The following is an 86185-nucleotide window of genomic DNA, read 5'->3' as shown; positions in this document are numbered from 1 at the left end:
TCGAACGGTTCCGCTGCCGCGCAAGATCCGTGACGCACAGGAAGAGGCGGGCATCGCCGAGCGGTGTGTCGCCACCGATGGGGCCGACGCCCCGCTCGAGCTGTGCGACGCCACCGTCGACGCGACGATCTACAGCTCTCCACGCATCGAGGCCGGCGGCGGCGACGCCGCGCCCGTCAACGGCGTCGGACCCGGCGTCGTCGGCTTCACCGACGACCGTCTCGACTGCGAGACGATGCCGATCGACGACTGGGTCTATGCCGGCCAGACGTTCAGCGATGTTTTCACCAGCGCCCAACAAGACACGCTTCGCGGCGCGTTCCCGACCGGCGTCTGCGACTACAGCCGCCCCGGGAACGGGTTCCAAGCAGCGCTCACGTGGCTCCGCTACCAGGACAGCGCCGGTGCCGTGGTCTACGGCGGAGTGCCCATGGGCCCGCCACCGGTGTCGGTGTACTTCGCTCCGACACGAACTGCGCCATCGCCGACAGCCGCACGCGACGGACTGCCGGCCACTGGCGGCGACCCCCGCCTCCCCGTTCTTGCGGCACTGTTGCTTGCGGGGTTCCTCCTTCGGAGCGTCACCCGCCCGGCCTGACCCGCAGTGTTCGATGCGTCGGGGTCGAGAGCTCGCTCCCGACGCTGCCGCGAAGTGCCGTCGGGGGCGCGAGATAACGGCCGCTCCAAACACCGGCCCAGCCAAACACGCCCGCCGTCCCTAGCGGCGCTTCTGCGAGCGACTCGCGCTGGACACCTCCAGGACATCAAGAACCGCGGCAGCGACCGACGCTGGATCAACGACTCCATGGAGGTGGCCGGCTGAGAACCGCTCGACCGGCCAACCGAGTTCCTCAGCCTCTGATGCGCTGGGCTCGTAAGAGGCGCTCAAGCGGACATAGCCACACGTCGCGGGCCATCGTTCGACGGCGTGGATCTCTTGCAGGAAGTAGTCCAACGACAGCGAAGGCATCTCCTCAGTGAGCTGCGCCCGTACCGCCGGATCTGGAACGAGAGCTTCCATCGTTTCCGGGCCCCACCACGAGGACCATGGTGGCAGGCGCCCCTGCGAGGAGATCGAACTGAGGAAACCGAAGAACGCGGGGTCCGCCAGCGGGACCTCGCCCTTCCTTGGCGGCAGGTGAGCGTCGACGAAGCAGAAGGCTGTCACCGGCGTGCTCACTCGGTGAGCGATCGCAGGCAGAAGCATTCCGGCACCGCTATGTCCAACTAGTACAAGCTCCGAGTCCGGGATCTGACGTGCAGCACTGTCAGCGATCGCCGCGATGGTTGCCTGCTTCTCCGCGGCACCCCGTAGATCCGGGACGGTCGCCTCGCGGCCACGGTTGTTGAGCTCCTCGGCGACGCGATGCCATGACGACGGGCCCACCAGCGGGCTATGGATGAGGACGACCACCGGCACGCCAACAGCCTGTCAGGAAACGTAGCAAGAACGAGACCCGTCCCTAACGGCGTTTCGGAAGTTGGCGCCCCGGGCTGGACCGCCTCCGTCCGCATCGCCAGGCGGGAGCCGGTTCACACCCCGAAGGCGAGCGCGCTGATGTCGCCATCGGCGTCGTATCCGTGCTCGAGCATCCATCGGACTGATCCCAGCCGCCGCCAAGACCAGTACCCGCAGATCCGGTCACGATCGACGGCCAGGCCGTAGCCGTCGAGGACCGCCTCGAGGTGTTCGTCATGTCCCACCGTGAGCACAGCGAGGTCGTAGTGGCGGTCGCCGATCCCAGTATCGCCCCAGTCGATGACCCCCGCGATCTCGGTGTCCGTCGTGATGAAGATGTGAGCAACTTGGAAGTGCCTTGATTGAACACGTCGCCGATGCGGACGACGGCACGTTCGCCGTGTGTGATGACCAGGTCGGCGAGCACCCACGGATGATGTCGCATCCGGAGGGCTTCCAGATGCGATTAGGGAGGCGTCGGATCCTGGGACCACCCTCCTCGGCCGGTTGAGCCGGTCCAGTGAGACGACGAGGTCGACCAAGGGGCCGGTCCCCGGCACCTAACACCCGCGCCGAAAAACGGCTGCGTGACGTCGGCAGACCGCACCGAGCGGCACTTCGCGCGCACGGCCAAGTCCCTTGGCCCGCGTACTCAGCGGCGGCGCTCTCTCGGAGTCTCGGCCGCTGGACCTCGCCGAGGGGCGTGCTGCAAGCCGCCTGGTGGGTCGGATCGATCCGGCGGGCCATCGGAGATCTGCCCGCGCTCGTGGATAGAGTCCTCTTCGATGCGCTCCTTTGACTGATGCTGTTCGGCACGTTCGCCGCCCCCGAGGTTCCCGAAGTCCCATCTTTCACTTCGAGACTTCAAGGAGAGCAAACGTGTCTGGCAGCACCAACCAAGGCTCACCGGCCCCCACAAGTCCGCCGCATGGCTTCGGCGATGACGAGCGAAGTGTGTTCCTTCGTCGCCGGCCACCCGCGAGCACGCTGCGATGGGTCGAGCAACGGCTCGGCGAACGCGTGACGCGGGTCGAGGCGCGCCGAGGTGGCAGCTCATCGGCTATTCACGCGTTGACCGTCGGCGACTCCCGCGTCATCTTGCGGCGGTACGTCATCCCCGACGTGATCGAAGAAGAGCCCGACATCATTGACCAGGAGCGCCGGGCCCTCCGCGTGCTGGAACGCTCGGCCGCGGTGACGCCCAAGGCGATCCTCAGCGATGAGACGGGTGTGCATGCTGACGTTCCCGCCCTGGTCATGTCCTGCCTTTCGGGACGTGTCAACTGGACCCCAGCGAACATCGAGGGGTGGCTCCGCCAACTGGCAGAAGCGCTGCCGCCAATCCATGCCACTCCCCATGAGGCGGATGACGGCATCCGCGCCTTCCGCCCGTACAGGCCCGACCGCTGGGAGCCGCCGCCGTGGTTGCGCGACCGGTCGATCTGGGATCGGGCGGTCGCGGTCTTCCATGCTCCCCCGGCCGACGATGCCGAGGCCTTCATCAACCGCGACTACCACCCGGGCAACGTGTTGTTCCGCCGCGGCAAGGTGACCGGCGTCGTCGACTGGCAGTCGGCGGCGATCGGGCCGCCCTCTGTCGACGTTTCACATTGCCGCGGCAACTTGATCGGTAGGTTCGGCCTCGAGGTGGCGGATCGCTTCACGAAGGTGTGGCAGGACGTGAGCGGCGAGGTCTACCACCCGTGGGCGGAGGCGGCGATGGCCATCGACGCGCTCGGCTGGCACGGCACCTCGGGGAGGCCACACCGGGAACGACAAGACCTCGAGACGTCGATCGCCCGCGCGCTCGCGGAACTCGGGGCATGAGCCTCGACGACCATGTGATGGGCCAGACATCGGGCGAAACGCCCGACCGCACTGAGTCGTCCACTGAACCCACGGCCAGCCTCCTGGTCGTCCCCTCGGCAGAAACGATCCCATGAAGAGGGACGAACGCCATCAGCCCGTTGCGTCGGGTCCCTCCGCCGCGGCTCGTGACTCGCGGGCGGCGCCGGCGTAGATGCCCTTGGCCATGAGCGACGTCTCGGCGTCGCGGCGGGCCTGGTAGACGCGGGCGCGGACCTCGTGGACCTCGGCGTCGGTCGGGTCGGCGTCAGCTGCCAGCTCGGCGAGGTGGCAGGCGAGCCGCAGGTCGCCGGCGTCGGCCAGCTCGCCGGCCCGACGGGCGAGCAGCAGGGCCCCGCCTGCGAGGGTCGCCACCTCGCGAGCCACGTCGGCCCTCGGCGCCGGCTTCAGGCTCGAGGGGTCGCCGTCCCACCAGCCGCCGTAGAGCCGCCAGATGTTGCGCACCACGAACTCGGGCTCGTCGTAGAGGGGCCGCAGCCAGGGGCGCTCCAGCACCTCGGGGCCGACCCGCACCTCGTGGAGGACCGTGTCGAGGGAGGCGCCGTCGTTCATGAGGGCGAGGGTGTCGGCCACCAGCGTCTCGAGGGCGGCAGCGATCTCGCCGAGCACCAGGGCCACCCGGTCGGCGCCGCCGATGGGGAGCCCGTGGGCGGGCAGCAACAGCTCGGGACCCATGGAGGCCATCTCCCGGAGGACCTGGGCCCACTCGAGAGGGTAGCGCTGCACCTTCTGGGGGTTGCCGGCGTTGGGGAAGTTCCAGATCACGAAGTCACCGGCGCAGATGGCCCGCGAGGCCGGGAGCCAGGCCCAGAGGTGGTCGTCGGTCTCTCCCCGGCCGTGGCGCAGCTCGATGGCGGTGCCGCCCACCGACAGCGAGAGGTGGTGGGCGAAGGTGGTCGTCGGGGCAGCTACGTCATCGGGGAGGAACCGTTTGGGGGCCCCAATCCCGAGTCCGGCGCGACGGGAGACGCCACCGAACTGGCGGGCATTGATGGCTCGGTTCCAGCCGTCGGTCCGCCGGTAGCGGTCGAAGCGGGCCGCCACCGCTTCGTGGGCCGCGACCCGGGGCGGACGGTGGCCCCGCTCGCGGGCATCCGCGAGGAGGGCGCCGCTGCCGCCGACGTGGTCGACGTGGCCGTGGGTGTAGACGAGGGTGTCCACCGGATCGGTGCGCCAGGTGCGCAGGGCGGTGGTGGCTTCCGCCCCGGTGCCGACGCCGCTGGCGTCGAAGCAGACCAGGCCGTCGCCGGTATCGATGCTCACCACGTGGGAGAACGACTCGACCACGGCGATGCCGTCGGCGACTTCGGAGAGCTCCTGGGTCACCCGGTTCACGGGTTCGTCGGCGACCCCGCTGTCGATGATGCGGGACGAGAGGGCGAGCAGGTCAGCCACGGGACCACCTCCAGCGTGGGTTGGGTCGGTGACGAGCATCGCGCAGCGTCAGGTGAGCCGCGTCAGGTCGTGACGACGGCTTTGCCCCAGGTCTTGCGGTCGAGGGCTTCCTCGCCGAGCGCTGCTGACCGGCGAGAAGCGGCAATCGAAGGGCCTTCCTCCTGCAGCCTGTGCAATCGTCAGCTCATGGATCTCCTCACCCGGAAGGCGGCCCCTGGGGACGGCGCAGCGATCGCCGGCGTCGTGGCCGACGCGTGGCGCAGCGGCTATCGCGGCATCCTTCCCCAGGGGTTCCTCGACCGTCTCGACTTCGCAGACCGTGTCGATGTCTGGGAGGACAGCATCCGAGCGGCGTGGAACGACGGCCGACCAGTCGATGGTCCCGAGCACGGTCCGGAGATGTTCGTTGCCGACCGCTCGGGCGAGGTCGTCGGCGTGACGACCGTGGGAGCAAGCCGAGATGAGTCGGTGCCCGACGGAGGTGAGCTGTGGATGCTCAACGTCGCTGCGGCGCACTGGGGCAGTGGGGTCGGCACCGCGCTTCTCGACACGGCAAGGCACGCGCTGGAGCACCGAGGCTTCCATCGCCCGCTCCTCTGGGTGTTCGAAGTGAACGAGCGAGCGCGATCGCTCTATGAGCGCAGCGGGTGGCAGCCTGACGGCGCGACTCGCCACCTGGAGATCGCTGACCAGGAGCTGCTCGAGATCCGAATGCGCCTCTAGTCGCCCGAAGCGCCTGAAGCGATGCAATGGCCGATCAGCGCTGGATGGTGCGGTAGTCGCGGCCGAGGTCGTCCATCGCGGCACGGATCCCCGGACCATCGTCTCCGCTCCAGACGCACAGCGGCGCATCGAGGTGCTCGGAGGCGGCAACGGACTCCGCACCGAGCGTGGAGACCCGGTGGACCGCCGCGATCTCGGCCATGCGGTAGGCGATGGTTCTCATGGGCACGATCTCGACGCTTGCCGGCAACGTCAGGAGCTTCGAGCCCAGCACGCGGCGTTGTTCAGTCGTCCATCCGCCGGTGAGCGCCCCACCCCGAGACGACACCACGCTCTTGGCGAGCCGATACAGGTACAGGTTGGTGGTTGCAGGTTCGTGGTCGCGGAGAACACCCTCGAGACCCACGGGCACGCTGTCGGCCAGGAGGTCCCGCAGGAGGTGGTCATCGAGGAGGGCTCGTGTCACGTCGTCGCGAGGTCGGGATCATCATCGAGTGACCGGACGAACTCGGCGTGTTGGTCGCGGCCGACCAGATCCCCCAACAGCTTCCGGCCGGAGCCCTTCGGCACCGTCAACACACCGAAGCCGAGATCGATCACATCGACGGGGCCACCGCCATCGAGGTTCCATCGATGGCGAGCACCTGCCGGCAGCGACATCTGACCGGACGCAGAGACGAGGTACTCCTGAACACTCATGTCCAGCAGTCTACTTGGTGACGCACAACCGATCACCAAGCGTCAGCTGCGTCGATCTGGTGGGTCGACGGCGACGAGTGTCGGGCTGGACAACGCCGAGCCATCCACCAAACGCCCGGAGCTTGTCCACCAACGCTGGGGCTCCTCCCGCTGGTTGTGCCGCTGCGCTTCCTCCGCCGGCGTGAGGTCCGCCGGTAGGGTGCCGTCGTGATCGTCGGCGTGCTCGGGCTGGGACGCATCGGTGCGACCCACGCCGCGAACCTGGCGGATCTCCAGGGCGTGGAGATCGTGGCGTTCGACCCAGATCCGGCAGCGGCGGAGCGAACCGTCTCGACCACCGGCGCGCGAGCGCTGCCCGATCGTGACGCCGTGCTCGGCGAGGCCGACGCCGTCGTCATCGCCACCCCGACCGCCAACCACCCCGACGACCTCGCGGCGGTGGCGACAGCCGGACTGCCCATGTTGTGCGAGAAGCCCATCTCGCTGGACCTGGCGTCGACGGCGACGGCGCTAGAGGTCGTGGCGCGAGCCGGTGTCGAGGTGCAGATCGGGTTCATGCGCCGATTCGACGCCGGCTTCGTGGAGATGCGCAGGCTCGTCGAGTCCGGCGACCTCGGGGACGTCTACCTCGTGCGTGCCGCGAGCCACGATCACGTCCCGCCGCACGAGTCGTACCTCGACCAGTCCGGCAGCGTGTTCCGCGACATGCACATCCACGACTTCGACGCGGTGCGGTGGTTGACGGGGCGCGACGTCGTCGAGGTGTACGCGGCGGGCTCCGTCCTCGTCGACGAGATGTTCCGCCGGCACGGCGACGTCGACATGTCCGCCCTCGTCCTCGTGCTCGAGGGTGGCGTCCTGGCGTCGATCACCGGTGCGAGGGCGAACCCGCTCGGCTACGACCACCGGACCGAGGTCATCGGGTCGCACGACGCGGTGTGTGCCGGTTGGAACGAGCGGACACCGCTGCGATCGGTGGATCTGGACGGTGGTCGCCCCCCGATCGCGCCGTACCCGGCGTTCTCGGAGCGGTTCGGACCGGCGTACCGCGCCGAGGTCGAGGCCTTCGTCGCGCTGGTCCGGGGAGAGGGTGAGAACCGGAGCCCAGGGCACGCCGCGCTCGAGGCGCTCCGTGTCGCCGTTGCGGCCGACCGATCGCTCGCCGAGCATCGACCCGTGGCGGTCGCCGAGATCACACCGTGAGGCCCCAAGGCTTCAGCCGAGGCTGACGGTGCCTCCGGAGCAGCCGCGCCTGGTGACGTCCACCTTCGCCGTGGTCACCGGCGCCGCCTTGGTCACGTTCATCTCGGTCGGGATGCTGATCCCGGTCCTGCCCCGCTACGTCGATGGGCCCCTGGGTTCCGGCAGCGCCGGGGTGGGGCTGGTGGTCGGCTCGATCGCGTTCGCGGCGGCGGTGGCCCAGCCGGCGCTGGGCCCGCTGAGCGACCGGCGGGGCCGGCGCCTCCTCGTGGTCGCCGGCGCCGCCCTGATGAGCCTCTCGATCAGCGGCTACGCCCTGGCCACCTCGCTGCCGGCCCTGGTGGCACTGCGTCTGGTGACGGGGGTGGGGGAGGCGGGCGTCTTCGTCGGCGCCGCCACCGCAGTGAACGACCTGGCGCCAGCCTCGCGACGTGGAGAGGCCGTCAGCTACTTCTCGGTCGCCGTCTATGGCGGCCTCGCCATCGGCCCGCTGGTCGGGGAGGTGCTCCTCGAGGCGCGCGGCTTCACCACGGTGTGGCTCACCGCGGCCGGCTTCGCCGCCGCCGGTGGCCTCCTCGGCCTGTGGACCCCACCGCCGGCCGCCCGCCGCGACCCGGCGGTGCGCTCACCTCGCTGGCAGCTGCACCGGGCCGGGCTGCCGCCAGGGGTGATCCTCTCGCTGGCCGTGGTGGGGTTCGTGGGCTTCGCCGCGTTCGTGCCGCTGTACGTGGCAACGATCGGCCTGGCGGGGTCGCGCTTCGTCTTCGCCCTCTACGCCGTCATCGTCCTGGTGGTCCGCATCTTCGGCGCTCGGATCCCCGACCGGCTGGGGTCGCTCAGGGGCGCCACCGGCGCGCTGTCCTCGATCGCCGCTGGGATGTTCGTGACCTCGGCGTGGGCGGCCCCTACCGGGCTGTACCTGGGCACGGTGCTGCTCGCCCTCGGGATGGCTCTGCTGTTCCCCGCCCTCATGCCGCTGGTGGTCGACCGTGCCCCGCTGGCGGAGCGGGGGTCGGCCACCGCGACCTTCACCACGTTCTTCGACCTGTCCCAGGGCATCGGGGCCGTCGTCCTCGGGGTGGTGGTGAGCCTCACCGGCTACGGCGCGGCGTTCGCGGTGGCGGGTTGCCTCTCGCTGCTGGGCCTGGTGCTGCTCCACCGCTGGTTCGGCGGGGAGCCGGCGCCCTCGGTCGGTGGTGCCGACCGACCCGCTCGGTAGCGCATCGCTGAACTTGACAGTATGCACTGTGACAGTCACAGTAGCACTGTGACTGATCGAGGGATGACGGTGGTCGAGGAGGGCGCGGCGCTGAGCGTCCAGGAGCTCGCCGACCGCACCGGCGTTTCGGTGCGCACCATCCGCTACTACCAGGCCGAAGGCCTCCTCGACGCGCCGGTCCGGTCGGGTCGCGAGGTCCGCTACGGCGACGGTCACCGCCGTCGGCTCGAGGCCATCACCGAGCTCCAGCACCGCGGCCTGCGCCTCACGGCGATCCACGAGATCCTGCGCCACGGTGACGGCGCCGCCGCCATCGCCGGCTGGCACGGCCTCGGTGAGGCGCTGGCCCGACCGTGGAGCGACGACGCCCCCGCCCTCGTCGCCGAGGACGACCTCGCGGCTCGGCTGGCCGGCCTCCCCTCGGGGACCCGTGAGGGACTGGAGCGGACCGGCGTGGTCGAGCGCCGTGCGGACACGACACCCGTCGTCTACCTCGTGCCCAGTCCGGGGATGCTCGACGTCGCCGTCGCATCGCTCCGCCTCGGGCTTGACCTGGAGGTGGGGATGCGGATGCGGGACCTCCTCCAGGCGCGCCTGCGCGCCACCGCCGAGGAGCTGGTGGCCCGCTTCACCGAGGAGGTCAGCGTCGCCCACCTGAGCACCGAGGGCCCCGACGCGCTCGCCGGCCTGCTCGACCAGCTCCAGCCGCTGACCCGGCGCACCGTCGACCTCCTCTTCGCCCACGAGATGGAGCGGGCGCAGCGTGCCCTCCTCGACGACCTCGCCGCCGCTGCCGAGGCAGGCCCCGCCAGCCCAACCGACTCCCCCGAAGGGACCTCACGATGACCGCCACGACCGCGCCCACCCCGCCGGTGCCAACCGCAACCCAATCCGCGAACCACGTGCGCGTGGCCATCGTCGGCACCGGCTTCGCCGGCCTCGGCGCCGCCATCGCCCTCCAGCGGGAGGGAGTCGAGCACACCATCCTCGAGCGGGCCGACGACGTCGGCGGCACCTGGCGCGACAACCGCTACCCCGGCTGTCGCTGCGACGTGCCCTCGCACCTCTACTCGTTCTCCTTCGCCCCCAACCCCGACTGGAGCGAGACCTACTCGCCTCAGCCCGAGATCTTCGCCTACCTCCGCCGCACGGCTGAGGAGCACGGTGTGATCGAGCGCATCCGCTTCGGTCATGAGGTTCGCGAGGCCCGGTGGGACGCCGCCGCCCAGCGCTGGGCGATCGACACCGCCGCCGGACCGATGACCGCCGACGTCCTCATCCTCGGCAACGGCCCGCTGGCCGAGCCGGCGATCCCCGACCTCCCCGGCCTCGACACCTTCGAGGGCACCACCTTTCACTCCGCGACCTGGCGTCACGACCACGACCTCGCCGGCGAGCGCGTCGCGGTCATCGGCACCGGTGCGTCGGCCATCCAGTTCGTGCCTGAGATCCAGCCGGTCGTCGGCCACCTCACCCTGTTCCAGCGCACCCCGCCGTGGGTGCTGCCGCACCGGAACCGGCGGATCTCGCCCGCCGAGCGCGCCCTCTACCGCCGGGTCCCTGCTGCCCAGCGGGCGGTGCGGTCGATGGTCTACTGGTCGCGCGAGCTCTTCGGGACCTCCCTGCTCCGAAACGCAAAGTCGCTCGACGGCTTGGAGCGCATGGCCCGCAAGCAGCTCCACGAGCAGGTCCCCGATGCCGAGCTCCGGGCCCGACTGACCCCCGACTACAAGCCCGGGTGCAAGCGCCTGCTGCTGAGCAACGACTACTTCCCAGCGCTCGGCCAGCCCAACGTCGACGTGGCGAACGAGAAGATCGTCGGGGTCCGTCCCCACGCCGTGGTGACCGCCGACGGCGTCGAGCACGCCGTTGACACGATCATCTTCGGCACCGGCTTCCACGTCACCGACAACCCGGTGGCCAACCGCCTCCGTGGGGTGGGCGGCACCACCCTGGCCGACCGGTGGGCGTCGACCGGTGCCCAGGCCTACCTCGGCACGACGGTGCCGGGCTTCCCCAACCTCTTCCTGCTCGCCGGCCCCAACACGGGGATCGGCCACACCTCGCTGGTCGTGATGATCGAGGCCCAGCTGGCCTACATCACCGACGCCCTGCGCCTCATGGACGAGACCGGCGCGGCCAGCGTCGATGTCCGGCCCACGACGTTTGCCGCCTGGTCGGAGGAGATCCAGGCCAAGGCGGCCGGCACCGTGTGGAACTCCGGTGGCTGCGCCAGCTGGTACCTCGACGCCGAGGGCCGCAACACCACCCTGTGGCCCGACCACACCTACAAGTTCCGGGCGCGCACCCGCCGCTTCGACGCCAGCAGCTACGAGCTGACCGCGCCGCCCGTCCCGACCGAGACCACCGTTCCTACCACTACCACCGGAGGTGCCCGCTGATGGGCCGCACCGCACACATCGAGATCCGCGGCGCCGTGGCGCTGGTCACCGGCGCCGGCAGCGGCATCGGCCGTTCCACCGCCCTCGCCCTCGCCGGACGGGGCGCCACCGTCCTGTGCGCCGACATCGACGGGGAGGCGGCCGAGAAGACGGCAGCGACCTGCGGGGAGCTCGGCGCCCCTGAGGCCACCGCCCACACCATCGACGTGGCCGACCGCGGGGCGGTCGAGGACCTCGCCGCCGAGGTGCGGTCCGCCCACGGCGCCCTCGGCGTGCTCGTCAACAACGCCGGTGTGGGCATGAGCGGCCGCTTCGCCGACATGTCGGCCGACGACTGGTCCTGGATCCGCAGCGTCAACCTCGACGGTGTGGTCAACGGCTGCGCCGCCTTCGGGCCGGCGATGGTGGCGCGTGGTCGTGGACACGTGGTCAACCTCTCGTCGGGCCTCGGTTACACGCCGACCGCGACCGAGCCCGCCTACGTGACCACCAAGGCTGCGGTGCTCGCCTTGTCGCAGTGCCTCCGGGCCGACTGGGGGCCTCGTGGGGTGGGCGTCACCGCCGTGTGCCCGGGCGTGATCAACACCCCGATCATCGACCACACCCGCTTCCTGGGCGACCAGGACGATCCTGAGGCCAAGCGCCGAACGGCCAAGATCTTCCAGCGGGGCCACAAGCCCGAGAAGGTCGCCGCCGCCATCATCGACGCCGTGGAGCGCGACCGGGTGGTGGTGCCCGTCGGCTTCGAGGCCCGCATCGGATGGTTCCTCCACCGTTTGGCGCCTCTCGCCCTCCAGCAGGCCGTGGCCCGTGGAGGTCGTCGCTGATGGCTCCCAGTCGCCGGACCCTCGCCCTCACCGCCACGCTCGCCGCTGCCGGAGTCGCCGCCGTCGCCGCTCGCCGGGCCGACGCCCGCTGGGCTGCCGCGGAGGACCCCTGCCGGCCCGAGGAGCGCCTGCTGCCCGCCGGGGAGGCCCGCACCGTCATCACCGACGACGGCGCCGAGCTGGCGGTGACCGACGCCGGCGCCGGGCCGACGATCGTCCTGGCCCACGGGTGGACCAACGCCCGGGAGCTGTGGGCCCCGGTCGCCCACCGGCTCCTCCGCTCCGGCCACCGGGTCGTGCTCTACGACCAGCGAGGCCACGGCTCGTCGACGGTGGGCTCCGACGGCTTCACCATCGCCCGCCTCGGCGCTGACCTGGCGGCGGTGCTCGAGCAGCTCGACCTGCGCGGCGCGGTGCTCGCCGGTCACTCGATGGGCGGGATGACCATCCAGGCGCTGGCCTCGCACCACCTCGATGTCCTCGACGAGCGGGCCACCGCGATCGTCCTCGTGAGCACCGCTGCCTCCGGGCTGAGCCAGGGGACCCGCGACGCGACCGCGGCGACGGTGGTCGCCAGCCCCCGGCTGGCTCGTGCGCTTGCCTCGCCCGTCGGTCACGCCCTCGTGCGAGGTTCGCTGGGGAAGATGGTGTGCCGGAACCACCTCGTGCTCACCCGCGACCAGTTCCTCGCCTGCCCTCCAGAGACCCGGGCCGGTCTGCTCACTGCCATGCAGGCGATGGACCTCCGCGAGGGCATCGCCGCCATCGGGGTGCCGGTCACCATCCTCGTCGGTCCCCACGACCGGTTGACACCGCCAGGTCGGGCGGCAGAGCTGGCCGACGTCATCCCCGGGGCAGAGCTGGTCACTCTGGACGGCTTTGGTCACATGCTCCCGATTGAGGCCCCCGACCAGGTGGCGGCGGCCATCGAGGCCGCAGCAATGGAGGCCGCTTCCGCGGCATGAGCCGGCGGCGTCACCGCGACCCGAGCAAGGATTCGCGGTGTTCGCGGTTGATCGCGGCATCTCTCGCGCACTCATGTGCACCGGTCCGTCCAGCGACCGGCAGGTGAGGGGAGTGGCGATGCAGGCACGACGCAGTCTGGCGGTGGTGATCGGGGTCCTCCTCGTAGCCGGTCTGGTCGTGGCGGTGAGCGCCGACGGTGGCGACGACACGGCGCCGGTGACGGCTGCCCTGGGGACCGGATCCGAGACGGCGGGAGCGGGCGCGCCCTCGGCGTGGCGCCTCCGAGCGCGACAGCCTGACCCCGTCGTCGAAGCCGGCGAGGGCCGACCGGACCCGGCGGTCCCGCCCACACCTGTCGCCGTGGCGCCGGTCTCGCTGCGGGCCGCCGGCACCTGTCAGGAGGTCCTGGCCGACCTCAAGCGAGAGGGCCTCGAACGGGTCACGCCCTGGGGGCTGCCGGGGATCGGCGGCGCCGCCACCATGCCCGAATCGAGCGCCGACGGGTCAGGCGGAGGACAGGCGACGGCGGGGTCGGGTGGTGACGGGGGGTACTCGACCACCAACGTGCAGGAGCAGGGGGTCGACGAGCCCGACATCGTCAAGAACTCGAGCACGCGCATCGTCACGCTCTTCGACGGCCACCTGCGCGTCCTCACCCGCGAGGGGAGCGGGCTCGCGGTCGCGTCCACGGTGGCGCTGGGCGTGGGGTACGACGCCGAGATGCTCCTCGTGGGCGACCACGCTGTGGTGATCAGCCGGGTGCGGGCCGATCGGCCGGCGACACGAGTCGTCGTCGTCAACGTCGGCGACGCCGCGGCCGCCACCGTCACCAGTGACGTGACCGTGTCGGGGCACCACGTGTCGGCTCGGTCGGCCGACGGGGTGGTCCGCCTCGTCGTGGCCAGCGACGGGCCCTCGCTGCGCTTCACCCACCCGGCGGGACGAGACGACGCAGCGGTTGCCGAGGCGCTCGCCCGCAACCGGGAGGTCGTCGACCGTTCCTCCCTCGGCGACTGGCTTCCCGAGGTGGCAACGCCGGCCGGGTGCGGGGGCGTCCTCACCCCGGGGACCTTCTCCGGGTTCGGGACCACCACGGTGCTGACCCTCGACCCCGCAGCCGGCGAGCTGGTGGACTCGACCTCGATCGTCGCTGCCGCCCATGAGGTCTACGCCAGCAGGAGCCACCTCTACGTGGCGGCAGGGGTGTGGCCGGACGACGGGCGCGCGCGCCCCGGGGACGAGGTGACCCACGTCCACCGCTTCGACGTGCGCCAGCCCCACCGCACTCGCTACGAGGCGTCCGGTGCGGTCGCCGGTCACCTCCTCCGCCCGTTCCTCGGCGGCGGCGGCGGCAACTTGGCGCAGTGGGCCATGTCCGAGCACGGCGGCGACCTGCGGGTGGCAACGACGCTCGGGGATGGCGACGCCAGCACCAGCACGGTGACGGTACTCCGCCAGGAGGGCGCAGCCCTGGTGCCGATCGGCGCCGTCACCGGGCTCGGACCGACCGAGCGGATCTACGCCGTGCGCTTCATGGGCGACCGTGGCTACGTGGTGACCTATCGCCTGGTCGACCCGCTCTACGTCATCGACCTCGCTGATCCCCGCGCTCCCAGGGTGCTCGGTGAGCTGAAGGTCCCGGGGTTCTCGGCCTACCTGCACCCCGTCGGCGACGGCATCCTCCTCGGGATCGGCCAGGACGACCCGGACGAGGACGGCATGGTCGACGGCACCCAGGTCTCGCTCTTCGACGTCACCGACGCCACCCGCCCGCGGCGCATCGCCCACCTCCGCCTGGGCGAGCGGGGTACGTTCTCGGCGGTGGAGAACGACCACCGGGCCTTCACGTGGTGGCCGAGCCCGGGGCGCGCCGTCCTGCCCCTGTTCGACGGCCGGGGCTTCGACGGAGCGGTCGCCCTCGAGGTCACCACCTCGTCGATCTCCGAGGTGGGCCGCGTCGAGCACCGCACCGGTGAGGACGGGACCTGCACGGTGTCGATCCGCCGGTCACGCGTCATCGACGGTGCCCTCTACACGTTCTCTGCCGCAGGGGTCCGCGTCGACGACCTCGACGACCTCCGGCCTCTGTCCGCCCTCGAGTACGACGACGCCGTTCGCTGCGAGCCGCCCCCCGAGCCGCCGCCGTCGTCCACGACCACCACGACGACGCCCGGGTTGCTCCCCGGGCCCGGCAGCTGACGCCGGCCGTGTGTTCGCGGTGAGCGATGACGCGGCCTGGCTGCGCGCGGCTGCCACCGGCGACCACGCTGCCGTCCGCCGCCTCCTCGACGAGGCCGGACCGGTGCTCTACGGCTACGTGTTCGCGAGGGTGGGCGGGGACGATGAGGCGGCCGCCGACATCGTCCAGGACACGTTCCTGGAGGCCATGCGTGGCGCGTCGTCGTTCCGGGGCGACTCGGCGGTCACGACCTGGCTGTGCTCGATCGCGTCCAGGCGCCTGGCGCGCCACTACGAGGCCGAGCGACGGCAGGCGGAGGCGCGTCGCGGCCTCGCAGCGGTGCCCGAGCCGCCGGAGAGCACCGGCTTCGACGTGATCACCGAGCGCGACGCGGTGGTGCGTGCGCTCGGGCGCCTGTCGGTCCCGCACCGGCAGGTCCTGGTGATGAAGTACCTCGACGGCCGCGCCGTCGCCGAGATCGCTGCCGACCTCGGCCGCACGCGCGTGCAGGTCCAGTCCCTCCTCCAACGGGCGCGCGACGCCCTGCGCGTCGAGCTCGAGGTGGCGACGTGAGCGAGCGGGACCTCGCCGAGCTCTTCGAAGGGATCGACCGGCCGCGTCCGCTGCCGCCCCTCCTGAGAGCGGACCTCGAGATCGGGCTCACGGGGGTGGCGCCCGTCCTCGTCGGTGCTGAAGCGGCCCGGCCGGTTCCCGAGGATCTCCGCCAGCGGCTCGAGGCGTCCCTTCTGCCCGCGCCACCCATGCCGCGTCGCCTCCACCGGCGGGTGACTGCCAGCCTCGCCGGTCCGCCGCCCGCCCTCGTGCGCCTGACCGCCGCAGCCGCCGCGATCGTCGTCCTCGCCGGGCTCCTCGTGACCGCTGGCCGCGACGCCACCGACGATCGGGTGGCGACGTCGCCCACCGCACCGGTCGAGCCCCGGGCCGGGGTGGACAGGGAGGGGTTGCCCGGTCCCGACGGCGCCGGTCCGGCACCGGGGGCGCCGGAGCCTCCGCCGTTCGTGGCGCTCCCGCCACCGGGCGCTCCGGAGGGTGGGGCATCCCCGTCGGCCGGGGGTCAGGCCGGCGGACAGGCCGACGCCGGCGGCGGGGGTGGATCCGGCGGGGACGTGTCGGCCGGCCCGACCGCGGGCGGGGCGGATGAGCTGCTCGTGGTCCTCGACGGCGACGGCTCCGTGGCGGCCGAGGGGTTCCGGGCCTACCTGCGGCTGCTCAACGAGGCCGGAGGGGTCGGCGGCCGGCCTGTTCTCACGGTGGGCACCGATGGCCCCACCTCGGGGGCGGTGGCGTCGGTGAACCTCGGCGCCGCCGCCGTGGCCGCCGACGGCGGTGCGATGCCGCCGTGGGTCGAGGGCGTGCTGTTCGAGACCCTGCACGTCACCGACGCGCCGCTGCGGGGCGCTGTCACCTCCCTCGCCAGTCCGCTCGAGGCCCAGGCCCGCCTCGCCGTGGCCCGCGCCTACCCGTCATCGGGTGTCGGCGAGCGTGCTGCGGTCTACGTCGACGCGGCGTCGCCGTGGGGCGAGGTGGCGGGGGCGTTCGAACGTGCCCTCCGCGACCGCGGGGTCACGCCGCTGCGGGTCCCGTTCGACCGAGGCGCGCCGACGCTCGTCGCCGCCGACGCCGCCTTCCTCGCCCTGCCACCGGACGCGGTCGCCGCCTGGCTGGCCGTGGCGTCGGGACGCCCACCGCCACGGTCGGGGACGTGGGGTGTGGGCTCGGCGTGGATCGATGCGTCCGTCGACGACGCCGCGGCGGCGGCCTTGCAGGTCCTGTCGCCCTATGCGCCGGCGCGCGGCGAGGAGCTCGACGCCCTGCGCGACGCGCTGGGCCACCCGCTCTCGGCCGAGGCAGTGCACGGCTGGGTCACCGCCAAGGCCATCGCCTTCCTGCTCTTCGACAACGGCGGGGCGGTCCTCGACGAAGCGTCGCTCGACCGGCTGGTGGGGTGGTCGTCGTCGTGGTCACCGCCCTTCGAGGTGCGGCCGGGGACCCGGGCGCGCACGCCCGAGGCGGTGCCCCTCCGTCCCGAGCAGGGGGCCTTCCGGGCCGACGGGCCGTTCGAGCGCGCCCCGTCGTGACCGATGGTCCCTCCGGCCCCTCAGCCCTCCTCGGTGAGGAAGTCGATCAACGACTCCACGGCGCCGACGAACGACGGCTCGAGGTCGGCGTAGCTCTCAACGCTGGCCAGGATGCGTCGCCACAGCGCACCGGGGTGGTCCTCGTCGAGGGCAGCGCAGATGCCCTCCTTCCACGGACGGCCCTTGGGCACCACCGGCCACGCCTCGATGCCGACCACGTGCGGTCGGACGGCCTGCCAGACGTCGACGTAGGGCGTGCCAGTGACGAGGACGTGCGGGTGGGTGACCTCGGCGACCAGTCGTGCCTCCTTGCTGCCCGGCACCAGGTGGTCCACGAGGATCCCCAGGCGCCGGCCCGCCGTCGGGGCGAAGGCCCGGACGACGCCAGCCACGTCGTCGAGGCCGTCGAGGCGCTCGACCACGATCCCCTCCACCCGGAGGTCGTCGCCCCAGACGCGCTCGACGAGGGCGGCGTCGTGGATCCCCTCCACGAGGATCCTGCTGGCCCGCGCCACCTTGGCCGGCGCCGGACCGACCGACACGGATCCCGAGGCGGTGCGCGCTGGCGCTGACGAGGCGGAAGTTGGCTGGGGGCGGACCAGGCTGACCACCCGCCCGTCGACGCTGAACGCTCCGGGCGCCAAGCGGAAGAGGCGCTCGCCGCCGGTGGGCGTGCGCAGCACAGCGGCGTCGCGTTCGACGCGGATCACCGCGCCCCGCATCCCCGTGGCACGGTGGACGACCCGCAGGCCGGCGGTGGCCTCGACGTCGGGGTACGCCGCACGGGCGCGTTCGGGCCCGTCGACCGGTCCGCTCAGGATGCCGCCACGCCGTCGCCGCTCCATGGGCGGGCGAACCTAGACCACGAGGGTCACTTGGTGAGGGAGGCCAGGATCTCGGCGCAGGTCTGACAGACGGGGTACTTCTCGGGGAGGCGGTTCGGCACCCAGCGCTTGCCGCAGAGGGCGACGACGGGCTCTCCGGTGACGTTGGAGCGCACGGCATCGACCTTGTTCACGTAGTGCGCCATGCGCTCGTGGTCGCCGTCGTCGAGATCGGGCTGGACGGGCGCGACCTCGGTGGTGGTGTCGCTCATGGGCTCCATGATGCCCCAGCGACGCGGCACCGCGGGTGCGGCGGGCAGGTCTGCACTGTTCGCGGCAGCGGCCGTGCGACGATGGGCGGGTGAGCGAGGAGACCGACCGTCCCTCCCGGGCCGACGGGTGCCCGGAGTGCGGCACCCCCGTGTGCCCCCGCCCGGCCGACGACGCCCGACGCACCGCCGCCCTCGAGCGGGGCTCGTGCACCGGGTGCGGCCTGCAGCTGGTGCGCAACCGCGACGCCCCCTGGCGCGAGATCCGAGGCTGAGGTCACGCCCCGCCGGCGCAGCCCTTCTCGCCGTCTTTCTTGACCCACGGGTCAAGTCGAGGGCTATGGTGTCGGCAACTGGTCGCCACGAGCGGCTCGCGCGACACCAGCACAGGGGGATGCCAATGCCGTACGCCGAGGGGCGCGTCTTCTACGACGCCGACAGCCACCTGATGGAGCTGGGCGACTGGCTCGCCGGCTACGCCGATCCCGACATCCGGGAGAAGCTCCGGCCGATCACGGGTGCCCCCGGGTTGAGCGAGCTGCTCGACAAGGCCCAGGCCCGCGCCGCGGCGCGCGCGGAGGACCCCGAGGCGCTGGCCAAGGGCGAGGAGCGCCTGATGACCGACAAGGGCTGGCTGGCCATGGGAGCCTTCGACCCCGCCGAGCGGAGCCGGGTGCTCGACCTCCTCGGCTTCGAGGCCCAGCTCGTGTTCTCGACCTTCGCACCGGTCCAGTACGGCGGGCGTGACCTCGACCTCCTCTACGGCGGCACGCTCGCCCACAACCGGGCCGTGGCCGACTTCTGTGCCCACGACGAGCGCCTGCTCCCGGTGGCCAACGTGCCGCTGGTCGACCCCGACCGTGCCCGGACCGCGCTCGATGAGGCCCTCTCCCTCGGTGCCGCAGCGGTCATGGTGCCCTCCACAGCGGCGGGCGACCGCTCGCCGACCCACCCCGACCTCCACCCCTTCTGGGCGACCCTCGAGGAGGCAGGGGTCCCGTTCGTGAACCACATCGGTGGCGGCGGCAAGATCCTCGACCGTGCCTTCCACAACAACGACATGCCGGTCGTCGACCACCTTGGCGGCGGCGAGAACATCCGCGCCAAGGACTACATGGCCGTCCACCACTCGCCCGAGGTCTTCCTCGCGGCGATGATCCTCGACGGGATGTTCGACCGCTTCCCGGACCTGCGGGGCGGCTGCATCGAGCACGGTGCGCTGTGGGTCCCCTCGTGGATGCGGCGGCTCGACCTGGCGGTGAAGTCCTTCGCCCGCACCGAGGAGCCCCTCCAGCGACTCGAGCTGGCGCCGTCGGAGTACGTCCGCCGGCACCTCAAGTTCACCCCCTTCCCCGACGAGCCCGTCGACTGGCTCATCGAGCAGGGCGGCGCCGAGCTCTTCCTCTTCTCGTCCGACTACCCCCACCCCGAGGGCGGCCGCGACCCGCTCCGCAAGTTCCGCGGGTGCCTCGAGGGCGTTGACGACGAGGCGCAGGAGCGCTTCTACGCGGGCAACTTCGCCGAGATGATGGGGATGGCCCCGGTGACGGTGGCGGCCTGATCGCCGCGCCTGACGGAGGGCCGACTAACGGCCGCTGACGGAGAAGTGCATGTAGTCCTTCGACGAGCGCCAGTCCCCGCCCCAGGACCAGCCCACGGCGGCGAAGGCCTCGACGACCGGGCCGCCCGCCTGGATCATCCCCGGACGGTCGTCGGCGCGGTCGACGTAGGTCGAGGCCAGCTCCGGGATCACCATGTCGTCGCGCACGTAGGGGTTGTGGAACGGGTTGATGTCGACCGCCCGGCCGTAGGCGTGCTCCGACCAGGTCGGGTCGGCGGCTCTCGAAACCCGGCACACGAAGGCGCCCGTGTTGTTGCCGTCACCGGTGGGGTGGGCATCGAGCTCGTGAGCCTCGGTGATGCGCATCTCCTCGATGGGGAAGCGCGCCTCGTGGACTCGGCGGAACACCTCGACGACGTCGTCGGCGTGGTCGGCGTGGACGAGGAGCTCGCCGGTGTGGTGCAGCCCGTCGAAGCCCCAGTGCGACACGTTCAGGTACCGCAGCTCGTCGAGGCCGACAGGGCAGGTGTCGTTGTACGTGGATCGGGCGACGACGTCGGGTGCCACGACGCTCACGCTCGAGGCATAGCGGTCGTCGGCGGGTGGGGGCAGCTCGGAGGGCGTGGCGAGCGCCCGGGGGTCGAGCTCGGGTGGGGTGGGCTGGATCTCGCCGAGCCCGTCGGGCCGAAGGGGGAGCTCGCGGGTGCCGAGCCACGCCGGGCGGGCGAAGGCGGGGTCCACGGGCTGGGTCGTCTCCTCGAGGGCCTCGCTGTCGGTCTCGGCCGCCGGTCGCGCCTCGGTGGTGGTGGGTGCGGGCGTGGTGGTGTCTGCGACCCGCTCAGGGGCGGCATCGTCGCCGCCGCCGCAGGCCGTGGCGAGCAAGGTGAGGGCGACGCCTACGGCGGTGTTGCGGAGGGGGAGGGGAGACCACATCGCCTGACGACGGTACCGGTGCCCGCCGTCGATGCGACCGCGCCCTGGCGGCGCTACCTCGGCCCGATGGTGGCCACGTGCATGACCGGGTGGCCCTCTTCGTCGGAGGCGACGAGGTCGACGTGGAGCCGCAGTGACCAGTCGTGGTCGCCGTCGGGGTCGGCGAGGACCTGGTGCACGTCCCAGTGGTCGGGGTGCTCCTCGACCTGGAACAGGGCCGGGCCGCGGGCGTCGGGCCCGGTGCCCACGGCCTCGTGCTCCTCCCAGTACGGGTTCATTGCGGCTGCCATGTCCTCGACCGCCATGGCCTCACCGGCGTCGAGCTCGGCGATGGAGCCGTAGCGGCGACGGGCCAGCAGCTCCACCCGGCGGAAGGCGTCGTTGCGCACCATCACCCGGAAGGCCCTCGAGTTCTCGGTGACCTTCGGGGGCTCCTCGGGGAGGCGGACCGCGGTCGGGTCGGCGGCCATCTCCTCCACCGCCACCTCGGGCTGGCGGAGGCGCTCCCACTCGTCGACCAGCGAGGAGTCCACCTGGCGGATCATGGCGAGGAGCCACTCGGTGACGTCGTAGACCTCATCGGTCTTGGCGTCCTCCGGCACGTTCTGCACCAGGCCCTTCCAGGCGTCGGTCAGGTAGCGCAGCACCAGGCCCTCGGAGCGGGCGAGGCCGTAGTGGTCGATGTACTCAGCGAAGGTCATGGCCCGCTCGTACAGGTCGCGGGCGATGGACTTCGGCTTGATGTCGTGGTCGGCGACCCAGGGGTGCAGTGCCCGGTACTCGTTGAACATCCCGTAGATCTCGTCCCGCAGCGGCTTGGGGTGCTCGAGCTGGTCGAGCACCTCCATGCGCTCCTCGTACTCCATGCCTTGCATCTTGAGCTCGGCGACGACCTCGCCCTTGAGCTTGGAGAGCTGGGCCATGAGCACCACGTTGGGGTTCTCGAGCGTCGCCTCGACCATCGTCAGCACGTCCATGGCGTACGCCGGCGCCTCCCGGTCGAGGTGGCCGATTGCCTCCAGCACGAACGGCGACAGCGGCTGGTTGAGGGCGAAGTCGGCCTGCAGGTCGACGGTGACCCGCACGGTGCGACCGTCGGGGTCGGGGCGCTGCAGCTGCTCGACGACACCCGACGAGACGAGCGACCGGTAGATGGCGATGGCCCGCCGGATGTGCCGTCGCTGGGCGGGGCGCGGGTCGTGGTTGTCGACGAGGATGCGCCGTACGGCCGCGCACCCGTCGCCGGGGCGGTCGAGCACGTTGAGCAGCATCGAGTGCGACACGCCGAAGCTCGACGTGAGGCGTTCGGGCGGGGCCGACACGATCTTCTCGAAGGTGTCGTCCGACCAGCTCACGAAGCCACGCTCCGGCGGCTTCTTGCGGACCAGCTTCTTCTTCTTCTTGGGGTCGTCGGCCGCCTTGGCCACGGCCACCTCGTTGGCCACCACGTGCTCGGGCGCCTGGACCCACACCGTGCCCGACGTGTCGTAGCCGGCCCGTCCGGCCCGACCGGCGATCTGGTGGAACTCCCGGGCGCTCAGCAGCCGCGAGGAGGTGCCGTCGTACTTGCACAGCTGGGTCATGAGCACCGTGCGGATGGGGACGTTGATGCCGACGCCGAGGGTGTCGGTGCCGCAGATCACCTTGAGGTGCCCCTCCTGGGCGAGCTTCTCGACCAGGAGCCGGTACTTGGGGAGCATCCCGGCGTGGTGCACGCCGATGCCGTGGCGCACGTAGCGCGACAGGTACCTTCCGAACCCCGGACCGAAGCGGAAGGCGCCGATGGCTTCGGCGATGGCCGCCTTCTCCTCCTTGGTGCACATGTTGACGCTCATGAGGGACTGCGCCCGCTCGGCGGCTGACGCCTGGGTGAAGTGCACGACGTAGACCGGTGCCCGCCCGGTCTCCAGCAGCTCCTCGAGGGACGCGAGCAGCGGCGTGCGGCGGTACTCGAAGTCGAGTGGTACGGGCCGCTCCACGCTGGTGACCGTGGCCGTCGCCCGGCCGGTGCGCTCGGTGAGCTCGCGCTCGAAGCGGCTCACGTCGCCGAGCGTGGCCGACATGATCACGAACTGTGCCTGGGACAGCTCGAGCAGCGGGACCTGCCACGCCCAGCCGCGGTCGGGGTCGGCGTAGAAGTGGAACTCGTCCATGACGACCTGGCCGACATCGGCGGTGGCGCCCTCGCGCAGGGCCCGGTTGGCGAGGATCTCGGCGGTGCAGCAGATGACCGGTGCCCCGGGGTTCACCGACGCGTCGCCCGTGACCATCCCCACGTTGTCGGAGCCGAGCTGGCGGCAGAGGGCGAAGAACTTCTCCGACACGAGCGCCTTGATCGGCGCGGTGTAGACGCTGCGTCGTCCCTCGGCCATGGCGGCGACGTGCGCCCCGAGGGCGATGAGGGACTTCCCCGACCCGGTGGGGGTGGCGACGATCACGTTGCTCCCGGCGTAGGCCTCGAGCAGGGCCTCTTCCTGGGCCGGGTAGAGCTCGATGCCCTCCGACGCCACCCAGGTGGTGAACGCCTCGAACGCGGCGTCGGCGCCGCAGCCGGCCGGCAACAGGTCGGTGATGGTGGGGGCGGTGGAGGTCATCGGCAGGCAGGGGAGGCGATGTCTCGACGGTAGCGACGTCGCGGCCGGTCGGGTGCAGGCAGACTCGGGTGATGGCCGATCCGGTGCTGATCAGCGACCCGGGCGACCCCCGGGTCGCCGAGTACGTGGGCCTCACCGACGCGGCCCGTCGCCGCCTGGGGGCTGGCACGTTCATGCTCGAGAGCGAGCTGGTGGTGCGCCGGGCCATGGCCGCCGGGGTGGCCCTGCGGTCGGTCCTGGTGACGCCGCCGCGGCTGGCGACGCTGGCTGACGACCTGATCGACCTCGACCCCGACGTGCCCGTCTACCTGGCCGACCAGGCGGTGATGAGCGCGGTGGCCGGCTTCGACGTCCACCGCGGGGTGCTTGCCTCGGCCGACCGGCCGGCGGCCTCGACCGTGACCGACGTGGTCGCCGGCCACGACCGCATCGCCGTGGTGGAGGGCCTCACCGACACCGAGAACCTGGGCGCGGTGTTCCGCAACGCCGCCGCCCTCGGCGTCGGCGCCGTCGTCCTCGACCCGGCCTGCACCGACCCGCTCTACCGCCGCACCGTGCGCGTCTCCATGGGCTACGTGCTGGCGACGCCGTGGGCGCGAGCCGACGCCTGGCCCGACGCCCTCCATGACATCCGCTCAGCGGGGTTCCGGTTGCTGGCCCTGACCCCGCAGGGCGCCGAGCCGCTCGACGATGTGGCGGCCCGGCCGGGCGAGCGCCTCGCCATCATGCTCGGGGCCGAGGGCCCCGGCCTCAGCGAGGCCGCCCTGGCCGCGGCCGACCAGCGCGTCGCCATCCCGATGGCCGAAGGCGTCGACTCCCTCAACGCGGCCACCGCCGCCGCCATCGCCTTCCACCACCTCCGCCCGCCGCGCGGTTAACGCAGGTCGAAGCCGACCTCGAAGCGCTCCACGGCGGTGGCGAAGATGCTGGCTTCCAGCTCGAGGGGCCCGAGGGCGTGGAGGTTGGTGAAGCGCCGGGCGAGCTCTTCGAAGAGGATGCGCAGCTCGAGGCGGGCGAGGGGGGCGCCGACGCAGACGTGGGGTCCGAAGCCGAACGCCACGTGGTTGTTGTGGGCGCGGGCGACGTCGAAGCGGTACGGATCGTCGAAGACGGCCTCGTCGCGGTTGGCGGAGGGGTACAGCAGGATCACCCGGTCGCCGGTGGCGACGGCGGTGTCGGCGATGGTGGCGTCGGCCGTCGCGGTTCGGAAGAAGTTGTTGAGGGGGGTGACCCAGCGGATCAGCTCCTCGACGGCGTGCGGCACGAGGGCGGGGTCGGCGGCGATCGCCTCCCACTGCTCGGGGTGCTCGCAAAGGGCGGCGATCCCGCGGGCGATGACCGTGCGGGTGGTCTCGGCCCCGCCGGAGATGAAGAGCCCGGTCTCGTGGAAGATGGTCTCGCCGCTCATGGGGCAGCCACCGACCTCGGCGTTGGCCCACACCGAGACCAGGTCGTCGGCCGGCTCCTCGCGGCGCGCCGGCACCACGTCGTCGAGCACGGCCTGGAACTCCTGGCACGCCATGATGAGGTCCATCGCGACTTCGGGCTCGCGCGTCATGCGGTCGATGCGCATCAGGCGCTCCGACCACGATCGCACCTCGGGCCAGGCGTCCTCGGGGAAGCCGAGCAGGTGGGCGGTCAGCTTGCAGGGCAGCGGGGCGGCGAGATCACCGACGACCTCCATCCGTCCGGCCTCGGCGATCGAGTCGAGCAGCCCGGTCACCATCGAGCGGATGGTCTCCTCGTGGCGCAGCACGGCTTTGGGGGTGAACCGGCGGGCGACGAGGGCCCGCTGCTCGGCGTGGCCAGGGTCGTCCTGGGCGATCATGTTGCTCTCGGACGGGCTGTGGAACGAGCGGTAGCCCTGGCCGCTGACGAAGACCTTCGCCCGCCGCTCCACGTCGATGACGTCGGCGTGGCGGGTCACCGCCCAGAGCGCGTTGGCCTCGTCGCGGTAGACGGGCTCGTTGGCCCGCATCCAGCGGAACGCCTCGTGCATGGCGTCGAGGTCGACGTAGAAGCTCGGGTCGAGCAGGTCGGCCGTGGGGCGGTCGGTGGTGGTCGGCGCAGTGACTGACATCGTCGTCAGCCTAGGCGATCGGACCGTCGTCCCGGGGGCCCGTCGAGGAGCTACACCGTCTCAAGGAGCGCCGACGCCAGTCGTCTGCCGGTACTCCCTTGGAGCGCTCCCGTAGCGATCCTTGAACGCGTGGCAGAAGTGGCTGCCGTCAGAGAACCCCCAGCGATGAGCGATCGCAGAGATGGGCAGGTCGGTGTCGACGACGTCGCAGCGAGCGCGAGCCAGACGACGGGCCCGAATCACCTCTCCGAGCGTCTGACCGACGTCGCTGAACGCGCGGTTGACGGTGCGGCGTGACACGCAGTGCGCTGCGGCGATGGTGTCGAGTCCCACATCGCCGTGGGGGAGGTTCCGGTCGATGTAGCGTTCGATGACGGCACGCAGAGCAGGGCGTGCCATCGCTGTCGACGGCACGCCAGCCTCGCTGCGCATCGCCCCGCCGAACAGCTCCAGCGTGGCGTTTCGAGCGGCACTGACCGCGACCGGCTCCAAGTTCGCCAGGGAGCGGATGGCCTCGAGGTAACCGGTCAGGAGCTGCGTCGCAGGCGATGCGCCGTGCAGGACCGTGCCGGCCTGCAGCCACGCGCGCGCGTTGACCTCGTCCAGCGCGGCACTGGGGATCAACAGGCTGCGCTTCGTCAGCCGCTCCCACACCGCGAACTTGGCGGGCATGGTGCTGTCCCAGGCCACGACATCGCCGGTCTTCAGATTGGCTTCGGCGCCACCCTGGCTCACCGTCTCGGTCCCGTTTCGGATGATGAGCACGACGGCGAACTCGCCGTCCGTCGCCGCGATCTCAGCATTGCCGCGTGTGCCCGAACACGGGTCGCAGACGCAGTCGACCACTGCGAGGTCGTCGAATCGCCGCCGCTCCGCGGTCGCATGGAACGGCAGTCCGGTCTCCCCACCGACCGAGAGGATCCTCCACGGCAGATGCGTCTCCGAGACCATCGCCTGCCACTGATCATGAAGGCTGGGACCAGCCGATGGATCCGTGCTCCAGCACTCAGCGCCGTCGGTCCTGCTGACCATGTTCGCGACGCTGCTCATGTCGCACCCTCCGGAAGCCCGATGCAGCGACTGTGCTCTGACGCCCGCGGATGCGCAAGGGTGGAGGCGCGTTCCGGGCGCAGTGGGGCCATTTGGCCTAGCAGGCCCGAGGGCGTTCGGCGCGGGGCCGCCACTACCGTCGGGGCATGGACCGGCGGCACCCTCGACGACTCGTCGCGCTCCTCGCTGGGCTGGCGGCCCTCGCTGCGGCCTGCGGTGTGGAGGAGACCGCGACCCTCGGGCGGGCTGCACCGATGGTCGAGACCGCCGCCGCTCCCGCGCCGGAGCCGGCGCCCGCTCCACGGTCGGTCGTCGAGCAGGCCTGGACGCCGTTCGCCGTGGTCGGCGACGTCGTCCTCCACCACCCGTCGGCGCGCGTCGAGCGGGTCGGCTTCCACCAGTCGAACCACGACGGGGCCCAGGAGCTCGACCCGCTGCCGACCGCGGTCGCGCCGATCACGATGGAGTCGCGCGACCGCGACACGACGCCACGGGGGGCTGCCGACATCGTGGTCGACCCCGAGTCCGAGATCCGCTCGCCCGTGACGGGTCGAGTCCTGCGTGCCGGCGGCTACGTCCTCTACTGCGACCACCGCGACGACTTCGTGGTGATCGAGCCTGTCGCCCGCCCGGGCTGGGAGGTCAAGCTGCTCCACATCAACGGCGTGGTGGTGCGATCGGGCGACCGCGTGGAGGCAGGGGTGACGGTGCTGGCGCCTCGCGCCACCGTGTTGCCCTTCGAGTCGCAGGTCGACGAGCACACCGCCGAGCCGTCGTGGCCCCACGTGCACCTCGAGGTCGTCGACCCGTCGATCCCCAACCGCCCCAAGGGCGGCGGTTGCTGAGGCTGCGCTACGAGCGATCCCAGACGAGGCTGCTGGTGGCGTCCTCCCGGAGGAGCTCTGCCGGGTTGCGCTTGTCGATGTGGCCGATGAGGCCGGAGTAGATCCCGTAGCCCACCAGCTCCTGCAGCCGGGGGGAGAAGCCCCGGGCGATGTCGGCGGGGATGCCCAGCTGCTGGTTCTCCTGCTGGCGGATCCACCCCGCGCAGTAGTTCATGGCGATGCCCACTCGGCGCTGGTCGGTCTGGTTGGCGCCGCCACCGTGCCACAGGCTGCCGTGCCAGATGAGCACGGAGCCCTTGGGCATCTCCGCCGGGATCGACTCGTAGTGGGTCCCGAAGTCGGGAGAGCGGTCCGAGAGGTGGGTCCCCGGTATGAGGCGGGTCGCGCCGTTGGCCTCGGTGAAGTCGGTGATGGCCCACATCGAGTTGCAGACCGTGGGCGGGTGCGGCTTGGGCAGGGGCAGCAGCTGGTCGTCGGCGTGGATGGGCTGAGGGGTCTCGCCCGGGCCGATGGCGATGGACGACAGCGACGACACCAGGCAGCCCGGGTCGAGCACGCCCTCGACCACCGGCAGCACGCTCGGGTGCACGGGGATCCGCTCGTAGAGCTCGCCGTGCACCAACAGGTTGTAGATGCGCCAGGTCTGGGCGCCTTCGAACGGGTTGCCGGCCGGCACCACCGACAGGTCGTGCTCGAGGCGGGCGAGGTCGTCGGCCAGGGCGTCGATGAGGTCGGCCTCGATGGCGTCCTCGACGATGGTGTAGCCGTCGGTCGCCACCCGCTCGACGTGGCGGGCGACGTCCTCGGTGGTGAGCCCTGAGGTGGTGACCTCGCTCATCGACTCGCCTCCTGGGGCCCCCGGACCAGCCGTCCGGGCCGGGCGCCGGTGGCCTCGCCGTCCTCGTAGACGCCCTCGCCGGCCACGATGGTGTGCAGGTAGCCTTCGGCCCGCTGGAGCAGGCGCTTGCCCCCGGCGGGCAGGTCGAAGTGCATCTCCGGTGCTCGCATCGTGAGCCGCTCGTGGTCGATGACGTTGATGTCGGCCCGGTAGCCGGGTGCCAGCACCCCGCGGTCGTGGAGGCCGACCGTGGCGGCGGTGTCGCGGCACTGGCGCGCCACGAGCAGCGGCAGGCCGAGCTGGCCCCGGTCGCGGTCGCGTCCCCACAGCGTGAGCAGCGTGGTGGGGAAGCTGCCGTCGCAGATGGTGCCCACGTGGGCGCCGCCGTCAGAGAGCCCGGGCACGGCGTTGGGGTCGGCGAGCATCTCGCCGACGGCGTCGAGGTTGCCGTCGGCCCAGTTGAGGAACGGCTGGTAGAGGAACGCCCGCCCCTCGTCGCGCCGGATGATCTCGTAGGCGTACTCGTTGGCCTGGCGGCCGTCGCGGGCCGCGCGCGCTGCGATCGACGACGACGGGTCCGGCTCGTAGTCGGGGGGGTCGCCGAGCTCGAACATCTCGCCGTAGGAGGGGTGGGGCCGGTCGACCTCGAGCAGGCGGGCCTTGAAGGCGGGGTCGCCCATCGCCTGAGCCCGCTCGGCGACGGGCAGACCAGCGATCTCCTGGTACACGGGGTTGCGGAGGAACGGGTTCCAGGTGCACTGCAGGCCGAGGAGGATCCCGACCGCCCGCGCCGCCACCTGGGCCCGCATGGGGACACCGTCGGCGTTGGCCTCGGCGAGGAGCTCGAGCACCCGCCGGTACATGGACGGGGCCATCGACGACTGGGCGAGCGAGGTCGACAGCGGCCGTCCGGACTCCTCGGCCATCCGCCGGAAGATGGCGAACTCGGCGTCGACGTCGCGGTAGTCGGACACGACCTGGAGGACCCCGCGGCCGGCGGCACCGAGGCCGGAGGCGATGCCGACGAGCTCGTCGGCCTCGGCGGTGAGGGTCGGGGTGTAGTCGCCCGTGCTGGTCCGGTGGTTCATGGTGCGCGAGGTGGTGAAGCCCAACGCCCCGTCGAGCACCGCCTGTCGGGCGATCTCGGCCATCTCGGCGATGTCGTCGCCGGTGGCCGGCTCGCGGTCAGCGCCCCGCTCGCCCATCACGTGCAGGCGCAGGGCGCCGTGGGGGAGCTGCAGGCCGATGTCGATGTCGTGGGGGACCCGCTCGACGGCGTCCATGTATTCGCCGAAGGTCTGCCAGTCCCAGGAGAGCCCCTCGTGCAGCGCGGCGCCGGGGATGTCCTCGACGCCCTCCATGAGCTCGATGAGGCGCTGGTGGTCCGAGGGCCGCACCGGTGCGAATCCGACGCCGCAGTTCCCGGCGACCACGGTGGTGACGCCGTGCCACGAAGACGGGGCGAGTGCCGAGTCCCACGTGGCCTGGCCGTCGTAGTGGGTGTGGATGTCGACGAAGCCGGGCGCCACGAGCGCGCCGTCGGCGTCGATGGTGCGGGTGGCGTCGCCGTCGACCTCGCCCACGGCGACGATGCGCCCGTCGCGCACGCCGACGTCGCCGCTGCGCAGCGGGCCGCCAGTGCCGTCGGCCAGCGTCCCACCTCGGATCACCAGGTCATAGATCGCCACGCATCCCCCTTCGTCATGTTTCGGTCACGACGTTACCGGGCACTCGGGCGGCGACGGCGTGGACGGCTCCGTGCCTGCGGCGTTGCCGACCCGGCGGGACCATCGGCCCTGGTCGTGGCGGCGCCGCTGCGGGAGGCTGGGGCCGGCACCGAAAGGGAGGCTCATGGTCTGGTTCGTCGATCGTGTGGATGCGGGGCGGCGCCTGGCTCCCCGGTTGGAGCAGCTCCGGGGCCAGCCGGTGGTGGTGCTCGGTCTCCCACGGGGTGGGGTGCCGGTGGCGTTCGAGGTCGCCCGGTTCCTGGATGCGCCGCTGGATGTGATCGTGGTCCGAAAGCTCGGTGTGCCGTCCCAGCCCGAGCTGGGAATGGGGGCGATCGGTGAGGACGGCGTGCGGGTCATCAACGACGAGGTGGTGCGCGTCGCCGGTGTCTCCGAGGCGGAGCTGGCTGGGGTGGAGGAGCGCGAGCGGATCGAGCTCGCGCGCCGGGCCCGCCGGTTCCGCGGTGACCGGGTCCGCGTCCCGCTGCAGGGGCGCACGGCGGTGATCGTCGATGACGGCATCGCCACCGGGTCGACCGCACGGGCTGCCTGCCAGGTCGCCCGCGCCCATGGAGCGGCCCGGGTGGTCCTGGCTGTGCCGGTGGCCCCACCGGGGTGGACCGAGCGCCTGGGAGGCGACGCCGACGAGCTGATCGCGCTGGAGACCCCGGAGCGGTTCTCCGCCATCGGGCGGTTCTACGAGGACTTCTCCCAGACCTCGGATCAGGAGGTCGTCGACTGTCTCGAACGGGCCGCCGAGGCCGCGTCGGCGGGCACGGGCGACGGTGCTGCTGGCGGCGGCGATCCCCCGGCGCAGCCCCTCGCGCCGTAGGGGCGGGGTGACGGAGCACGGAACAGCGACGAAGCCCTCAAGGCTGCGCCCCTTCCTGGCCGATCTCTAGACCATGCCTGTCCGACGACTCACCTTCTGGCTCACCGGCCCCTACCGCCGCCGCTTCGAGCGGCTGTGGGCGTCCGGCCAGCAGCTCGTCGACGCCGAGGTGCTCCGCTTCTTCCAGCCGGCGGAGTCCGGCACCTGAGCATCGGGCCGGGCGGCCGGATCGCGACGACGGCCTGCCCCTCTTCAGTCGAAGAGGCCGGCGGTGGAGGCGTCGGGGTTGCGCATGTGCTGGATGCACTCGTGACGGGTGCGGATGCTCTCGAGGAACACGTCGTCGGTGAAGAGGTAGAGCTGCTTGGCGAGGATGGCGTCGTGGACGAGGTCGGCCACCTCGGCCGGCGGCTTGGCCGCCGCGAACAGCTCGGTGATGGCGGCCCTGCGCAGCTCGTCCTCGGGCGAGAGCTCGATCCCGGCCTTGGGCAGCTGCTCGGGGCGGTTGCGGTCGGACTCCATGATCCGCGTCGACACCAGCCCGGGGCACAGCACGGTGACCCCGACCGTGGAGCCGTCGGCGGTGAGCTCGTTGTAGAGCGTCTCGGAGATCGTCACCACCGCGTGCTTGGAGGCGTTGTAGGGGGCCATCCCGGGCGGCGAGGTGTGACCGGCCACCGAGGCGGTGTTCACCACGTGGCCGTCGCCGTGGGCGATGAGGTGGGGGAGGAACGCCCGCAGGCCGTGGACCACGCCCCACACGTTCACGCCGAGCACCCACTCCCAGTCGGCCACGGCGAGGTCGGCGATGCGGCCACCCGCAGCCACCCCGGCGTTGTTGCACACCACGTTGACGGTCTCGAAGCGCTCGAAGGCGGCGGCGGCGAGGGCGTCGACCTGGTCGCCGTCGGACACGTCGGTGCGCACCCCGATGACCTGGGCGCCTGAGCCGGAGAGCTCGGCGACGGCATCGTCGAGGGGCGCCTGCTCGATGTCGGCGAGGACGAGGTTCATCCCGGCGGCGGAGAAGCGGTCGGCGAAGGCCCGGCCCATCCCGCTCGCTGCGCCGGTGATGACCGCGGTCCGCCCTGTGAGCTCGTCCATGTGCGCCTCTCCCTGCCTCGGGTCCGTCGGTGACGGGATCGTCAGTGAGACCGTACCGGGTGCTGAGGGTCCTGCTTGCCGTCGGTGCCGACACCGGTGGGGCGGGCGGCCCGACGTCGACCGGCGGCGGTGGCCACCCCGGGGGCGACCGCCGGAGCGGGCATGCCCAGGCCGGCCGGCTCCTCCTCGGCGGCCCCGACGTAGGCGGTGTCGCGCAGGGGCAGCTCGCGGAGGAAGATGGCGACGAGGAAGCCGACGAAGGCGAGCGGAGCCGCGACCATGAAGGTGGTCGTGACGGCGCTCGACACGGCGGCGATCACCGGCTCGGCGATCTCGACGGGCAGGGCGCGGATGGCCTCGGGGCTGTTGGCGACGTCGTCGACGTCGAGGCCGGCGAGCGTGTCGGCCGGGAGGCGCCGGGCCAGCTGGCTGTGGAGCCTGGAGGCGAACACCGCCCCGAGGCCGGCGACGCCGATGGCCCCGCCGAGCGACCGGAAGAACGTGACGCCGGAGGTGGCCACGCCCATGTCGGCGTGGTCGATGGCGTTCTGCACGGCGATGGTGACCACGGGCATGACCATGCCGACGCCGAGGCCCATGAGGACGATGATCGGGACCACCTGGGGGCCGGTGACACCGGTGTCGAGGAGCGACAGGAGGGCCAGGGCGACGGTGACGAGCCCGGTCCCGAGCACCGGCCAGGCCTTGTAGCGGCCGGTACGGGTGATGAGTCGCCCCGAGGCGATCGACGCGAGGGTCACCCCCGCCATCATCGGCACCATGAACATGCCCGACGCGGTCGCCGAGAGGCCGCCGACGACCTGGAGGAACAGCGGCATGAAGACGATGCCTCCGAACATGGCGGCTCCGATGAGGAAGTTCAGGCCGGCGCAGACGCTGAAGACCGGGTTGCGGAACAGCCGGAGGGGGACGATGGGCTCGTCCACCCGCTGCTCCCACCAGAGGAACGCGACGGTGAGGGTCGTGCCGCCGACCGCGAGGCCGATGATCGTCGACGAGGCCCACGGGTGCTGGTTGCCTCCCCAGCTGGCGGCGAGGAGCAGGCTCGACATGGCCGTGACCAGGAGGCCGGCGCCGATGAGGTCGATGCGCTGGCGCCGCTGCGGGAAGGGGAGCCGCAGGACCCGGCTGGTGACGATCAGGGCGGCGATGCCGAAGGGCACCTTGGCGAAGAAGATCCAGCGCCAGGACGAGTTGTCGACGAGGAAGCCCCCGAGCAGGGGGCCGGCCACGCTGGCGAAGGCCCAGGTGGCGGTGAAGTAGCCGATGTAGCGGCCCCGCTCGCGCGGCGAGAGGATGTCGCCGATGATGATGAACGCCATGCTCATCAGCCCGCCACCGCCGATGCCCTGGAGGCCGCGGAACGCCACCAGCTGGTTCAGGTCCTGGGCGGCGCCGCAGAGGATGGAGCCGACGAGGTAGACGGCGATGGCCGCCTGGAACACGATCCTGCGCCCGAACTGGTCGCTGATCCTTCCCCAGAGCGGCACCGACACGGTGGCGGTGAGCAGGTAGGCGGTGACCACCCACGAGAGCTGGTCGAGGCTGCCGAGGTCGCCCACGATCACCGGGAGAGCGGTGGAGACCATCGTCTGGTCGATCGCTGCGAGGAACATGCCGAGGAGAAGGCCGCTCAGCACCACCAGCACCTGGCGGTGTGTGAGCTTGGTGCCCGTGGCCGTCGCCGCCATCCCAGCTCCTCCGGAGCGCTTCCCGGCGCACGAGCGGTCCGCGCGCTACGATCGTTGCACTGTGCAACGACTCGACCACTGTACCGTGGGCCAGCGGTGAGCGCACCCCGTCCAGGCGACGACCGCGAGGTCGAGCGTCGCATCGGCGTCGCCTGGCGCGAGCTGCGTCGGGGCGCCTCGATGGGCGGGCTGCGCACCTACCTCTACGGGGTGGGTCCCGATGCGGTCGACCTCGGCCAGGTCGACACCCTCGACCTCCTCGCCCAGGAGCCGTGCTGGCGGATGCGCGACCTCGCCGCCGCGCTCAGGGTCGACGCGTCGACCGCGACGCGGGCCGTCGACCGTCTCGTCGACGCCGGCCTGGCCGACCGCAGGCGCGACGCCGATGACGCCCGGGCCGTCGTGGTCGCCCTCACGCCGGCGGGCAGGCGGCGCCACGAGGCAGTGGTCGAGCGCCGCCGTTCGGCGATGGACCGGATCCTCACCGGGTTCGACGAGGGCGAGCGCGCCGTGCTGGCCGAGCTGCTCGAGCGCCTGATCGAGGGCGTCGACCGCTTCGTGGCCGAGGAGGGCACGACGGAGCGAGGAGGCTGACCGGCCCGGCCCTCGGTAGCCTCCGGGCATGACCGACGGCCCCGTCGACCTCCGCTCAGACACCGTCACCCGCCCGACCCCCGCCATGAGGCGGGCCATGGCCGACGCCGAGGTGGGTGACGACGTCTACGGCGAGGACCCGACCGTCAATGCGCTGCAGGAGGCGTTCGCCGAGCGGGTGGGCAAGGAGGCGGCGCTCTACGTGCCGACGGGCACCATGGGCAACCAGCTGGCGGTGATGGTCCAGACCCGTCCGGGCGACTCGGTGATCGTCGGGGCCCGTCAGCACCTGCTCGTCTACGAGACCAATGCCGCGGCGCGCAATGCCGGCGTGCAGCTCCACCAGGTCCCCGACGAGCGGGGTGCCATCCGTGCCGACGACATCCGCCACCTCGCCGACGCCGGGAGCCACCACTACCCGACGGTTTCGCTCGTGGCCGTCGAGAACACCCACATGCCCGCCAACGGTGCGCCCTGGGACCTGGCCGCGCTCCGCGAGGTCGCGGCCTGCGGCGTCCCGGTGCACATGGACGGCGCCCGCCTCTTCAACGCCGAGGTGGCCACGGGCACCAGCGCCGCCGACTACGCGGCCCAGGCCACGACCGTCATGGCGTGCATGTCGAAGGGACTCTGCGCCCCGGTCGGCTCGCTGCTGGCCGGCCCGGCCGCACTGATCGCCGAGGCCCGGCGCGAACGCCAGCACCTCGGCGGCAACATGCGCCAGGCCGGCGTCATCGCCGCCGCCGCCCTCGTGGCGCTGACCGACATGGTGGAGCGCTTGGCCGACGACCACCGGCGGGCCGCCGCCCTGGCGGAGGCGGTCGCCGAGCGGTGGCCCGACGGTGGCCTCGACCCGGCAGCGGTCTGCACCAACATGGTGATCTGGCGCCATCCCGACGCCCGCGCCCTGGTGGCTCACCTGGCCGCCGAGGGCGTGGTGGTGGGCACCATCGAGCCCGGCGTGGTGCGGGCCGTCACCCACCACGACATCGACGACGACGGCCTGGAGCGAGCCCGAAAGGCCATCGCCACCGCTCCCTGAGGGTGCGCGGATCCCGTCGCCGCCGGGTCCTCTCGCACGTCCCCGGCTGGCCCATACCCCGGGAACACGTGTTTACTGGACACTGAGCGGGCGGCTCCCACCGCGGCCCGCGCTCCTCCTCACCATGGTCACGTCCCTCCGCGACATCCCGGGCGCCCGCCCCGGACCCGGCCCCCGACGTCGCCGGCGCCCCCGCCCCTCCGCGGGGACCTACCGGCCGGCGCTGCTCAGCGACCCCCGAGCCGCGCTCGACCGTGGCCCCAGCCGTCGTCGCCAGCTGTTCCGCGCCAAGCGCCGGCCCGATGTCTTCCTGTTGGTGCTGTGCCTCGGGGCCATCGGGCTCGTCGCCTACGTGGCCAACGCCGCCTGGGGCGCCAACCAGGTCGACCTCCGCCTGGCGGGGGTGGCCGACGGTTCCAGCCTCACCCTCGTCACCGCCGGTGAGATCGAGCTCGACATCCGGGTGGCGCCTGCCACTCGCGCCAACGTGACGCGCGCCTGGGTCAACGGCCGCGAGGTCACCGACGAGCTCGAGGAGCGTGACCACGGCTTCGGCTGGCGCCCAGAGGAGCAGCTCGCCGAGGGCACCTACACCATCGAGGTGGCGGTGCCTCGGACCTTCGTCGGCACCTCGCGCCAGCAGCGCCGCTTCGTCGTCGACGGTACCGCCCCTCAGATCAGCGCCCCGGCGCTCCTCGACCCCGTCGCCATCGATGATCCCGTCGTGATCGAGGGCCACGTCGACCCTGACTCCGTCCTCCTCGCCGACGGCGAACGGGTCGAGCACGACGAGGGCCGGTTCGCGCTGCACTACGACATCCCCCCGGCCGGGCCGGTGGCGCTGGCCGCCATCGACCGGAGCGGCAACGTGGCGATGAGCGAGGTGATCGTCCCGGTGCAGCACCCCGGCATGCGCGCCGCCCACGTCACCGCTGCCGCCTGGGCCCACGACGGGCTCCGCCAGGGCGTCCTCGACATGATCGACGAGGGGCGCATCGACACCGTCCAGCTCGACCTCAAGGACGAGGGCGGCGAGATCGGCTACGACTCGCAGGTCCCCCTGGCCCGCAAGATCGGGGCGGTCAAGGCCCGCTACGACCTCGAGGAGGCGCTGGAAGACCTGCACGGCCGCGGGGTCTCCGTCGTTGGTCGCATGGTGGCGTTCCGCGACCCGATCCTGGCCAAGGCGGCGTGGGAGCAGGGGAGCCCCGACTGGGTCATCCAGACGCCCGACGGCGATCCCCACCCCAGCTACGGCGAGAGCTTCACCAACTTCGCCCACCCCGAGGTGCGGCAGTACAACATCGACATCGCCCTCGAGGCCGCCGCCGCCGGCGTCGACGACATCCTCTGGGACTACATCCGCCGTCCCGAGGGCTCCCTCGACGACATGGTGGCGCCCGGCCTGATCGACCCGCCCGAGGTGGCGGTGGCCGACTTCCTCGCCGAGGCGTTCCCGCAGCTGCGCGCCATGGGCGTCTACCAGGGGGCGTCGGTGTTCGGCATCGCCGCCGCCCGCCCCGGCCCGGTTGCCCAGGACATGCCACGCATCGCCCGTCAGACCGACTATGTGGCGCCGATGGTGTACCCGTCGTTGTGGGTCAGCGGTGAGTACCGGGTCCCCGACCCGGTGGGGATGCCCCGCGAGATCGTGCGGGCCTCGCTGCTCGACTTCCAGGAGAAGGTCGACGGCACCGGCACCGCGATCTTCCCGTGGTTGCAGGACTTCAGCTTCCGCAGGGTCTACGGCCCGGCCGAGGTGCGGGCCCAGATCTGCGGTGCGGCCGAGATCGGCATCGACGGCTGGCTCATGTGGTCACCACGGGTGCGCTACAGCGCCGCGGGCATGGACCCGGGGGGCACGCCGAGCTGCTGACGGGTGCAGCGGCGCCCCGGGAGGGTGGCAGGGTTCGCGGCGCGCCGGGGCTACCGTGGAGCAAGGCTGCTGGGGAGGACGAGATGTCGACGTATCAGCGCTACCCCACCTGGATCAAGGTCGGGGTGTGGGCCTGCCTGATCGGCCTGGGCGCCTTCGTGCTCATGTCCGTCGTCGCCGGGTTCTAGGAGCGTTCAGGGCAGCGGGCGGCCGAAGGGGAGTTCGTCGCGCCACGTGCGCAGGAACGACTCGGCGGCGTAGCACGACCCCAGGAGCGGGCCGTCGTCGTGGGCCGACGCCGCCATGGCCTCGGCCACCGCGGTGTCGACGCGGGCGAGGGCGTCGTCGATCGAGGCGTCCGTCGGCGCGGCGCCGACGATGCTGGGCCCGGCGAGCGCGATGGTGTCGGGGAGGGCGGCGACCCCACGCCGGCGCAGCGACGCCAGTGCCTTCGGGCTGACGGGCTGCTCCCCGCTTGGGAGCACCACGCCCGCCCGGACCATGCCGGCGCCTTCCTCCGACAGCGAGCGCAGGGTCGGGGCCGGCACGAAGACGTCGACGTCCACCCCGAAGACGGCCCACTGGTCGGTGGTGTCGACACCGAGGTGGGTGACGAGGTCGTCGCCGTGGTCGGCGGCTGCGGCCACGAGCTCGTCGACGCCGAAGCCGGCCTCCTGCACCGCGCTGCCGGCGCCTGTGGAGATGGCCACGATGCGGGCGCCCCGACGGTGCAGCTCCTGGGCCAGGGGAGCCGCGGCGCGGCTCCACCGCAGCGCGACCCGTTGCCCGTCGAGGCCGCCGAGGTACGCCTCGGCGCAGGCGGCGGCGCTGCGGGCCGCCGCCAGCTCACGCACGGCGCCACCGTCGACGGACTCCCACAGCAGCGGGTTGCGGGGGTCGTCGTCGCGCAGCGGGGCCAGGCCCTCGGCGCTGACGCCGGCCGCCGGGTCCAGGGCCAGGTCGCCCCTCGCCACGAGGGGTCTCACGTCCTCCACGAAGTCGGCCACCGCGGTGGACCCGTCGGCGGCCTCGGCCTTGATGCCGGCGGCGCCGCCGCCCCGGCGGATCCCGAGGAGGGCCAGGCGGTAGGTGGCCACCCGGGCGTAGAGCTTGGCGTTGGCCTGTGTCACCTTCGGCCCCAGCCGCACCGGGCCCTCGCAGGGCACGTCGGGGAGGTCGCGGATGACGAAGGCGGCGTTGCGGTCGAGCTTGGTGAGCTGCACGTCGGCAGTCTGCCCGACGTCGTCGGGTGCCGGGTCGTGCGGTCGGAGGGGGTCAGGCGCGGGGAGGGCGCGTGGGCCCGTGGCAGCAGGCCGGGTGGCAGGTGTCGAAGCGCGGGCCCGAGGCGAGGGCGCGACGGGGCGCGGAGGGGTCGAGCTGCTCCTGCACCAGCTCTCGGACCATGGCGACGAACCGCGGGTCGGTGCCGGCGGTTGCCGCCCGCACCAGCGAGAGGCCGAGCTCCTCGGCGCGGCCGGTGGCCTCGGTGTCGAGGTCGTAGACCACCTCCATGTGGTCGGACACGAAGCCGATCGGCGCGACCACCAGGTCGGTCGCGCCCCCGGCGTGCAGGGCCTCGATGTGGTCGACGATGTCGGGCTCGAGCCAGGGCTGTGAGGGAGGGCCGCTGCGGCTCTGCCAGACCAACGCCCACGGGTGGTTGCCGTCGAGGCGGGAGGCCACGAGCGTGCACACCTCGAGGAGCTGGGCCTGGTAGTCGCTCGAGTCCGCCATCGACGTGGGGATGCTGTGGGCCGTGAACGCGATTGGGGTTCCGTCCCGCCGCGCGGCGGGGACCCGCTCGAGGGCGGCGCGGACGTTGTCGGCGTTGGGCTCCACGAAGCCGGGGTGGTCGTGGAAGCCCCGGAGCTTCTCGATCACCGGTGCCACCGGTCCCACCTCGGCGCAGGCGCGGGCGACGTCCTCCCGGTACTGGCGGCAGCCCGAGTACGACGAGTACGCCGAGGTGACGAAGGCGAGCGCTCGCTCGACGCCGTCGCGGGCCATGGCGGCCACGGTGTCAGCGAGCAGGGGGTCCCAGTTGCGGTTCCCCCAGTACACGGGGAGGTCGATGCCCGCCCCCGCGAGCTCGGCGGTGAGCGCAGCGACGAGGGCGCGGTTCTGGCCGTTGATGGGGCTCACCCCGTCGAAGAGGGCGTAGTGCCGCGACACCTCGACCAGCCGCTCGCGGGGGATCCCGCGGCCCCGGGTGACGTTCTCCATGAACGGCACGACATCGTCCATCCCCTCGGGTCCCCCGAAGGAGACCACGAGGAGGGCGTCGTAGCGCGTGGCGGTGCCGGGGACGGCGAGGTCCATCGGGGGATGCACCGTAGCCTCGGCCCATGCCTGACTACGTGGCGCCGCTCGCCGACATCCGCTTCGTCCTCGACCATGTGGTCGACGTGGGGGCCTTGGCGTCGCTGGAGCCCTTCGCCCACGCCAAGGCCGACGTGGTCCACGGCGTGCTCGAGGAGACGGCTCGCTTCATGGAGGAGGTGGTGGCGCCCACCAACCGGATCGGCGACACCGAAGGCCTCACCCTCGACGCCGACGGCAGCGTCACCACCCCCGAGGCGTTCCGGGACGCCTACCGGCGCTACGTGGAGGCCGGCTGGGGGGCGGTCCCGTTCGACCCCGCCTACGGGGGTGGCGGCTTCCCGTGGCTGGTCAACATCGTCCAGCAGGAGATGCTCACCTCGGCCAACATGGCGTTCTCCATGGCCCCGCTGCTCACCCAGGGCGCCATCGACATGCTCCACGCCCACGGCAGCGAGGAGCAGCGCGAGGTCTACCTCCCGAAGATGGTCTCGGGCGAGTGGACCGGGACGATGAACCTCACCGAACCCGACGCCGGCTCCGACGTAGGGGCGCTGCGCACCCGTGCCGTGCCCGCCGACGACGGCACCTGGAGGATCTCGGGCACCAAGATCTTCATCTCCTTCGGCGAGCACGACATGGCCGACAACATCATCCACCTCGTCCTGGCCCGGGTGCCCGACGCCCCGCCGGGGACCAAGGGGATCTCGTGCTTCATCGTCCCGAAGCACCTGGTGGCCGACGACGGCAGCCTCGGGCCCCGCAACGACGTCACCTGCGTCTCCATCGAGCACAAGATGGGCATCAAGGCCAGCCCCACCTGCGTCCTCTCCTACGGCGAGCGTGGCGAGGGGGCGGTCGGGTACCTCATCGGCGAGCCCAACGCCGGCATGCGCTACATGTTCACCATGATGAACAACGCCCGCCTCTCGGTGGGCGTCGAGGGCCTGGCCCTGGCCGAGCGGGCGTACCAGCAGGCGGTGGCCTTCGCCTGCGAGCGGCGACAGGGGCGGGCACCCGGCGCGCCCAGAGGCGAGTCCTCGCCCATCGTCGACCACCCCGACGTCCGTCGCATGCTCATGTCGATGAAGGCCTCCGTAGAGGCGATGCGCTGCCTGCTCTACCTCAACGCCGAGTCGATCGACCTCGCCAACAGCCACCCCGACGAGGCGGTGCGCACCGAGCGACAGGAGCTCGTCGAGCTGCTCACCCCCATCTCCAAGGCGTGGTGCACCGACCTCGGGGTCGAGGTGACCTCCCTCAACGTCCAGGTTCACGGCGGCATGGGCTACGTCGAGGAGACCGGGGCGTCCCAGCACTACCGCGACGCCCGTATCGCCCCCATCTACGAGGGGACCAACGGGATCCAGGCCATGGACCTGGTGGGGCGCAAGCTCGGCCTGAGCGGGGGAGCGGTGGTCGAGCGCCACCTGGCGGCCATGGAGGCCGTCGCCGCCGAGGCAACCGCTGAGGGTGGCGACCTCGCCGCGATCGGCGTCGAGCTCGCCGACGGCGTCGCCGCCCTCCGGGACGCCACCGGCTGGCTCATGGAGCACGGCTTGGCCGACCCGATCGCCGCCCTGGCCGGGGCCGCGCCCTACCTGCGGATGTTCGGCACGGTCACCGGCGGGTGGCTGCTCGCTCGATCGGCGCTGGCCGCCACCCGCCTCCTCGCCGCCGACAACCCCTCTGACCAGGGGTTCCTCGAGGCCAAGGTGGTCACCGCCCGGTTCTACGCCACCCAGGTCCTGCCGACGGCACGGGGCCTCCTGGCCTCGGTCACCGCCGGTCCCGACACCATCATGGCCATCCCGGCGGAGCACCTCTGGAGCCGCTGAGCGCCCGGCTCCCGGACCCGGTGGCACCCCTCAAGCAGGTGTTCGGGGGTCCGATGCAGAACCTTGGGACCGCGATCCCCACATTCGTCGTACACTGAAGGCCCCCGTCAGTCGGGCTCGTCTGGTCGCTCGCGCCGGCCGACGGCCAGCCATCCCCGCGCGATGCTGAACAAGGACCGGTACGAGTTGCCCAAGCAACGTCCAGAGCGCGCCGACGAAGACCTCGTCCGGCTGTACCTGAGTGACATCGGCAAGCACGCCCTGCTGACGAAGGCCGACGAGGCCACCCTCGCCCAGGCGATCGAGGACGGCAACGCCGCGCGCGCCGAGCTGGCCACGCTCGAGGCGACCAGCGAGCGCATCCCCGTCGCCAAGAAGCGCGAGCTGCGCCTGGCCATCCGGGCCGGCGAGGACGCCACCCAGACCTTCATCCAGGCCAACCTGCGCCTGGTGGTCTCGATCGCCAAGAAGTACCAGGCGTCAGAGCTGCCGCTCCTCGACCTCGTCCAGGAGGGCAACCTCGGCCTCATCCACGCCGTCGAGAAGTTCGACTGGCGCAAGGGCTTCAAGTTCTCCACCTACGCCACCTGGTGGATCCGCCAGGCCATCACCCGCGGCATCGCCAACACCGGCCGCACCATCCGCCTCCCGGTCCACGCCGGCGACCAGCTGACCCGCCTGCGCAAGGCCCAGGCCAGCCTCGAGGTCAAGCACGGCCGCCCCGCCACCCTGGCCGAGCTTGCCGCCGAGCTCGACCTGCCCATCGACAAGCTGACCGACATCTTCCGCTACGCCGGCGGGACGTTGTCGTTGTCGGACCCGCTGCGCGAGGACGGCGACGCCGAGCTCGGCGACGTGGTGGCCGACCCCTCCGCCGCCTCCCCGTTCGACGCCGCCGCCGAGTCGCTGCTGCCCGACGAGGTCGCCCGCCTGCTGGCGCCCCTCGACGAGCGGGAGCGCACCATCATCCGGCTGCGCTACGGGCTCGACCGCGGTGAGCCCCGCACCCTCGAGGAGGTCGGCGAGGCCTTCAACCTCACCCGGGAGCGGTTCCGCCAGATCGAGGCCCGGGCCATGTCGAAGCTGCGCCACCCGTCGGTCGACACCGGCGCCCGCGAGCTGCTCGCCGTCTAGGCCCACCACCCGGACCTCCCTCCGCTGATCCTCGTCGACCAGGCCATCTGGCCCTGGCGCGGGCGGCGCTGGGCCCACCTGGTCAGCGACGTCAGCGTCGAGGAGCTGCACGCCTTCGCCACCCGGCTGGGTGTGCCGCGGCGCGCCTTCCAGGGTGACCACTACGACATCCCCGCCGAGCTGCGACTCGAGGCGCTCGAGCTGGGGGCGGTGGCGGTCGACGCCCGGGAGCTGGTTGGCCGGCTCCGTGCCGCTGGCCTGCGCCGCCCGGCTGGCCGGCGGTCGGCCGGTCACGAGTCGACCTGAGACCCTTCCCCGGGTGCATGACGAAATGGTGACGCCCTGATGTCACTTTCGTGAACGGAAGAACTACCATGGGGCGGTCCTGATACCGGCAGCCCCTGGCGCTGGCGTCTTCCCCTGCCCCGAAGGCCCTGATGCGCGCGCGCCACCACCGCTCCCTGCTCTGCACCACCCTTGCCGTCGCCCTCACCGTCGCCCTGGCGCCCCCAGTCCTGGCCTCGCCCGCCCAGACCCTCCCCGCCAGCGAGCGGGCCCCTGACGGCGAGCGGGCCGCCGATGTCGGCCGGCCAAGCACCACGGGCTTGACCATCGCCGGCCTGATGGGGTGGCGCAACCCCCGGCCGGTCACCGTCGCCCCAGCCGCCACGGCACCGGTGGCTCCGGTCGCCGTCGGCCTGCGCCTCCACTGGCCGATGCTGGGTGAGGTCACGTCCGGCTTCGGCATGCGCTGGGGCCGTCCCCACCAGGGGCTCGACATCCCGACCCCGTGGCACACGCTGCTCGTGGCGCCCGCGGCCGGCACCGTGACCTACGCCGGCTGGCGCTCGGGCTACGGCATCACCCTGGAGATCCAGCACGCCGAGGACACGATGACCCGCTACGCCCACCTCGCCGGCACCCCGGTGCAGGTCGGCGACGCGGTCTCGCGGGGCGACTGGATCGCCAACACCGGCAACACCGGCCAGTCGACCGGTCCCCACCTGCACTTCGAGGTCCACATCGGGGGCGCACCGGTCGACCCGTTGCCGCTGCTGCCGCTGCTGCCGCCGGGCGCCTTCCGCCCCTGAGGCGACGGCGGCTCAGGACCCGCCGGCGGCCAGGAGGTTGCGGGCGATCTGGCTGACCTGGATCTCGTCGGTGCCGGCGTAGATCTGCAGGACCTTGGCGTCACGGCACAGCTGTTCGACCTGGTACTCGGCCATGTAGCCGTTGCCGCCGAAGAGCTGGACCGCCTCGAGGGCGACCTCCATGGCAGCTTGGGCGGAGTACAGCTTGCAGGCAGACGCTTCGGTGAGGTCCATGCCCTTGCCGGCGGCCGACATCTCGATCTGGCGGAAGACCAGGTTCTGGATGTTGAGCCGAGCGACCTCCATCTTCGCCAGCTTCAGCTGGATGAGCTGGAACTCGCCGATGGGCTTGCCGAACTGGACGCGGTCGCGGGCGTACTGCACGCTCAGCTCGAGGCACTGCTCGACGATGCCGAGCGCCATCGCTGCCACCCCGGTGCGCTCCATCGAGAACGTGTCCTTGGCGGCCGAGCGAGCGGGCTGGTCCTCGGTTTCGCCGATGAGGCGGTCGCGGCCGACCCGCACATCGGTGAGGAACAGCTCGCCGGTGGGGGAGGAGTGCATGCCCATCTTGCGCAGCGGCTTCGACTGCTCGAAGCCGGGCATGCCGCGGTCGAGGATGAAGCTCACCACCTTGCGCGACTCGATGGGCGTGCCGTCGCCCTCGTCGAGCTTGCAGATGAACACGGTGGTGTCGGCGTGAGGCCCGTTGGTGATGAAGGTCTTGGAGCCGTTGAGGATGTACTCGTCGCCGTCGCGCTTGGCGGACGAGCGCATCCCCCCGAAGGCGTCGGACCCGGAGCCGGGCTCGGTGATGGCCCAGGCGCCGATCTTGTCCATGGTGAGGAGGTCGAGCGCCCAGCGCTCCTTCTGGGCGGTCGTGCCCTTCGACATGATCGCCGCTGCGGTGAGGCCCATGCTGACCCCCATGGCGGTGACCATGCCCGGGCAGTAGCGGCACAGCTCGATGATCGGGATCATCGTGAAGGCGGACCCGCCGCCGCCTCCGCCGCTCTCGCCCTCGTCCTCGGGGGTCTCGCCGGCGGCGACCGCCTTCTCCCGCGCGATGCGCTTCTCGAAGCCGGCGCGGGCCATGGCGTCCATGCCGAAGGTCGAGAACAGCTTGCGGAGGATGTCGTAGGGCGGGAGGTCGCCATGCTCGAGCTCCTCGACGTGGGGCTTGACCTCCTTCGTCACGAAGTCCCGGACGGCCTGTTGCACCATCAGCTGCTCGTCGCTCCACTGGTACACGTCGGTGCCTCCGGTTCGGGGTGAGGTGGTCGGAAGCGATGTTAGGGATCGGACGTGACGGCGGTGTCATCGAAGTGCCGGGAGGGCCTCGAGGATGGCGAGGATCTCGTCGCCGTAGGCCTCGAGCTTGGTGGGTCCGATGCCGGGGACGCGGGCCAGGCCGGCCAGCGACGATGGGCGGGCGACGGCGATGGCGCGCAGGGTGGCGTTGCTGGCCACGATGAACGCGGCCACGCCGTCGGCCCTGCTGCGCTCCAGGCGCCACGCCCTGAGCGCCTCCTCGACCGCAGCATCGCCCGGTGGCAGGTCGGCCACCGCCTCCGCTCGCCGTCGGCCCTTCGGTGTCACCGGCTCGATCACCGAGCGCTCCCGGGGCAGAGGCGCCGGGCGGTGGGGCGCGGACCCGGTGAGCTCGTCGAGGAAGGGGGAGGGGCGCCCGGCGTCGCCCAGCACCGCCACCCGCCGTCGCCCGCGGGTGACGGCCACGTGGAGGATGCGCCGCTCCTCCTCGACGTCGTCGGCCAGGCGGTGGGGGATCAGCCCGTCGGTGACCCCGAACACGGCCACGTGGTCCCACTCCATGCCCTTCACCCGGTGGATGGTGGAGAGGGTGACGCCACCATCGGCCCGCTCCCGGTGGAGCACCGAGCGCAGCCACGGCTCGAAGCTGGCGGCCTCGGGGTGCAGGTCGGCGACCTGCTCGAGCGCCTCGAGGTCGTCGAGCTGCGAGGCGGTCTGGCCCCCCTTGGAGCCGTCGAGGAGGCGCATGGCCCCGCCCAGGCCCACGCTGTCCTTCACCACGCCGAGCAGCTCGCGAGTGGTGGCGCCTCCGTGGGCGGCGTCGATGACGAGCTCGATGTCGTCCACGAGGCTGTCGACCTTGTCGCTGACCTTGGCGTCGTCGATCTTCGCGGCGATGCGGCGCAGCTCGCCGACGTCGAGTCGGCCCCGCAGCCACTTGGGGAACCAGTTGGGCAGGCCCCGGGACGGGCGGCGGTAGACCTCCACGACGTCGGCGGGGTCGATGGCCGACGGCTCGGCCGCGATGCGGAGGTAGGCGAGGGCGGCGCGCACCCCGGTGCGCTCCAGGACCTCCGGGCCGAGGGTGGAGGTGATCGCGATGCCGGCGGTGGACAGCGCCACGTGAGGGGCGAGGAGGAGGCTGTTGACCCTGGCGAGCACGGCCACCTCGGCCGTGGTGGCACCGTCGGCGAGCCACGCCTCGACCGTCTCGACCAGGCGCCGGGCGCCGACCTCCGGCGGGTGGCGGTCGATGTCCAGCGCCGCCAGTTCGGCCGCGGCATCGGGGCCGGCGGTGATCTCCTTGGGGACCCGGCGGTGGTTGTACGACAGCAGCGCCTTGGCCGCCGCCACCACCGGTTCGGGGCAGCGGTAGTTGACGGTGAGGGGGTGCGACGCCGCCCCCGGGAACAGCTCGGCGAAGTCGATCAGGAACCCCGGGTCAGCCCCTGAGTATCCGTAGATCACCTGATCGTCGTCGCCCACACCGAAGACGTCGAGGTCGGGGGTGGCCAGGAGGCGCAGGAGCAGGAGGTGGGCGGGGGTGAGGTCCTGAAGCTCGTCGACCAGCAGGTGGCGGCAGCGGTCCTGGGCCCGTCGGCGCAGTGCCCCGTCGCGCAGGAGCGCCTCGACGGCGCCGTAGACCTGCTCGTCGAAGTCGACGGCGCCGGCGGCCGCGAGGGCGCGACGGTAGGGGCGGAAGGCGCCAGCCAGGCCGGGCACGTCGTCACGCTCGTCCTCCACCTCGTCGGGGTCGCGCAGCCCGAGGCGGATGGCGGTGAGGCCTTCGAGGTAGGGGGCGGTGGGGTCGGTGTTGGCCAGCCGCCGGCGCTTCGGGACCACCTCGTCGACCAGGCGGCGCACCTCGCGCTCGTCGAGGACCCGGGGCTGCCGGCCGAGGTGCTCGGTCACCAGCCGGTAGCCGAGGGCGTTGAGGGTGTCGGCACGCGGACCGACGTCGGTGGTGCGGGCTTCGAGCTCGAGCTGGGCCCGCTTGTTGTAGGCCACGGCGAGCACGGTGCTGCGCTCGAGGCCCCGGTCGACCATGAGGTGGCGCACCCGCTCGGTGAGGACGCGGGTCTTGCCCGAGCCGGCAGGGGCGACGATGCGGGCCGGCCCCGCCCCATGGGCGACCGCGGCCAGCTGGTCGGGGGCCAGGTCGGCGGCGGGGAGGCAGGGCGCGGGGGCGGTGGCCAGCGACCCCAGGTCGACGCTCTCGCGGTGCACGACCGCGGCGCCGAGCACCGCGGTGTCGAGGGGGCCACGGGGGCCGCCATCGACCCACGCCGCCGTGCCATCGGGCAGCAGGAGGTCGGCGGGCCCGTCGGGCGTCTCGGTGGCGCCGAGGCGCGCCGCCTTGCGGCCCCACCACCACACCGGGTCGCCGGCGCGGGCGTCGTAGGTGTTGGCCCACACCAGGAAGTGGAGGCGGTCGGACCACGCCTCGAATCGAGGATCGAGGCGCCACGGCTCCACCTCCCAGGTCTCGGGGGTGCGGAAGTGCACCGGGTCGACGGCCAGCTCGACCACCAACGGCCGTCGCGCCAGCCAGGCGTCGTGGAGGGCGCCGACCACTGCGGCCGGGTCGGCCAGGCCGGCGTCGTCGAGGGTCACGACGGGCGCGCCCTCCCAGGGCGGTGGGGGCGGTGAGCCGGCGGTGACGACGACGCCACGGCCGAGCAACGCGGGTCCGGGGGCGGGCACCTCGACGACCCTAGGGGTCCCGTGTGACGCTCCGGCCGCCGACGGTCACGCGGAGGCCCCCCGGTAGGGTGGTCCGGTGACACCGCCAGCCTCGACCGACGTCGTCGGCCAGGCCGCCGCCCGGCGGACCTTCGCCATCATCAGCCACCCCGACGCCGGCAAGACCACCCTCACCGAGAAGTTCCTGCTCTACGGGGGAGCCATCCAGGAGGCGGGGGCGGTCAAGGCCCGTCGAGGCCGTCGCTCGGCGACCTCCGACTGGATGGAGATGGAGCAGAGGCGCGGCATCTCGATCTCCTCGACCGTGCTGCAGTTCACCTACGGCGACACCGTGGTGAACCTCCTCGACACCCCCGGGCACCGCGACTTCTCCGAGGACACCTACCGGGTGCTGGCGGCCGCCGACGCCGCCGTGATGGTGCTCGACGCCGCCAAGGGCATCGAGCCGCAGACCCTCAAGCTCTTCGAGGTCGCCAAGGCACGCTCGATCCCGGTCCTGACCTTCCTGAACAAGCTCGACCGGCCCGGTCGCGACCCCCTCGAGCTGCTCGACGAGATCGAGGAGCAGATCGGGCTGCGGCCCACCCCGGCCACCTGGCCGGTCGGCATCCCCGGCGACCTCCGAGGCGTGATCGACCGACGTGACGGCCGGTTCCTCCGCTTCGGGCGCACCGCACGGGGCGCTACCGAGGCCACCGAGGAGGTGGTCGAGGCCGCCCAGGCGGCGCAGGAGGAGGGCCCGTCCTGGGAGGCGGCGGTTGAGGAGTGCGCCCTGCTCGACGAGATCGGCGCCGACGTGGACCCCAAGACCTTCCTGGCCGGGGAGTCGACCCCGGTCTTCGTCGGCTCGGCCCTGACCAACTTCGGGGTCCGCCTGCTGCTCGACGCGGTGGTCGACCTCGCCCCGGGACCCTCCCCCCGCCTCGACGTCGACGGCGACCCCCGTGCCCTCGACGACCCCTTCTCTGCCTTCGTGTTCAAGATCCAGGCCAACATGGACCCCTCGCACCGCGACCGCATCGCCTTCGTGCGGGTGTGCTCGGGCCACTTCGAGCGGGGCATGACCGTCACCCACGAGGCAACTGGCAAGCCCTTTGCCACCAAGTACGCCTCGCAGGTCTTCGGCAGCGACCGCGAGACCATCGACGACGCCTACCCCGGCGACGTCGTGGGCCTGGTCAACGCCACCGAGCTCGGAATCGGCGACACGCTCTACGTCGACCACCCCGTCCGCTTCCCGCGGATCCCCAGCTTTGCCCCCGAGCTCTTCGCCGTGGCGCGACCCGTCGACACCGGCCGCTTCAAGCAGTTCCGCAAGGGCCTCGCCCAGCTCGACGAGGAGGGTGTGGTCCAGGTCCTGCGCGACGAGGACGTAGGCGACACCGCCCCGGTGCTCGCCGCGGTGGGCCAGATGCAGTTCGAGGTCTTCAGCCACCGCCTCGAGCACGAGTTCGGCGCGCCGGTGGAGATCTCGCCGATGGCGACCAAGGTGGCGCGGCGCACTGACGCCGCCTCGGCGCCCACCCTCCGGCGCACCAGCGGTGTGCGGGTGCTGGCCCGCGCCGACGGCACCCTCCTTGCGCTGTTCGAGAGCCCGATGTGGCTCGCCCGCCTCGAGCAGGACAAGCCCGAGCTCACCCTGGACCGCATCGTCGCCGACTGACGCCGGGTCCGGGCGGGTGCGGTCAGGTCGGGAGGTGCTCCTCGATGGCGCCGATGACCTCGTCGGCCTTCGGGTCGGTCAGGGGGCGGAAGCGGGCGACCACCTCGCCCGCGGGTGACACGAGGAACTTCTCGAAGTTCCACTGGATGTCGCCGGCCTTGCCCTCGGCGTCGGGCACCGAGGTCAGCTCCTCGTAGATCGGGTGGCGGCCCTCGCCGTTGACCTCGACCTTCTCGAACAGGGGGAAGCTGACGCCGTAGGTGGTCGAGCAGAAGGTCTCGATCTCCTCGGCGGTGCCGGGCTCCTGCTCGCCGAACTGGTTGCAGGGGAAGCCGACGACGGAGAAGCCACGGTCGCCGTAGGTCTCCTGCAGCTCCTCGAGGCCGGTGTACTGCGGGGTAAGGCCGCACTTGGAGGCGACGTTCACCACCAGGAGGGCCTTGCCCTGGTGCTCACCGAGCGAGGAGGGCTCGCCGGCGAGGGTCTTGACGGGGATGTCGTGGATCGACATGTCTGCTCCTCGAAGATCGGTCGGGGGTCCAGTGTGGCCCAGAGCAGGCCGATACGCTCCGCCCGTGCGCCACCGGGGGTCCCGTCCGACGAGCCGCCCGCTGGGGTGGGCGCTGGTGGGGACGGTGCTCGCCTGCGCGTCGCTCCTCGTCCTCGCCGGTCCCGCGTCCGCCCAGGCGGGGGAGCGGATCGAGCGCTACGACGTCACCATCACGGTGGAGCCAAGCGGCGACCTCGTCGTGCGCGAGGAGATCCGCTACGACTTCGGGGCTGCCCAGCGGCGGGGGATCCTTCGGACCATCCCCGTCCGGGAGCGCTACGACGACACCCACGACCGCCTCCTGCGTCTCGACCTCCTCTCGGTGCAGACGTCGCCGGGCGCGCCCGACCGCGTGCAGGTGGAGGGCGGTGAGCGCACGACGTTCCGGATCGGCGAGCCGGACGTGTTCATCACGGGGGCTCACACCTACGAGATCACCTACCGCGTCGGCGGTGCCCTCAACGGGTTCGACACCCACGTCGAGCTCTACTGGGACGCGATCGGCCCCGAGTGGGGCGTCCCCATCGGTGCCGCCCGGGTGCGCGTCGACCTTCCCACTGCCCCGACGGAGGTGGCGTGCTTCGCCGGCCCGGCAGGCTCCACCCTGCCGTGCAGCGGGGCCCGACCCGACGCCGGGGGCGTGACGTTCGGCGCAGGCCCGCTCGGCCCGGGCAGCGCCTTCACGGTGGTGGTGGGCCTCCCCGTGGGCTCGGTGGCCGAGCCCGTGCCGATCCTGGAAGAGCGGTGGAGCGCGGCGCGGGCCTTCGCCGTGACCCCGGCGACCGTCGGCACGGCGGGGATCCTCCTCGTTGGCGGCATCGCCGGGGTCGTCGCCCTGTGGTGGCGCACGGGCCGCGACCGTCGCTACGTGGGCTCACACGTCGACGTTGCCTTCGGCAACCCCGACGGCACCCACGAGCGGGTGCCCCTCTTCGACCGCCCCCTCACGCCCGTCGAGTACGTGCCGCCCGACGGCCTGCGTCCCGGTCAGATCGGCACCCTCATCGATGAGGTCGCCAACCCCCTCGACGTCACCGCCACCATCATCGACCTCGCCGTGCGCGGCTACCTGCGGATCGAGGAGCTCCCCAAGAAGGGGTGGTTCTCGTCCCCCGACTGGGAGCTGCACCGGGAGGCACCCCCCGACGACCTCCTGGCCTACGAGCGGAACCTCCACGAGTCGCTCTTCGACGCCAGCCACCCCGACCGGGTTCGGATCTCGGAGCTCAAGGACCGCTTCGCTGCCCGGTTGAGGTCGGTGCAGAGCGACCTCTACGACGACGTCGCCGAGCGGGGGTGGTTCCACACCCGGCCCGACCACGAGCGGGCGCGGTGGGTCGCCATCGGGGTGGGTGTGGCCCTCGCCGGTGTGGTCCTCACCGTCGTTGCCGCCGCCAACACAGGAATCGGGTTGGTGCCCGTACCCATCGTCGTGGTGGGCCTGCTGATCGCTGCCAGCGCCCGGCGCATGCCGCACCGCACCGCGAAGGGGACCGCCGTGATGCGCCGGGTCGAGGGCTTCCGCCGCTTCATCGAGGAGTCCGAGAAGGAGCGGGCCCGCTTTGCCGAGCGGGCCGGGCTGTTCTCCGAGTACCTCCCCTATGCCGTGGTCTTCGGGGCCACCGACAAGTGGGCCAAGGCCTTCGCGGGCATCGACGGGGAGCTGCCCGTGGGCGGCTGGTACAGCGGCACCGACGCCTTCACCCTCGCCCACTTCAGCGGGGCCATGCGCGGCTTCACCGTCACCACCGCGGGCACCCTCACCTCGACGCCATCCTCGTCCGGGGGGAGCGGCTTCGGCGGGGGTGGCTCGTCCGGCGGTGGCATGGGCGGCGGTGGGGGCGGCTCCTGGTAGGTCGGTGTGACCCTTACCGGCCCGCTGGTGGGGTGACGTCGAAGGCGTCGAGGACCCCCTGGTTGAACCCGGGCCACGCCTCGGTCGCCCACGTCCCGAAGTCGCGGTCGGTCAGGCAGCCGGCGGCGACGCCGGCGTCGGGGTCGACCCACACGAACCCCCCGGCCCGACCGAAGTGGCCGTAGGTGCGGGGTGAGCCGCCGGGCGCGGTCCAGTGGGGCGACTTCCGGCCCCGGACCTCCACCCCCAGGCCCCAGTCGTTGGGCGATCGCCGGCCGAAGCCCGGGAGGACCCCGTCGAGTCCGGGGAAGGCGGTGGTGGTGGCCTCCGCCAAGGTGGCGGGGGCGAGGATGGTGGGCGCCTGGAGCTCGGCGAGGAGCCGGCCGAGGTCGGCGACGGTCCCCGTGGCCCCCGATGCGGGGGAGCCCTCGAGCCGCGTCCCGGTGAGGTGGAGGGGCTCGAGCACCGCGGCCCGGAGGTACTCGTCGAAGGGCATCGCCGCGGCGGCCGCGACCGCGTCGGCCAGCGTCTCGAAGCCGGCGTTGGAGTAGATGCGTCGCTTCCCCGGCGGCGCGAGCGGGACCGCCTCGTCGGGGGCGAGGCCGGAGGCGTGGGCGAGGAGGTGGCGCACGGTGGCGCCCGGAGGCCCGGCCGGAGCATCGAGGGCGACGGTCTCCTCCTCCACGGCGACGAGGACGGCGACCGCGGTGAGGACCTTGGTGAGCGAGGCCAGGGCGAAGCGCCGATCGATGTCTCCGTGGTCGACCGTGCCACCGCTGGCCCGCACCACCACGCCCGCGGCGGTGCCCACCGGCCAGGCGTCCATCGCTGCCAGCGCGGCGCGCGCCCGGCTCCGCTCGTCCTCCGTCACACCGGCACCTCCCGCGCCGCGTCCGGCCTCTGGGGCGATGCCCGACGGAGGCGGGAGCGCTGCTCGACCGCGAGGGCGAGGAGGCCGCCGGCCACCATGCCGGCGACGTGGGCCACCCACGCCACTTGGGCGATGTCGGGGGTGAAGAACTGCAGGACGAAGTACAGGCCCAACAGCACATACGCCGGGAGGTACACGACTTGGAACACCAGGTTTGGCACCAGGGTGAGGATGCGGGTGTGTGGGTGGAAGATCACGTACGCGCCCATCACGCCCGAGACGGCGCCCGACGCGCCCACGGCGGGCACGGCGTCGGTGAGGTTGGCGGCGACGTGGCCGAGCATGGCGAGGATGCCTGTCACCACGTAGAGGCCGAGGAAGGCCGCATGGCCGAGGCGGTCCTCCACGTTCTTGCCGAACAGCCAGAGGAAGAACATGTTGCCCACCAGGTGGATGACCCCACCGTGCAGGAACATGTGGGTGAGGAGGCTGAGCGGCACGTGCTTCTCGTCGGGGACCGCCGAGAGCCGGGTACCCCGGTCACAGCCCTCGGGCTCGGAGACGAGCGGCTCGAGCCGGCGCACCTCACAGGGGATCACGCCCCACTGGTTGACGTGCTCCTCCGCCACCGCCCGCTGGCGGGCAGGGTCGGCGGAGGTCGCCCCGGTGTCGAGCGCGCCCGACTGGAAGACCGGCGGCTGGAGCAGCAGGAACACCACCACGTTGGCCACGATGAGCGCCCAGGTGACGATCGGCGCCCGCTCGGCCGTGCTGTCGTCGCGCAGGGGGAGGGCCACGGCTCAGCTCGCCGGCTGCCACTGGGGCAGCCGGATGACGACGGTGCGCCCAGCGAGGTCGTGAGGCCCGAGGTTGTGGTTCGACAGGCGCACCCAGGCGGCCAGGATGAGCTGGAGCGGCGGCACGTAGAACAAGGGGGCGAGCACCAGGGCGCGGAGGAACGACCGCCAGGGGCCGGGCGGTTCGCCGCTGCGGCGGTCGACCACCATGACCCGTTCCCGCCAGTGGCCGCCCGTCTGGCCGTAGCGGCTGACCCGCCAGGTCTCGTCGGCGACGAAGGCGGTGAGCCACGCCAGCGAGATGACCACGAGCGGACCGATCCCGTCGCCGAGCTCTCCGGACGCGGTGAGAGCGACCGTGCCGGCCACCAGCAGCGGGGCGTGGTCGAGGCGGTGGGCGCGCGCCCGACGCCGCTCGGCGAGTGAGGCCACCGGCCCGAGGGGTGTCACCGGCGTGCGCTCGCCGGCCGCCTCCCACTGGCGGACGTAGTCGTGGGCGATGAGGGAACCGAAGGCCCGGGGGAGCACGACGGTGCCCGACCGACGGTCGTGGAACCCCCGCCGCATCGGGCTCAGGCTCGCCGAGGCGACCAGGGCGGGCAGGCCCACGACCGAGAGCCCCACGACGGCGACGATCACCGACCGGCGCAGCGCGGCGGCGACCGGGAGTGGTCCGGCGTGGTCGAGGGCGCGCACGCGCAGTCCGGTCGCCAGCTTGCCCGGGGTCGCGCCGACGCTGGCGAGGAGCGAGGCCTCCTGGGCTGTGACGAGGAGGATCGCCACCACGAACCCCAGCACCGGGCGGTCGTCGGGGGTCAGGGCGAACGCGGCCACGGTGAGGCCGGCGGCGATGACGGCGTCGATGCTGCGGGCGAGCGCCCGGCGACCGACACCGACGAGGGGTGAGGTGCTCGTGGCCAGGGGCGCAGTCTGGCAGGGCGGGCGCGGCTCGGACCAGACCGGCGCCAGCACCTACCGTTGCGCTCCGTGCCCACCGCCGACGCTTCTCTCCACCTTCGTCGGCGCCGCCGGACGAGTGTCATCGCCGGTCTCGTGCTCGCCGTCGCCCTCGCTCTCGCCGGCTGCGGTGGGGATCCGGGGGCCGGCACCGGCGCCGCGGTTGGCATCGCCTACGGCCCCGGCGGCCGCGGCGACCGGGCCGAGAACGACCTGGCATCGATCGGCGTGCAGCGCTCGGTGGTGGCCCACGACGTGCGCGTCCAGGAGGCGGCGCTGAGCGACGAGGTCCCCGATCGCGAGGTCCTGCTGCGCCTGCTGGCCGAGGGCGGCAACCGTCTGACGGTGGGGATCGGTCCGGGGTACGACCGGGCGGTGGTGCCCGTTGCCGAGGACTACCCCGATCACCACTTCGTGGTGGTGGGGGGCGAGGCGACGGGTGACAACGTGGCTGCCGTCCGCTTCGCCGACGAGCAGGGGGCCTTCCTGGTCGGTGCGGCTGCCGCCCTGACCTCGGAGACCGGCAGGATCGGCATCCTCGTCGAGCGAGCCGACGAGCGGGCGCGCCGTCACCGGGCGGGCTACGCCGCCGGCGCCCGCCACGTGCGCCCCGACGTCGAGGTCGACCTGTGGGTCATCGACGACGCCCCGGTCGACACGGCCGCGACCGAGGTGGCCGTGGCCCGCGAGCTGGCGGTGCTGCTGTACGAGGCGGGAGCCGACGTGGTCTACGAGGCTGCCGGCGGGAAGGTGGTGGGCGTCCTCGAGGCCATTCGCCGCCTCGAGGCCGACGGGCGCCAGCGTTGGGCGATCGGCAGCGGCACCGACCAGTACGACGAGGTCAGCGAGACGGCCCAGTCCCGCCTCCTCACGACGATGCGGTCCCGGCTCGACCTCGCAGTCGAGGTCGCGGTGACGGGCTACGTCGAGCGGGGCGGGCCCTCGGGTACCACGGTGCTGGGCCTCGCCGAGGGCGGGGTGGGCTACACCGACAGCGGAGGTCACCTCGACGTCGTCGACGATCAGCTGCAGGCGCTGCGCCGGCAGATCATCGCCGGCGAGATCGAGGTGCCCACCTCTTGAGCGGGATCCCTTCCGTCAAGATACAAGTACCATACAAGTGTGGATGCCGGGTTGGTCGTGCTCGTGGGGGTGGCGGCGCTCCTCACGTCGGCCATGACGGCCGTCCTCGGCTTCGGCGGCGGGCTGGTGCTGCTGGCGGTGCTCGTGCTGTGGGTGGAACCGGTGGTGGCCATCCCGCTGCACGCGGCGATCCAGATCGTCTCCAACGCCACCCGGACGGTCATCCGGCGGCGTGACGTCGACCGGGCCGTGGTGGCGCCGTTCGCGTTGCTGCTCCTCCCGGCAGGGGCGCTGGCCATGCCGCTGGTGGTCCGGGCGCCGTCGGAGGCACTGCAGGTCGCAATCGCCCTGACCGTGCTTGCGGCTACCTGGGTCCCCGAGGTGCGGGGCGGCGCCACCCGGGCGCCGAGCCGTGTCGGTTGGGTGGCGGTGGGCGGGGTCATCGGCGCCCTCAACGTGGTCGTCGGTGCCACCGGACCGCTCCAGGCGCCGCTCTTCCGGGCCGCCGCGGCGAGCCGTCAGGCCTTCGTGGGCACCTTCGCCGCCAGCCAGGTGGCGGGTCACGCCGCCAAGATCATCCTCTTCGGCCTCGCCGGCCTGGCGCCCACCCGCTTCCTTGCGCCGGCCGCGATTGGCATGGCCGGGGTGGTGCTCGGCACGGCCGCCGGAAGCTGGGCGCTCGACCGCATGAGCGAGCACCGGTTCCGGGTGCTCTACCTCGTCGCCATCACCGCCACCAGCCTCTACCTGCTCGTCGACGCGGCGTGGTGAGGGGTCGAGGGGCGGGTCGTGACGCTGAACAAATGGGCTCAAACCGTTGCAGGAGAACGTATGTTCGACTACCATGGGGACATGTTGGAGCGGTTGGCTGAGGTGATTGACGAGGTCGACATCCCTGCCTCCGGCGAAGCCATCGCGGAGGTGTGCCGCCTGGTGGACCTGCTCAACGCCAAGCTGAGCGACGCCCTCGGACGCTTCGACGTCGATGCGGGGTGGTCGCCCGACGGGGCCACGTCGTTGACCGCGTGGTTGCGTCATCACACCGCGATGTCGGGCGCGGCGGCGTCGTCGACAGCCCGCACGGCGCGGCGGCTGCGGTCGCTACCGCTCACCGGTGACGCTTGGCGCGACGGGCGGCTCTCGGGCGGGCAGGTGCAGGCAGTGGTGGCCAACGTCGACGACGCCACCATCGGCCTCCTCGCCGACCACGAGGCCGAGCTGGTTCCAGTGCTCGAGCCGCTCGACGTGGCCCAGACCGCCACGGCCATGCGCCGCTGGAAGGAGCGGGCCGACGCCGTGGTCGACCGCGGCGACCCCGCCCCGGCACGGCGGTCGCTGCGCCTGTCGCGCACCCTCGGCGACCGCTACGAGCTCACCGGCTCCCTCGACGCCGAGTCCGGCGCCACGATCGAGGCCGCCCTGCGCCTCGCCCTGACCGACGACGCCGAAGGCGAGGAGCGCACCGCCCCCCAACGCCGCGCCGACGCGCTGGGAGACATCTGCCGGTTCTTCCTCGACCACCAACAGACCCGGGCCGGAGGGCGGCACCGCCCTCACCTCAACATCGTCGCCACCCTCGACGATCTCGACGGCGACGGGCCCGGCCAGGTGATCGACGGGCCGCTCCTGCCGGCGGCCAGCCTGCAGCGGCTCCTGTGCGACAGCGCCGTGCACCGGGTGCTCATGAAGGGCCGCACCAGCATCCTCGACTACGGCACCGCTACCCGCACCGTGCCCGCCAACCTCTACAACGCCCTCGTGCTGCGCGACCGGCACTGCCGCCATCCCGGCTGCGACCGACCACCAGGTTGGTGCGAAGCGCACCACGTCATCCACGTCAACCGACATGGACCCACCAAGTTGACCAACCTGGTCCTCAAGTGCTGCCGCCATCACCACCTCGCCCACCTCCCTCGCTGGAGCGAGACCATGGACCCCGACGGCACCCTCACCATCACCGATCCCCACGGTCGCACCTGGACCACGCACCCGCCCGGCGTCCTCGACCTGCGGCTCCCCGAGCCCGCCGCCGCCTGAGCGGCGGGCAATGGGGTCGAGTGCCTGGCCTCGCGGCACTTGTCGCCTCCCCAGTGGCACTCCGGGTCGCGGACTGCTGGGCGCACTCCGGTGATCGAGTGGTCAGAGGGAAAACTCGAGTGCCTCGACTCGTGGGCTGCTCCTACGATGTCGGTGGCTGCGCAGACGGGGAGTGACGTCCCCTGAGCAGCCTCACCGAATGAGGCCGTCGGAGCATCCGGCGGTGAAGTGTGGTGGCACCGCGGGATCCCCTCGCCCACACATCTGGGAGTTCGACCGGATGGAGGCGAAGGATGGAACGCAGGTTGGCCCACGAGCTCTGCGCACACGTTGGTGAACGCGTGCGCGTGCAGGGATGGCTGCACCACCAACGGCAGCTCGCACAGGTTGCCTTCGTCCTGCTTCGGGACCGCAGCGGGGTCGCCCAGGTCGTGGTCGTCGATCCCGACCTGCGGCAACGAATCGCGGGTGTGGCGTGTGAGTCCGTGATCGAGGTGACTGGCGAGGTCGCCAGCAGCGTGCAGGCGCCGGCAGGCGTCGAGATCGTCAACCCTTCGATAACGGTGATCTCCAGCGTCGACTCTGCGCCGCCGCTCGAGCTGCGGCGGCCGCAGCTGAACGCGCAGCTGCCGACACTGCTCGATCACGCAGCGATCTCGCTGCGCCATCCCCGTCGACGCGCGATCGCGCAGATCGCCTCGGCATCGGTAGCGGGCTTCCGCTCGACGCTCGACGGTTCCGGGTTCACCGAGATCTTCACCCCGAAGGTCGTGGCATCCGCCACCGAGTCCGGCGCGAACGTCTTCCCCATCGACTGGTTCGGGACCCAGGCGTATCTGGCTCAGAGTCCACAGCTCTACAAGCAGGTGATGGTCGGTGTCTTCGAGCGCGTCTACGAAGTGGCACCAGTGTTCCGTGCTGAGCCGCATGACACTGCGAGGCATCTCGCCGAGTACGTGTCCCTCGACGCCGAGGTGGGGTTCATCACCGACCACCGTGATGTCATGGCGATCCTCGGCACGGCCCTCCACGGGATGCTCGGGGCGATCGCCGAGACTGCCGCACCCGCCGTGGAGCTGCTCGGGCTCACCTTGCCGACGGTGCCAGAAGCGGTCCCGGTGGTTGACTTCGCCGACGCCCAGCAGATGATCGAAGCCGCGACCGGCCGTCCAACGGTCGGCGAGCCTGACCTTGCTCCACATGACGAGCGCTGGCTGTGCGAGTGGGTCCTGGCCGAGCACGGCTCAGAGTTCGTCTTCGTGACGGGCTACCCCATGGCGAAGCGGCCCTTCTACACGCACCCTGACCCTCAGGACGGGGCAGCGTCGAACAGCTTCGATCTTCTCTTCCGAGGACTTGAGCTCGTGACTGGGGGCCAACGACTGCACCGGCTCGAGGACTACGAGGCCGCGCTCGCCGGCCAAGACCTCACCGCGTTCGATGGCTACCTGGAAGCCTTCCGGCATGGGATGCCGCCTCACGGGGGCTTTGCGATCGGCCTCGAACGGTGGGTCGCCCGCCTCACCGGCGCTGCGAACATCAGAGAGGTCACGCTCTTCCCGAGAGATCTCCACCGTCTCACGCCGTAGGTCGGACGAGCTTCGGCGTCGCATCTGAACCGCGTCTACGTCAGCGTGTCGATCACCGAGTGCGGTAGCGATCGGTCGATGTCGAGGGACTCGAGCGCTGACCGTAGGCTGGTGACGACATCGGCGCCGTACTTCGGGCCCCAGCGATCTTCGACCCGGCCGACGGTCGCTTCGTACTCGTCGCGGGTGTTGCGGCCGCGTGACGTCGGCACGGCGAGTCGCACCTTGGGGTCGTCGGCGTCGCGCAAGATCTCGATGTAGCCATGGCGCTCGAGGACGGACTTGCCGTCGCCCTTGAGCCGACTGAGCATCGGGATCTCGCTGACCAGCGCACCCTCGTCCGGCAACAGGCGTAGCACCGTCGCAGCGAGATGGAGCCCGCCGATCCAGAGCTCCTCGAAGTCGGCTGCAAACGCCACGAACGTCTGCGACAGCAACGCCGAGAGGGGCAGGGCCGCGACGCTCGAACCGTCGACGTCGTGCCGGAGGACCGGCGCCCAGTCCGCAGCGTGGGTCGGCACCTTCGAGTCGATCTGGCCACCACCCGCGGTGTAGACGCCTCCGGTGATCGAGTGATCGGCCGGGCCGTAGCCGGTCGGGTGGTGCGGCCACTCGAGGTAGAGCTGGCAGACCACCTCGCGGAGTGGTGCGACGATGTCGCCGCCGACAGCTGCCTCGACGTCGGCGTCGAGCGACGGCCATCGGTCACGAGCCATCTCGCCGGCCGGCGATGGCCGCACGGCACCTCCTTCATGCACCAGCCACCCCTGCTTCTCCGCCGCGCCGACAGCGGCGCGAACCGCCCGCTTGGACAGGCGCGCTGCAGCCGGGAGCTCGCGCAGGTCGATGCCGTCGCCGACCGGCCGGAGCACGTTCGACCACACCGCCAGTGTCGGCAGACCGGCCGAGCCGGCGCCTCGCTGCTCGTACTCCTGCGTCACCGTGACGAGCGCCTGTGCCAGCAGGGCGTTCATGGGCAACCTCATGGCACGCCGGCATAGCACGCCTCGGACGCCAGCGCTCGCCCCTCAGGCGTCGACGAGCTGGACCTCGTCGCCCTCGGCGATCGTGCCCGGCTGCGTCACGTCGACGTAGATGCCGAGGTGGTTGGCGTGCAGGTCCTCGAGGGCGGCGTACATCTTCGCCTGCCGCTCCAGCCCGGGCTGGCCGCGCAGTGGCATGGCGCAGCGCACGGTGGGGTGGCGAGGCGTCAGGACGGCGTCGCCGATCCTGAGGTGGCACCCGTCGCACCATGCGTCCTCGCCGAAGGGCTGCACGTCGGCGTCGAGGACGATGTTGGGGCGGAACCGCCGGACGTCCCAGTCGAGCTCGGGGTGGACGCGGGCGCACCCTTCGAGCGTCGAGGACGTGAGCAGGTGGATGCCGGCGAGGTCGAGGAACGTGCCCGGCGGCGTCGGGATGGCGACCATCTCAGCGTCGTCGTTCGGCGGGTCGAAGGTCATCTCGTAGGAGACCTGCTCGCGCGCTCGGGGGGTGTCGAGGTGCACCTCGCGTCCGAGCCACGCCGACAGCCGGGCATCGACCTCGGGGTCGTCGCTGCGCACCTGGCCGCCGTCCGGCAGGGTGATCGTGACCGCCCCGGCGTCGTCGCGCTCGGCGGAGGCGAGCAGCAGGGCCGAGTAGCGCTTGGCGCTCATCAGCGCGCCCGTGTCTCGGTCGATCAGCGCGAAGCCTCGGTCGTCGTGCACGCCCGTGCTCACCAGCTCCAGGGATGGCAGCCGGGCCCCTTGCATGGACTTCACGGGGTAGCGCCACAGCTCTTCGACGGTTCCGATTCGCATGGACCGGTGATAGCACTTCGATGATGACGAGCGTGCGAGTGGCCAGACGACGATTGCTCGATGGGGGCCGGCGGGCCCGTCGCTACGTGCGGCGCCTCGAGCGGGGCGACCCACGGCCGCCGATCCCGCCGCCGCTCCCGGCCGGGCGGATCGTCGACGTCCCGGGCCGTGGCGAGGTGTTCGTTCGTCAGTCGGACGGCCCGCCGGGCGCGCCCACGGTGCTGCTGCTCCACGGCTGGACCGCGTCTGCCGACCTCAACTGGTGGCGGGCCTACGACGCCGTCGGGGGGCTGGCGTCGGTGGTGGCGGTCGACCACCGCGGCCACGGTCGGGGGATGCGGAGCGAGGAGCCGTTCACCCTCGAGGCGGCTGCCGACGACGCTGCGGGCGTGGTGCGGGCCCTCGGGCTGCGCTCCGTGATCGCCTGCGGCTACTCCATGGGTGGCCCCATCTCGATGCTGCTGTGGCGGCGTCACCCCGAGCTGGTCGACGCCCTCGTCTTCCAGGCCACCGCCCTGGAGTGGCGGGCGAGCCGTCGCGAGCGGCTGGTCTGGAAGACCATGGGCCTGCTCGAGTACGTCCTGCGGCTGGGCGCGCCACGCGGGATGATCGACCGCCTGCTGCGCGACGCCATCGAGACCAGCCCCGACCTGGCGCCCTACCAGGGGTGGCTCAAGGGCGAGCTGCGTCGGGGCGACCCCACCGACACAGCTCACGCCGGGCGTGCCCTCGGCGGCTACGACGCCCGTCCCTTCGCCAGTGAGGTCGACGTCCCGACCGCCGTGGTGATCACCACCGAGGACCGGCTCGTCCGGCCCCGCAAGCAGCGGGCGCTGGCCAAGGCGGTGCCCGGCGCGACCGTCCACCAGCTCCGGGGTGACCACGACGCGTGCCTGGTGTCGGGCCGGGACTTCGCCCGGGTCACCGCCACGGCGATCGACGACGTGATCAGTCGGCTGCCGCCCCGGCCCACGGTCGACCGCCGTTAGCGTGCGGGTCCATGGCCGTCGCCCTCATCACCGGTTGCAGCAGCGGCTTCGGGCTCCTCGCCGCCCTGCACGGGGCCCGCCAGGGCCACACGGTCGTGGCGACGATGCGCGACGCCTCCTGCGCCGGCGAGCTCGAGGCCGCCCGGGACGACGAGGGCCTCGACCTCCGCATCGTGGCGCTCGACGTCACCTCCGACGCCTCGGTCGCCGCCGCCGTCGATGGTGTCGTCTCCGACCTCGGCCGGATCGACGTGCTGGTGAACAACGCCGGCCTGGGCATCCGGGGCGCGGTCGAGGAGGTCGACGTTGCCCAGGCGGAGGCGGTCTTCGCCACGAACGTCTTCGGCGTGCTGCGGGTCACCAAGGCGGTGCTGCCGGTGATGCGCGACGCCGGCTCGGGCGTGATCGTGAACGTGTCGTCGATCGCCGGGCGCGTGAGTCCGCCCTTCGGTGGGATCTACGGCGCCTCGAAGTACGCCCTGGAGGCGGTCAGCGAGGCTCTCCACTACGAGGTGCACCCCTTCGGCATCCGGGTCGCCGTCGTGGAGCCGGGCAGCTTCCCCACCCGCTTCGACGACAACCGCCAGGTCGCCGATGCCGACGGCTCGCCCTACGACGAGCTCCGGGCCCGGTGGGACGCTGCCTACGGGAACGTGCCGGGACGGGAGGGCGGACCGGCCGACCCGCAGGTCGTCGCCGAGGCCATCTGGGAGGTCGCCACCGACCCGGAGGCCCCCCTGCGGCGCCTCGTGGGCACCGACGCCGAGCTCCTCGGTGCCCTCCGCGCCGACCTCGACGACGACGCCTTCGAGCAGACCGTGCGCACCGCCCTCGACTTCTGGGACTGACGCGCACGGCCCTGAGTGTCTTGGAGTGGGGTCGAGGCGCTACCCTGGGTGGTGCGAGGTGGCACGCAGCATCGTGGCCTCGCGGGTTGCCTCACCGCTCCTCCCCGTCCAGACGGAGTGCGGCGCCGCGATGGCGACCCACCTTCCGCAGATGACGATCACCAGGAGCAACCCAACCATGAGCACCACCTTCGCCGCGCTCGGCGTCTCGAGCGATCTCGTCGACTCCCTCGCCACCCGTGGCATCACGGCCCCGTTCCCCGTGCAGGCCATGACGATCCCCGACGGCCTCGCGGGCCTCGACGTGTGCGGCAAGGCCAAGACGGGCTCGGGCAAGACCCTGGCCTTCGGTCTGCCCATCGTGGAGCGGGTCGAGGAGGCCGAGCCCCGCCACCCGCGCGCCATCGTCCTGGTGCCCACCCGGGAGCTGGCGGTCCAGGTCACCCTCGAGCTCGAGCCGCTCGCCGCCCAGCGCGACCGCATCGTGCAGGCGGTCTACGGCGGCACCGACATGGACAAGCAGCTCAAGTCGCTCGAGGAGCCAATCGACATCGTCGTCGCCACCCCGGGTCGCCTCATCGACCTGATCGACCGCAAGGAGATCTTCCTCGACGCCATCGAACAGGTCGTGCTCGACGAGGCCGACCGGATGGCCGACATGGGCTTCCTCCCGCAGGTCGAGTGGGTGCTCCGCCACGTGAACCCGGATCACCAGACGATGCTGTTCTCCGCGACGCTCGACGGCGAGGTCGACCACCTGGTCCGGGTCCACATGAAGGACCCCGTGTTCCACGAGGTCGCGTCCGACAACGTCACCGTCGAGGACATGACCCACCGCTTCCTCCAGGTCCACCAGATGGACAAGGTCAAGGTGGCGGCTGCCATCGCTGCCGGCACCTACCGGTGCCGGATGTTCGTCCGCACCAAGCGCGGCGCCGACCGCCTGGCCGAGCAGCTGGAGAAGGAGGGCGTGCGGGCCGAGCCGATCCACGGCGACCTGCGCCAGGGCGCGCGCGAGCGGGCACTGAACGACTTCATGTCCGGCGAGCTCCATGTGCTCGTCGCCACCGACGTCGCCGCTCGAGGGATCCACGTCGACGAGATCGACGTGGTGGTCCACTACGACCCGCCCGCCGACCACAAGACCTACCTGCACCGCTCGGGCCGGACCGCCCGGGCCGGCAGCGCCGGCGTGGTCGCCACCCTCGTGCTCTGGGACCAGGAGCTCGAGGTCAAGGCCATGCAGAAGCGCATCGGGCTCGACCTCCCGCTGGTCGAGGTCTTCTCCAACGACCCCCGCCTGGCCGACCTGGCGGCGTGGGACGACAGCGAAGCCGTCGCCTGACGACCACCCCGCCGAGGGGTCGTTGACACCTCACTGACGCGTCTGTCAGTGTCCGGCCGTGCCGACCATGGACTCGCTCAGCATCGCCAGCGACCCGGCCGCGCTCACCCCGGCGTGGCTGACCGAGGCGCTCCGCGCTTCCGGTGAGCTCGGCGACGAGGTCGCCGTCACCGAAGTCGACCTCGCCCCGGTGGGCACCGGGCAGATGTGCGACAGCATCCGGGTGCACCTCACCTACGACGGCGCCCCCGACTCGGCGCCGGCGACGCTCGTCGCCAAGCTGCCCGCCGCGGACACCACGAGCCGCGAGACCGCCAAGTCGCTCGGCAGCTACGAGAAGGAGGTGCGGTTCTACCAGCAGCTCGCCGGTGGGCTGCCGGTGCGCACGCCCCGATGCCTGTACGCCGACATCGACGTCGCCGACGCCGACTTCGTGCTCTTGCTCGAGGACATGGCACCTGCCGAGCAGGGCGACCAGCTGGCCGGCTGCCCACCCGAGCAGGCCGAGGTCGCCGTCGCCGAGCTCGTGAAGCTGCACGCCCCCCGGTGGGACGACCCCACGCTCGGCCAGCTCGAGTGGCTCCACCGCGACCCGGAGGCCGGGCGGATGTTCCTCTCCCAGCTCCTCCCCATGCTGCACGAGGGCTTCCGGGAGCGCTACGCCGACCGCCTGAGCCCGGAGGCTGCAGGAGCCTGCGACGCCCTCTTCGCCTCGCTCGGCGGCTACATCGGCCGCGACCCCGGACCCGTCACGGTGGCCCACGGCGACTACCGCCTCGACAACCTGCTGTTCGGTGGCCACGGGGGCGGGGTGCCGGTGGCGGTGGTCGACTGGCAGACCGTCACCCTGGGGCCGGCGCTGACCGACGTGGCGTACTTCATCGGGGCCGGGCTGGTGCCCGACGACCGCCGGGCGCACGAGGACCGACTTGTGCACCGCTATCACGACGACCTCGTCGCCGCCGGCGTTGGGGGCTACGGCTGGGACCGGTGCTGGGAGGACTACCGGCGTGGCACCTGGGCCGGGCTGGTGATGGCGGTCGCAGCTTCGATGCTCGTGGAGCGCACCGAGCGGGGGGACGAGATGTTCATGACCATGGCCGAGCGCCACGCCCTCCACGCCCTCGACCTCGACGCCGTCGAGCTGCTCCGAACCTAGGGCCGCTCCCGGCCGGCAGGATCGGTGGCCCGTTCTCGGCCGGTCGATCGGGCAGACTTGGGCCGTGCGGGACTGGGTCGTGGCCAGCGGGATCATCGAGGGCGACGACGGGGTCCTGCTGGTCAAGAACCTGCGCCGCGACGGCCGTGCGGACTGGTCGCCACCCGGGGGGGTGGTCGAGGTCGCCGACGGCGAGAGCGTCCTCGACGGCCTGACCCGCGAGGTCGAGGAAGAGACGGGGATCACCGTGACCTCCTGGGAGGGGCCCGTCTGGGAGGTCGAGGCGACGGCGGAGGGCATGGGGTGGCGTCTGCGGGTCGAGGTCCACCGGGCGCTGGGGTGGACGGGGCAGCTGGCCGTCGACGACCCGGACGGCATCGTGGTCGACGCCCGCTTCATCCCGGTCACGCACTGCCCCTTCCACCTGTCCGAGGCTTGGCTGCCGACCCACGAGCCCTTCTCGGCGTGGCTGGCCGAGCGCTGGACCGAGCGCCGGCACTACCGCTACCGGATCGACGGCGAGGCGCGCGCGTCGATGGTGGTCACCCGCTTGTGACCACCGCCGACGCGGCCGGGGTCGCCGGGCTTGCCGGGATCGAGGTGGTGGGGGACCCCACCATCCTCCACGTCGACATGGACGCCTTCTTCGTCTCGGTCGAGCTCCTCGAGCGACCCGACTTGCGGGGTCGCCCCGTGGTCGTCGGCGGGGACGGCAACCGGGGGGTCGTGGCCGCAGCCTCCTACGAGGCTCGCTCGTACGGCATCCACTCGGCTATGCCGTCGACGCGGGCGCGCCGGCTGTGCCCCCACGCCACCTTCCTCCGCGGCCGCCACGCCCGCTACCAGGAGGTCAGCACCGAGGTCTTCGGCATCTTCCGGAGCATCACCCCCCTCGTGGAGGGCATCTCGCTGGACGAGGCCTTCCTCGACGTCGCGGGTGCCCACCGGCTGTTCGGCACGGCGCCCGCCATCGCCGAGCTGCTGCGCCGGCGCGTCCACGACGAGACGGGGCTGTGGTGCTCCGTCGGCGTGGCGCCGCGCAAGCTCATCGCCAAGCTGGCGTCGGAGGCCGCCAAGCCCGGCGCCTCCCGCGCCGGCCCGCAGCCCGGCCGAGGCGTGGTGGTGGTCGGACCCGCGGAGGAGCTGGCGTTCCTCCACGCCCACCCGGTGGGCGCGCTCTGGGGTGTCGGCCCGGCGACGCTGGCCCGTCTGGAACGCCTGGCGGTGCGCACCGTGGGCGATCTGGCAGGCCTCCCCGAGTCGACGCTCGTCGCCGCCCTCGGCAAGGGGGCCGGTAGCCACCTCCACGCCCTGGCCTGGGCGCGCGACTCGCGTGCCGTGGTCCCCGACACCCGCCCGAAGTCGGTCAGCCACGAGGAGACGTTCTCCCGCGACCACCACAGCCTCGAGACCCTCGACCGCGAGGTGGTCCGTCTCTCCGAGGCGGTCGGCACCCGGTTGCGGCGAGCGGGGCTGGCCGGACGCACCGTGTCGGTGAAGGTCCGCTTCAACGACTTCCGGACCATCACCCGCTCAGAGACCCACCCCGAGGGCATCGACACGGGCGTCGCCATCGCCCGCACCGCTCGGCGACTCCTGGCCGAGGTCGACCCCTCACCGGGCGTCCGCCTCCTCGGGGTGGGCATCACCGGCTTGGCCGGGGGCGCCACCCGCCAGCTCAGCCTCGAGGCGAGCGACGAGCCCGACTGGACCGACGCCACCCGGGCGGTCGACGCCATCCGGGGTCGCTTCGGCGACGCTGCCATCGGGCCGGCCGTGCTCGCCGGCCGTGGCGGCCTCGAGGTCAAGCGGCAGGGAGACCAGCAGTGGGGCCCGGGTCGGGACCCCGCGCCGTGATCGAGATCGGGATCATCGGCTGCGGGTTCATCGGCACCATCCACTCGCGGGCGATCAAGGGAGTGGTTGGGGCCGGCCTGGTCGACGCGTCGGTGGTCGCCACCTGCGACGTCGACCTCGAGCGCGCCCGGGCCTCGGCTCGGCCACACGGGGCGGCCCTCGCCACCACCGACCCGCACGAGCTGCTCGACGCCGTCGACGCCGTCTGGATCTGCACGCCGACATCGTCCCACCGCGGCCTGGTGGAGGCTGCCGCCGCCGCGGGGGTGGCCCTCCTGTGCGAAAAGCCCCTCGCGACCTCCCTCGAGGATGCCGAGGCCATGGCCGCCGCCGTCGCCGCCGCTGGCATCCCGGCGCAGGTGGGGCTGGTGCTGCGGACGGCCCCGGCCTACCAGGCGGTCGTCGACCTGGTGCGCTCGGGCTCGCTCGGGCGCCCCATGGCGGTGGTGTTTCGAGACGACCAGTTCCTCCCGGTCCGCGGGCACTACGCCTCGACGTGGCGGGGCGAGGTCAGCATCGCCGGCGGGGGCACCCTCCTCGAGCACTCCATCCACGACGTCGATGTGCTCTCGTGGCTGCTCGGTGAGGTCACCTCGGTCTCGGCGCGCACCGCCGCCTTCGCCGCCCTCCCCGGCATCGAGGACGTGGCCGTGGTGACCCTCACGTACGCCTCTGGGGCGGTGGCGACGCTGGCGAGCGTGTGGCACCAGGTCCTGACGAGGCCCTCCACCCGCTCGCTCGAGGTCATCTGCGAGGACGGCATCGTCGCGGTCACCGACGAGTACACGGGCCCCCTGACGGTCACCACCGACGCCGGGATCGAGGAGCGCGCCTGCCCGTACCCCGACTGGGTCGATGGCCTGGGCATGCGGGGCGAGCTGGGAGCCGCGGCCGCCGGGTACGCGCCGCAGGCCCGGGCGTTCCTCGACGCCTTGGCCGCCGGGCGGCCGCCGGCACCCGGGCTCGGCGTGGCCGTCGCGGCCCACCGGATCGCGGCCGCCGCCTATCGCTCGGCGGCAGATGGAGGGGCTCCCACGGCACCGTGACCCGCCCCGGGGCGCGTTGTCGTCGCTGGCCTCGCGTGCGAAGATCGTGGGTAGCATCGGCGCAGGGCGAGTTCGTGGAGGGTAGGCGGCGTGCCGCTTTCGGAGGACGAGGAACGCATCATCAGGGAGATCGAGCGCGAGCTGTCCGCGTCCGATCCCGACCTGGTGCGCGAGGTCTCCTCGACGACCGTGTTCCGCCACGCGGGCCGCAACCTCAAGTGGGCAGCACTCAGCTTCGTCGTCGGCGTCGTGTTCATGGTGGCCACCCTGAGCGTCACGCCGCTGCTCTCGTTCGTCGGCTTCCTCGCCATGCTCGGCTCCGCGTTCTTCTTCGAGCGCAACCTCCGCAAGATGGGCCGAGTGGGCTGGCAGGAGTGGAGCACCTCGATGCGCTCGGCGGGCATGAAGGACTACTTCGGCAACACCGGGCAACGCGTCCGGGACCGGTTCAAGAAGGACGAGTAGCCCTCGGCGGTGTCCAGCCCGACTTGAGGCTGGCTCCCCGCGGTGCGTACCGTCGCCCCCATGCCGAAGCAGAAGCGAGCGTTCAGCGTCGAGATCGAGGCGCGGCTGACCGTGCAGGCCTTCGACGAGGCGTCCGCTCGCAAGAAGGTCGAGCGGGTCCTGGCGGAGGGAAGGGAGCTCGGACCCGACGTGGAGAGCACCGACGCCGTGTGGACCTACGCCGTCACCGCCCAGGAGTAGCACCGGGCCCGTCAGCGCGAGGCCAGCTCCTCGCGGACGTCGCGGCGGGAGGTCCGAGCCGGGATGAGGGGTCGAGGGTCGAGGGCCCAGCGCACCCGGGTGGGGCCGTCCAGCGTCCCGGTGACCGTCCGCTCGATCGTCTCGGCAGCGTCGACGGCCTGCCCGGCGGTGTCCGCACCGACGTCGCCGGCGGCATAGGTGGCCGCGGTGGACGCGCCGGCGAGGCCACGGAGGAGCGCGGGGTCGACGCCCTCGGTCCGTCCGGCGCGCCGGGCGTACTCGGCGGGGGTCTCCCACGGCCGCTGGGGTGTGCCGGCGCGGGCGAGCAGCTCGCCGACCTCCGTCCAGGCCACCTGGACGCGGTCGGAGTTGGTGGTGGCCGCGGCGCGACGGCGGTCGCGACGGCGGCCGGCGACGAGGGCAAGGGCGCCCGCCCACAGCAGGGGCACGATGACCAGCAGAGCCAGGACGATCAGGAGCCGCGGGAGCCAGCGGCGGGCAGCCGAGTCGCCGGGGTCCTCGCCGCCCGCGCCGCCCCCGCCCTGGTCCGGGAAGAGGTCGGGCATCGTCGTGGGGGCACCCTCCCCCTGGTCGGTCGGCACCTCGGTGGTGGGCGGGAAGGTGGTCCCCGTGGTCGGGTCGTCGGGAGACGCCTGCTCTTCGGGGACTCCGGTGTAGGGCTCACCGCCGGGGATGCCGCGCCCGGGGGTCGGCTCGAAGGCGACCCAGCCGTAGCCGTCGAGGTAGACCTCCGGCCAGGCGTGGCCGTGGAGGCCGCGTACGTGGTAGCGGCCGTCCTCGCCGAGCTCGCCGGGGGTGAACCCCACCGCCACCCGTGCGGGGAGGCCGACGGCACGGGCCATGGCCGCGTAGGCGCCCGCGAACTGCTCGCAGTAGCCCCGGCGGCTCTGGAACAGGAAGTGCTCGAGGGCGTCGCCGCTGTGCCCGGGCGGGATCTCGAGGTCGTAGGTGAAGCTGCCGTCGCGGAAGTGATCCTGGAGGCGGCGCGCCCGGTCGAACTGGGTGAGGGTGGGGTCGCCTGCCACCTGGGCGGCCAGCTGCTGGACGGGGATGCTGAAGCCGTCGGGCAGCGCCGTGTAGGTGTCGCGCACCTGGCTCGGCGCGACGTTGGGGGCGGTGGCCAGGCTGGCGGCGTCGAGGGTCTTGAGGGCGGAGGTCACCCGGTACTCGAGGCCGGAGGCGGTGTCCTCCTCGGTGAGGAGGCTCCCGGAGTCGCCGTCGTAGCGGGCGTCGGTGCCCTCGACGGCGACGGGCTCGAACGCGGCGGGTAGCCAGATCGAGGAGAGGAGCCCGACACGCACGTCCTGGACTGCGACCTCGGCCGGGGCCAGGTGGGCTGGCACGTCCGACTCCAGGGTGCCGCGTGCCGGACGGTATTGGCCCTTGGAGGACCAGATGCGCCCGTCGAAGGTCTCGAGGGAGGTGAGACGCCAGTAGCTGCGCCGCTCGGAGGCGACGGTGAAGACCTCGACGTCGGCTTGGTCGACGATTCGGGCCCGGATGTCGACGAGGGGGCTGATGGTCACCCGTGACTCGGGGTCGCCGCGGTCGCTCGCCCGCCACGGGATCACGGCGTCGTCGCCGGCGCCGGGGAGCTCGGGACCGACGAGGGTGGCGGCGGCCACGGACAGCACGGCAAGGGCGGCGCCGGCACGCAGCAGGGACTTCGATCCGGCCCGGGCGTCGCTGGCGAGCCACGTCGGGGTCGTCGCCTGGTTCCGTGCGCGCTGTGCGAGCCAGTAGGCGAGCAGTGCCAGGAGGAAGGGGACCGTCGTGGTGGGCCGTCCCTGAGGCTCGGCCAGCGCCGCCCCGAAGATGAAGAGCGTCGCGCCTGGCACCGCGGCCTCGACGGGTGCGTTGGCCCGGAAGGCTGCGGTGTCGGCGGTGAAGGCCACCACCCAGGCCCCCATGGCGGAGGCCAGGACGAACCCCGGCTCCACCGGCGCGGGGGCGACCACGTCGCGGAAGGTGGCCAGCGCGTCGGCCAGCTGCTCCCGGGTGGTGGCGAGGGTCTCGCCGGTGGGCAGCCCGTACGACGTGGTCTCGGGGAGCAGGAACCAGGCCACGGCCAAGGCCAGGCCGCCCGACGCGATGACGGCGGTGGCGAGCGGCCCGAGGCGGGCGCGCCGGCAGAGCACCGCCAGCAGGTGGGCGCCGACACCGAAGCCCATCACGGGCACCAGGAACGATCCCTCGACGAACAGCTGGCTCAGGCCCAGTGCGGCCGCCACGGTGATCGCCGTCAGCGCCACCTCGGCCAGCACCAGGAGCTCGCCCGAGACGTGAGGAGCCCCTGGCTCCGTCCCGATGGGGCTGGGCTCGGGTGCGCCGGTCTCGGCCGGCTGGGTGAGGGTAGCGGTCACGTGGTGGCCCTCGCCCGTGACCGGCTGCGCCGGCGGGAGGCGATCGCCCGGTCCCAGGCCGGCCCGAACGGCGTGGAGCCGTCGATCAGAAGGACGTCGCCGACGATGCCGGTGCCGCCACCTCGTCCGGGTACGAAGCCGACGATCGTGACGTGGCCGTAGGAGGTGCGCAGGCGCCCGGCGGCCTCGAGGTCGGGCCCCGCGGCGCCGCCCAGGATGGCGGCCAGCGCGCCGCCGTTGCCCGGTCGGCGCAGCGAGAGCACGACCTGGGCGAGGTGGCTGTCGTCGGAGGTCCGCACCATCGCCAGGCGCTCCATGATCGACTCCACGTGGGCGGAGCCGGCGCCGAAGCCGGTGTCGTCACCCGCGGTCGTGACCAGGCGGATGAGGAACTTCCGGGAGGCGCAGGCGACGGTGATGCTGGCAGCGGCGCTCACGGCCCGCTCGAAGGTCTCCGGTGAGTGCATCTGCCGGCGGGTGTCGAGCAGGATGGTGGCGCGACCCTGCCACGGCAGCTCGTCCTGGCGGACCATGAGCTCGTCGCGGCGGGCGGTGGAGGGCCAGTGCACCCGCCTCAGGTCGTCACCGACCACGTACTGGCGCAGGGCATAGAAGTCCTCGCCCGAGGCCGTGAGCGCGTTGGGGTGGTCGGCACCACCGTGGGGGTCGTCGCCCTGGGTGTGGGGGAGGGGGCGGATCGACTCGATCGCCGGCCACACCGTCAGCTCGGCGATGGGCGCTCCCGGGGTCGAGACCGACGCCAGGCCGAACGGGTCACCGACCTCCACCGCCAAGGGGCCGATGCGAAGGAGGCCGCGCTTCTCGGTGGGCAGGCGGTAGGCGGCACGGACCGCGTTGCCGCTCGCCAGGGGCGACAGCACCACCTTGGCGCTGCGTCCCTGACCGACGGGGTCGCGCAGCTGGAGCAGCGGGGTTCGGCGGGCGCCGCCGTTGCGGACCCGGAGCTCCACCCGGCTCAGGCTGCCGGCGTGGACCCGGGGCGGGTGCAGCTCGCGGGCGATGTCGAGGCGCAGGCGGGTCAGGCCGACGGCGACGGTGGAGAGGACCACGAGGAAGAGCCCCGCGGCGCCGATCACGTACAGCTCGGTGACGCCGAAGAGGCGTCCGAGGCCCAGCACGACGACGGCGCCGACCACCACCAGCCACCCCTGCCGCGTGAGCACCGCCCTACCGGCTCGACTTCCCCGACGGGACAGCGACGTGGCGCAGCACGTCGTCGACGATCTCGGCCGTCTCCACGCCCTGCATGGCGGCCTCGGGGGTGAGCGAGAGCCGGTGGGCGAGGACGTGTTGGGCGAGTGCCTTGATGTCGTCGGGCACCACGTAGCCGCGGCCGCTGGCCGCGGCGCGTGCGCGGGCCGCCCGCTGCAGGGCCAAGGTGGCGCGTGGCGACATCCCGAGCTCGAGGGCGGGGTGGCGCCGGGTCGTCTCCGCCAGGTCGACGAGGTAGCTCTGGAGCGCCGGGGCCACGTGGATGGACCGGGCGGTCGCGCTCATGGCCAGCACGTCCTTGGCTGTGGCGACGGGTTCGAGGTGTTCGAGGATGTCGTCGCCACCCTGGCTCTCGAGGATCCCGACCTCAGCGTCGCGGGCCGGGTACCCCACCGAGATGCGCATGAGGAAGCGGTCGAGCTGGCTCTCCGGGAGGGGGTAGGTGCCCTCGTGCTCCACGGGGTTCTGGGTGGCCACGACCATGAACGGCTCGTCGAGGGCATAGGTCGTCCCGTCGACGGTGACCTGGCGCTCTTCCATGGCCTCGAGGAGAGCGGACTGGGTCTTCGGCGATGCCCGGTTGATCTCGTCACCCAGGACCAGGTTGGCGAACACCGCCCCGGGTCGGAAGTCGAACTCGCCGCTCTGGCGGTTCCAGACGGTGACGCCCACCACGTCCGACGGTAGGAGGTCGGGGGTGAACTGGATGCGTCCCCACCTGCAGTCGAGCGAGGTGGCGAGGGCCTTGGCCAGGCTGGTCTTGCCCACGCCCGGCACGTCCTCGATGTGGAGGTGGCCCTGGGCCACGAGGCACAGGAGCACCAGCTCCACCACCTCCGGCTTGCCCTGCACGACGGTCTCGACGTTCCCGGCGATCGCCGCGAACGTCTCGGCGAAGGCGGCGGGCTCATCAGCCGACGATCGTTGCCTGGCCACCTGGCTGCCGTCCTTCCCCGTGGGCGCCACACCGGCCCAGCTCGTCGTCTCCCTCCTCCGAGCCTAGGCCCCGGATCGCGCCTCCGGCACGGCGGGGCACCGTAGGGTCCCGGCGTGGACGTGGCGCTGGCGATCGACGTTGGGGGCACGAAGCTGGCGGCCGGCCTCGTCGACGCCGACGGTCGCCTCATCGCCCGGGCGAGCACCCCGACGGCAGCCGCCGGTGGCGACGCCGAGTCGCTGTTCGCCGGTCTGGGGTCCCTCATCGCCGAGGTGCGGAGGGGGGACGAGTCCGTGTGCGGGGTCGGGTGCGGCGGCCCGATGACCCTCGGTGGTGAGGCCGTGTCGCCGCTCAACATCCCGGCCTGGCAGGGGTTCCCGCTCCGTCGGCGGCTGGCCGAGCTGACGGGCCTGCCCACCTTCGTCGACAACGATGCCAAGGCGCTTGCCCTCGGTGAGGGGTGGCGGGGCGCGGCCGCAGGTGCCCGCGACTTCTTGGCCATGGTCGTCTCGACCGGCGTGGGCGGCGGCATCGTGCTCGACGGCCGGCTGCTCGACGGCGCGGCGGGCAACGCCGGCCACATCGGCCACCTGGTGGTCGAGCCCGACGGCCGTACGTGCGCCTGCGGCGCCCGGGGCTGCCTCGAGGCCGAGGCCTCGGGCACCAGCATCGCCACCGTCACCGGGCGCCCCGCGGCGGAGGCCGGCCCGGCGGTCGTGGCCCGCACCGGTCGCCTCGTGGGCCGGGCGGTGGCGTCGGTCGCCAACCTGCTCGACCTCCGCCTCGCCGTCGTGGCGGGGTCGGTGGCCCTCGGGTTCGGCGACCCCTTCTTCGCCGCCGCCCAATCGGAGGTCGACGCCGTCGCCCGCCTGGAGTTCTCCGCCGGCGCCCGCATCGTGCCGGCCGGCCTCGGCCACGAGGGGCCCCTGGTGGGGGCGGCAGCGGTCGGCTGGCGAGGCATCCACGGGGTCCTCGACAAGCGGTAGAGGGCTACGCTCGGCGGCCATGGAGCCCCACTACGCGCCCGAGGCCGAGGTCTACCGCGAGAAGGTCCAGGCGTTCCTCGCCGAGCACCTGCCCGCCGACTGGCAGGGCACGGGGGCGCTCGAGGGCGAGGAGCTCGAGCGCTTCGGTGCGGCGTGGCGCCGCACGCTCTACGAGAACGGGATGCTCGGCACCTCGTGGCCCACGGAGTACGGCGGAGCGGGGCTCTCCGCCATGGAGCAGGTGGTCCTCCAGGAGGAGTTCGCCAAGGCGGGCGTGCCGCCCTACGCCCCCAACGACGTCTTCGGGATCCAGATGGTGGGCAACACCATCATCCAGTGGGGGACCGACGAGCAGAAGCACCACTTCCTGCCCCGGATCCTCTCCGGCGAGGACCGCTGGTGCCAGGGCTACTCCGAGCCCAACGCCGGCTCCGACCTGGCCAACGTGGGTTGCCGGGCCGAGCTCGACGGGGAGGAGTGGGTGCTCAACGGCCAGAAGATCTGGACCTCGGCCGGTCACCTCGCCGACTGGATCTTCGTCCTCGCCCGCACCGACCCGTCCGCGGCCAAGCACAAGGGCATCAGCTTCCTGCTCGTGCCCATGGACCAACCGGGGGTGGAGGTGCGCCCCATCAAGATGATCTCCGGAGAGTCCGAGTTCAACGAGGTCTTCTTCACCGACGCCCGCTGTCCCCGCGCCAACGTCGTCGGGGAGGTCAACGCGGGGTGGGGCGTCGCCATGACCCTGCTCGGCTACGAGCGGGGCGAGGCCGCGGCGGTGCTGCCGATCCGCTTCCGCGGCGAGCTCGACCGCCTCCTCGCCCTGGCCAAGGAGCGAGGGCGCGACGAGGACCCGGTCTTCCGCCAGAAGCTGGCGTGGTGCCACACCAAGGTCGAGATCATGCGCTACCTGGGGATGCGCGCCCTCACCAAGTTCCTCGCAGGCGAGCAGCCCGGCCCCGACGCGGCAGTGTCCAAGCTGTACTGGAGCGAGTACCACCGCATCGTGACCGAGCTCGGCGTCGACATCCTCGGGGCCGACGCTCTCACCCCGACCGGCCGGCGCCCGTCGAGCGCCTTCCAGACCGACGACCCCGGTGCGCCCAACAGCTCGCGCTCGTGGGTCGACGTGTTCCTGAACGCCCGTGCCGGGACCATCTACGCGGGCACCAGCCAGGTTCAGCGAAACATCATCGGCGAGATGGTGCTCGGGCTCCCGAAGGAGCCTCGGGTCGCTGCGTGACGACCGGGGAGCAGGACGACGTCGCGGATGACCGGCCTGGCCGGGGCCCGTCACCGAGCGGGACCCCTCCCACCGCCTCCGCAGGCTCCGGCGGCGGGCCCCTCCCCTCGGTGCCACCCCGCCAGGCCTCGCGCCGCCCCGTCGACCGCTCCTGGCTTGTCCCGGTCGCGCTCACCGTGCTCCTCCACCCGTCGCTTTGGCTTGTTGGGGTGCGGCAGGTCTTTGTTTTGGCTTCTCCTGGTTGGTGGGGTCGGAAGCCCTTTTTGCCGCTGCCTGATCCCTCGTATCTGCGGTTCCGGCTGGTCACGGCGTACGGGGGCGACGGGTCGTCGCCCCCGGACCCTGCCGACGTGGTCACGTACCTGCGGTGGTGCAGGCGGTGGCGGGGGGTGGTCGGCCATGGCGGTTGAGTGCTCGAATCACCGCCGGTGCCGCCGTCCCGGCGCCGGCGGAGGCTAGGTTCTCGGCCGTGGTGAGGGCGCTGGTCCTCAATGCGAGCTACGAGCCGCTCTGCGTCGTCTCGGCACGGCGGGCGGTGGTGCTCGTCCTCAGTGAGAAGGCCGACGTCGTCCACGCGTCGGAGGAGGAGATGCGCTCCGAGCGCCTCACGGTGGCCGTCCCTTCGGTCATCCGGCTCCGGTACTTCGTCCGGGTGCCCTACCGGCGCCGCGCCGCGCTCAACCGGCGGGCGGTCTTCGCCCGCGACGGCGGCCGCTGCCAGTACTGCAGCGCGCCAGCCGAGAGCATCGACCACGTCGTCCCGCGGGCCAAGGGCGGCCTGCACGTGTGGGAGAACGTGGTGGCGGCCTGCCGTCCGTGCAACACCTCCAAGCGCGACCGGGACCTCGCCGACACCGCCATGGTGCTCCGGCGCACCCCCGCGGCGCCCCGGGAGCTGGCCTGGATCACGATCGCCGTCGGCGTGGTGCCGGCCCAGTGGGAGCCCTACCTGCAGCCTGCGATCTCGGCGTGAGCTCGGGCTGGCCGGTGGAGCGGGCCCGGGGGCCTGCCCGCCGGTTCCACGACCGCCCGCTCCACGAGCCGGCGTCCCGCCTGGTGTCGGTGCTGGAGGTCGACCGCCCGGCATTGGTCCTGGGGAGCACCCAGTCCGAGTCCTCGGTGGACGTCGCCGCCCTCGAGGCCGCCGGTGTCACGCTGGTTCGACGGCGCAGCGGCGGGGGTGCGGTCCTGCTCGTCCCGGGCGAGTCGATCTGGGTCGACGTGGTCGTGCCTCGGGGCGACGACGTGTGGGACGACGACGTGGGCCGGTCCTTCCACTGGCTGGGCGGGGTGTGGGCGGCCGCCCTCGGCGATCTCGGCATCGTCGCCGAGGTCCACACCGGCGGGCTGATCTGCACGCCGTGGTCGCGACTCGTCTGCTTCGGTGGGCTGGGCCCTGGGGAGATCAGCGTCGACGGGCGCAAGGCCGTGGGCCTCTCCCAGCGCCGGGCCCGCCACGCCGCCCGCTTCCAGTGCGCCCTTCTGCGACGGTGGTCGGCGGCCGAGGTCGTGGGCCTTCTCGCCCTCGACGACGACGAGCGCGCCCGCGCGGTGGCCGGCCTCGACCACGCCGCCGTCGGGCTGCCGATCGACGCCGAGGACGTCGTCGGCGCCCTGCTCGACCGACTCCCGTGAGGTGAGGTCCAGCCACCCGCGACGTTTCACCGACGCCCCGCCCGACACGCACCGGACGAACCCGTAGAGACACTCCGAACTGGGTGATCAGGGTCGTTCGGCCTATTTCAGTACGAGGCGCGCTTGCCTACGCTGAGTGCAGGTCAACGCGCGAGGAGAACCAGCCGGTGAGCGCACTGGGGAGCGACAGCCGGGTGAGGGCGTCGGGCCGGTCGTTGCGCCGGATCTGGATCTCCTCGGTCGCCGTGCTGGTCGCGGCGATCTTCTTCCTCGGGCTGCTCGCGGCCAGCACGCACCACTTCCAGCGGGCCGTGTTCGAGGGCACCACCTCGACGCACACGAAGAAGGCGAGCGCGGTGGGCGAGCTGCTCGTGATGAAGCGGCAGATGACCGACCCGCTGGTCGGGGTGCTGTACCGGCTCGGCGGCGATGAGAAGGCCGCTGTCGCAAAGGCAGAGTTCGACGGTCTGGTCGTTCGCTTCGAGCGCGCCCTGGTGGTGGTCGAGGGGCTGATCGAGAACCCTGCCGAGGAGGCGCACTTCGGGACGGCGCTCACGGTGTGGGATGAGGTCGGGGTGGAGATCGAGAAGGCGTGGGTGAACTGGAACGGCGAGACCCTTGCCGACTTCCTGTCCCAGGGGGAGCCCCCCTTGATGATCCCCGTCTGGCAGCGCTGGACGGGGATCGACAACCACCTCGGCGACCTGCAGGTCGAGATGTCCACGACGCTCGAGACCCGCGCCGATGAGGTGATGTCCAGGCTGAACGTCGTCGGCGCCTTGGTGTTGGGCACGGTGGCGGTGGCGTTGCTGATGGCGTGGATGGCGACGCGACGGTTGTCACGCTGGGTGCTGCGACCGCTGACCGAGGTCAGCCGGGCGGCTCAGAGGTTGGGTGAGTCGGGGGCACGTGAGCCGATCGCGGTGCCCGAAGGAGTGGCGGAGGTCCGGGAGCTCGCCCGAGTGCTGAGTGCGAGCGCGGCCGCGCTACACGAGAGCCATGGGCGCCTGCACACCCAGGCGCACGTGGATTCGATGACGGCGTTGCCGAACCGCAAGGCGTTCCTGGACCGGCTGGGCGAGCTGGTGGATGGTCCGGGCAAGGTGGCGGTGCTGTTCGTGGATTTGGACGACTTCAAGCACGTGAACGACAGCAAGGGCCACGCGGCGGGCGACGAGCTGTTACGGGTGCTGGGGTTGCGGCTGCAGGCAGCCAGCCGGGGTTGCGACATCGTGGCCCGGTTGGGTGGCGACGAGTTCGCGGTGGCGATGGAGGTGGGCGAAGACCCGACTGCCGTGGTGACGGTGGCGGAGCGGCTGCGCGCGGCGCTGGACGCGCCGGTGGATCTTGCGGCGGGTCGAGTCCGGGTGGGGTGCAGCATCGGGGTGGCGGTGACCGACGACGGGACCGCCCCGGCGTCGGCTGAAGAGCTGCTGGGCAACGCCGACTTCGCCATGTACCTGGCCAAGAACCAGGGCAAGAACCGGGCCGAGCGGTACTCGGTCGGCCTGCACGCCGGGGTGCAAGCTCGCCACGAGCTGCGCAACGACCTGTCCATGGCGTTGGAGCGGGATCAGCTGGTGACCTACTACCAGCCGGTGTTCGCGCTGGACTCCGGTGAGCTGCTGGGATTCGAGGCGCTGGTGCGCTGGCAGCATCCCGAGCGGGGCTTGCTGCTGCCGGAATCCTTCCTCGACCTGGCGGAGGACTCCGGTGCCATCATCCACATCGACGCCTGGGTGCGAGACCAGGCGTGCGCCATGCTGGCAGAGCTGCGCCACCACAGCCCTGGGCAGCAGATGAGCGTGAACCTGTCTCCCCTGGACCTGGCGAGCGACGGGATCGTGGCGTCGATCGTCGCCACCGCCGAGCGGTATGCCAACCCGCCCTCCAACCTTGTGTTCGAGGTCACCGAAGGGACCGCCATGACCAGCACGGAGGGGGCGGCGGCGGCGTTGGCCGAGTTGCGCCAGCTGGGCTTCCACGTCGCCCTCGACGACTTCGGCACCGGGTACTCGGCGTTGCGCTACCTCGGTGAGCTCCCCGCCGACATCGTCAAGGTCGACCGGTCGTTCATCCACGGTCCCGGCAGCGAGCAGAGCTGCCTGCTCGACTCGGTCGTCGCGCTGGTGCAACACCTTGGCCTGCACGTCGTGATCGAGGGCATCGAAACTCCCGCGGACCTCCAACGGGTCAGCCACTACACAGGCATCGCCGGGCAGGGCTTCCTCTTCGCCCGGCCCATGCCCACGACCGATGCCCTCGACTACGCGCGCCACCACGCACCGATACCGTCAGCAGCCGGCTGAGAGGTCGGACGGGTCCGCCTCTTCCACGCGGCGGCCGTGCTCCGAACGTCAGGAACCTGTCCCGAAGGTCGCCTGCAGGGCTTCGACCGCCACGGCCACGTCCTCGGCCAGCTCGTCGATCATCACCAGCGCTCCCTCGAGGTTGGGGCTGCGAGCCAGCGTCTCCAGCGTCGCCGCGCGTGCGGCCGCGGCGCTGGCGCCGAGGTTGGCAGCGCTGCCCTTGAGGGAGTGGGCAAGGGACGCGACAGCGTCGGCGTCGTCCGATGCGGCGGCGAGCCTGAGGTTCGCCAACCGTCCCTCCGCGTCGGCGCGGAAGGTGGCCACCAGCGTGGCCATCGAACCCGAGCCGCCGTCGAGCTCGGTGAGGCCGTCGATCACCTCGGCATCGAGGATCTCGACACCGTCGAGCGGCGTCGGCGGCGTGTCGTTGGAGCCCCGACACCAGCGAGCCAGGATGTCGTCGAGCGCGTCCCAGCGCACCGGCTTGCTCACGTGGTCGTCCATCCCGGCCGCCAGGCACCGCTCGACGTCACCGACCGTGGCTCCTGCGGTCATGGCGATGATCGGCGTGCGTCGCTCCTGACCCTCCGCTCCACGGATGGCACGGGTGGCCTGGTAGCCGTCCATCACCGGCATCTGGCAGTCCATCAGCACGGCGTCGTAGGAGATGCGGGTGGCCGCCTCGAGCGCCTCGGCACCGTCGCCGACCACATCCACCCGGTGACCGCGACGCTCGAGCATCTGACGCGCCACCTGCTGGTTGACCGGGTTGTCCTCCGCCACGAGCAGGTAAGCGGGTTGCTCCACGGGTCGGGATGCGGGGGTTGCGCTGCTGCCGTGTTCGTCGTCCCCTCCGTCCGGGGCGAGTACCGTCACCAAGCAGTCGTAGAGCGCGGACTGCCGAACCGGCTTGGTCAGGAAGGTCTCGACACCCACGGCGCGGGCACGCCGCCTGTCCTCCCCGAGACCCGACGACGTCAGCATGACCAGGCGGGGGTGGGCCGCCGCGGCGGCGATCGCCGTCGCCAGCTCGATCCCGTCGGTCCCCGGCATGTGGTAGTCGAGGATCGCCAGCTCGTAGGCCGGCTCGCTCCGGAGCAGGGCGAGGGCCTCTGCGGCGCCGCTCGCGGTGTCGACCTCCACACCCCACCTCCCGAGCGTCTCTCGCAGGATCGTCCGGTTGGTGGCGTTGTCGTCCACCACCAGGATCCGCACTCCGTTGAGGTGCGCCACCTGCCGCCTCGGGGAGAGCTGGTCCACCGACGAGGGGGCGAAGGGAAGGGTGACGGTGAAGCGGCTCCCCACCCCAGGCGTGCTGTCCACCCCGATCTCGCCACCCATCAGATCCACGAGCTGGCTGGTGATGGCCAGCCCCAACCCGGTGCCCCCATGGGTCCGGGTGGTGGACGCGTCGCCCTGGGAGAAGCTGGTGAACATCCGGTCGAGGACGTCGCTCGACATGCCGACGCCGGTGTCGAGGACCTCCACCCGCACCAGGAGCGGGGGCCCTGGGACGTCGCACCGATCGACGCGGACGACCACCTCACCAACGTCGGTGAACTTCACGGCGTTGCCCACCAGGTTCACCAGCACCTGGCGGAACCGTCCGGGATCCCCACGCACGAGGTCGGGGACGTCGGCAGCGAGCGCGGTGAGCAGCTCGATCCCCTTCTCGTGCGCCCGCTCGGCCAGGAGTTCGGCCACCTCCTCCACCGCGGCCCGCAGGTCGAAGTCGATCACCTCGAGATCGAGCTGCCCCGCCTCGATCTTGGAGAAGTCGAGGATGTCGTTGATGACGGTGAGCAAGGCATCGGCGGCGCCGTGCGCCGTCTGGGCGTAGCCCTCCTGCTCAGGGGTGAGACCACTGGCCAGGAGGAGCTGCGTCATCCCGAGGACGCCGTTCATCGGCGTGCGGATCTCATGGCTCATGTTGGCCAGGAACTCCGACTTCAACCTCGACGCCTCATTGGCCTCCGCGGTCTGGCGGGCGAGGAGATCCGACGTCCGGGCCAGGACCTGGCCGAGGGTGGCGATCTCGTCGGCGCCGGCGGGTGGGTCGAGCTGGGGGAAGCCCTGTTCGAGGCGCCGGGCGTTGTCCTCCAGGAGCTCCACACGGCGGGCCACGCCACGGGTGAAGAGCCAGCTGGCGAGCAGGCCGCCGAGGATGCCGACCCCGACGCCTCCCACCACCACCACCACCATCGTCCGGACCGACCGACGTTCGTCGTCGAGGAGGGCGGCCAAGCGACGCTCCTCCCCTGTCTTGACCTCGGCCAGCACCTCGCGCAGGCGGTCCATCGTCGCTTTGCCCGCAGCCAGGCGGATCACGAGGTCTCTCTCGGGGTCAGCGAGGGCATCGGCGCGGGTCGCTGCGAGCTGGTCCAAGCGGCTCCGAGCCAGGTCCTCGATGCTCGGTCCGACGTCCAGGAGGGCAGCCGAGCCTCCCACCGCCCGGAGGCTGCGGAAGATCACCTCGGAGCGGTCGACCGCCTCGTCGTACCTCTCGAGGAACCGCTCGTCGCCCGTCGCCACCAAGCCCCGCACCGACGTCTCCGCCTCGACCAGGACCAACAGGAGGTCGCGGGTGGCTGTCTGGATGGCGATGCTCTCCCTAACCGAGCGATCGGTCCGCTCCCGCTGGGCCATCAACGGGAGGAGGGCGGCGGCCACCAACAGGAGTGAGAGCACCGGGATGGCCACGACGACCAGGCCCTTCCGACGCAGGGGGAGGTCGGCCCACCACCCCGACGATCCAATCACCGGACGGCGTCCCGGCGCTCCATGGCGGAGCGCACGAACCCCTCGTAGCTGGGGCCCACTGTGGTGTCGACGAGGCCGAGGATGCCGTACTGCTCCTTGCTCCACGTCATCTCGGAGGTGGCGAGGTCCCAGGTCCAGCGACCGATCACACGCGACCCCGCAGCCTGGGAGCCTGGTGGTGACCGCGTCCGTGATCGGGTGCACCTCGGTCGGAGCGACCGGCACTGTGCACATTCGGTTCGAGCATCAGGCCCTCCTGGACGAAGCGGGCTCTCACCGCGACCCTCCACAAGTGACCCGATCCTACCTTTGACCACGACTGGTGTGACCTCTCTCAGTGGCAGGGAGCGGAGGGTGGTTCTGGTTTGGGTTGCGGGGGCTGGCGCCCGTCTCCTGCGTCGCGTTGTGCCTCCCTGTGCGGACCTCTCTTGAATCCGCTGCGGCGCATACACGCGCCCGAGTGGCGTGTGCGCCGCAGTCGATTCCAGAACGATCCGCACGGAAAATCAGAGCTCCCGGTGGTACGCCGCAGGGACAACCAGAATCGGCTCAGCCATCCCTGAAACATGTGGTGCTGGAGGAAGCGTGCTGCTATGGCCGACAACACCGCCCGATTACGTCGACTGGCGACACACGCAGGCGTGGCCCACCGACCAGCTGCCTGGGATCAGTCGCCGATGAGGAAATCGAAGGCGGCCTCGGCCCGTGCCTGATCGTCTGCGTCGAGGTACCGCCAAACGATGTCGTCGTCCGGACCGAGTCGCTGCTGGCGGAGCTCTGAGAGCAGGGCCCGGTCGTCGTCGGTGAGCTCGTTGGCGGCCGCCACCGGGTCGTCGATGCAGGCGAGCAGGAACGCTACGTCCTGGATGTGTCGCGGGTGGCTGGTGGTGCGCTGGTCGACCGCGGCGGCAGCTTTGACGCAGATCGCGCCGGTCAGCGACGGGACGCGGATGACGACATCGGCCTGGTCCTCGGCGTAGTAGATCGTCGTCAGTTCGGCGCCGTCGAGCGCACGACGGCCGCCGGGGATGGCGAGGCTGCGAAGGTCCGACCCGACGGCGAGCCGGTCTGCCGGGGTGTCCTCTGGTGCGAGGACATCCACCTGCGCCCGACCGGAGACGAACATGCAGCGGGCGAAGTCGCCGCCTCGGTCTTCTTCCACTGGGAGCTCGTAGCCGAGGGATCGCAGCGCGTAGGTGACCTTGGCGAGGATTCCCGGCTCGGCGAGGACATCGACGAGGACGTCGCCGTCCTTGGTCTGCTCGGCACGGGAATCAGCCCGTCCTGCTGCCCGGGCGGCGACGAGGACCATCATCCCGCCGACAAGGCACCACAGGTCGGTATCGATGCGCCGGCCAAGCAGGCCGAGGCAGCGCATGACCTCGTGGTGCTGCGGCAGCAGCTGGTCGGAGATGTCGACTTCACGCACGGATGCGCCCGCCGAGCAGCCGGTCCAGCAGAGTTCCAGCCGCGCGGTCCTGCCGATCTTCGAGGTCGAGCCATGCGACCCACGGAGCGGCGTACCGCTGGCCTCGCTCGAACGGCCAGACGTCGTCATCGACGACGTGCAGGAGGAGGTTTGCGTTCTCGAGCACCTCCCGCGCGCGGACGCCACGCACCAGCGCGTCGGCCCCGGACCGTCGAACGTAGGCGTCGATCTCCCCACCAGGATCGACCGGTGCGCCGGCTTCGGCGGCGGCATCTCGTCCCGAGAGGACGATGCCCGGGTCCGCCCGCAAGGAGGCGAGCACCCCGGGGTGAACGTACAGGTTGCGGTGCTCGGCACGAGGACGGACCCGCCGACGCCGGCGATCCAGATCGGCTCCGGCTACAGGCCGCTCCACGAGTGCACAGATCTCCGCCCAAGCTCCCCGCTGGGTGAGCGGGCGGCCCCGCCGGCCAACCCTCGTGTGCTCGAAGCTACTGACCGCCGACACCGGCACCATCCACTGCTGGCCCAACTTCTCTGCAGCGAGCTGCTTGGACGTCACAAGCGCCTGCGCTCGACGTCGGGTCACCCCGAGACGCCGTGCTGCCTCTTCGAGCGGAACCATCCTACCGGCCATGGGATCTAAATGTACCAGTTCTGGAACATTTAGCAAGGAGCTCGGTCTGCGTGGTGGAACTTGTGGCCGGTTCTGGATTCTGCTGCGCCGCGTTCTGGATTGCTCTGCGGACCTCTCTGGAATCGACTGCTGCGCACATGGTGCGAGGTGGGGTGGAGGGGGGTTGACGGGTGGGGGAGTGGGGCGTACGGTGGCGCCAAGTGGCGCGAAGGGGTGGATCTCTGAGCGTCCGAGGTGCAGCAGGGGGGCCCGGTGGAGTGCAGCGGGCCCCCAGACGACGACCGGAGTGGTGAACACGGATGTTCCTGGGGACGCACGGGCACTCCCTGGACATGAAGGGGCGGGTGATCCTGCCCTCCAAGTTCCGTGACCAGCTCGCCGAGGGCGCCGTCATCACCAAGGTGCTCGACGGGTGCTTGGCGATCTACACGGCGGAGGAGTTCGAGAAGGTGGCCCAGGAGATGCAGGAGAGCGCCAAGCGCGGAGCGACCGAGCGCAACGTCGTGCGGTCCTTCGCCGGCGGCGCCGCCGAGGTCGATCCCGACAAGCAGGGCCGCATCACCATCCCATCGAGCCTCCGGGAGTTCGCCCACCTCGACCGTGACGTCGTCGTGGCCGGCGTGTTCAACCGGATCGAGATCTGGGACGCCACCAAGTGGGGTGAGGTCAACCAGGAGGGCGAGGCGAGCCTCCAGGGGGCCCAGCCCGGCCTGAGCGACCTGGGCTTCTGATCGACGACCGACGACCGACGACGAGACAAGGAGACGAGACGACGAACAGGATCGACGGCGGCATCGCCGCACCTCGCAGCTCAGCAACCCCCCGGTCAGCAGGATGGACAGCCCCTACTCCGCCCGCTCTCCGTCCCGATCGATCGGGGAGACATCCCGACGGCAGTGCCGGCCGGGGGGTTGCTGAGCGTCGAGGTGCGCAGCGAGGTCGCCGTCCTCGATGCCGCCGAACCGGTGTCGTCGTCTCCGCGGAGACCACCGTGACCACGACCAACCCCTCCTTCGAGCACCGCCCCGTGATGGTCACCGAGATCGTCGAGCTGCTGGGACCGGCGCCGGCCGGGGTCGTCCTGGACGCAACGGTCGGCGGTGGCGGCCACGCCGCCGCCGTCCTCGAGGCCCACCCCCACCTGTCGGTGGTCGGGCTCGACCAGGACGCCGACGCCGTCGAGGCGGCCCGGGCCCGCCTGGCGCCCTTCGGCGACCGGGTCAGCGTCCACCACACCCGCTTCGACCGTCTCACCGACACCGTGCGAGCACTCGACCTCCCCTCCCTGAGCGGAGCCCTCTTCGACCTGGGCGTCAGCTCCCCTCAGCTCGACCGGGCCGACCGGGGCTTCGCCCACCGTCACGACGCGCCGCTCGACATGCGCATGGACCGCTCCGCCACCCGCACCGCGGCGGACGTGGTCAACGGCTACGACGAGGCGGAGCTGGTCCGGGTGCTCCGCCAGCATGGCGACGAGCGCTTCGCCACCCGGATCGCCCGTGCCATCGTCGCCGCCCGGCCGGTGGAGACCACCCGCGAGCTCGCCGCCCTCGTGCGCGACGCCATCCCCGCGCCGGCGCGCCGGACCGGCGGCCACCCCGCCGCCCGCTCCTTCCAGGCCATCCGCATCGAGGTCAACGACGAGCTGGCGGTGCTCCCGGTGGCCCTCGACGCGGCCATCGACCTCCTCGCCCCCGGCGGGCGCGTGGCGGTCCTCTCGTACCACTCCGGGGAAGACCGGATCGCCAAGGCGCGACTCCGCCTGGCCGAGACCGGCGGCTGCGCCTGTCCGCCGCAGCTGCCCTGTGGCTGCGGCGCCGTCCCGTTGCTCCGCCTGCTCGGTCGTGGGGGTCGCACCCCTTCGCCCGAGGAGTCAGCCGCCAACCCCCGCGCCGCCAGCGCCCGTCTCCGGGCAGCGGAGAAGCTCGCCCAACCCGCACCCCACACACCAGACCACGACACCCGAGGTGCAGATCGATGAGCCCCCTGACCGCGCCCGCGCCCGTTCGCTCCCGCCCTGCCCGGAGCCGTCCGGCACCAGCACCCCAACGACGTCCCCGCCTCCGGGTCGTCGACGAGGTGGCGCCCCGTCGCTCGCCGCGCCGTGGCCGCCTCGTGGTGGTGGTGGCCGCCGTGGCCGCGGTGGTGTCGCTGTTCGCCCTCGCTGCCTTCCACGCCATGCTCGTCTCCGGCCAGGTCGCGCTCGA

80 protein-coding genes (1 of these 80 running past the window's edge) are annotated in these 86185 nt (G+C 72.1%); 48 read left to right on the top strand and 32 right to left on the bottom strand.

Annotation, left to right across the window (positions count from 1 at the left end; genetic code table 11):
* On the top strand, positions 1-598 hold a 598-nt coding region (locus VMN58_09635; protein ID HUF33454.1), incomplete at its 5' end, for a DUF6351 family protein.
* A 120-nt stretch (positions 599-718) separates the two neighbouring features.
* Here the strand turns inward: VMN58_09635 and VMN58_09630 are convergent.
* Together VMN58_09630 and VMN58_09625 are read right to left on the bottom strand one after the other, a co-directional pair.
* Positions 719-1420: an alpha/beta fold hydrolase gene (locus VMN58_09630; protein ID HUF33453.1), complete on the bottom strand. Its 702-nt coding sequence runs from the start codon at positions 1418-1420 to the stop codon at positions 719-721.
* 113 nt (positions 1421-1533) lie between these two features.
* The gene (locus VMN58_09625; GenBank protein HUF33452.1) at positions 1534-1890 is read right to left on the bottom strand and encodes a phosphotransferase; all 357 of its coding nucleotides are present in this window, start codon (positions 1888-1890) and stop codon (positions 1534-1536) included.
* Between the two features lie 523 nt (positions 1891-2413).
* Here VMN58_09625 and VMN58_09620 point away from each other — a divergent pair.
* Positions 2414-3286 (top strand): aminoglycoside phosphotransferase family protein, encoded by an 873-nt coding sequence (locus tag VMN58_09620; GenBank protein ID HUF33451.1) that lies wholly within the window; start codon positions 2414-2416, stop codon positions 3284-3286.
* 132 nt (positions 3287-3418) lie between these two features.
* Here the strand turns inward: VMN58_09620 and VMN58_09615 are convergent, their stop codons facing one another.
* The gene (locus VMN58_09615; GenBank protein ID HUF33450.1) at positions 3419-4720 is read right to left on the bottom strand and encodes an alkyl sulfatase dimerization domain-containing protein; all 1302 of its coding nucleotides are present in this window, start codon (positions 4718-4720) and stop codon (positions 3419-3421) included.
* 243 nt (positions 4721-4963) lie between these two features.
* Here VMN58_09615 and VMN58_09610 point away from each other — a divergent pair, with 243 nt between their 5' ends.
* On the top strand, positions 4964-5443 hold the full coding sequence (locus tag VMN58_09610; GenBank protein HUF33449.1) for a GNAT family N-acetyltransferase: 480 nt from the start codon (positions 4964-4966) through the stop codon (positions 5441-5443).
* Between the two features lie 34 nt (positions 5444-5477).
* Here VMN58_09610 and VMN58_09605 read toward each other — a convergent pair whose 3' ends face one another.
* Complete coding sequence (locus VMN58_09605) at positions 5478-5909, bottom strand: hypothetical protein (GenBank protein HUF33448.1); 432 nt, start codon at positions 5907-5909, stop codon at positions 5478-5480.
* Entirely contained in the window at positions 5906-6142 is a 237-nt protein-coding gene (locus VMN58_09600) for a hypothetical protein (GenBank protein ID HUF33447.1), read from the bottom strand. The genes VMN58_09605 and VMN58_09600 overlap by 4 nt, the downstream gene beginning before the upstream one ends.
* Before the next feature lie 207 nt (positions 6143-6349).
* On the opposite strand from VMN58_09600, the gene VMN58_09595 reads away from it, so the two are divergent.
* The 9 genes from VMN58_09595 (at position 6350) to VMN58_09555 (ending at position 17034) form a co-directional block, all read left to right on the top strand.
* Complete coding sequence (locus tag VMN58_09595; protein HUF33446.1) at positions 6350-7345, top strand: Gfo/Idh/MocA family oxidoreductase; 996 nt, start codon at positions 6350-6352, stop codon at positions 7343-7345.
* A 52-nt stretch (positions 7346-7397) separates the two neighbouring features.
* Positions 7398-8561, top strand: a complete 1164-nt coding sequence (locus VMN58_09590; protein ID HUF33445.1) for an MFS transporter — start codon at positions 7398-7400, stop codon at positions 8559-8561.
* Between the two features lie 48 nt (positions 8562-8609).
* Positions 8610-9407 (top strand): MerR family transcriptional regulator, encoded by a 798-nt coding sequence (locus VMN58_09585; protein HUF33444.1) that lies wholly within the window; start codon positions 8610-8612, stop codon positions 9405-9407.
* On the top strand, positions 9404-10963 hold the full coding sequence (locus VMN58_09580; GenBank protein HUF33443.1) for an NAD(P)/FAD-dependent oxidoreductase: 1560 nt from the start codon (positions 9404-9406) through the stop codon (positions 10961-10963). The genes VMN58_09585 and VMN58_09580 overlap by 4 nt, the downstream gene beginning before the upstream one ends.
* A complete protein-coding gene (locus VMN58_09575) occupies positions 10963-11790 on the top strand; it encodes an SDR family NAD(P)-dependent oxidoreductase (protein ID HUF33442.1) in 828 nt (275 codons plus the stop codon). Before VMN58_09580 ends, VMN58_09575 begins: the two co-directional genes overlap by 1 nt.
* Positions 11790-12755: an alpha/beta fold hydrolase gene (locus tag VMN58_09570; GenBank protein ID HUF33441.1), complete on the top strand. Its 966-nt coding sequence runs from the start codon at positions 11790-11792 to the stop codon at positions 12753-12755. Before VMN58_09575 ends, VMN58_09570 begins: the two co-directional genes overlap by 1 nt.
* A gap of 118 nt (positions 12756-12873) precedes the next feature.
* A complete protein-coding gene (locus VMN58_09565) occupies positions 12874-14955 on the top strand; it encodes a beta-propeller domain-containing protein (GenBank protein HUF33440.1) in 2082 nt (693 codons plus the stop codon).
* A gap of 19 nt (positions 14956-14974) precedes the next feature.
* Entirely contained in the window at positions 14975-15508 is a 534-nt protein-coding gene (locus VMN58_09560) for an RNA polymerase sigma factor (GenBank protein HUF33439.1), read from the top strand.
* Positions 15505-17034, top strand: coding sequence for a hypothetical protein (locus VMN58_09555; GenBank protein HUF33438.1), 1530 nt, complete (start codon positions 15505-15507; stop codon positions 17032-17034). Before VMN58_09560 ends, VMN58_09555 begins: the two co-directional genes overlap by 4 nt.
* Positions 17035-17054: 20 nt before the next feature.
* Here the strand turns inward: VMN58_09555 and VMN58_09550 are convergent, their stop codons facing one another.
* Both VMN58_09550 and VMN58_09545 read right to left on the bottom strand, forming a co-directional pair.
* Positions 17055-17879: a DUF3097 family protein gene (locus tag VMN58_09550; GenBank protein ID HUF33437.1), complete on the bottom strand. Its 825-nt coding sequence runs from the start codon at positions 17877-17879 to the stop codon at positions 17055-17057.
* Between the two features lie 26 nt (positions 17880-17905).
* A complete protein-coding gene (locus VMN58_09545) occupies positions 17906-18130 on the bottom strand; it encodes a DUF3039 domain-containing protein (protein ID HUF33436.1) in 225 nt (74 codons plus the stop codon).
* A gap of 89 nt (positions 18131-18219) precedes the next feature.
* On the opposite strand from VMN58_09545, the gene VMN58_09540 reads away from it, so the two are divergent.
* Positions 18220-18402, top strand: coding sequence for a hypothetical protein (locus VMN58_09540; protein ID HUF33435.1), 183 nt, complete (start codon positions 18220-18222; stop codon positions 18400-18402).
* A 119-nt stretch (positions 18403-18521) separates the two neighbouring features.
* On the top strand, positions 18522-19688 hold the full coding sequence (locus VMN58_09535) for an amidohydrolase family protein (GenBank protein HUF33434.1): 1167 nt from the start codon (positions 18522-18524) through the stop codon (positions 19686-19688).
* A 24-nt stretch (positions 19689-19712) separates the two neighbouring features.
* Here VMN58_09535 and VMN58_09530 read toward each other — a convergent pair whose 3' ends face one another.
* Entirely contained in the window at positions 19713-20621 is a 909-nt protein-coding gene (locus tag VMN58_09530; protein ID HUF33433.1) for a M15 family metallopeptidase, read from the bottom strand.
* Between the two features lie 53 nt (positions 20622-20674).
* Complete coding sequence (locus VMN58_09525; protein HUF33432.1) at positions 20675-23215, bottom strand: DUF3516 domain-containing protein; 2541 nt, start codon at positions 23213-23215, stop codon at positions 20675-20677.
* A gap of 71 nt (positions 23216-23286) precedes the next feature.
* Here VMN58_09525 and VMN58_09520 point away from each other — a divergent pair, with 71 nt between their 5' ends.
* A complete protein-coding gene (locus tag VMN58_09520; GenBank protein ID HUF33431.1) occupies positions 23287-24093 on the top strand; it encodes an RNA methyltransferase in 807 nt (268 codons plus the stop codon).
* On the opposite strand, the gene VMN58_09515 is transcribed toward VMN58_09520, so the two are convergent.
* On the bottom strand, positions 24090-25295 hold the full coding sequence (locus VMN58_09515; GenBank protein HUF33430.1) for a cytochrome P450: 1206 nt from the start codon (positions 25293-25295) through the stop codon (positions 24090-24092). The genes VMN58_09520 and VMN58_09515 overlap by 4 nt on opposite strands.
* A 60-nt stretch (positions 25296-25355) precedes the next feature.
* Positions 25356-26345, bottom strand: a complete 990-nt coding sequence (locus VMN58_09510; GenBank protein ID HUF33429.1) for an AraC family transcriptional regulator — start codon at positions 26343-26345, stop codon at positions 25356-25358.
* 146 nt (positions 26346-26491) lie between these two features.
* On the opposite strand from VMN58_09510, the gene VMN58_09505 reads away from it, so the two are divergent.
* Entirely contained in the window at positions 26492-27190 is a 699-nt protein-coding gene (locus VMN58_09505; protein ID HUF33428.1) for a hypothetical protein, read from the top strand.
* A gap of 7 nt (positions 27191-27197) precedes the next feature.
* On the opposite strand, the gene VMN58_09500 is transcribed toward VMN58_09505, so the two are convergent.
* A complete protein-coding gene (locus tag VMN58_09500) occupies positions 27198-28028 on the bottom strand; it encodes a phytanoyl-CoA dioxygenase family protein (GenBank protein HUF33427.1) in 831 nt (276 codons plus the stop codon).
* The gene (locus tag VMN58_09495; protein HUF33426.1) at positions 28025-29716 is read right to left on the bottom strand and encodes an amidohydrolase family protein; all 1692 of its coding nucleotides are present in this window, start codon (positions 29714-29716) and stop codon (positions 28025-28027) included. The genes VMN58_09500 and VMN58_09495 overlap by 4 nt, the downstream gene beginning before the upstream one ends.
* 163 nt (positions 29717-29879) lie before the next feature.
* Between VMN58_09495 and VMN58_09490 the strand changes: the two genes are divergently transcribed.
* Positions 29880-30587 (top strand): phosphoribosyltransferase, encoded by a 708-nt coding sequence (locus VMN58_09490; GenBank protein ID HUF33425.1) that lies wholly within the window; start codon positions 29880-29882, stop codon positions 30585-30587.
* A 73-nt stretch (positions 30588-30660) separates the two neighbouring features.
* Entirely contained in the window at positions 30661-30795 is a 135-nt protein-coding gene (locus tag VMN58_09485; GenBank protein HUF33424.1) for a hypothetical protein, read from the top strand.
* 44 nt (positions 30796-30839) lie between these two features.
* Here the strand turns inward: VMN58_09485 and VMN58_09480 are convergent, their stop codons facing one another.
* The gene (locus tag VMN58_09480; protein HUF33423.1) at positions 30840-31691 is read right to left on the bottom strand and encodes an SDR family NAD(P)-dependent oxidoreductase; all 852 of its coding nucleotides are present in this window, start codon (positions 31689-31691) and stop codon (positions 30840-30842) included.
* A 41-nt stretch (positions 31692-31732) separates the two neighbouring features.
* Complete coding sequence (locus VMN58_09475) at positions 31733-33403, bottom strand: MDR family MFS transporter (GenBank protein ID HUF33422.1); 1671 nt, start codon at positions 33401-33403, stop codon at positions 31733-31735.
* Between the two features lie 96 nt (positions 33404-33499).
* Here VMN58_09475 and VMN58_09470 point away from each other — a divergent pair, with 96 nt between their 5' ends.
* The 3 genes from VMN58_09470 to VMN58_09460 all read left to right on the top strand — a co-directional run bounded on the left by VMN58_09470 (position 33500) and on the right by VMN58_09460 (position 36915).
* Positions 33500-33997, top strand: coding sequence for a MarR family winged helix-turn-helix transcriptional regulator (locus VMN58_09470; protein HUF33421.1), 498 nt, complete (start codon positions 33500-33502; stop codon positions 33995-33997).
* A gap of 28 nt (positions 33998-34025) precedes the next feature.
* Entirely contained in the window at positions 34026-35039 is a 1014-nt protein-coding gene (locus VMN58_09465; protein HUF33420.1) for a GntG family PLP-dependent aldolase, read from the top strand.
* 124 nt (positions 35040-35163) lie between these two features.
* The gene (locus tag VMN58_09460) at positions 35164-36915 is read left to right on the top strand and encodes a putative glycoside hydrolase (GenBank protein HUF33419.1); all 1752 of its coding nucleotides are present in this window, start codon (positions 35164-35166) and stop codon (positions 36913-36915) included.
* A 194-nt stretch (positions 36916-37109) separates the two neighbouring features.
* Here VMN58_09460 and VMN58_09455 read toward each other — a convergent pair whose 3' ends face one another.
* Both VMN58_09455 and VMN58_09450 read right to left on the bottom strand, forming a co-directional pair.
* On the bottom strand, positions 37110-38138 hold the full coding sequence (locus VMN58_09455) for a Glu/Leu/Phe/Val dehydrogenase dimerization domain-containing protein (protein ID HUF33418.1): 1029 nt from the start codon (positions 38136-38138) through the stop codon (positions 37110-37112).
* Positions 38139-38190: 52 nt separating this feature from the next.
* Positions 38191-39234: a ferrochelatase gene (locus tag VMN58_09450; protein HUF33417.1), complete on the bottom strand. Its 1044-nt coding sequence runs from the start codon at positions 39232-39234 to the stop codon at positions 38191-38193.
* Positions 39235-39260: 26 nt separating this feature from the next.
* On the opposite strand from VMN58_09450, the gene VMN58_09445 reads away from it, so the two are divergent.
* From VMN58_09445 to VMN58_09430, 4 genes are all read left to right on the top strand, one after another.
* Positions 39261-41072, top strand: a complete 1812-nt coding sequence (locus VMN58_09445) for an acyl-CoA dehydrogenase (protein ID HUF33416.1) — start codon at positions 39261-39263, stop codon at positions 41070-41072.
* Between the two features lie 162 nt (positions 41073-41234).
* A complete protein-coding gene (locus VMN58_09440) occupies positions 41235-42206 on the top strand; it encodes a sigma-70 family RNA polymerase sigma factor (protein HUF33415.1) in 972 nt (323 codons plus the stop codon).
* Between the two features lie 24 nt (positions 42207-42230).
* Positions 42231-42512, top strand: coding sequence for a DUF4031 domain-containing protein (locus VMN58_09435; protein ID HUF33414.1), 282 nt, complete (start codon positions 42231-42233; stop codon positions 42510-42512).
* Positions 42513-42643: 131 nt separating this feature from the next.
* Entirely contained in the window at positions 42644-43297 is a 654-nt protein-coding gene (locus VMN58_09430; protein ID HUF33413.1) for a M23 family metallopeptidase, read from the top strand.
* A 12-nt stretch (positions 43298-43309) separates the two neighbouring features.
* Here the strand turns inward: VMN58_09430 and VMN58_09425 are convergent, their stop codons facing one another.
* Both VMN58_09425 and VMN58_09420 read right to left on the bottom strand, forming a co-directional pair.
* Positions 43310-44548, bottom strand: coding sequence for an acyl-CoA dehydrogenase family protein (locus VMN58_09425; protein ID HUF33412.1), 1239 nt, complete (start codon positions 44546-44548; stop codon positions 43310-43312).
* A 66-nt stretch (positions 44549-44614) separates the two neighbouring features.
* Complete coding sequence (locus VMN58_09420; protein ID HUF33411.1) at positions 44615-47272, bottom strand: ATP-dependent DNA helicase UvrD2; 2658 nt, start codon at positions 47270-47272, stop codon at positions 44615-44617.
* Positions 47273-47348: 76 nt separating this feature from the next.
* Between VMN58_09420 and VMN58_09415 the strand changes: the two genes are divergently transcribed.
* Positions 47349-48935 carry a peptide chain release factor 3 gene (locus VMN58_09415; protein ID HUF33410.1) on the top strand — a complete coding sequence of 529 codons (1587 nt, stop codon included), beginning with the start codon at positions 47349-47351 and terminating at the stop codon, positions 48933-48935.
* Positions 48936-48957: 22 nt separating this feature from the next.
* On the opposite strand, the gene VMN58_09410 is transcribed toward VMN58_09415, so the two are convergent.
* Entirely contained in the window at positions 48958-49446 is a 489-nt protein-coding gene (locus VMN58_09410; GenBank protein ID HUF33409.1) for a glutathione peroxidase, read from the bottom strand.
* A gap of 64 nt (positions 49447-49510) precedes the next feature.
* Between VMN58_09410 and VMN58_09405 the strand changes: the two genes are divergently transcribed.
* On the top strand, positions 49511-51340 hold the full coding sequence (locus VMN58_09405; GenBank protein ID HUF33408.1) for a DUF2207 domain-containing protein: 1830 nt from the start codon (positions 49511-49513) through the stop codon (positions 51338-51340).
* Between the two features lie 13 nt (positions 51341-51353).
* Here VMN58_09405 and VMN58_09400 read toward each other — a convergent pair whose 3' ends face one another.
* Genes VMN58_09400 through VMN58_09390 form a run of 3 tightly spaced genes read right to left on the bottom strand, consistent with a single transcriptional unit; the run spans position 51354 to position 53980 of the window.
* Positions 51354-52211 carry a serine hydrolase domain-containing protein gene (locus VMN58_09400; protein HUF33407.1) on the bottom strand — a complete coding sequence of 286 codons (858 nt, stop codon included), beginning with the start codon at positions 52209-52211 and terminating at the stop codon, positions 51354-51356.
* Positions 52208-53008 (bottom strand): rhomboid family intramembrane serine protease, encoded by an 801-nt coding sequence (locus VMN58_09395; GenBank protein HUF33406.1) that lies wholly within the window; start codon positions 53006-53008, stop codon positions 52208-52210. The genes VMN58_09400 and VMN58_09395 overlap by 4 nt, the downstream gene beginning before the upstream one ends.
* Before the next feature lie 3 nt (positions 53009-53011).
* A complete protein-coding gene (locus tag VMN58_09390; GenBank protein HUF33405.1) occupies positions 53012-53980 on the bottom strand; it encodes an RDD family protein in 969 nt (322 codons plus the stop codon).
* Positions 53981-53995: 15 nt separating this feature from the next.
* On the opposite strand from VMN58_09390, the gene VMN58_09385 reads away from it, so the two are divergent.
* The 4 genes from VMN58_09385 to aspS all read left to right on the top strand — a co-directional run bounded on the left by VMN58_09385 (position 53996) and on the right by aspS (position 58674).
* Complete coding sequence (locus VMN58_09385; GenBank protein ID HUF33404.1) at positions 53996-55048, top strand: BMP family ABC transporter substrate-binding protein; 1053 nt, start codon at positions 53996-53998, stop codon at positions 55046-55048.
* 39 nt (positions 55049-55087) lie between these two features.
* The gene (locus tag VMN58_09380) at positions 55088-55819 is read left to right on the top strand and encodes a TSUP family transporter (protein ID HUF33403.1); all 732 of its coding nucleotides are present in this window, start codon (positions 55088-55090) and stop codon (positions 55817-55819) included.
* Positions 55820-55900: 81 nt separating this feature from the next.
* The gene (locus VMN58_09375; protein HUF33402.1) at positions 55901-57085 is read left to right on the top strand and encodes a DUF222 domain-containing protein; all 1185 of its coding nucleotides are present in this window, start codon (positions 55901-55903) and stop codon (positions 57083-57085) included.
* A gap of 305 nt (positions 57086-57390) precedes the next feature.
* Entirely contained in the window at positions 57391-58674 is a 1284-nt protein-coding gene (gene aspS / locus VMN58_09370; GenBank protein ID HUF33401.1) for an aspartate--tRNA(Asn) ligase, read from the top strand.
* A gap of 35 nt (positions 58675-58709) precedes the next feature.
* Here the strand turns inward: aspS and VMN58_09365 are convergent, their stop codons facing one another.
* A complete protein-coding gene (locus tag VMN58_09365) occupies positions 58710-59660 on the bottom strand; it encodes a hypothetical protein (GenBank protein ID HUF33400.1) in 951 nt (316 codons plus the stop codon).
* A gap of 42 nt (positions 59661-59702) precedes the next feature.
* Positions 59703-60476 carry an MOSC N-terminal beta barrel domain-containing protein gene (locus tag VMN58_09360; protein HUF33399.1) on the bottom strand — a complete coding sequence of 258 codons (774 nt, stop codon included), beginning with the start codon at positions 60474-60476 and terminating at the stop codon, positions 59703-59705.
* 38 nt (positions 60477-60514) lie between these two features.
* Here VMN58_09360 and VMN58_09355 point away from each other — a divergent pair, with 38 nt between their 5' ends.
* The 9 genes from VMN58_09355 (at position 60515) to VMN58_09315 (ending at position 68425) form a co-directional block, all read left to right on the top strand.
* Complete coding sequence (locus tag VMN58_09355) at positions 60515-61465, top strand: alpha/beta fold hydrolase (GenBank protein HUF33398.1); 951 nt, start codon at positions 60515-60517, stop codon at positions 61463-61465.
* Positions 61466-61476: 11 nt separating this feature from the next.
* A complete protein-coding gene (locus VMN58_09350) occupies positions 61477-62313 on the top strand; it encodes an SDR family oxidoreductase (protein HUF33397.1) in 837 nt (278 codons plus the stop codon).
* 178 nt (positions 62314-62491) lie between these two features.
* Positions 62492-63658 (top strand): DEAD/DEAH box helicase, encoded by a 1167-nt coding sequence (locus tag VMN58_09345; GenBank protein HUF33396.1) that lies wholly within the window; start codon positions 62492-62494, stop codon positions 63656-63658.
* 67 nt (positions 63659-63725) lie between these two features.
* The gene (locus tag VMN58_09340; protein HUF33395.1) at positions 63726-64817 is read left to right on the top strand and encodes a phosphotransferase; all 1092 of its coding nucleotides are present in this window, start codon (positions 63726-63728) and stop codon (positions 64815-64817) included.
* A 64-nt stretch (positions 64818-64881) separates the two neighbouring features.
* A complete protein-coding gene (locus tag VMN58_09335) occupies positions 64882-65373 on the top strand; it encodes an NUDIX hydrolase (GenBank protein ID HUF33394.1) in 492 nt (163 codons plus the stop codon).
* Positions 65370-66674: a DNA polymerase IV gene (locus VMN58_09330; protein ID HUF33393.1), complete on the top strand. Its 1305-nt coding sequence runs from the start codon at positions 65370-65372 to the stop codon at positions 66672-66674. Before VMN58_09335 ends, VMN58_09330 begins: the two co-directional genes overlap by 4 nt.
* Entirely contained in the window at positions 66671-67720 is a 1050-nt protein-coding gene (locus tag VMN58_09325) for a Gfo/Idh/MocA family oxidoreductase (GenBank protein ID HUF33392.1), read from the top strand. Before VMN58_09330 ends, VMN58_09325 begins: the two co-directional genes overlap by 4 nt.
* A gap of 90 nt (positions 67721-67810) precedes the next feature.
* The gene (locus VMN58_09320; GenBank protein ID HUF33391.1) at positions 67811-68185 is read left to right on the top strand and encodes a DUF3040 domain-containing protein; all 375 of its coding nucleotides are present in this window, start codon (positions 67811-67813) and stop codon (positions 68183-68185) included.
* Between the two features lie 60 nt (positions 68186-68245).
* Entirely contained in the window at positions 68246-68425 is a 180-nt protein-coding gene (locus VMN58_09315) for a hypothetical protein (GenBank protein HUF33390.1), read from the top strand.
* A gap of 11 nt (positions 68426-68436) precedes the next feature.
* On the opposite strand, the gene VMN58_09310 is transcribed toward VMN58_09315, so the two are convergent.
* From VMN58_09310 to VMN58_09300, 3 genes are read right to left on the bottom strand one after another with little or no spacing between them, the layout of a single operon-like run.
* Entirely contained in the window at positions 68437-70809 is a 2373-nt protein-coding gene (locus tag VMN58_09310; GenBank protein HUF33389.1) for a DUF3488 and transglutaminase-like domain-containing protein, read from the bottom strand.
* Positions 70806-71993, bottom strand: a complete 1188-nt coding sequence (locus VMN58_09305; protein HUF33388.1) for a DUF58 domain-containing protein — start codon at positions 71991-71993, stop codon at positions 70806-70808. The genes VMN58_09310 and VMN58_09305 overlap by 4 nt, the downstream gene beginning before the upstream one ends.
* Before the next feature lie 4 nt (positions 71994-71997).
* Entirely contained in the window at positions 71998-73008 is a 1011-nt protein-coding gene (locus VMN58_09300) for an AAA family ATPase (GenBank protein HUF33387.1), read from the bottom strand.
* A gap of 84 nt (positions 73009-73092) precedes the next feature.
* Here VMN58_09300 and VMN58_09295 point away from each other — a divergent pair, with 84 nt between their 5' ends.
* The 5 genes from VMN58_09295 (at position 73093) to VMN58_09275 (ending at position 79152) form a co-directional block, all read left to right on the top strand.
* Entirely contained in the window at positions 73093-73965 is an 873-nt protein-coding gene (locus VMN58_09295) for an ROK family protein (GenBank protein HUF33386.1), read from the top strand.
* A gap of 19 nt (positions 73966-73984) precedes the next feature.
* Positions 73985-75208 carry an acyl-CoA dehydrogenase gene (locus VMN58_09290; protein HUF33385.1) on the top strand — a complete coding sequence of 408 codons (1224 nt, stop codon included), beginning with the start codon at positions 73985-73987 and terminating at the stop codon, positions 75206-75208.
* Positions 75209-75677: 469 nt separating this feature from the next.
* Complete coding sequence (locus VMN58_09285) at positions 75678-76181, top strand: HNH endonuclease (protein ID HUF33384.1); 504 nt, start codon at positions 75678-75680, stop codon at positions 76179-76181.
* A complete protein-coding gene (locus tag VMN58_09280) occupies positions 76178-76843 on the top strand; it encodes a hypothetical protein (GenBank protein HUF33383.1) in 666 nt (221 codons plus the stop codon). The genes VMN58_09285 and VMN58_09280 overlap by 4 nt, the downstream gene beginning before the upstream one ends.
* A 167-nt stretch (positions 76844-77010) precedes the next feature.
* Positions 77011-79152 carry an EAL domain-containing protein gene (locus VMN58_09275; GenBank protein HUF33382.1) on the top strand — a complete coding sequence of 714 codons (2142 nt, stop codon included), beginning with the start codon at positions 77011-77013 and terminating at the stop codon, positions 79150-79152.
* A 48-nt stretch (positions 79153-79200) separates the two neighbouring features.
* Here VMN58_09275 and VMN58_09270 read toward each other — a convergent pair whose 3' ends face one another.
* The 4 genes from VMN58_09270 to VMN58_09255 all read right to left on the bottom strand — a co-directional run bounded on the left by VMN58_09270 (position 79201) and on the right by VMN58_09255 (position 83663).
* Entirely contained in the window at positions 79201-81912 is a 2712-nt protein-coding gene (locus tag VMN58_09270; protein HUF33381.1) for a response regulator, read from the bottom strand.
* A complete protein-coding gene (locus VMN58_09265) occupies positions 81909-82061 on the bottom strand; it encodes a hypothetical protein (GenBank protein HUF33380.1) in 153 nt (50 codons plus the stop codon). The genes VMN58_09270 and VMN58_09265 overlap by 4 nt, the downstream gene beginning before the upstream one ends.
* Positions 82062-82579: 518 nt before the next feature.
* Positions 82580-83341, bottom strand: coding sequence for a hypothetical protein (locus tag VMN58_09260; protein HUF33379.1), 762 nt, complete (start codon positions 83339-83341; stop codon positions 82580-82582).
* Complete coding sequence (locus VMN58_09255) at positions 83334-83663, bottom strand: hypothetical protein (protein ID HUF33378.1); 330 nt, start codon at positions 83661-83663, stop codon at positions 83334-83336. Before VMN58_09255 ends, VMN58_09260 begins: the two co-directional genes overlap by 8 nt.
* Before the next feature lie 614 nt (positions 83664-84277).
* Here VMN58_09255 and mraZ point away from each other — a divergent pair.
* From mraZ to VMN58_09240, 3 genes are all read left to right on the top strand, one after another.
* A complete protein-coding gene (mraZ, locus tag VMN58_09250; GenBank protein ID HUF33377.1) occupies positions 84278-84709 on the top strand; it encodes a division/cell wall cluster transcriptional repressor MraZ in 432 nt (143 codons plus the stop codon).
* 260 nt (positions 84710-84969) lie between these two features.
* Complete coding sequence (rsmH, locus tag VMN58_09245) at positions 84970-85959, top strand: 16S rRNA (cytosine(1402)-N(4))-methyltransferase RsmH (GenBank protein HUF33376.1); 990 nt, start codon at positions 84970-84972, stop codon at positions 85957-85959.
* A protein-coding gene (locus VMN58_09240) for a hypothetical protein (GenBank protein ID HUF33375.1) crosses the window boundary here: on the top strand, positions 85956-86185 show its beginning. It continues 256 nt past the right edge of the window; only the first 230 of its 486 coding nucleotides appear in the window; it begins with the start codon at positions 85956-85958; its stop codon lies beyond the right edge, outside the window. Before rsmH ends, VMN58_09240 begins: the two co-directional genes overlap by 4 nt.

The organism is Acidimicrobiales bacterium, assembly GCA_035512495.1.
GTDB lineage: Bacteria > Actinomycetota > Acidimicrobiia > Acidimicrobiales > CADCSY01 > DATKDW01.
This window is presented reverse-complemented; position numbering and strand designations above follow the sequence as displayed.

Excerpts from the sequence above, each read along its gene's own strand:
- VMN58_09510 (HUF33429.1), bottom strand. The coding sequence starts at position 26,345 with ATGAGCAGCGTCGCGAACATGGTCAGCAGGACCGACGGCGCTGAGTGC.
- VMN58_09575 (HUF33442.1), top strand. The coding sequence starts at position 10,963 with ATGGGCCGCACCGCACACATCGAGATCCGCGGCGCCGTGGCGCTGGTC.
- VMN58_09460 (HUF33419.1), top strand. The coding sequence starts at position 35,164 with ATGGTCACGTCCCTCCGCGACATCCCGGGCGCCCGCCCCGGACCCGGC.
- VMN58_09500 (HUF33427.1), bottom strand. The coding sequence starts at position 28,028 with ATGAGCGAGGTCACCACCTCAGGGCTCACCACCGAGGACGTCGCCCGC.
- VMN58_09445 (HUF33416.1), top strand. The coding sequence starts at position 39,261 with ATGCCTGACTACGTGGCGCCGCTCGCCGACATCCGCTTCGTCCTCGAC.
- VMN58_09515 (HUF33430.1), bottom strand. The coding sequence starts at position 25,295 with ATGTCAGTCACTGCGCCGACCACCACCGACCGCCCCACGGCCGACCTG.
- VMN58_09480 (HUF33423.1), bottom strand. The coding sequence starts at position 31,691 with ATGGACGAGCTCACAGGGCGGACCGCGGTCATCACCGGCGCAGCGAGC.
- VMN58_09475 (HUF33422.1), bottom strand. The coding sequence starts at position 33,403 with ATGGCGGCGACGGCCACGGGCACCAAGCTCACACACCGCCAGGTGCTG.
- VMN58_09450 (HUF33417.1), bottom strand. The coding sequence starts at position 39,234 with ATGGACCTCGCCGTCCCCGGCACCGCCACGCGCTACGACGCCCTCCTC.
- VMN58_09365 (HUF33400.1), bottom strand. The coding sequence starts at position 59,660 with ATGAGGTTGCCCATGAACGCCCTGCTGGCACAGGCGCTCGTCACGGTG.
- VMN58_09485 (HUF33424.1), top strand. The coding sequence starts at position 30,661 with ATGCCTGTCCGACGACTCACCTTCTGGCTCACCGGCCCCTACCGCCGC.
- VMN58_09505 (HUF33428.1), top strand. The coding sequence starts at position 26,492 with ATGGACCGGCGGCACCCTCGACGACTCGTCGCGCTCCTCGCTGGGCTG.
- VMN58_09530 (HUF33433.1), bottom strand. The coding sequence starts at position 20,621 with ATGTGGTCTCCCCTCCCCCTCCGCAACACCGCCGTAGGCGTCGCCCTC.
- VMN58_09580 (HUF33443.1), top strand. The coding sequence starts at position 9,404 with ATGACCGCCACGACCGCGCCCACCCCGCCGGTGCCAACCGCAACCCAA.
- VMN58_09375 (HUF33402.1), top strand. The coding sequence starts at position 55,901 with ATGTTGGAGCGGTTGGCTGAGGTGATTGACGAGGTCGACATCCCTGCC.
- VMN58_09360 (HUF33399.1), bottom strand. The coding sequence starts at position 60,476 with ATGCGAATCGGAACCGTCGAAGAGCTGTGGCGCTACCCCGTGAAGTCC.
- VMN58_09440 (HUF33415.1), top strand. The coding sequence starts at position 41,235 with ATGCTGAACAAGGACCGGTACGAGTTGCCCAAGCAACGTCCAGAGCGC.
- VMN58_09600 (HUF33447.1), bottom strand. The coding sequence starts at position 6,142 with ATGAGTGTTCAGGAGTACCTCGTCTCTGCGTCCGGTCAGATGTCGCTG.
- VMN58_09430 (HUF33413.1), top strand. The coding sequence starts at position 42,644 with ATGCGCGCGCGCCACCACCGCTCCCTGCTCTGCACCACCCTTGCCGTC.
- VMN58_09520 (HUF33431.1), top strand. The coding sequence starts at position 23,287 with ATGGCCGATCCGGTGCTGATCAGCGACCCGGGCGACCCCCGGGTCGCC.
- VMN58_09350 (HUF33397.1), top strand. The coding sequence starts at position 61,477 with ATGGCCGTCGCCCTCATCACCGGTTGCAGCAGCGGCTTCGGGCTCCTC.
- VMN58_09465 (HUF33420.1), top strand. The coding sequence starts at position 34,026 with ATGACCGACGGCCCCGTCGACCTCCGCTCAGACACCGTCACCCGCCCG.
- VMN58_09565 (HUF33440.1), top strand. The coding sequence starts at position 12,874 with ATGCAGGCACGACGCAGTCTGGCGGTGGTGATCGGGGTCCTCCTCGTA.
- VMN58_09490 (HUF33425.1), top strand. The coding sequence starts at position 29,880 with ATGGTCTGGTTCGTCGATCGTGTGGATGCGGGGCGGCGCCTGGCTCCC.
- VMN58_09290 (HUF33385.1), top strand. The coding sequence starts at position 73,985 with ATGGAGCCCCACTACGCGCCCGAGGCCGAGGTCTACCGCGAGAAGGTC.
- VMN58_09525 (HUF33432.1), bottom strand. The coding sequence starts at position 23,215 with ATGACCTCCACCGCCCCCACCATCACCGACCTGTTGCCGGCCGGCTGC.
- VMN58_09570 (HUF33441.1), top strand. The coding sequence starts at position 11,790 with ATGGCTCCCAGTCGCCGGACCCTCGCCCTCACCGCCACGCTCGCCGCT.
- VMN58_09345 (HUF33396.1), top strand. The coding sequence starts at position 62,492 with ATGAGCACCACCTTCGCCGCGCTCGGCGTCTCGAGCGATCTCGTCGAC.
- VMN58_09315 (HUF33390.1), top strand. The coding sequence starts at position 68,246 with ATGCCGAAGCAGAAGCGAGCGTTCAGCGTCGAGATCGAGGCGCGGCTG.
- VMN58_09340 (HUF33395.1), top strand. The coding sequence starts at position 63,726 with ATGGACTCGCTCAGCATCGCCAGCGACCCGGCCGCGCTCACCCCGGCG.
- mraZ (HUF33377.1), top strand. The coding sequence starts at position 84,278 with ATGTTCCTGGGGACGCACGGGCACTCCCTGGACATGAAGGGGCGGGTG.
- VMN58_09535 (HUF33434.1), top strand. The coding sequence starts at position 18,522 with ATGCCAATGCCGTACGCCGAGGGGCGCGTCTTCTACGACGCCGACAGC.
- VMN58_09550 (HUF33437.1), bottom strand. The coding sequence starts at position 17,879 with ATGGAGCGGCGACGGCGTGGCGGCATCCTGAGCGGACCGGTCGACGGG.
- VMN58_09410 (HUF33409.1), bottom strand. The coding sequence starts at position 49,446 with ATGTCGATCCACGACATCCCCGTCAAGACCCTCGCCGGCGAGCCCTCC.
- VMN58_09545 (HUF33436.1), bottom strand. The coding sequence starts at position 18,130 with ATGAGCGACACCACCACCGAGGTCGCGCCCGTCCAGCCCGATCTCGAC.